We start from the raw sequence: 113,091 nt of genomic DNA, 5'->3' as shown, positions 1-113,091 counted from the left end.
CGGTCCCGCTCCCGGTCGGCGAGGTCGTTGACGACGTAGGTGGCCGAGGAGGCGAGGACGAACAGCACCAGGACGGGCAGCGCGCCGACGACCGCCGGCCACGGCGAGGTGCCGGACTCCAGCAGCGGCAGCACCAGGACGACCGCGTTCTTCGCCCACTGGTGCGGTCGGACCAGCCGGACCAGGCCGCGCACCAGCGGGCCGCGTCCGGGCTCCCGGGGCGACGGGCCGGGCCCGTCGGGCGGTTCGGGGGTCGGGGGCCCGGTGTCCCCGTCGGGCGGATGGACCGGTGGGCCGACCAGGCCCTCGCGGTACTCGCTCGCAGTACTCACTTCCGTTCCCTTCGCTGCTGTCAGAAGAGGACCTTGACCGTGCGCAGGGCACCCTCGCGCCACCGGTCGGAGTGCGTCCGGCCGGTGGTGCCGGCCACGGTGGACCGGTTCGCGCGGTACCAGGTGAAGCTGCGCTCGATGGCGGTCGCGTTGGAGTGGCGGGGGGTGAAACCGAGCACCTCGCGGGCGTCGGTGATGTCGACGCAGGAGTCCCGGGTGAGCTTCTGGACGAGCCGGCCGTAGACCGGTGACAGCCGCAGGGCGGCCAGCGTCCGCAGGGCGGCCTTCGCCGGGCCGAGCGGCAGCGGGACGACCCGCCTGCCGTGGCCGGCGAGGTCCAGGACGACCTGGCAGTCCTCGCGGAACGAGCCGTACTCGGCCGCGCCGACGTTGAACTCCCGGTTGATCCGCTCGCCCGGCATGGTGAGCATCGCGGTCACCAGGTCGCAGAGGTCCTCGACGTCCAGCATCTGGTTGACGGTGTGGCCGCCCCCGAGGACGGGGAAGCCCCGGCCGTCCAGCGCCCAGTCGAAGAGCATCGCGAACACGCCGAGGCGGCCCGGGCCGATGAAGGTCTTCGGGCGCAGGACGGGCACGCACATGCCCCGGCTCCGGTGGTCGGCGCACAGCCGCTCGGCCGCGATCTTCGCGGCGTTGTACGGGTCGACCGGGACGAGCGGGTGGGACTCCGGGGTCGGCGTGCGCTCCGGCAGGCCGTACACCGCGGTGGAGGAGATGTGCAGCACCCGGTCGGTCCCGGCCCGCCGGGCGGCGTCCAGGACGGTGCGGGTGCCGTCGACGTCCACCGAGCGGATCTCCGCCGCCGGGTGGCTCGGCAGCGCGGCGGCGCCGTGCACCACCACGTCGGCCTCTGCCGTCAGCCGGCCCAGCAGGGTGCGGTCCCGGACGTCGCCGACCACCGCCTCCACGGAGGGCAGGGCGGCGAGTGCGGGCGGCAGCGGGCGGCGGTCGAGGGCGACCACCCGGTGCCCGGGGGAGCTGCCGAGCCGGCGGACCAGGGCGCTGCCGAGGAAGCCGGCCGCGCCGGTGAGCAGGACGCGCTGGGGGCGGGCGGCGGGTCGGGGGGTCTCGGTGGTCACGGGCGGCCTGCCGACGGGGTCGGTTCGCCGGCGGCCGTGGCCAGCGGCGCACGGGCGGCTGGGCCGGCGCCCGCCGGCGGCGGCTGACGCCGGTACAGCCGCCGGAACCGCGGGCTCAGCAGCCACTGGCCGGCGCCGACCGCCGCGCCCGCGGTGACCGCGGTGCCCGCCGCGAAGTGCAGCGCGGTGTACGCGACCGTGGTCGCGACCCCGCGTTCGCGCACCAGGAAGGCGTGGAAGCCGCGGTCGGCGAGCACGGCGCCGGCCGCCAGCGCGGCGGTGGCCGGAAGCGTCCGGCGGGACACCAGGGCGAGCGGCAGCGAGGCCGTCGCGCCGGCCGCGGCGAGCGCGGCGAAGGCCCGGGAGCGGGTCTCGAACCCGCGCATGAAGCCCCGGTGGTCCACGTAGAGCGGCACCCGCAGCCGCGCCCGGCGGAACAGCTTGCGGACCAGGGCGGGCAGCCGTTCCTCGTCGTTGTGCCGCCCGACCACCGCGGAGCTGAGCTCGATCCGGTGGGTGGCCGACAGCCGTACGCCGAAGTCGATCTCCTCGGTCTGGCGCAGGGCCGGGTTCAGCCCGCCGAAGTCCAGGAACAGCGACCGGCGGATGGCCGCCAGGGCCGAGAACCAGGGGGTGACGGTGCCTTCGGAGCTGATCCGCCAGTAGTACGACTGGAGGATCCGGTAGTCCCCGACCCGGGTGGTCGGCAGCAGCGGGTGCTTGTCGGTGATGCCGCACACCGACCCGATCTCCGGGTCGGCGGCCAGCCGCTCCACGGCGGCGGCGACCGAGGTCGGGGACAGCCCGACGTCGGCGTCCAGGAAGAACACGATCTCGCCGCGGGCCTCCCGGGCACCGCGGTTGCGGGTCTCGGCGGGCCCGGAGTTGCGCTCCTGGCGGACCAGTCGGCACGGGTACCGTTCGGCGACCAGGGCGGAGTCGTCGGTGCTGGCGTCGTCGACCACGACGATCTCGACGTTGGGGTAGGTCTGGGCGGTCACCGACTCCAGGCAGGCGGGCAGCGTGCGGGCGTCGTTGTAGAGCGGGATGACCACCGACACCAGGGGAAGGGTCATGACAGTCCTGTTCAGGCCGCGGGGATCTCGGGCAGGTCCGGGTCATCGTCGGACGGGTTCACCCGTGCCTCGCTGATGATCTTCCGGTCGTCACTGGTCAGGCAGCGGCCGGTGGCCAGGTCGAACTCCCAGTCGTGCAGTCGGCAGGTGAGCACGCCGTCCCGGTGGGAGCCGAACCGGACCAGGTCCGCCTTGAGGTGGGGGCAGAGCCGCTGGACGACGTAGTCGCCGGCCCGGGCGCGCTCCTCGGTCTGGCTCAACTCCGCGTAGTAGCCCTCGACGTAGGACATCCGCTCGGTCGAGAGGGAGGCGAAGAAGGTGGTCACGAACTCGTTGAAGGGCCCCTTGCGGGCCGCCTTGAAGCGGCAGGACAGGAACAGCTCGTTCGCCCAGTCGGGGCAGCGCTCGGCGACCAGCCGTTCCACCAGCGGCCGGGGCAGCTCGAAGCGGTAGCGGCACTCCTCGCCCGCCCAGCGGGTCACCCGGCGGTCCAGGAAGTCGAACAGGATCTGCTCGGTGTCCGCGCCCGGGGCCCCGGCCGCGTCCGGGCCGTCCACCACCTCGACCAGGACCCGGCCGTTGACGCCCGCGCAGGTGTGGTCGGCGTACCGCAGCAGCGGCTCCACCCAGTCCCGGAGGCTCGTCAGCAGGTCGGTGCGGCCGGTCGGCCAGCCGGCCTTCTCCGCGCGGATCCGGTCGGCCCGGCGGGCCTGGTAGTCGCGCAGGTAGCCGGTGCGGTCGTCGCGGATCCGGGTGACCGTCCGCTCGTCGACCTGCTCCAGCCGGAAGCCGCGGTCCGGGCCCAACTCGGTGGCGGTGCCGGGCAGGAACAGGTGGGCGTTGGCCACCCCGTGCTCGCGCAGGAAGTCCAGGAACACCCACTGGTCGGGGAAGATGTTGGCGTCGTCCCCGTCCAGGTCGTTGAGGTGGAAGAGCTCCTCGTCCAGGAAGCAGGGCGGCCCGGCGAACGGGAAGACGTGCTCGGCGCCGTACTGCTCGACGTAGTTCAGCGCGCGGGCCATGCCGTTGCGGCGCTTGCGGCGGCCGACGGTCTGCTTCATCCGGGCGGGGAAGTCGTACACCATCGGGTACCAGATCGCCCCGGAGTACTGGAGGAAGTGCCCGGCGAGCGGCCCGAAGGACCTGATCCGGGGCTCGTCGACCGGGCGGGCGTCGTTCTGGTTGAGGATCCTGGTGCCGTTGTCGTCGACGAGGATCGCGGAGTCGCCGATCGGGCCGTCGGTCGGCGAGGTGAGCGCGTTGACCATCACCTGGACGCCGCCGTCCAGCGGGGTCGGTTCGAGGTCCCGGGTCTGCACGAAGTGGCGGAAGCCGAGGTCCTCCAGGGACGTCCGCAGGTCGCGGACCGGGAAGTCCGGCAGCAGCACCACGGTGTCCTTGGACATCCGGGTCCGCAGCCACTCGGCGTCGAAGTGGTCGTGGTGGAGGTGGGAGACGTACAGGTACTCCGCGGTGTGCAGTCGGGCCGTGTCCATCGCCTCGTTGTCGGGGAACGGGAACCAGGAGGCGAAGAAGGCCGGATTGAACCAGGGGTCGCACAGGATGCGCCCGGCACTGGTCTCCACGAGCAGGCCGGCGTGGCCGACGGATGTGATGCGCATGAGTCTCCAAAGGCGGTCGAGCGACTTCGGGAGGAGGCGGATCGCGGGGGCGGCGGACCGGGGGCGACGGCCGTGGGGAGCCGCCGGGCCGTCAGCGGGCGCCGTGCGGCGGGCGGGCGGGGCGGTCGAGCACGTTGAAGTCCGCGACGGCGAACCGGGCGAGCACGGTCGGCCCGGCGACGGCCCGGTGGGCGATCGCGATGGCGCGGCCGACGGCGTCGACCAGATCGCAGCCGGCCAGGTAGAAGGTCAGCCGGACGCCTCGGGGGGTGAGGTGGACGTGGACGTGCTCGACGCCGTCGCGCGCGGACGTGACGCCGTCCAGGGCCGCGAGCACGGCCCCGGCGGTCGGCCGGGCGTCCGCCGAGCCGCCCGCGGGGGCGGTCAGCAGGACGCCGACGAGGTGAACCGGAGGTCCCGGGAGGTGTGGGGAGACCGGCCGGTCAGCCCCAGGAGAAGCCGCTGCCCGGCGAGGCCTGGACGGCCTCCGGGGCCGGACGGCCGGGGAGCGGGACGGCCGGTGCCGTGCGGCGCCCGGTCGTCGCCCGGTGTGCGGGACCGCGGGAACGCGCGGAGGTGAACATGGGGAAGTCCTCCGAATCGTAGGGGGATTCGGGCCGCGTTCGTTCGTCCGCGGCCTCTGCGGTCCCAAGATTCGCACGCGTCCCGGTACGCTCACACGGGTTCCGGGGTGACACCAAACGCGTGGCAGCTTCGGGCCAGTTCCGGGACGCCGGACCGACCCCGACTGAACTGCGGAGCAGCGGTCTTGGCAGGTTTCGGTCAGGCGGAAGCTGTCAGCTCCCGGCCGCCGGGCGTCCCGCGATGTGGACACCCGGCCGTTCAGGCGCCGCCCGTACGGCGGAACGCCCCGGGCCCCTCGCGCGGAACTCCGGCGCGAGGGGCCTGGGGGCGGTGTGGAGGAGCGCTCGGGATCAGGCCGGACGGGGGAGGTAGGCCAGGCCGTGGGCGCCCGGGTCGGCGAGCTTGGGGATGGTCAGGCGGGAGACCGGGGTCAGGGTGGCCAGGTCGATGACGTCGACGGTGGAGGAGAGCACGCTGGCGACGTAGGCGAGTTCGCCGTCCGGGGAGGAGGTGATGGTGAGCGGGAAGAGGCCCACCTCGACGGAGCCGATCCGGCTGTGGTCGTCGGCCGCGAACACGGTGAGCCGGCCCGGGAGTTGACGGCCCAGGGCGTTGGCCGGGTCGGGCGCCAGCCGGACCTCGCCGGCCAGGATCCGGCCGGTCGAGGTGAGGTGCACCGGCAGGGCCGGGGAGTCCGTGGGGAGGACGGCCGTGATGGTCGCGGTCGGGACGTCGATGACCCGGATGCCGGGGGCCGCGCCGGGGGCGGTGGCGGTGGAGAGGTACGGTCCGGCGGCGTAGACCCGGTCGCCGTCGGGGGAGACGGCCAAGCCCTCGCTGCCCGGGACCTCGACCTTGGCGGTCAGGACGCCCTTCTCGAGGTCCACGACCGAGACGAAGGGCGCCTCCTTGTTGGTGGCGAAGCCGGTCCGGCCGTCCGGGGAGATGGCGAACCAGTGCGGGCCGGGAGCGTCGGTGTCGATCCGGCCGATCGGGCGGCGGGTCTCGGTGTCGATGACCACGACGCCGCCGGGGCGGTCCTCGCCGCCCTCCACGCTGACGTAGAGGCGCCGCCGGGCGGTGTCCAACGCCAGCCCGTGCGGGCCGTGTTCGGGCGCGAGGTCGACCACCTCGACGATCCGGCGGGTGTCGGCGTCGATGACGGTCAGCTCGGTGCGGCGGCCGCTGTTGGCGTGGTAGTAGCCCGAGTGGTACGCGCTGGTGCACCAGAGCAGCCGCCGGGTCGGGTCGAAGCACAGCTCGTGCGGCTCGGCGAGGACCTCGACGGTGTCGAGGAGCCGGTCGGTGGCGGCGTCGAAGAACGAGACGGTCGGGCCGCTCTGGCTGACGACGGCGAGGACGTCGCCGGCGCGGGAGGCACGGGAGGCACGGGAGGCGTGGGAGGGCTGGGACATGAGGACTCCTCGGAAGGGGTTCGCGGTCGTCTCCACCTTCGTCGGCGGCACCGGCGGGAACAATGCAAGAATCGGCATCGGATAGTTGCCCAGGATGCAAAGACCCAGCTCGGGAGCGTGCGGTCGATGGACCTCAACCTGCTGCGGGCCCTGGACGCCCTGCTCCAGGAGAACAGTGTGACCCGCGCGGCCGAGCGGCTCGGCACCTCGCCGGCGGCGGTCAGCCGGATGCTGGCCCGGCTGCGCCGCGCCGTCGAGGACCCGCTGCTGGTGCGCGCCGGGCAGGGGCTCGTCCCCACCCCGCGGGCGCTCGAACTGCGGGAGGAGGTGGCCGCGTTGCTGCGCGGCTGCGACGACGTGCTGCGGCCCGGCGCCGGGTTCGACCCCGTACACCTCGACCGCACCTTCACGGTGCAGGCCGGCGAGCTGCTGCTGGCCCGGACGGCCGGACCGCTCGCCGAGCGGGTCCGGGCCGAGGCGCCTCGGGTGGACGTGGTGTTCCTGCCGGAGAGCCTGGAGGGCGGCCCGGCGCTGCGGCAGGGCCTGGTGGACGTGGAACTGGGCGTGCTCGGACAGCTGGACCCGGAGATTCGCACCCGCGGGCTGCTGAGCGCCTCGCTGGTCGGCCTCGCCCGGGGCGGCCACCCGCTGTTCGACGGCCGCCGGATCACCGCCCGGCGCTTCGCGGCCGTCGACCACATCGGCGTCTCCCGGCGCGGCAAGCGGCTCGGCCCGATCGACACCGCGCTGGCCGGGCTCGGGCTGCGGCGCCGGGTGGCGGTCGTCGTGCCCAGCCACACCGGCGCGATGCTGCTGGCCCGGGACAGCGACCTGATCACCCTCGCCCCGGCGGACTGGCTGCCGGACACGATCGCCGCGCTGGGCCTGCGCACCTTCCCGATCCCGCTCGAACTCGCCCCGCTGGAACTGGGCATGGCCTGGCACCCGCGCAACTCGGCCGATCCGGGCCACCGTTGGTTCCGCGAGCACGTGGCGGCCGCGGTGCTGGGCGCCGGTCCCCGTGGCGCAGGGGAGAGCCCGGGAGGGTGAACGCGGCGCCCGGCGCGGCCCCCGGCGTGAGTTCGGTATACCCTGCCGGGGTACGCGGAGGCGGGTCGTCGACGGGAGGCGGAGGATGGTGCGGTCACGGCCGTTCGGCCCGCCGGTGCCGTGGGCGCCGCGCCTGCTGCTGCTCGCCGCCCTGCTGCTCGGCATCGTGACCATGCACACCCTCGGCCACCCGGGCGGCGGACACGGCGGCGCTGTCGGCGCCGGCGGGCACGAGGGGGCCGGGACGCATGCCTCCGCGACGCACGTCTCGCCGGCGCATTCCGGGGGTGCCGCACACCACGGCCGGGCCGTCGAGCCCGCAGCGGTCCCCGCCGTCGACCCCGCCGCCGTCGACCCCGCCGCCCCCGGCGGCATGGACCCGATGGCGGTCTGCCTCGCCGTCCTGTCCGGCTGGACCCTGCTGCTCCTCCTGGTCGGCCCGCTGCTGCGCCGCAGCGGTGACGCCGCCGCCGAGGTACGGGCCCGGCTGCTGCGGGCCGTCCGCGCCCTGCCCCCGCCCGGAGGCGGGCGGACACTCCTCACCCGGCTCTCGGTGCTGCGCCAGTAGTCGCGCGCCCGCCGTCCCGTGCCCGCGCCCGCCCGATGGCGCCCGCGCGCACCTCCACGCGCCCGCTCGCGCTCCGCGACGCCCGCGCACGGAACGGCCGACGCGACGTCCTGCACACCCACACACCGCACGAGGTGCACTCCGCCATGCGCACACCCACCCGTCGTACCGTCCTCGGCGCCGCGCTCGCCGCCGCCGGGACCGGCCTGCTCACCGCCTGCTCCTCCGACTCCATGAAGGGCATGGACCACGCGTCCATGAACCACGGCGCCACGAGTACCACGAGCGCCATGACCGGCCCGACCGGCCCGTCCGCCGCCCCGGCCGGCTACCTCGCCCCGAACGGCCCCGAGGTCGCCGCCGCCGAGGCCCGGCGCAACCCGGGCCCGGAGCGGAAGGTCGCGCTCACCGCCACCGAGACCACCCTCGACCTCGGCGGCCGTACCGTCCGCAGCTGGGCGTACGGCGACCGGCTGCCCGGCCAGGAGGTGCGCGCCACCCTCGGCGACACGCTCGCCGTCACCCTCGCCAACCACCTGCCGCAGTCCACCTCGCTGCACTGGCACGGCCTCGCGCTGCGCAACGACATGGACGGCGTGCCGGGCCTGACCCAGGCCTACGTCAGGCCCGGAGCCTCCTTCGAGTACCGCTTCGCGCTCGCCCACCCGGGCACGTACTGGTTCCACCCGCACTCCGGCGTCCAGCAGGACCGCGGCCTGTACGCCCCGCTGATCGTCGAGGACCCCAGGGAGCCGCTGGCCTACGACCGGGAGTGGGTCGTCGTCCTGGACGACTGGGTGGACGGCGTCGACGGCAGCACCCCGGACGCCGTCCTCGCCGAACTCGCCCAGGGCATGGGCGGGATGGACCACTCGGGCGGCTCCGGGCATGACCTGGCGGGGACGCCGGGTCACGACATGGCCGGGACGCCGGGTCACGACATGGCCGCGATGCCCGGCACGGCCCCGGCCGGCCCGCCCGCCGCCTCCGCCGGTCCGGCCCGGATGCTGATGGGCGCCCGGAGCCCGCTGCTCGGTGGGGACGCCGGTGACGTCGCGTACCCGTTCCACCTGGTCAACGGCAGGCTCGCGACCGCCCCCGAGACCTTCACCGCGAAGCCCGGCGACCGGATCCGGATCCGGCTGATCAACGCGGGCGGCGACACCGCCTACCGGGTCGCCCTCGGCGGCCACGAGCTGACCGTCACCCACACCGACGGCTTCCCGGTCGAACCGGCCACCACCCAGGCGCTGCTGCTCGGCATGGGCGAGCGCTACGACGTGCTGGTCACCGCCAAGGACGGCGCCTTCCCGCTGACCGCGCTGGCCGAGGGCAAGAACGCCACCGCCCTGGCCGTGCTGCGCACCGGCGGCGGCGCAGCGCCCGACGCCGCCGTCCGCCCGGCCGAGCTGGACGGCCGGCTGGTCACCGCCGGGCAGCTCAGGGCGGCCCCGGCCGTCCGGCTGGCCGCCGGACAGCCGGACCGCACGGTGAGGCTGGAACTCACCGGCGGGATGGCGAGGGCCGACTGGGCGTTCAACGGCCGCAGGTACGACCCGGCGCAGCGCTACCCGGTGGCGGCGGGCGAGCGGGTACGGCTGGAGTTCCGCAACAGCACCACCATGTGGCACCCCGTCCACCTGCACGGCCACAGTTTCGCGCTGCCCGGCGACGGCCCGCGCAAGGACACCGCGGTCGTGCTGCCGGGCGCGACCCTGGCCGTCGACTTCGACGCCGACAACCCGGGCCTGTGGATGGTGCACTGCCACAACGTCTACCACGCGGAGACGGGCATGATGACCGTCCTCGGCTACCGGGCCTGACCCAGGCTTCCCCCCCCGAGGAGAAATTCGCCGGGTCTCACCCCGGGAAGGACCCCGGACCGTGCCGCCGGTTCGGGGTCCTTCCGTTCCCGGCACCCGGCCCACCGCGGTGTGCCGACGGCGCCGACCCGCGCGGCCATGACGTTTTCTTAACGCGGGCCGATGGCGGATTCGCAACGCCCGTCGCATAGCGTGTCGCCCTGCCGTCGCTCGACGGCGTTTTCACGGGGTCTTTTAAACAAGAGGTGCAAGGTGGTTTCGTCGGGTTCGACGGAGACGGCGGAGACGGCGGAGTCGGACGCGTCGTCGGACGCGCCGTCGGCGCGAATACGCCTCCGCAGCTGGTTGCTGGAGGACGTGAGCGAGGCGAAGCCCGCGCAGCGGTCCACCGCCGAGGGTGCCCCGGAGGCCTCGCCCGAGGGCGCGGCGGCGGGGGACCCGGCCGCGCACGGTGCGCACCCCGGCCAGCGCTGGTGGCGGGTGATGTGCCTGACCGGCCTGGACTACTTCTCGACGCTCGGCTACCAGCCGGGCATCGCCGCCCTCGCGGCGGGCGTGCTGTCGCCGATCGCCACCATCGTGCTGGTGGTGGTCACCCTGCTGGGCGCGCTGCCGGTCTACCGGCGGGTGGCCAGGGAGAGCCCGCACGGCGAGGGCTCGATCGCGATGCTGGAGCGGCTGCTGTCGTTCTGGAAGGGCAAGCTGTTCGTCCTCGCGCTGCTGGGCTTCGCGGCCACGGACTTCCTGATCACCATCACGCTGTCGGCCGCCGACGCGAGCGCGCACCTGGTGGAGAACCCGCACCTGACCGGCGCCCTCGGCGGCAAGCAGGTGCTGATCACGCTGGTCATGGTGGCGCTGCTCGGCGCGGTCTTCCTCAAGGGCTTCAGCGAGGCGATCGGCCTGGCGGTGTTCCTGGTCGGCACGTACCTGGTGCTGAACGTGGTCGTGGTGGCCGTCGGCCTCTGGAAGATCATCGAGGCGCCGCACGTGGTCACCGACTGGACGGACGCGCTGACCGCCCAGCACGGCAATCCGATCGTCATGGTCGGCGTGGCGCTGGTGACCTTCCCGAAGCTGGCGCTCGGCCTGTCCGGCTTCGAGACCGGCGTCGCCGTGATGCCGCACATCAAGGGCGGCCCCGAGGACACCGAGGCGAACCCGGCCGGCCGGATCCGCGGCGCCCGCAAGCTGCTGACCACCTCCGCCGTGATCATGAGCTGCTTCCTGATCGCCACCAGCTTCATCACCACGCTGCTCATCCCGGCCGACCAGTTCAAGGCCGGCGGCGACGCCAACGGCCGCGCCCTGGCGTACCTGGCGCACGAGTACCTGGGCGGCGCCTTCGGCAGCGTCTACGACCTCTCCACCATCGCGATCCTCTGGTTCGCCGGCGCCTCCGCCATGGCGGGCATGCTCAACCTGCTGCCCCGCTACCTGCCGCGCTACGGCATGGCTCCGCACTGGGCCCGCGCGGTGCGGCCGATGGTGATCGTGCTGACCCTGATCGGATTCCTGGTCACCTGGATCTTCGACGCGGACGTGGACGCCCAGGGCGGCGCGTACGCGACCGGTGTGCTGGTGCTGATCAGCTCCGCCGCCATCGCGGTGACCATCGCCGCGTACCGCAAGCGCGAGCGCGGCTGGACCGTCGCCTTCGCGGTCATCTCGGCGATCTTCCTCTACACGACCGTGCTCAACGTGCTGGAGCGGCCGGACGGCCTGAAGATCGGCGCCTGCTTCATCGCCGGGATCATCCTGGTCTCGCTGCTCTCCCGGCTGCGCCGCGCGTTCGAGCTGCGCGTGACCAGCGTGGCCCTGGACGACACGGCGGAACGTTTCATCAGGGACTACGCGCACCGCCCGCTGCGGCTGATCGCCAACGAGCCGAGCCACCGCGACGTCGCCGAGTACCGCGACAAGATCCGCCAGATCCGCGCCGACAACGACATCCCCGGCGAGGACGACCTGGTCTTCGTCGAGGTGACCGTCCGCGACGCCTCCGACTTCGAGGCCGAGCTGACCGTGCGCGGCGAGGTGCTGCACGGCCGCTACCGGGTGCTGACCCTGGAGAGCTCCAGCATCCCGAACGCGCTCGCCGCGCTGGCGCTGAACGTCCGGGACCGTACCGGGCAGCAGCCGCACCTCTACTTCGAGTGGACCGAGGGCAGCCCCTTCGCCCAGTTCCTGCGGTTCTTCCTGTTCGGGCAGGGCGAGGTCGCGCCGGTCACCCGCGAGGTGCTGCGCGAGGCCGAGCCGGACCGCTCGCGCCGCCCGCGCGTCCACGTCGGCTGACCGGCCCGTACGGCCCGCCCCCGCCCGTTCAGCCCGCCCGTACGGTTCACCCGTACAGCCCAGCCCGACGGCCCGCCCGCTCCTGGTGAGCGGGCGGGCCGTCGGCGTGTTCCGGGATACCCCTCCCGGCGTGGCGCCGCCCGCGCCGGAGCGGGCGCGGGCGGCGGGTCGGGGCGGGCCGGCGGGGTCAGGACGGGAGGTCGAGGACCAGGCCGGGATGGATGAGGTCCGGATCCTCCCCGATGGCGGCACGGTTGAGCTCGTACAGCGCGGGCCAGCCGCCGGGGACCCGCAGGGCCTCGGCGAGGTCGGCGAGGGTGTCGTTCTCGCGGACGGTCCAGGTGCCGTCCTCCGACGCGGCCGGGGCCGGGGCGACCCGAGCCGGGGCGACCCGGGCCGGAGCGGCGGCGGGGGGCGCCAGGACGGTCCCGCGGCCGCCGTGGCCGCGGGCGGCACGGGCGCCGCAGACGGGCCACGGGGAGAGGCCGCGGCGGTCGGCGAGGTGCTGGGCGACGGCGATCTGCTGCTCGCGGGTGGCGAGGTCGGCGCGCGGGGCGTACGCCAGGCCGCCGTTCTCCCGCCAGGTCGGCTGGTCGAACTGGAGGCCGCCGTAGTAGCCGTTGCCGGTGTTGATGCGCCAGTTGCCGCTGCTCTCGCAGGCCGCCACGCGGTCCCAGTCGTACGAGCCGTCGCCCGCCCTCCCGGGGTCGGAACCGCCGTCGCGGCCCGGTGGCGCGGCGTGGGCCGCGGGGGCGGCGGCGAGGGCCACGGACAGGGCGCAGAGCGCGGTCGGGACGATGCGGCGCAGACGGGCGGTGGCAGGCATGGGCGGCTCTCAGGCTCGGGGACAGGACCCGCGCCGTCCGCGGACGGCGCCCTCCCACCCAGGCACGCCGGACGGGGCGTTTCGCCGCCGACACGTCCGACAGGTCACCCGCACGGCGGCCCAGGGCCACTCCGGCGGCCCGCGGCCGATCGGCCGTCACCCTCGTCACCGGGCGCCCGCACCCGTCCCGTCGCCGGGCGCCCGCACCCGTTCCGCCGTCCAGGCCGATCCGGCCGATCCGGACCGGGCCGTGCGCGGAGGGGCGCCGGTAGCCCGGCGTTCAACTTCCCTTCCTCGGAAGCGAATTCGAGGGCGTCCACCCTCTTGTCATAGGTTAGTGAAGTTTCCTAACTTGATGCAATGTCCGAGACACCGCAGCACTCCCGGCGTGAACTCCTCCGAGCCGGCGCGATCGGCGGAGCCGCCCTCACCGCCGGCGGGCTCCTGCTGCCCGGCACCGCCCTGGCCGCCCCGCGTCCCACCGGCCCGCGTCCTACCGTCCTCGACACTCCGACGGCGCCCGGCACCCCGACCGTCCCCGCGCCCCGCGGCGAACGGACCGCCGGGTCCGCGCTGCGCCCCTTCGGCCGGCACCTCGCCTACGGGGCCGACCCCTCCCAGCAGGTCGTCGTCTCCTGGCAGGTGCCGGACGCGGTGACTGCCCCCTTCGTCCGGATCGGCGTCCAGCCCGGCGAGTTCGGCGCCCCGGTCGGCGCCGAGGTCCGCACCCTGGTCAGCAAGCTCTCCTGGCAGCACCCGGTCGAGGACCAGCCCCTGATCAAGCCCACCACCGTCACCCAGTACTACCTGCACGCCCAGCTGGACCAGCTGATCCCGGACACCACCTACTACTACGTCGTGGGCCACCAGGGCTACGACCCCGCAGGCCAGCACACCCGGCTCGGCGACGTGGCGAGCTTCCGTACCGCGCCCGCCCCCGGACGCGGCGCCGGATTCACCTTCACCGCCTTCGGCGACCAGGGCATCGGCTACAACGCGGCCGCCACCGGCAACCTGGTCGCCGGCCTCGACCCCGCCTTCCACCTCCACATGGGCGACCTCTCGTACGCCAACGCCGGCGGCAGCGGCAAGACCAGCGACGCCTACGACGCCCGGCTGTGGGACTCCTTCTTCGTCCAGAACGAACCCGTCGCCGCCAGGACCCCGTGGATGCCGGCGATCGGCAACCACGAGATGGAACCGTGGTACGGCGCCGACGGCTACGGGGGCATGCGCGCCCGCTTCACGACGCCCGACAACGCCTGGAGCCGGTCCACCGGCATCTACTCCTGGCGGTACCAGAACGTCGGCCTGATCAGCCTCGACGGCAACGACGTCTGCTACAACACCCCGGCCAACCTCGACTACACCAAGGGCAAGCAGAAGAAGTGGCTGGAGAGCCGGCTCGCCGCGCTCCGCGCCGACACCGGCATCGACTTCATCGTCGTCTACCTGCACCAGTGCACCTACTCCACCTGCCACGACAACGGAGCCGAACTCGGCGCGCAGCAGGACTGGGCCCCGCTGTTCGACAAGTACCAGGTGGACCTGGTGCTCAGCGGCCACAACCACGTCTACGAGCGCACCGACCCGATCCGCGCCGGCAAGGCCACCCGCAAGGCCGCGTCCGGCGAGACCGTCGACCCGGTGAAGGACGGCACCACCTACGTCGTCGCGGGCGGCGGTGGCGGCGGGCTCTACTCCTTCCCCGTCTCCGACACCTACCTCGGACACGAGACGAAGAACGACAAGGCCGTCCCCATGGTGGTCTCCGAGCGGGACGGCCACGAGCAGACCGTCAAGGTCACCTGGTCCAGGGTCCGCTACACGGGGTACTGCCTGGTCGCCGTCGACGTCACCCCGGCCGCCGCGGGCAAGCCCGCCCGGATGGAGGTGCGCTCCCTCATGGAGGACGGGACGGCCGTGGACCGGATCACCGTGCAGCGCGGCTGACCCGGTCCGGATTGAGTACTCCTACTCAGGCGGCCGGCGGCGGCGCCCGACGAGCATGGAGGCGTCACTTCGCCGAAGCCCCACGAAGGAACCGCCATGCTCAGCCGGATCGCCGCCGCACTGGTGCCCGCCCTCGGCCGTCTGTCCGTCACGTCCGAGGTCGCGGGCCCGGTCGCCCCGGGCAGCATCGTCGCGGCCAACCACAGCTCGCTCGCCGATCCCGGCGTGGTGCTGGCCGCACTGCGCCGGCTGGGCACCGAGCCGGTGGTGATGGCGACCGCCGGGCTGTGGCGGGTCCCGCTGCTCGGCGGGGTGCTGCGGTCCGGCGGGCACATCCCCGTCCACCGCGGGACGGCCCGGGCGGCCACGGCCCTCGACTCCGCGGCGGCGGCCCTCGCGGTCGGCCGGGTCGTCCTGATCTACGGCGAGGGCGGCCTGCCCGAGCGCCGGGACCCCCACGACGCCGAGCCGCGCGCCTTCCGCACCGGCCTGGCCCGGCTCGCCGCGTCGAGCGGCGCCCCGGTGGTGCCGCTCGGCCAGTGCGGCGCCCGCCGCCTCAGCTCCGGCGGCACCGCCAAACAGCTCGCCGGCTTCGCCACCGCCCCCCTGCGCCGCCCCGCCCTGCACGTCCACCTCGGCACCCCGCTCCACCTGGCCGGCGACATCCCCGCCGCCACCGCCGCCGCCCACCACGCCGTCACCGCCGCCTGGCGCACCGCACAGCGGCGTGTCGGTGCGGGGTGAGATGCTACGGAGCCCCGGGAAGGCCACCCGGGGACTGACGTCAGGGGAGGCGTATGTGGGCGGGGAGCCGGCCATCGACTGGGAGCCGCAGTACCGGGGGGACCGCACGCGTCCCGAAGTCCTCGCGTGCTTCCGGCAATTCGTCTCCGCTCCGGACGCGGAGGGGCTGGCCGCGCTGAAGGAGTCGGCGCTGACGGCCGACCCGCTCTCGGGGGACCTGCACGCGCTGGCGTCGGCCTACCTGGTCACGGGGCAGTTCACGGAGGCGGTCCCGCTGCTGGAGTTCCTGACGGACGCCGGGCCCGCAGGACCCGGCCGCGCGGTGCGACCTCGCCACCGTCTACACCCGCATCGGCGGCGTGGACCGGGCGGCCCGGGAGTTGGAGCGCGTCCTCGCGGCCCACCCCGACTGCGTCGCCGCCGAGCGGCAACTCGCCGGAGTCCGGGCCTGGTTGTGTTGGCACGAGGCTTCGGTCGACCTCCTGCGGCAGCAGGCCGGCGTCCTCTCCGAACTGGTCGCCGACGGGCCTGGTGGCCCGAGCGAGTGGCTCGCCCTGGGGAGGGTGCTGTACGAGCTGGCGACGGTCCCGCGCAGCGGGGTGGACTGGCCGGACGTGGTGAGCGCCCTGGAGCGGGCCCACCGGCTCGACCCCGACCGCGAACAGGTGCTGGAGCTCCTCGCCGCGGCGGCGTACCAGGCGGGCGACGAGGCGCAGTGGCGGGCGGCGGTGCTGGGGCTGATGCGGGTCGCTCCCGGCTCCGACCACCTCGACCACTGGCGCACGGCCCCGCCCGCCGTCGCGCCCGACCCCGACCGGCTGCTCGCCCTCGCCGCCGACCCCGCGGAGATGCACGGCGCCGTCCGTGACCTCCGGGCGCAGTACCGGACGAACCCCAACAACCTGGACGTCCAGCGCTGCGTGGTGCAGGCGGAAGTCGGCCTCGGCAACGTGGCCGAGGCGCTGTGGCTGGCCGAAGGCCTCGCCGCCGCCCCGGGGCTCGACTTCTACGGGCACGGCGCCCTGGCGATGGTCTACGGGATGCTCGGCGACAGCCGGGCGCACCACCATGCCGCCGTGGCACTGGAGTCGGCGCCGGACGAGGACGAACGGGCCGAGTTCCGGGCCCAGTACGGCGGCCTGGGCACCGCCTGACGGCGATCGTGGAACCAGCTGCACCGCTCGTCACTTCGGCCTCGCGGTGATCACGGCACCAGACCCCGGACTACGCTGGCCGGCATGGACTGGCTCGACCGGGTGGCGCGGCTGAGGCGCTGGACGAACAACGGTGTGCGCGCGCCGCACAAGCCGCTGCTGCTGCTCTACGCCCTGGGCAGTTACCAGCAGGACTCGGACGGCGAACTGCGGTACAGCGCCGTGGAGGAGGAGCTGAAGCGGCTGCTGGCCGAGTACGGGCCGTCGCACCCGACGACCCCGGCCTACCCGTTCCACCACCTGGTCAGCGACGGGGTGTGGGAGGTCCGGACGGATCACGGGCCGGGGAGCCCCGGCAGCGGGATCGGGATCCTCCGGTCGAGCGGGGCCACCGGCCGGCTCGCGCCCGCGCTGCGGACGGCGCTCGGCGAGGAGCCGGCGCTGCTGGGGCGGATGGCCCGGGTGCTGCTGGACGCCCACTTCCCGACGTCCCTGCACGCCGACCTCTGCGAGGCGGTCGGCCTCGACCTGGAGCTGGCCGAGACCGGAGGCGTGGGCGGGGCCGCCCTTGCGGCCCGGCGCCAGCGGGACCGGCGGATGCGTGAACTGATACTCACCGCCTACGAGTTCCAGTGCGCGTTCTGCGGCTACGACGGAGCCCTCGGGGCGAGCGCGGTCGGTCTGGAGGCCGCGCACGTGCGCTGGTGGTCGCACGACGGGCCGGACGAGGTCGACAACGGCCTGTGCCTGTGTTCACTGCACCACAAGCTGTTCGACAAGGGGGTGTTGGGCCTGGGGGAGGGGCACCGCATCCTGGTCTCCGAGCGTTTCGTAGGCCGCAGCGAGGCCAGCCGTCGGCATGTCCTCGCGCTGTCCGGTCGGCCGGTGATCGGTCCGCAGCGCGGCCGCCCGCCGGTCGCGGACCGGCACCGGGAGTGGCACGTGCGGCAGGTGTTCCACGGCGAGCCGCGGCAACCGGTGGAGCAGGCACAGTTCGCGTAGGCGGGGCTCGCTCCGTGCTCGTTCCGGCGGAAGTCGAGCCCCCTGCGCGGTCGGTGCCCGCCGGGCCGCCAGCCACCCGGTGCGGAACGGGATCCGTCGCGTCGGTCTACGGCTGATCGAATGTCCAGGTGAGTACCACCTGTCCAGCTTCCGGGACGCCGCCGGCGCGGCGGTACGTCGCCAGTGCCGCCGCATTCTCCTCGTCCGTGACCGTCCACACGCCGTAGCAGCCCCGTTCACGTGACAGGTCCGCAAGCGCCGACACCAGAGCCCGGCCGACGCCACGCCCACGGAACGACTCGTCCACACCCAGCTCGTACAGGAACATCTCGGTTCCCTTGTCCGGATGGGTCATCTCGACACCGGTGACCATCCCCGCCGGGACGTCGTCCACGTAGGCGATCAGGAGGTGATGGCCCTCGTCCGTCAGGAACCGCTCAGTGGCCTCCCGCCCTGGGGCGGTGTCGAAGAGATGTCCAGCGGCGTCGACCGCCTCGACCCGAGTGACACGACGAATCTCCATCCGAGGATCCTGACACGTTCCGGAACCGGGGGACCACTTCGCCGCCGAGCGGTCGCAGCGTTCGACGGTGTTGCGGAGCCGGTGGACACGCCGGTCGAACTCTGGTGGCCCGCACGCCGTGTGAGCCGCGGGCGGGGTGGTTGTCGGCGTGGTCGACGGGTTCGGGGACGGTGTGCCGGATACCGCGTCCGCGCAGGTGGGCGCGGATCCTGCGGGAGCTGTAGCCCGGCGATGTCGTGGTCGTGGCGGGTGGCGATCTCACGCCACGCCGTCACAGATCAGGAGTCGCCCCGACCTTCAGGAGTTCCCGCGCCTGCCACGACGGAGCGTCCGCCGGGCCAGCGTCTTGCTGCCGTTGAAGAGGTCGTTGAACCGGTCCAGCCCCCAGATGGCGCGGAGGACGAACGGCTGCATCAGCAGCGACATCGACGGTGAGTACTTCGTGGCGTCCGACCAGATGCCGGCGAGGTCCTCCGGCATTTCACCGTCGACGATGTAGTCGGCGAGCTGGTGGGCCACGTACGGCACCTGGCAGAGGCCGTGGCCGTTGCAGGCCATCGAGTAGAAGACGTTGTCGCCCACCTGCCCGGCGACGGCCAGCCAATCCGGGCTGATGCCGATCCAACCGCCCCAGGCCCGCTCGATGGCCACGTCGGACAGCGACGGGAACCGGTTGGCCAGGTCCTTGCCCATGTCCTGCACGACACGGGGGTCCGGGACCCGGTCCGGGAGCGGGTAGGCCCGGTTGCGCTGCGCTTGGCGGACCCCGCAGACGATGGTGTTTCGCTCGGTGAGCCGGTAGTGGGTCATCAACTGGTGCTGGGTGATGATGCCGGACCGACTGGTCCAGCCCAGTTCGGCGAGCCGCTCCGGTGCGATGGGTTCCGACTCGATCTCGATGACGTACAGCGGCGTCGCGAGGTTCCTGGGCGTGATGTCCCACTCGCCGCCGTAGACGCTGGTTGCGAGCACCACCTTGTTGGCCCGCACGGTGCCGTGCGGTGTCGTGATCTCGACGGTGCGGCCGGTCCGCCGGACATCGCTCACCCGCGTCTGCTCGAAGACCGCGGCCGGGGAGGCGAGCAGCGCGCGACGCACACCACGAGCGAGCTTGCCCGGGTTCAGCATCCCGCCGATGGATTCCCGCATGCCGCCCACGAAGCCGGCGGGGAGACCGAGTTCTTCTCTGCCGCCGACGGTCCCGCGCCCACCGAAGGCGCGCAGGATCGCCGCCTGAGTGCGCACCCTGAGCATCATGAGGGGTGAGACCGCGCCCCACACCAGGCCGTTCGCCACGTAGTCGCAGTCGATGTCGTGCGTTTTCATGAGGTCTTCCACGTAGCGGCCCGCGTGCTCCGCCAGTTCGGTCATGACCCGCATCTTCTTGGGGGACTGGAGGGTGAGCATCCGCAGGTCGCCACCCGGCGCCCCGGCGATCTGACCTCCGTTGCGCGAGGCCGAGCCGTAGCCGCAGAACTCGGCCTCCAGCAGGACCACGTCCTGGTCGCGCTCCGCGAGGCGCAGGGAAGCAGCCATGCCACCCATGCCGCCGCCGATGACAGCGATGTCACAGGTGAGATCGCCGTCCAGCGCGGGCTGCACGTCGTCCGGCGGGTCGATCCAGCCGGTGAAGTTGCTGTATTCCGTGCCGTCGGTCCTCATGCTGTCCTGGTCTCCATTTTGGGAGGGTGTGTCTGATTTTTATGCTCCGCGTCAAGGCATGCTCGGCATAAACCCCGCCTGCGGCGGTCGCCTCGTACCTCACTGTCGCCAGCCACGGCCGCGGCGAGAACGACACTGAGCACCTGCTTTCCCTGAGGGCGGTGCACGGTGCACAGGCCGGCCGTGTCCTCGCGCTCATACGCTGCCCGAGTCGGGGTGGATGCCGTCGAGGAGTTCGAAGTGGTGATCATCGGAGCGGGAATCTCCGGGATCGGCGCGGCCGGCTGTTTCAGCCGACAGCGGCCCGATAGGCCGCTAGGTTCCGCCGTGAAATGTCAGGTCCGAATCAGGAGTGACGCGAGGGCGACGGCTGCCTCGTCGGATTCGGCGGTCTCGTCGTGGCGGGTGGCGATAGCACGCCGCTGCCCCAACCGGTTGAAGCATCGTTCCACGACGTTGCGGTGCTTGCACGTCTCGCGGTCGAAGGCCGGCGGGCGGCCCCTCGGCTGCCGCGCGGGGCCCGGTTGCGGGCCTGGTCGGCCCGCTCGGGAATCGTGTGCGGGATACCGCGTCGGCGAAGCCAGGTACGGATCGCTCTCGAGCTGTAGCCCTTGTCGTCCATGACGTGATGGGGCCGGACACGGGGCTGGCCCGGCCCGATCCGCGGCACCGAGATCCCTACCATCACGGCGGTGAACCGGGTGCAGTCCCGGCCTTCGCGCTGTGCGTCGAGGCTTCGGGACGGTCGCTGGTCCACTCCGGGGACACCGCACCGTGCGCCGGCCTGACACAGCCGGCCGACGGATGCGACGCGTTGCTGTGCGAGGCCGGGATCGCCCAGGCTCTCAGTGACGGTGACCAGGTGCACCACACGCCCGAGGAGGCCGGCGAAACCGCCCGAGCGGCTCGGGCCGGCCGGTTGATCGTCACCCACGTCGGACGGTCCCGCACGCCATGGCAGGCGGTGGCTCGCGCCTCCGCCCGCTTCGACGGGCCCGTCGACCACGCCGCGCCCGGAGCCGCCTTCCGGATCGCTCCGGCGGCGGGCGCCCCCGAGCGTTCGAGGAGCCGACCTCGTCCGACGCGTGCGCCGGCGCTGCACGAGCGGCAGCCGGGGTGGGAGCGCTGTACCGCGAACCCCGAAGGCCCCGCGCGGGGCCTTCGGGCCGACTGATCGAGCGTCAGCTGTACAGTCGGGCGTCGTTGTTCGCGGCGGTGTTGAGGGAGCCCGCGTACCCCGATCCGTAGGCCACCCAGAGGCCGTCACTGACCCTGCTGACCCACACCGTGTGGTCGGTGTTGTTCACGATCGAGGCGGCGTTGTCGTACATCGTCACCCCGTAGCCGGAGCCGTTCGCGTAGCGGGCGAACGTGTAGTTGTGCAGGTCGAGGTTCTGGTTCGGCGAGAAGTTGTCGAACGATCCCCAGCCGTTGGTCGGCGAGTTGTAGTAGAGGCAGACACTGCCGCTCGGGCACGCCTCCACCCCGCCCGGCCCCGCCGCGTAGGCGCTCCCGGTGGCCGTCGCCACCGCGCCGGCCGTCATCGTGGCCACCGCCGCGATCGCGGCCGTGCGCCGTCCGATCCTGATGCGCATTCCGTACTCCCGTCCCAGTCGACAGTGCAGGAAGGCCGGGCGGGCCGGGTCCTTTGCGGGCCGTCCCCCGAGGCCTCGAACAGGCTGGCACGGGTACCTCGTCGGCGCTACGGTTTCGCGCGGTTCCGCTTGTGGACAGATGTGGAGGGTTGCTGCGTCAGGCGGCTTCGCTGCGGTGTGTGGCGGCGGCATCCGGCCGCGCGAGCCAGACGAGCCGGGCGGTGATGCCCGGCCGCCGGGAGAAATGGCGGAGGGCCCGCCCGGGCGACGCGAGGGTCAGATGCGTCCGGCCGTCGACCCCGATCACGTGGGTCCGGCCGCCGGAGTCGGTGAGCCCCCAGGCCGCGACCCACCCGTCGGAGTCCTCGCCGCACACCTGGACGACAGCGAACAGCCGGGGCGCGGTGTCGAGCACGAGTCCGCAGAGCTCCTGCTCGAAGGTCAGATTGGCCGGGTGGGCGTTTTGCGAGGGCGCAGCAGTCATGGAAGTCTCCTACGTGAATGGGAGTTGGACGCGGCGCTGCTACCGTCACCGTCGGCGAGCAGGCTCTGACGCAGCATCAAACTATCCAGTCGGTAGTATGTAGTCCACCGCCATTGCGGAATTCATGGCACCACCACTCCAAGGGGTGAACCACGCCGGCCACGGCGAGCAAGGGAAGGGAGCAGCGGATGCCGCCCAGCAAGATCCCACCGAGCATCCGGCAACGGCGCCTCGGTGTGGAGCTGCGCCGGTTGCGTGAGCAGGCAGGACTGTCGGCAACCCGGGCTGGGGAGTTGCACGGTGCGACGCAGTCCCGCATCAGCAACATCGAATCCGGTGGGTATCCGGTGAGTGCGGATCGGGTACGGACGTTGGCGCGCCTCTATGGCTGCACGGATGACGCCCTGATCGAAGCGCTGACCCGCATGACCGGCGGCCGCACCCGCGGCTGGTGGGAGGAGTACCGCGAGATCCTGCCGGCCGGAGCCCTCGACCTGGCGGAGGTCGAGCACCATGCGCAGTCGATGCGGATCGTCTCGGTGGTTCACATCCCCGGTCTCCTCCAGACCCCTGAGCATGCTCGCGCGCTCTTTCGGGATGTCGTCCCGCCGCTGTCGCCGCCCGAAGTCGAGCACCTTGTCTCTCATCGGATCAAGCGACAGACGGTGCTCTTCGGCGAGCGACCGATACCGCTGTCGGCCATCGTCCATGAGACCGCCCTGCGCATGTGCTTCGGCGGCCCGGAGGTTGCGCGTGCTCAGCTCGAACACCTGCTGACCATGAGCGAGTACCCGCAGATCGACCTGCGTGTCATCCCGTTCGGTACCGGCAGTTATCCCAGCTCCGGCGCCGGTATCGTGTACTTCGCCGCTGAGGTCGCGCGGTTGGACACCGTTCAGGTCGATGGCGATCGATTCGAGTTCATTGACACCGAGCCGCAGCTGATCAAGTATCGAGCCGTGTTGGATCGGCTGGAGGCGAGCGCGCTCAAGCCCGACGCGTCTCGCGAGCTGATCCGCCGTACCGCCCAGAGCATGTGAGACGGGAAACAGCATGGCCGTTCAGAGCTGGCAGAAGTCATCGTTCAGTGGCGACACTGCCAACTGCATCTACGTCTCAGCAGTCGCCGACACCATCGTCAGGATTCGCGAGAGCGATGACCCCGACGTCGTCCTCACCACTTCGCCTGGTGCGCTCCATGCCTTCCTGTGCGGCGTCAAGGCAGGAGAGTTCGACCACCTGGCAGCGTGAGAAGTCGGCCCGGCCGACTTCTCACGCACGCCAACGGACCGTTCAGGCGGCCGACCGCCCCACCGCCGCCGCCCGGGCCTCGTCGTAGCGCCGCAGCACCAGGCGGGCGAGGGCCGGGTGGGCGCCCAGCGGGGCGCCGGTCCAGCGCGCCGCCGTGGTGGCGGCGCGGCGGGCGAAGAAGCCGGGGGAGAGCAGGTAGCTCGCGAGGGCGACCTCGGGGTGGCCGGCCTCTTGAAGAGCTGCGACGGCCTGGTGCGGGGTGGGCGTTGCGGCCGACAGGTGCGACGGGGTGACCGGGCGGCCGAGGCGGGCGGCCAGCAGCGCCGCCATCCGAGCGGTGTCGGCGACGGCCGTGGCGTCGGACGACCCGGCGCCGGCCAGCACCACGGGCGCGTGCGGCGGAGCGCCGGCCTCGGCCAGGCGGTCCGCGAGGGCCTCGGCGAGCAGCGGGTGCGGGCCGAGCGCGGGGGCGAGGCAGGAGGGCGAGAGGTCGAAGGTGGCCAGGGCATCCGGGAGGTCGACCCGCAGGTGGTAGCCGGTGCCGAGGAGCAGCGGTACCAGGATCGGCCGCGATCCTGCGAATCGGTCGAGCGCCTCGGCGAGCGACGGCCGGGCGAGGTCCAGGAAGCAGCAGCGGACCGGCAGTTCGGGCCGGAGCGAGCGAACCGTCCGTAGCAGGGCGCGGATCGACGTGCTCGCCGCCCGGTCCCGGCTGCCGTGGGCGACGGCGAGCAGCATCAGCCCGCCGCCAGCCGGTAGCCGCGCTTGGGGACCGTCCGGATCAGCCCCGCGTGCGACCCGAGCGCGGCCCGCAGCCGGCCGACCGCCGCCTCCACCGCGTGTTCGTCGGCGCTCGCGTCCGGCCAGGCGGCGCGCAGGAGTTCGGCCCGGCTGAGCACCCGGCCGGGCCGCTCGGCGAGGGCCCGCAGCACGGCGGCGCCGCGCGGGCTGAGCCGGTGGCTCTCGCCGTCGACCAGGACGGCGTTCCCCTGGAGGGTCAACACCCTCCCGGGCAATGGGATTTCGCGCCGGGAGCGGACCGGCAGGGTGTCCGCGAGCAGCCGGACCAGGGCGCCGAGCCGGCCGCGTTCGGGGTGGACGGCGGGCAGGCCGAGCTCGGTGAGCGGGCGGGCGCAGAGCGTGCCGACGCAGACCGGCAGGACGTCCGCGCGCAGGGCGTCGAGCAGCGCCTCGCGCAGGCCCTCCTCCTCCGCCGCGGCGAGAAGCGCGGTGATCGCGGGGGCGCTGGTGAAGGTGAGCGCGTGCACCTGGCGCCGTACGGTCTGGTCGAGCAGGCGGCGCACCGCCCCCGGGTCCTCCGGCGGTGCCCAGCGGTACACCGGGACGGAGATCACCTCGGCGCCGCGTTCGCGCAGCGCCGCCGCGAAGGCGTCCAGCCGGACCCCGTGCTCCTGGACGGCGATCCGCCGCCCGGCCAGCGGGCGAGCGAGCAGCCAGGTGAGCAGTTCGTCGGTGGCCTCGGTGGCGGGGGACCAGCCCTCGTCCAGCCCGCTGGCCCGGACCGCCCCGGTGGCCTTGGGGCCGCGGCTGAGTACCACCGCGCCGCGGCAGGCCTCGGCGAGCGCGGTGCCCCGGCCCCAGCCCTCGGCGGCGCTCATCCAGCCGCGCCAGCCGACCCCGGTGGTGGCCACCACGTAGTCGAGCGGGGCGGCCAGGCAGCGGTCGGTGGCCTCGCGCAGGGCGAGGTCGTCGGCGAGCGGCAGGATGCGCAGCACCGGGGCCTCGACCACCTGGGCGCCGCGCCGGGTGAGCAGTGCGGTCAGCTCCTCGCGGCGGCGCGCGGCGGTGACGCCGACGGTGTAGCCGGTGAGGGGCCCCGGCTGGGTGAGGGTTGCCATGCCGGTCAGCCTCCGCCGCGCGTGTTACGGGGGCATTGCCCGGCCGTCACCTGCCGGTAAGCGAAAGTGCCGCCGAGGTTACGGCAGATGTCCGGCCGTGCACCCTGCGGCCCGGACGGCGTGAGCGAGGCGTACCGCGCCCGCAACATCGGCGACCCGCTCGCGAAACAGCGGGCGGCGACCTTTCTCGGCATGACGCCGACCAGCTCCAGCGCCACGACGACCGGCCCCGGCGCCGCCGTGGCCGCCACCGACACGCACTGCCCGTACTGCTCGTTGCAGTGCGGGATGCGGCTGGCGCCCGGTGCGGATCCGCGCCAGGGCGCCGTCGTCGAGGTGCTGGAGCGCCCCGACTTCCCGGTGAACCGCGGCGCGCTGTGCGGCAAGGGCCGCTCGGCGCCCGCGCTGCTCGCCCGGGACGTCCGGCTGACCGGCCCGCTGCTGCGCGACCGCCCCGGCGGTCCGCTGCGTTCGGCCGGCTGGCCGGAGGCGCTGGACCGGGTGGCCGCCGGGCTGGCCCGGGTCCGGGCGGAGCACGGGCCGGACGCGGTCGGCGTGTTCGGCGGCGGCGGGCTGACCAACGAGAAGGCGTACCTGCTGGGCAAGTTCGCCCGGGTCGTGCTGGGCACCGCCAACATCGACTACAACGGCCGGTTCTGCATGTCCTCGGCCGCCGCCGCGCACCGCCGGGCCTTCGGCCTGGACCGCGGACTGCCCTTCCCGCTCGCCGACATCCCGCACACCGACTGCCTGATCCTGGTCGGCGGAAACCCGGCCGAGACGATGCCGCCCGCCGTCCGCTACCTCCGCGAACTGCGGGAGAACGGCGGCAGGTTGATCGTGGTCGACCCGCGCCGCACCCGCACGGCCGAACTGGCCGACCTGCACCTCCAGCCCCGCCCCGGCGGGGACCTGGCGCTCGCGCTGGGCCTGCTGCACCTGGTGATCGCCGACGGACTGGTCGACCAGGAGTTCATCGCCGAGCGGACGTCGGGCTTCGCGCGGGCCCGCGAGGCGGCGATGGCCCACTGGCCCGACCGGGTGGAGCGGATCACCGGCGTCCCCGCCCACCGACTGCGGGAGGCCGCAGATCTGTTCGGACGGGCGGCCACCGGCATGGTGCTCACCGCGCGCGGCCCGGAGCAGCAGAGCAAGGGCACCGACACCGTCGGCGCCTGGATCGACCTCTGCCTGGCCACCGGCAAGGCCGGCCGCCCGTACAGCGGCTACGGCTGCCTGACCGGCCAGGGCAACGGCCAGGGCGGGCGCGAGCACGGCCAGAAGGCCGACCAGCTGCCCGGCTACCGCTCGATCGAGGACCCGGCGGCGCGCGAGCACGTCGCCGCCGTCTGGGGCGTGCCCGCCGACAGCATCCCCGGCCCCGGGAAGTCGGCGTACGAGCTGCTGGACGGCCTCGGCCGCCCCGACGGCGTCCGGGCGCTGCTGCTGGCCGGCTCCAACCCGGCGGTGTCCGCGCCGAACGCCGGGCACGTCACCGAGCGGCTGCGTGCGCTGGACCTGCTGGTGGTCGCCGACCTGGTGCTCTCCGAGACGGCCCGGCTCGCGGACGTCGTGCTGCCGGTCACCCAGTGGGCCGAGGAGACCGGCACCACCACCAACCTGGAGGGACGGGTGATCCTGCGCCGCCGCGCCGTCGACCCGCCCGAGGGCGTGCGCAGCGAACTGTGGGTGCTGCGCGAACTGGCCGCCCGGCTCGGGGTGCCGGACGGCTTCCCGGCGGACGGCTTCCCGGTCGAGGCCGAGCGGGCCTTCGAGGAGCTGCGCCGCGCCTCGGCCGGCGGCGACGCCGACTACGCGGGCATCGACTACGCCCGGATCGCCGCCGAGGACGGGGTGTTCTGGCCCTGCCCGACGCCGGACCACCCGGGCACCCCCCGGCTGTTCCTGGACCGCTTCGCCACCCCGGACGGCCGGGCCCGCTTCGCCGCCGTCACCCACCGCCCGGCCGGCGAGGAACCGGACGAGGCGTACCCGCTGTACCTGACCACCGGCCGGGTGCTCGCCCAGTACCAGAGCGGCGCGCAGACCCGCCGGGTCGCCGAGCTGAACTCGGCCGCGCCCGGACCGTTCGTCGAACTGCACCCCAGGCTCGCCGCGCGGCTCGGGATCGCCGACGGCGAGCCGGTGGCCGTCACCAGCCGGCGCGGCCGGGCGGTCGCCCCGGCCCGGGTCACCGAGGCGATCCGGCCGGACACCGTCTTCATGCCCTTCCACTGGGCGGGCGCCGGCCGGGCCAACAGCCTCACCAACCCGGCGCTGGACCCGGTCTCCCGGATGCCGGAGTTCAAGCTCTGCGCCGTCCGCGTGGAGCCGCTCCGGGCTGCTCCGCTCCGGTCGGAGCAGCCCGGAGCGGAGCAGCCCGAAGCGGACGCAGCAGGTTCGGAGCCCGCACGACAGGAGGCCGCCCGATGAGCCCGACGACCCCGATGAGCCCGACGACCCCGAGGACCCCGAGGATCGCCGTGGTCGGCGGCGGCATGGCGGCCGCCCGCTTCGCCGAGCGGTACGGCGCCCTCGGCGGGGCCGGCGAGGTCACGCTGTACGGTGCCGAGCCGCGCGCCCCGTACAACCGGGTGCTGCTCGCCGAGGTGCTGACCGGCCGCTACGACGCCGAGTCGATCGCCCTGCCGCTCGGCCGGGCCTCCGCCCGGCCCGGTTGCGAGGTCGTCGCCCTCGATCCGGCCGCCCGCACCCTGCGGCTGGCCGACGGCACCGTGCAGCCCTGGGACGAACTGGTGCTGGCCACCGGCGCCAACCCGGTGCTGCCGCCCGTCCGCGGGCTGCGCCGCCCCGACGGGTACGGCCTGGTCGAGGGCGTGCACACGCTGCGCACCCTGGAGGACTGCGCCCGGCTGGCCGAGGAGGCCGTGGGCGCCGAGCGGGCGGTGGTGATCGGCGGCGGGGTGCTCGGGGTGAGCGCTGCCCGGGCGCTGGCCGCGCTCGGCGTGCGCACCGAGATCGTCCACCAGGCACCGTATCTGATCGAGCGTCAGCTGGACTCCGAGGCGGCCGCCGTCCTGCGCGAGCGGCTCAGGGCGCTCGGCGTCGACTGCTACACCGGCAACCGGGCCCGGGCCGTGCACGGCGGCGAGCTGGTAGCCGCCGTGGAACTGGCCAACGGCTACCGGCTGGACTGCGACCTGGTGGTCCTCGCCTGCGGCACCCGCCCGCGCACCGCGCTCGCCCACACCGCCGGGCTGCCGGTCAACACCGGCATCCTGGTGGACGACCGGCTGGCCGTCGCCCCGCACGTGTCCGCGATCGGCGACTGCGCCGAGCACCGCGGCACCGTCCACGGCCTGGCCGGCCCCGCCTGGGAACAGGCCGACGTGCTCGCCCGCCGCCTCTCCGGCGCCGATCCCGAAGCCCGCTACCCCGGCACCAGCCCGCGCGCCCGGCTCAGCACCGGCGACCTGGAGTACGCGGCCTTCGGCGCCGTGGACGAGACCCTCGACCCCGGCCTCGACGTGCTGCGGCTCACCGACGCCACCCGCGGCAGCTACAAGAAGCTCGTCCTGCGCGGCGACCGGCTGGTCGGCGCCATCCTGCTCGGCGACCTGGCCGGCGTGGACGTGCTGGCCGGCGCCTTCGCCGACGGCGGCGCGCTCGCCGGCCACCCCCTGCACCTGCTCACCCGAGGAACCGCAATGACTGGAGAAGCGCGATGACCCTTGACGACCGGACTGTCCGCGACCTCGTCCTGGTCGGCCACGGCATGGTCGGCCAGCGCTTCTTGGAGGCCTGGACCGAGCAGCCGGCCGCGCGCGGCTGGCGGGTCACCGTGCTCGCCGAGGAGCCCAGGCCCGCCTACGACCGGGTCCACCTCAGCTCGCTCTTCGACGGCAGCACCGCCGAGGACCTCGCGCTCTGCCCGCCCGGCTTCCTCGCCGAGCACGGCATCGACCTGCGCCTGGGCGACCCGGCCACCGCGATCGACCGGGCCGGGCGGACCGTCACCACCCGGTCCGGTGCCGAAGTCCGCTACGACGTCCTGGTGCTGGCCACCGGCTCGGTGCCGTTCGTACCGCCGGTGCCCGGCACGGACGCCCCCGGCTGCCACGTCTACCGCACCATCGAGGACGTCGACGCCATCCGCGCCGAGGCCGCCTCCGCCGGTATCGGCGTGGTGGTCGGCGGCGGACTGCTCGGCCTGGAGGCGGCCGGCGCCCTGCGGGCCGGGGGCCTGGCCACCCACGTGGTGGAGTTCGCGCCCCGGCTGATGGCCGTCCAGGTCGACGACGGCGGCGGCGCCGCGCTGCGCCGCAAGATCGAGGACCTGGGCGTCACCGTGCACACCGGCGCCGGCGCCGGCGGCGTGCTCACCGGCCCGGACGGCCGGGTCCGCGGCCTCGCCCTGTCCGACGGCCGGGAACTGCCCGCCGACCTGGTGGTCTTCTCCGCCGGGGTGCGCGCCCGCGACCAGCTCGCCCGGGACTGCGGACTGCCGGTCGGCCAGCGCGGCGGCGTCGTGGTGGACGAGCGGTGCCGCACCGAGGACCCGGCGATCCTCGCCATCGGCGAGTGCGCCCAGGCCGTCGACGGCCGGGTCTACGGACTGGTCGCCCCCGGCTACCAGATGGCCGAGACGGCCGCCCGCACCGTGGCCGGCCTGGACGGCGCGGCCTTCACCGGCGCCGACCTGTCCACCAAGCTCAAGCTGCTCGGCGTGGACGTCGCCAGCTTCGGCGACCCGCACGGCACCGCCGAGGGCGCCCTCGACGTGCTCTACAGCGACAGCCGCAGCGGCGTCTACCGCAAGCTCGTCATCGGCACCGACGGCGCGCTGCTGGGCGGCGTCCTGGTCGGCGACACCGAGGGCTACGGCACCCTGCGCCCGCTCGCCGTCGGCGGCAAGCCGCTCACCGTGGCCCCCGAACAGCTCGTCCTGCCCGCCGGGTTCGCCGGGGCCGCCGGGCCGGTCGCGCTGCCCGACGACGCGGTGCTCTGCTCCTGCCACAACGTCACCCAGGGCGCGGTGCGCGCCGCCGTCCGCGACCAGGGCGCCGACAGCGTCGCCGCCGTCAAGAAGTGCACCCGGGCCGGCACCGGCTGCGGCAGCTGCCTCAAGCAGCTCGGCACCGTCGTCACCGAGGAGCTGGAGGCCGCCGGCGTCTCCGCGTTCAAGGGCCTGTGCGAGCACTTCGCCCACTCCCGGGCCGAGTTGTACGAGATCGTCCGGGTGACCGGGGTGACCACCTTCACCGAACTGCGCGACCGGCACGGCAGTGGCGAGGGCTGCGAGATCTGCAAGCCGACCGTCGCCTCCATCCTGGCCAGCCTCGGCAACGGCCACATCCTGGACGGCGAACAGGGCGCGCTCCAGGACTCCAACGACCACTTCCTCGCCAACCTCCAGCGCAACGGCTCGTACTCGGTCGTCCCCCGGGTGCCCGGCGGCGAGATCACCCCCGAGGGCCTGATCACGATCGGCGAGATCGCCCGCGACCACGGCCTGTACACCAAGATCACCGGTGGCCAGCGGATCGACATGTTCGGCGCCACCGTCGACCAACTGCCCGCCATCTGGCACCGGTTGGTCGAAGCCGGGTTCGAGTCCGGGCACGCCTACGGCAAGTCGCTGCGCACCGTGAAGTCCTGCGTCGGCGAGACCTGGTGCCGTTACGGAGTCCAGGACTCCACCGCCCTGGCCATCGAACTGGAGCTGCGCTACCGGGGGTTGCGCTCCCCGCACAAGCTCAAGGCGGCCGTCTCCGGCTGCGCCCGCGAGTGCGCGGAGGCGCAGAGCAAGGACTTCGGCATCATCGCCACCTCGGCCGGCTGGAACCTCTACGTCGGCGGAAACGGCGGCATGACGCCCCGGCACGCCGACCTGCTGGCCGCGGACCTCGACCGCGAGACGCTGATCCGCACCATCGACCGCTACCTGATGTTCTACATCCGCACCGCCGACCGGCTGGAGCGCACCTCGGTCTGGCTGGAGCGGCTGGAGGGCGGCCTGGACCACCTGCGCGCCGTCGTCCTCGACGACTCGCTCGGCATCGCCGCCGAACTGGACGACCTGATGGCCCGTCACATCGGCGGCTACCAGGACGAATGGGCCGCGACCCTGGCCGACCCCGAGCGGCTGCGGCGCTTCGCCTCCTTCGTCAACGCCCCCGGCACCCCCGACCCCGCCGTGACCTTCGTCCCCGAACGCGGCCAGATCCGCCCGGCCCGCCCCGGCGAGGCCGGCCACACCCTCAACGCCCCGGTGCTGGTCGCCGGGGCCCGACTGGAGGTGCTCACCCCGTGACCGTACAGATCCACGACGGCACCAGCTGGCAGACCGTCTGCGACCTCACCGACCTCCAACCCGGCCGCGGCGTCGCCGTACTGCTCCCCGAAGCCGGACAGGTCGCGCTCTTCCGCGACGGCTCCGACGGGCTGTACGCCGTCGACAACCTCGACCCGTTCAGCGGCGCCCCCGTCCTCGCCCGAGGCCTGCTCGGCAGCCGCGGCGACCGGCCGACGCTCATCTCGCCGATGTACAAGCAGGTCTACGACCTCACCGACGGCCGCTGCCTGGACGAGGACACCGCCCCCGACGGCACGCCCGCCGTGCTGCGCCGCTGGCCGGTCCGGGCCCTCACCGGGGAGGCCGCGGCATGACGGCGGTCCTCGACACCAGATCGCCCGCCCCGCTGGCCGGTTGGGACCCGGAGGACGAGGAGTTCTGGGCCCGCGACGGCGCCCGGATCGCCCGGCGGAACCTGGTCTTCTCCGTGCTCTCCGAACACATCGGCTTCTCGGTGTGGAGCCTCTGGTCGGTCCTGGTGCTGTTCCTCGGCCCCGAGTACCACATCGACACCGCGGGCAAGTTCACCCTCACCGCCCTGCCGACCGCCCTCGGCGCGCTGCTGCGGCTGCCGTACACCTTCGCCGTCGCCCGCTTCGGCGGCCGCACCTGGACGGTGATCAGCGCACTGCTGCTGCTCGTGCCCACCGCGCTCGCCGCCCTGGTGCTGGAGCCCGGGGTCCCGTACGGGACGCTGCTGGCCGTCGCCTGCGTGGCCGGCGTCGGCGGCGGCAACTTCGCCTCCTCGATGGCCAACATCAACGCCTTCTACCCGCACCGGCTCAAGGGCTGGGCACTCGGCGTCAACGCGGGCGGCGGCAACCTGGGCGTGCCCGCCGTGCAGCTGCTCGGGCTGCTGGTGCTGGCCACCGCCGGCGCCGCCCACCCCCGGCTGCTGCCGCTGATCTACCTGCCGCTGATCCTGTTGGCGGCGGCGGGGGCGTGGTGGCGGATGGACAACCTGCCCATGTCGCAAGGTGGTTCGGGCCGTTCGAGCGGTTCGAGTGGTTCGCGCGGTTCGGGGGAGGGGCGGGCGCTGCGCGAGGTCGCCCGCGACCCGTACGGCTGGGCCGTCTCCACCCTCTACATCGGCACCTTCGGCTCCTTCATCGGCTTCGGCTTCGCCTTCGGGCAGGTGCTCCAGGTGCAGTTCCACGAGCGCTTCGACACCCCGGCCAAGGCCGCCGCGCTCACCTTCCTCGGTCCGCTGCTCGGCTCGCTGCTGCGGCCGGTCGGCGGACGCCTCGCCGACCGGTACGGCGGCGCGCGGGTGACCCTGGGCACCTTCGCCGCCATGGGCGCCGGCACGGCGGTGGTGCTCGCCGCCTCCCGGGCGGGCTCGCTGCCGCTGTTCCTCGGCGGGTTCGTCGCCCTGTTCGTGCTCAGCGGCATCGGCAACGGCTCGACGTACAAGATGATCCCGGCGCACTACCAGGCCGTGGCCCGCTCGGCGGTCGCCGCCGGGGCCGACCCGGCGGCCGCCGAGGCCGACTCCCGGCGCCGGTCCGCGGCGCTGATCGGGCTCGCGGGCGCGGTCGGGGCGTTCGGCGGGGTGCTGGTGAACCTGGCGTTCCGGCAGTCCTTCCTGGCCGGCGGCAACGGGGACGCGGCGTACACCGGGTTCCTGCTGGCGTACGCGGGCTGCTCGGCGCTGACCTGGGCGGTCTGGCTCCGGCGGCGGTGACGGCGCCGGTGGGGGCGGTGGTGGGGGCGGTGTCCGCGCCTCCGCCCTCACCACCGCCGGCGCCTTGCTGAGCCGCGATTGCCCTACGCTCGTCCCCTGCACGAGGGAAGGGCGCGGGGGATGGCCGACAAGACGACGAACACGGTGAACGGCACGGTGACCGGGCCGGTCGTGCAGGCCGGGAGCATCGGGGCCGTCTACCTGGACGGGAGCCGGCCCCCGGCGGTGCCGGAAGGGGCCGACGACTGGGTGCGGGCCGCTGCGGAGTCCCGGGTGTGGAGGCACGTCCGGGAGGACCGGGACGTCGAGCCGTACCGGGGCGTCGTGCTCACGGCCGTCGGCGAGCTGGCCGCCCTGCGGGACTCGGTCGACCTGGCGGACGATCCCTGGCAGGACCCGGGCATCGCGGAGCGCTTCGCCTCACGAGTCGACTGGCTGCTCGGCGACGACCGGCTGGACCTCTACCCGGCCGAGGCCGCGCTGCTGGCCGTGGTGCCGTTCCTCTACCGGGTCCGCTCGCTGCGGTTGGCGGCGGCGCGGGTCTCCGTCCGTCCGACCGACCTCGCACCCTCGTCCGAGCCAGACACCGAGCGTTCGTCGTACGAGCAGTTCATAGAGTCCTACGACCTACTGGTGGGCCGCACCCGGACCCGCCCGGACTCCACCGCCCCGCTCGGCTGGTGGCTCTACCACCGCTGGCTCGACCAGCACGCGGACCTCGCCGACCCCGACGGCGTGCGGGAGATCCTCGACCGGCTGCCCGCGCTGTTCGAACTCGGCGAGACCTTCACCGTCAAGCGGGTCTGCGCCCTGCTACACGGCCTGCGCCGCGGCCCCGACGTCGGGAACCGCGACTACCTGGCCAGCCTCAGCGCCGACGACCACCTGCGGGCCCCGGGCGAACAGCACGTCCGGGAACCACGGTTGGCGCTCCTGCTGGCGCTGGCGTACGGGACGGCCGTCGAGATGACCTCGCTGCCCGAGATCGTGGCCGAACACCTCGGCATCCCCGACGAGGTCGGCCTCGCCGACCTGCGCCGCACACTCGAACTCGCCGTCTGGGGCGGCTCCTATGACCTGCCGGTGCTGCGCGCCGAGTGTCATCACGAGGCAGTGGTGGAAGGCCTGCGAGAGTACACCGCCCGGGCCGACGAACTCCTCCACGCCGTCCGCCGCGTCCTCACCTTGCATCCCCTGCCAACCCGCCTCACCTCGGACGAGGCCCTCCCGGCTGCGGGCGCCTTCACCGGCTGGGCGAGCTTTCGCATGGACGAACGCCGGGTACGCAGCCTGCTGATGGGCGTCGAGCTGTACCGCGACCGAGATCTGGCGGTGCGCGAGCTCTACCAGAACGCCCTGGACGCGTGCCGGTACCGCCGCGCCCGCACGGAGTACCTGGACCGCACGAACCCGATCGCCACCTTCACCTACGAAGGCCGGATCGAGTTTCGCCAGGGCCTGGACGAGGACGGCCGCGCCTACCTGGAGTGTCAGGACAGCGGCGTCGGCATGGGCGAAGAGGAGCTGAGGGGCGTCTTCTCCAACGCCGGCGCCCGCTTCGCCGAACAACTCGACTTCAAGCTCGAACGTGCTGAGTGGCGCAAGGTCGACCCACCCGTCGAGTTGTACCCCAACAGCCGCTTCGGCATCGGTGTGTTGAGCTACTTCATGCTCTCCGACGAGATCCGGGTGACCACCTGCCGCATGCACGCCGACGGCAGCCTCGGCCCGCAGTTGGAGGTCTCCATCTACGGTCCGAGTCACCTCTTCCGGATCGCCGAACGGAATAACTGCGGCCGTCAGCCCGGTACGACCGTGCGGCTGTACCTGCGGGACGACATCGAGATGGCGGACTCGTGGTCGTGCGTGGATGTCCTCGAACGCCTCCTGGCGGTGGCGGAATTCAGCACAGTGGCGGTGCACGCCGACCGTCAGGCCAGCTGGGAGCCAGGAGCCCTGAAGACGAGGGAGGCGCCAAAGGGCGAGACTTTCGGCTTCAATGCCTGGGGCCGGACTACCAGTTGGGCGGCTGCCCCGGACAGCGCGCAGGTGACGTGGTGCGAGCACGGCGGAGCCCTACTGGTGGACGGTCTGGTGGTCGAGCCGGAGGTCGTGCGGGGCGTGGTCTCGCCGGGCGGGTTGTCCGGAGCCGTGGTGAACCTCTCCGGAAGGCTGTCGCCGACGAAGCTGTCAGTCGATCGTCGCCGCGTCATCAGCGACGTGTCGGAGGCGGTCAGGAGACTGTTGGAGGCGGCAGTGGGCGAGTTCGTGAGCCGCGACTCGGCCGTGCTGAGTATGGAGTGGATCCACCGGGTGACGGAGGGGAACTATGACCTCGCCGATCTGGTGGCCGGCGAAGCCATTCGCCAGGGCAGCCGGTTCGAATTCCTCGGCGTCACGTACGACACTCGCCGCACCGGCTTCCTCCTGGCGGATGGCGAAATCCTCAAGTGGTTCGAGAACCATGATGAATTCGTGAGCGGGAAGGTCGTCGGGAACCCGCCGGACCATATCCTGCTCTGGCGGATGCTGGCCCACGGGTTGGAACGATCGTTTCCGGAACTCGCGCTCGTCTGCCAGGAGTTGATCGACCCTGTGCAGGTGCGCCCAGCGATTCCCTCGGATATCGCAGTGCTGGCGCCGAGTGACAGGCCAGGTGCCAGGTCATGGGCCCCGGGGTACTTCTACGACCGGTGGACCTCGGACGTCGCGCGAGAACTCGGCGTCAGCTCCGAGATCGCTGTCGCCCGCGCTACCGAACTCGGTGCGGTCCCTCGTATGGATTTCACGTTCTCGCCGGTCTGTGTCGACTCACCGGTGACCGTCAATGACGTGCTGGTTCTGGCTGATCGGAATGGAATCCCGGCAGCGGCTGCGGCAGACCTCTGGGTCGAGCAGGGGCGGCCGGCCCCTCGGGAAGTCGTTGATCTCGCCATCGCTGTCGACACCGATCCGGTTTTCCTCTGGAAGCGGTCCGGGAAGGGGACTTTCTGGAGCGGAGCGCAGCCCGGAGGCGAGGTCGCTCCGGGGCTTGTGGCCAGGAGCAGTCAAGTGCTCGGAATTTCGGTCGACCAGGTCTGTGCGGCCATGACGCGGCACGGTCTCGCTGCGGATCCGACGGGCCTGCCGCCCTTCCCGTCCGATACGACTGTGGCGCTGTTGAGTTGGGGTCTCAATGGATCCGCCCCATGGTTGAGGAGGGCGGACGTGGTCCCGGCGGGGCACCTCTTGCAGGCGGCGCGGGACCTGGGGATCGCGGTCGAACGGGCCGTGGAGGTGCTCGGAGGCGCGGGATTCCGTCTGGCGCGTGTTCCAGGGGATGCCTGTGCGGAAGACCTGGAGTTGTTCTGCGAGGGTAGGCTGCGATGGCACGACGTGGCCAGGCTGACCTACCGGAGGCTCTTCGAGCTACAGGAGTTGAGGAAATCCTCGCTGCGTGAGGTGATCGAGCGGTACGGCGCCTATGGCTTCGAGATCCCGATCGTTCTGCCGGAGACGCTCACCCGGTTGGACCGTGAGCTTTTCTCGCCCGATGGCGCGATGGACTGGGACGACCTGCTGGTGGCTGACCCCGTGCCGTTCGCCCGCTTGATCATGGCGGCTCATACGCTCAAGCGGCATCCCGCAGAGCTGGCTCGACATCTGAGGACACGCGGGATCCTGCCGTCCTGTGACGATCTGCCCACCGAACTCTCAACGGACCAGGCTGTCGACCTCCTCAGCCGGGGCAGCTCTCGGTCGATCCGGCTGTTGTGGATCGGGGACCTCGACCTTGCTGACCTGCTGAAGGTGGCGCTGCGGACGGGGCATCCGATGGCGCAGATCGCCGGATGGCTCCGTGCGTGGGGCATCAAGGTCCCTGACGTGGCTCAGCTGATCCGCGACGCCCTCGCCCGGGTCCCGCTGGCCGACGCCGACCCCTCCTGACCGCCGCGGGCGCCGCGCCCGGTCCGCGGGGCTGATCACGCCCGGTCGAGGCCCGCCGAGCGGGCGGCGTCGACCAGGAGGTGGGCGGCGTCCAGGGGGATGGCCAGTCGGCGGGCGATCCAGGGGGCCGGGCGGCCGGCCCGGGCGAGCATCCAGGCGGAGTAGAGGTGGCCGAGCTGGGGTGCGTCCTCGGCGAGCAGCAGCGGGCGGACGGCCTCCATCGGGAAGCCTTCGAGGGCGCGGGCGCTGTACTCGCGGCCGTTGGGGCCGGGCGGGGGCAGCGGGAGCGGGCGGCGGAGGTCGAGCCAGCGGCTGAGCAGCACCGCGCCGACCACCAGCAGGCCGGTGCCGGAGGCGCCGATCAGGATGCCGCCGATGACGGGGCGGTCGTCCTCCTCGGCCATGCCGAGGGCGATCTCCTCCAGGACGAGCAGGCCGAGCGCGGTGAGCAGCACCGCGGCCTCGGCGGGGCGCGGGTGGGTCCGGGACGTCGTCATGCGGAACCTCTTCCTCGGCGGGGCGGCCGGGGGCTTCGGGCGGGCGCGGCGATTCACCTTCCGTACAACGGCGGTGGGCGGCCCGGGGCACGCGTCACGGCTCAGGCGGTGAAATCGCGGATCGGAATTGACGAAGCGTCAAGAAGGCGAAGGGTGTTGCCGGTTGGCCGTCCGGCCGAGGTTCGGGCCGCGCCTCCTTCCGGTCGGTCGCGCCTGGGCGGTGCGTTCGTCGACGGGGCGGGAGTCCGGTGGTGGCCGGCTTCCGGGCTTCGGGTCAGCATAGCCCGGGCAGGCCAACTTCGACAGGCTTGTCGAAGTTGCGGAACCCGGGCTAGCGGTGGCGTATGACGCGGGCCCGGGCCGAGCGGCGACGAACGCCGGGAGCCCCTGGCGGATCACCAAGGGCTCCCGGCGTTGAGCGGGTGGAGCGTGTTGAACCTGTACGAAGCCTCCTCAGCGGGCCAGCAGGGGCAGCGGCGCGCCGGTGCGGGCGGGGAGTTCGAGACGGGCGAGCAGTGCCGAGGGCGAGACCTCGACCACCCGGCAGCCGGCCCGGTGACGGCAGTGGCGGGCCACCGAGCCGTGCCGCAGGCGGTCCAGGCGGCGGCGGGTGGCGGCGCCGAGGACGAGCAGGTCCTGCGGGCCGGTGACGGCGCCGACCAGGGCGGGGCCGGGCTCGGCGTTGACCACCAGCGGGTGGATGACCAGGCCGGACGGGTAGCCGCCGTAGGCCTGCTCGAAGGCGACGTCGAGGCGTCGGCGGGCGGCGTGCTCCGGGTCGGAGGACGGGCGCAGGCCTTCCCGCTCGTTCGCGGCCCAGGCGGCGACGGGCACCAGCACCGCCAGGTGTCGGGCCGCCTCGCCGACGGCGTGGTAGAGGGCGGCCAGGCTGCTCAGTGATCCGCTCAGGCCGACGATCACTCGGGTGGTCCCGGTCATGGCCTTCCGCCTCCGTCTCTCCGGCGGAACTCCCGCAGAACTCTCCGTCGGGCTCCGCCGGTTCGGCACTCCTTGCTTCGGATGACTCCAGTGAACCCCGGAACGGAGCCCTCCGAACCGCCGCTGACACCACCATGACGCCGGTCGTACCCGTCTTGACGACCCTCTGACAGGGCCCCGCCGCGGAGCTCTCAGCCCGGCTCGGGCGTGAACCGGACCAGCAGGTCGATCGTCTTGATGCCGAGGAACGGCAGCACCAGCCCGCCCGGTCCGGAGAACTCGGCCACGTCGTCGGTGATCGAGGACGTGGTCAACGCTTCGCGGGTGATGAGGAGTTGATTGCTCACCTGGCTGGTGTCGATCAGCTCCGCCGGGTTGGAGTCGAGGTCGACATGGTGTCGGCCTCCTCGTCGGCGACAGCACGGTCAGCCAGAGCCGGAAGGAGATCACCCAGGCGAAGACGCTCGGGTGGAGCGTGCGGACGGCGGCGGGCAGCGCCTCGGCCGGCCGGCGGCGGATGCGGTGGGGCTGCGGGGACGGTGGACAGCCCACCACCGGAGGACCGGGGGACATGCCCGCCTTGACGACGCCTCGGCGGTGGAACGGCCGTCCTCGACGCCCTTCTGCCAGCGCTCCGGCCGAGGTGTCAGGGAGGCGTCAAGGACGGCCGCAGGACCGTACGCCATGCGTCAAGGACGGGTGCGATCGGTCGGCGGAGGGTCTCCACTGGAGGGGTCCGGCCGTACGGGCCGCCGCTCGAAGGGACCTGCCATGACCACTGTCACCGCCGTCACCGCCGTCGCCCTCGCCGACGTCGACGAGCCGCCGGAGCGGCCGGAACCGGCCCCGGCGGCCGACCGGGGCCGTACCCGCCCGGCGCACTGCCGGTTCGCGATGCACTACGAGGACTGACCCGGCCCACGCGGACGACCGACACCGCCAACCCCGCGCCGATCCACAGGAGCAGCCGCCATGACCAAGCTCATCGCCCCTCCCGTCCCGCCAATCCCACCCGTCCTGCCAGTCCCACCCGACCCCACCACGACCGCCGAACCGCTCGGCGGCCCCTGGCCGGCCTCGGCGCGGCCCGGCCGGGGAGCCGACCTGCTGGTCGGCGGGGTGGGGCTGGCCGAGGCCGCCGAGCGGTTCGGCACCCCGCTGTACGTGCTGGACGAGGCCGAGGTCCGCGGGCGGGCCCGGGCCTACCGGCGGGCGCTGCCGCACGCCGAGGTGCTGTACGCGGCCAAGGCCTTCCTCTGCGGCGCGATGGCCGACTGGGTGGAACAGGAGGGCCTGGGGCTGGACGTCTGCTCCGCGGGCGAGCTGTGGCTGGCGGTCTCGGCGGGCTTCCCGGCGCAGCGGATCCTGCTGCACGGCAACGCCAAGTCCCCGGAGGAACTGCGGCTGGCGCGGCGGCTGCGGGTCGGGCGGGTCGTCATCGACGGCCCGGCGGAGATCGCGCGGCTGGCCGCGCTGGTGGCAGCCGACACGCCGCAGAAGGTGCTGGTCCGGGTGGTGCCGGGGATCGCCGCCGGGCACCACGCGGCGGTGCGGACGGGCGTCGGCGGGCAGAAGTTCGGCTTCCCGATCGAGGGCGGCGACGCGGCGGACGCCATCGCCCGGGTGCTCGACCAGCCGGGGCTGGAACTCGCGGGTCTGCACTGCCACCTGGGCTCCCAGATCACCTCGGCCGAGCCCTATCTGCGCGCGCTGGACGCGCTGGTGCGGCTGCTCGCCGAGGTGCGGGAGCGGCACGGCGTGGAGCTGCCGGAGCTGGACCTCGGCGGCGGCCACGGCATCCGCTACCTGCCCGGGGACACCGAGTTGGACCTCGCCGAGTTCGCGGTACAGGTGACCGACCGGTTGGCGGTGCGCTGCGCCGAGGCCGGGCTGGTGGTGCCCCGGCTGATCGTCGAACCCGGCCGCGCGATCGCCGGGCCGGCCGCGGTGGCGGTCTACCGGGTGCTCTCCGTCAAGCACACCGCCGACGGCCGCTGCTTCGTCGCGGTGGACGGCGGCATGAGCGACAACCCGCGCCCGGCCCTGTACGGATCGCCGTACGCGGTACGGCTGGTGGGCCGCCACTCGGAGGCGGGCGAGACGCGGACGGACGTGGTCGGCCGCCACTGCGAGGCCGGCGACGTGCTGGTGCGCGACGCCGCCCTGCCCGCCGACCTGCGCCCCGGAGACCTGCTGGCGATGCCGTCGGCCGGCGCGTACCAGCTGTCGATGGCCTCCGGCTACAACCTGGTCGGCCGCCCGGCCGTGGTCGCGGTGAAGGACGGCCGCGCCCGCCTGCTGATCCGGCGGGAGACGGTGGAGGACTTCCGCCTCCGCGAGGTCGGCCGCTGAGGGAGGAGCAACGCGGCGCGAGAAGTCGACCCGGCCGACTTCTCGCGCAGGTCCTGGCAAAGAAGCAGGTGAGAGGATGCGGAACCCTCCGGTGGGATCGTGCGCCGGGCCACCTCCGGCCCGCGTGGCTCGACGCGTTCGCCGCCTGGTACCGCGCGGAGGCCGACCTGCGGGGCCGTGACGACGAGCTCGGCCGGCTGCACGTCGTGGCGCACGACGCGGACCTGCTCGGAACCGGCGGCCTGCGGCCCGACGGCGACCCCGACCCGCTGCTCGCGCTCGCCGCCGAGCGGCTGCCCGTACCCACCGACCACCTGTTCGCCGAGCGGGAGGACGACCGGCTCGCCAAGGCCGTCGCCCTCGTCATCACCTGCCCCGACCTGACGCCGGAGCGGTCCACCGCCTGGTTGTCGACCATCGGCACCGCCCTCGCCCCGTTCGCGCGCGGGCCGATGCCGGCCTGGGCGTCGAACACCGTCCGGACCCTGCGCGCCCTGTACCTGCTCGCGGACCTCGGCGTCGCCGCCGAGCGCGGCGGGCACCCCGTCCCGCTCGCCCACGGCGAGGCGGTCAAGGCGGGCCTGGCCGAGGTGCTGCGCCCGGTGTTGCCGTAGGACTGGGAGAGCAACCGGCGTGAGAAGTCGGCCCGGCCGACTTCTCACGCGGGCGTGTTCCGGGCGCCGGGGCAGGATCAGGACGCCGAGGACCCGAACCTGGTCACCACCGGATCGAGCGGGGTGTGGTAGCCGGTCGAGAAGCGAGTCGTCGACGTCGAGGTGCCGCCGCAGAGCGTCCGCGCGTCGGTGCCCCCGGCGATGATGACGCCGACCGGAGCCATGGCGTCGCCCTGCGGGTCGGCCACGGCCGGGCCGTCGCCGTCGCCCCGGGCGACGGCGACGCCTCCGCCGCGGGACCGCACCTCGGTCGTGTCGGTCCGGCCTGTGGACGAGTGGACGCCGACGCGCGTCACCTCCGGCTCGCAGCGGAACCCGGACGTGGCGCCGCTGAAGCAGGCGGACCGGCCCGGGTCCGGGCGGGCCGGGCCGTACAGCGGCCGGGAGTCTCCGCTGTTCCAGGCGCCGCTGTGGAAGCGCGGTGCGGTGTTCTGGTCGGTGGTGATGACGGCGACGTCGAGGCCGTCGTCATGGGCGGTGACCTCGCCGACGACGTGCTGCCCGTTGTTGACGTTTCCGCTGGTCCGGCAGTGGGCGGCGGTGAGCAGGACGCGCTTGTCGTTCACCCGGCCGGGGATGCCGGCGGAGCAGCGGCGGTTGCCGCCGACGGCGAGGTCGGCTCCGGCGTGCAGCATCTGCTCGTGGGTGCGGGTGCGCCAGAAGTCGGCCCGGCCGACTTCTCACGCGGGTGTGCTCCGGGTTCGGTGGTCTACGAAGGCGCGCGGCGGCCCCAGCAGGAGACCATCATCCAGGCGGTGTCGGTGAAGGCCGGGTCGTCCAGGTGGGCGACCGCCGCCGTGATCTGCTCGGCCGTCATCAGCCCGGTGGCGATGAGCCCGGGGGTGGCCTGGGCGAAGCACCGCCGCCAGAAGGCGTCCTCCCTCTCGTCCGTTCCGCACACGGCGACGCGGATGGTCATGCCGACGTCGGTGAGGCCGGCGCGGGCCATGGCGGCCGGGATGCGGCGGGCCCAGGAGTGGTCGGTCCCGTGGGCGCGGGTCAGCAACTCCTGGCAGGCCGCCAGCAGTTCGGCGAACCGCGGATACGGGGAGGCCGCGGCCGGGAGGTACGTGGGGTCCTCGACGACGATCCATCCGCCGGGCCTTAGCCAGCCGGCCATCCGGTCGAGGGCGAGTTCCGGGTCGGGGAGGTGGCCGAGCAGGGCCCGGGCGTGCACCAGGTCCTGGGAGCCCGCCGGGAAGTCGTCCCGGGTCACGTCGTGCCGCGCGATCGCCAGGTTGGGCGGTGCGGGCGACGCTTCGAGCACCGCGGTGTCGAGATCGGTGGCCGTCACCCGGCCGTCGGGGCAGCGGGCGGCGAGCCAGCGGGCGATGGATCCGTGGCCGGCCCCCGCCTCGACGCAGTGCCAGTCCGCGGCGACGCCGAGCCGTTCGAAGACGGCGACGGTGACCGGATCGTTGAGCTCCTCCAGCAGACGCAGGCGTTCGCGTTCGCCCCGTGTGCCGTGGCCGAGGACACCGTCCTGGTAGACCGGGGTGCTCATCGTTCTCCGTTCGGGTGCCGGGCCGCGACGGGGGTGGCGTGCGGCTGCTCGCCGGGGTCGGTCATCGGGCTGTTCCACTCGCGCATCAGCGCGACCAGCCGGCCGCAGTAGCTGCGCTCCGCCTTCAGGTAGCGGCTGCCACCCGCGCCGAACGACCAGGCGACGGCGTTCATCTCCTCCTCGTCGTGCGAGGGGGCGCCCCGGAAGAAGGCGGCCAGCCGCGCGTTGACGTGTGGGAACCGCCCGGCGGGCAGTCGGAGGGCGTAGACGCCGACGCGCTCGATCTCGCCGGTGGCGATGTGCAGCGTCACCGAGAAGGTGTGCCCGTCCGGGGCCGTGAAGGCGGCCATGTCCCGGAAGGTCGCCCCGTCCGGCACCCCGCCCCCGGCGAGGGAGAGCAGTCGGTCCACCCCCGTGGGACTGAGCCCTTCCCGGGTGCGGAAGTACAGGTTCGCCGTGTCGTGCTGGTAGTCCACGGCGACGTGCCGCACCGAGGTCAGGCCCAGCTCGCGGAAGCGGTCGTGGTGGCGGCGGATCGTGTCCGGGACACCGGGGGCGTCGAGGACCTCCGCCACGGGCCGCATCCCGCCCAGGTACACCCACGTCTTGACCAGGCCCCGGACCGCGTCGAAGTCGCACAGCTCCGTCGAGCCGTCGTACAGCGAACTCCACGTGGAGATCAGACCGGCGGTCCGGCGGTGGGGGCCGAGCAGTCCGGCTCGCACCGCGATGTCCACGGAGTCGATGGGGACGCGGTCGTAGAAGCGGTAGTTCAGCGCGCCGCCCGGCTTGTCGTTGGTGCGCCACAGGACGGCGCCCCGGTGGAAGCTCTCCTCGTACGCGTCCAGGACGCGGCGGGTCGTCGGTGGGGAGTGCTCGACGCCGAGCAGGTCCGCGGTGGCCTCGACGTCCCTGAGGAACCGAGACGTCGAGAAGTCGACAGCAGAGGCCATCGGAAGGGTCCCCCTTCGGTTGCGCAGGGGCTCAGCCCCAGTCCCTCAGTGATCAAACCACTGTGAAGATCGTTTCGCCAGAGGGGGAGGAGTGCTGGCACAGCTTCCGGGTGACCGGATGAGACCACTTCTGTCGATCCGTCAGTCATGACTCCTGGGGTAGTCGATGCGAACCCGTCCGTTTGTGGCGGACCGCTGTTAGGCTGCGCGACTGAATACGAACTCTCCACGATGTAAAAGGACTTGGAAGAGAGGGTGAAGGCCCGCACCTTCACCGCCGCCGCCGACCCCCGAGGAGCCACGTGAGACCCGAAGACGTCCCCCTGCTGTTCCAGGAGCTGGCCCGCGAGTACGCGGACGTGACCGACATGTCGGTGGCCGCGACCGGGTCGTTGGCCCGGGGCGACCACCGCACCGGGCCCGGCGGCGACATCGTCTCCAACCTCGACCTGATCCACGTCGTGGACGGCGGTGCCGACCTGCCGGAGGTCCGCGCCGTGGTGGGGCGGAGGATGCAGCGGATCTCGGACACCTTCCGGATCGAGACGACGTCCGTCATCGCCATGCTTCCGGCCTTCCGGATGGCCGGTCACGCCCACTACCGGATCAGCATGCGCCCCGAGTGGTTCTGCGACGGACTCGGGCTCGGGCCCGAGGCCTTCGACCACCCCGGCCGCGCCGAGGACGACCAGCGCGCCGCGTTGTCCTGGATGATGCAGCCCGTCCCCTACTACCTGGCCAAGGCGACTGTCCTCGACCCGACGACCAACCTGGCCAAGGCCCGCAGGGCCGCGACGCGGCTGGCCGACCGGTTCGACCTGGAGGAGGTGCGCGACAACCTCGACAACCTTCCGCGGGCCCTGCGCACCGTGATCTCCGAACGCGGCGTGACCCCGCTGGAATCGACCGCCCGCTACCTCGACGCCCCCACCCATCCCGACGTCGCGCGGCGCGTCCGCGACGCGGTCTTCGTCGAGAGCATGGGTCTGCCGTCCGCCGACTCGATGCTCGTCCTGCTGCCGTCCGCCCCGAACTGACCACGACCGGAGAGCACTTCATGTCCACTCGGCAGCACGTGGAGATCCTTCCCCCGCACCCGTTGCGGGCCGGCTACGACAGGTCCCTGGAGCGCGGGTCGATCGCCGACGACTTCCAACGGCGCCTGGAGCCGGCCCACTTCAACCCGGGCTACCTCGGGGCTCTGACCGAGCGGGTCGAACAGGCCCTGAGCCGGCACCCGGCGGACGAGACCATGCGGTGGCGCCTGGCGTTCCTGCTGCTCCAGAACAACGCCACCGCGGCCGCCGTCGAGCGGGCCGCGGAACTGCTCACCGGCACCACCCTGCCGCAGGGCCGGCGGCTGGCCGGGCTGGTGGCCGGGATCCGTGGCCGGGCCGGGCAGTCGCGCGCCGGCCGTCGCGTCCGGCGGGTCAACTGGTCGATCAACAACCGTTGCCCGATGTCCTGCCAGGGCTGCTACAACCCGTTCGCCGCGGAGCAGATCGACCTCGCGCAGGCGTACCGGATCACCGACAAGCTGGCCGCGCACGGGACCAGCGACCTGGTCCTGGCCGGCGGCGACCCGTTGCTGTGGCCGCCGGTCTTCGACGTGGTCGACCACGCCGTCGCCAGTGGCCTCAAGGTCGGCCTCGACACCACCGGCTACACGCTCACCGCCGAGAAGCTCGCCCGGCTGCGGGGGCTGTCCTCGCTGCGGCTGCCGCTGGACGCCGTCACCGCGGACGTGCAGCGCGCCTTCCGCCGCAGCCCGGACGGCAACCTGCTCCAGGCGCTGCTGGACTCCCTCGCCCTGTGCGACGCCGAGGGCTTCGACCGGGTGCGGGTGCACACCGTGGCGAGCGCCGAGAACCTCCACCAACTGCCGCTGCTCGCGGACGAGGTCATGTCCCATCCGTCGGTCGCCCAGTGGGTGATCTTCCAGTGGTGGGGCCGGCGGGCGTCACCGGCCACGGTCCGCAGGCTCGGGGTGGCGGTGGAGGACGTCCGCGAGGTGGTGGAGGGGATCCGGCGGGACCACCCCGGCCGGGAGATCCACCTCGCGGAGAGCAGCGAGCGGGAGCTGCTGAACTGGATGATCCAGTCGAGCGGGCAGGTCGTCACCTTCGGTTCGGGCGCCGAGGAGGAGTTCATCCTGGGCAACCTGCTGACCGACGAGGTCGAGGAGATCCTGACCCACCCGATCCTGGACTTCGAGGCCATGTCCCGGGGGATCCCGGTCACCCCGGGGACGGTGTTCGGCCCCGCGGACGCCGGACGGGGCTGACGGGGCGCCGGGCGGAGCCGCCGTCGCACCGGGCGGGGCTGACGCCCCCCCCGCGGGTCCGTTCGACTGATAACGGAACGGTTGCGGAGCCCGCCCTTCCCGTGTCCGGGGCTTGACGGCGCGGGGAGGGCGGGCGTTTGCTGTGTCCGCTCGTTGGAAGCTGTTCGGTTCTGGTTTGTTTTGTGTGTTTGAACGTTCAAACCCGGCCGATTCACCGCCCCACCCGTCTCTCCCCGCTGGCCATCCCCCTCCGCACCACAGCCTTCCGGCGCCACCCCACCGAGAGGAATGCAATGTCACACCTTTCCCGTCGCGACCTTCTCCGCGCATCCGGAGCCGGCCTGCTGGCCGTCGCCGCCGGAGGCACCCTCGCGGCCTGCGGCGGCTCCGGCTCGGCGGGCGCCTCCGGCGGGGACGCCGACACCGGCACGATCACCGTCTGGTCCTGGGCCACCGCCGCCGACGCCCTGCGCGGGATCGTCCCGGCCTTCGAGAAGGACAACCCGGGGATCAAGGTCGACGTCCAGGACATCGGCGAGCCCGCCATCTGGGACAAGATCACGGTCGGCATGGCGGCCGGCGGCCAGGGACTGGGCGACGTCCTGCACATCGGCTGCGACTACCTGCCCGGATACCTGGAGAAGTTCCCCGGCGGCCTGGCCGACCTCTCCGCGCTCGGTGCCGACGCGCACAAGGACAGGTTCGCCAAGGGCCTGTGGCCGGTCGTCTCCGGCAAGGACGGCCACGCCTACGCGCTGCCCTGGGAGGTCAACCCGCTCGGCTTCTTCTACCGCAAGGACTACTTCGACAAGGCCGGCATCGACCCCGAGACCCTCGCCACCTGGGACGACCTGCTCGCCGTCGCCGACCGCTTCAAGGCCGCCAACCCCGGCATCGCCCTGATCGGCCTCAACCGGGCCGCCAACCCCACCCCCGACCTGGACTTCCTCCAGTCCCTGATGCAGCTCCAGGGCGCCTTCTACTTCGACCTCCAGGGCAGGATCACCGTCGGCTCGGAGCCGGCCGTACGCGCCCTGACCATCGTCAAGCGGCTGGACGAGGCCGGGCTGATCGGCGACACCCCCGGCGTCCAGAGCTGGCCGCCCGTGATGAAGGCCGGCAAGCTCGCCGTCGCCGCGATGCCCGCCTGGGTCGCCCACTACCTGGAGAAGAAGTTCCCCGACCAGAGCGGCGACTGGCGCCTCACCAAGCCCCCGGCGGTCACCCCCGGCGGCCGGCGCACCGCCCTGGTCAACTCCACCCACCTGGCCGTCGCCGCCTCCAGCCCGCGCCGGCGCGCCGCCTGGAAGTTCGTCGAGTACGCCGTCACCCGTCCCGCCTCGGTGAACGCCATGTTCGAGGCGGGCGGCGTCTTCCCGGCCCTCACCGAGGCCTACACCGACCCGCTGTACGCCGCGCCGAGCGCCTACTACGGCGGCCAGCCGGTGCTGCGGACCTTCGCCGACCTCGCCACCGAGGGCGGCGACCCCACCAACTACTCCGGCGACTACGCCCGCGCCCTCAAGCTGGTCAGCGACGCCCAGGTCAAGGTCCTCCTCAGGGGCGCCGACCCGGCCGCCGTGCTCCAGGACGCCGCCAAGCAGCTCGCCCAGCAGACGGGGCGCGGTATCGCATGAGTGCCGCCAGCCCGCCCGCCACCGCCCTCGCGGGGAAGGCCGGAACGGCCCGCCGGCGTCGCGCCGCCGTGCCGTACCTGCTCCTCGCCCCCGCCCTGCTCACCTTCGGCGTGTTCAAGGCCTACCCGGTCGTCGACTCGCTGCTGCTCTCCTTCACCACCGGCTCCGGGTCCGCCACCCGCGACGCCGGCCTCGCCAACTACCGGCGGCTGCTGGACGATCCGCTGTTCTGGACGGCCCTGCGCAACACCGGCGAGATCCTCGTCGTCCAGGTCCCGCTGATGCTGGGACTGGCCCTGCTGATGGCCGTCGGCATCAACTCCGCGCTGGTGCGCTGGCGCACGGTGTGGCGGCTCGGCGTCTTCATGCCCTCGGTCACCGGCCTGGTCGCCACCGGCGTGATGTTCGCCTACCTGCTCAAGGCCGACGACGGTGCGGTCAACTGGGTGCTGAACGCCGTCGGGCTGCCCTCCGTCGACTGGCTGGGCCAGCCCGTCTGGGCCCGGATGGCCGTCGTGGTGGTGCTCACCTGGCACTACACCGGCTACAACGCCGTCATCTACCTCGCCGGACTCCAGTCCATCCCCAGGGAGTTGTACGAGGCCGCGATGGTCGACGGCGCCGGCCCGATCCGCCGGTTCACCTCGATCACCGTCCCCGCGCTGCGCCCGGTGCTGCTGTTCACCGTCGTGCTCTCGACCATCGGCACGCTCCAGCTCTTCGACGAGCCGTACGTGCTGACCGGCGGCGGGCCGGACAACGCCACCCTGACCGTCTCCATGTACCTGTACCAGAACGGCTTCCGGTACTTCGACTTCGGCTACGCCTCCGCCATCGCCTACGCGCTCACCCTGCTGGTGTCGGTGCTCGGCGCCGCCCAGATGCGCCTGATGGGGGAGAAGGACAAGTGAACCTCAAGAAACTGCGCGGTTGGCCGCTGACCTTCTTCCTCGCCGCCGTCACCGGGCTGTCCGTCGCCCCCTTCTACTGGCTGGTGGTCTCCGCCACCCGCAGGGACACCGAGGTCTTCGACTGGCCGCCCAAGCTGCTGCCCGGCGGGAGCCTCGGCGAGAACCTGAGCCACCTGGAACAGAAGATCGGCCTGCTCCGGGTGGTCGGGAACTCGCTGCTGGTGGCGGGAGTCCAGACCCTGGGCGCCCTCGTCGTGGCGCTGCTCGCGGGCTACGCCTTCGCCAAGTTCCGCTTCCGCGGCCGCACCCTGCTGTTCGCCCTGCTGCTCTCCACCCTCGTGGTGCCCGAACAGGTCACGCTGGTACCGCTGTTCACGATGATGACGGACTTCGGCCTGCTGGACACCTACCAGGCGCTGATCCTGCCCGGCCTGTGCGTGCCCTTCGCCGTCTTCCTGATGCGGCAGTCGCTGAGCAGCCTGCCGGACGAACTCCTGGACGCCGCCCGGGTCGACGGCGCGGGCGAACTCCGGGTGCTGTTCAGCGTGGTGGTGCCGGTCATGCGGCCGGTGCTGGCGGCGCTGTCGATCTTCCTCTTCCTGGGTTCCTGGAACCAGTTCGTCTGGCCGTTGATCGCCCTGCGCAGCCCCGAGATGCACACCTTGCCGGTCGCCCTGGCGACGCTGCACGGCAACAAGTCCAACACCGACTACGGCGCGATCCTCTCCGGCACCGCGCTGTCCACCCTGCCGATGATGGTCCTCTTCCTGGTCCTCCAGCGGCAGTTCATCTCCGGCCTGCTGGCCGGCGCCACGAAGGGATGACCATGACCGGGACCGACGACACCGCCACGGCCGAAGTCTGGGAGCCGCACGCCCCCACCGCCGCCGGGGGCCTGCGCCCGCTGTACGCCGACGGGCTGGACCTGCGGGTGAGCGGTACGGGCACCGCCCGGGGCATCGCCGCCGGGGTGGTGGAGGTGACCGCCGAGGGCGCGGGCGAGGTGCGGATCGAGTGGCGGGTGCCCTGCGTCGACGCCACCGCCCTCTGGACCCCCGAGCCGCGCGGCACCGGCTGGCTGCCCGCCGCCTGGAGCGCCCCGCGCCGTACCGGCCTCGCCGACGGCGCGCCGATCGCCGCGCTGGTCGGCACCGGGGACGTCGCCCTGTGCGCCTTCGCCGCCGGGCGCCCGGACGTGCTGGCCGGGGCCGGAGTGGTCGAGGAGACCGGTGAGTTCCGGTTCTGGGCCCAGGCCACCGACCGGCTCACGGTCCGGATCGACACCTCCCGCCGGCACTTCGGCCGCGCCCTAGCCGACCTCGCCGCCTGGTGGGGCGAGGGCCGTACGGCCGACATCCCGGAGGCCGCCCGCCGCCCCGCGTACTCCACCTGGTACTCGATGCACCAGGACGTCACCCCCGAGGGCGTCGAGACCCAGGCCGCGCTCGGCAAGGAGCTGGGCCTCGACGTGATCATCGTGGACGACGGCTGGATGACCGCCGACCGCACCCGCGGCTACGCCCACTGCGGCGACTGGGAGCCGGTCTCGCTGCCCGACACCGCCGGCCACGTCCGGCGGGTGCACGACCTCGGGGTGCGCTACATGCTCTGGTACGCGCTGCCGTTCATCGGCAAGGACAGCGCCGCGTACCGGGAGATCGGCCACCTGGCGCTCGCCGACATCCCCCACATGGGCGCGATCGTCGCCGACCCGCGCCACCCCGAGGTCCGGGCCTTCCTCACCGACCGGCTCGCCCGGGCCGTCGAGGAGTGGGGCATGGACGGCCTCAAGGTGGACTTCGTCGACTGGTTCGCCCGCGCCGCCGGGAGCGCCGACGCCCCGCCGGCCCGCCCCGGCGCGGACTGCGGGAGTGTGGAGGAGGGCGTGGAGCGGCTGCTCGCCGGGATCCGCCGCCGGATCACCGCCGCCGACCCGGAGGCGATGATCGAGCACCGCCAGCCGTACGTCAGCCCCGGCCTGTGGCCGTACGCCACCATGATCCGCGCCACCGACTGCCCGCTCAGCCCGCAGGAGAACCGGCAGCGGACCGTCGACGTGCGGCTGGCCGCCGGGCCCGTCCCGGTCCACGCCGACATGCTGATGTGGCACCGGAACGAGCCGCCGGAGCAGGTCGCCTGCCACCTGATCAACGTGCTGTTCTCGGTGCCGCAGGTCTCCGTCGACCTCACCGCGCAGAGCGAGGGCCAGCGCGAGGCGATGGCCTTCTGGCTCGGCGTCTTCCGCGAGCACGCCGCCACCCTCCAGCTCGGCGAACTGCTCCCGGCCCGCCCGGACCTCGGCTACCCGATGGTCACCGCGCGCGGCGACGGCACCGTGGCCGTGGCCCGCTACGCCGCGCTGCCGGTGGACGCCTCCGGCGACGACTGGCGCACCCTGCTGGTGGCCAACGCCGACGCCGACCCGGACGTCCGGCTCACCGGCGGCCGCGGGCAGGTGGCGGTGACGGTGCGGGACGCCCGGGGGCGTATCGTCCGGCAGGGCGAGGTCGAGCTGGACCGCGCGGACGCGATCCCCGTGCCGCGCGGCGGGCTGCTGACCCTGCGCCGAGCCTGACCCCGTACGAGCCCGACCCCGCGCCGAGCCCGACCCGCGTCGAGGCCGACGCCGCGCGGAGGCCGACCCGTTCGGGGCACGGGACGGGTGCCGGCGCCCGTCCCGAACCCGACCACCCCTGGAGAACCGCATGCCCGAGGGACCGCACCGGCCGCGCCGCGGCGCCACCACGATCGAGGAGGTCGCCCGGGCGGCCGGGGTCTCCCGACAGACCGTCTCCAACGCGCTGAACGCGCCGCAGCGGGTCCGCCCGGAGACGCTGGAGCGGGTGAACGCGGCGATCCGCGAACTCGGCTACCAGCCCGACCAGTCGGCCCGCTCGCTGCGCAGCGGCGCCCGGCGCACCATCGGCTACCTCGCGCCGGTGGACGACCCGCTCGACCCCAACCCGCTGATGGCCGGCTTCCTGGAGGCCCTGGTCGACGCGGCCGGGGCGGCGGGGCAGCGGGTGCTGCTGTTCCGGCCGGGGCAGGGCACGGCCGACCCGGTCGCCGCGATCGACGAGCTGGTGGCGGCCCGTCAGGTGGACGGGCTGGTGCTGGCGGACGTCCTGCGCGAGGACGTCCGGATCGCCCATGTGGCCCGGCTCGGCGTCCCGTTCGTCAGCTTCGGGCGGACCGGGCCCGGCGAGCCCCAGCACTGGGTGGACATCGGCAACGAGGCGGCGATGGCCGGGGTGGTGCGGCACCTCGCGGCGCTCGGCCACCGCCGGATCGGCTACCTCGGGGCCGCCGAGGAGCTGCCCTGGATGGCGGCGCGGCGGGCCGGGTTCCTGGCCGAGGCCCACGGGCTGGGACTGTCCGCGGTCGTGACGGACGTGGCGGCGGCGGACGTGGTGACGACGGGCGTGGCGGCTTCCGTACGGGCGCTGCTGGGCGGGCCGGACCGGCCCACCGCCTTCGCGGCCGGCAGCGACCTGCTGGCGCTGGACGCCTACGAGGCCGTCCGGGCGGAGGGGCTGGCGGTCGGGCCGGACGGGGTGGCCGTCACCGGGTTCCACGACACGCCGCTCTGCCGGCACCTCCATCCCGCGCTGACCTCGGTCCGGCTGCCGCTGCGGGCGATCGCCACGGCGCTGGTCGGCCGGCTGCTGGACCAGGTGCGCGGCGAGGCGGCGCCGGCCCGGGGGCTGGAGCTGCCCACCCAACTCGTCGTGCGGGGGAGTTCGGGGCGCTCCGGCGAGACCGGCGGGTCCGTCCCGAACGGCTAGCCAGTCCCGCCCGCCCGGTCCGTCCCGCCCGGCCGGTCGGGGTGGTCCCCCGTCGCCGCCACGACCAGCTCGCCGACCAGCCGCGCGGCGGCCGCCCGCTGCCCGGCGGGCAGGGCGTCGTCGGTGACCAGGACGTCCAGCTCGTCCAGCCCGTCCAGGTCGGCGAAGGAGGCCAGGCCGACCGCGTTCCACTTGGTGTGGTCGGCCACCACCACGACCCGGCGGGCCGACCGGAGGAAGGCGCGGCGTCCGTCCGAGGGGGAGTGGGCCGCCCTGGGCCGGGTCAACCTGATCGGCGAACACACCGACTACAACCTCGGGTTCGTCCTCCCGATCGCCCTGCCGCAGACCGTCCGCGCCCAGGGCGCCCGCCGGGACGACGGGCTGCTGCGGCTCCGGTCCGCCCAGGGCGGCGAACGCGTGGTGCCCCGGGTCGACGACCTCGCCCCCGGCGCGGTGCCCGGCTGGGCCGGCTACCCGGCCGGGGTGGTGTGGGCGCTGCGCGAGGCCGGACACCCGGTCGGCGGGGCGGACGTCCGGCTGGACAGCGACGTGCCCGGCGGCGCCGGGCTCTCCTCCTCGGCCGCGCTGGAGTGCGTCGTCGCCACCGCCTACAACGACCTGCACGGGCTGGGCCTTTCGGCCGCGGACCTGGCCGTGCCGGCCCCGCGGGCCGAGAACGCCCTCGTCGGCGTGCCCTACGGGATCATGGACCAGACGGCCTCGATGTGCTGCCGTCCCGGATCCGCGCTCTTTGTGGACACCCGCGACCTGACGGCACGCCAGGTCCCGGGTGACCTCGCGGGCGCGGGCCTCGCCCTGCTGGTCCTGGACACCCGGGTGAAGCACGACCTCGGCGACGGCGCCTACGCCGCGCTGCGGGCCGGCTGCGAACGCGCCGCCGCCCTGCTCGGGCTGCCCGCGCTGCGCGACGACTACCGGGTCTCCTACGCCGAGACCGACCTCGCCGCCGAAGCCGCCGCCGCGTTCCGCGAGGCCGGGTACGCCGAGCCGCGCACCCTCACCGCTGTCCCGGCGGAGGGGGCGCGCCGGCTCCGCCGACTCAGGCCGTGTGGGCCACCGGGCGCTCCGGGGAAGCCTCCGCGAGTGCCCGGGTCACCGCCTCGACCCCGGCGCGCAGCCCGTACACCGGGGTGGCCGGCTGCTGGCGCCAGGACTCGTCGATCCCGCCCGCGTCCACGGTGTCGAAGCCCAGCTCGTCGACCAGCGCCCGGACCACCCGCTTGGCCGCCTCGTCGTCCGACGCGACCGGCACGGCGAGCCGCTCCGGGTCCCCCGCCGGGCGCGGGCGCTCCAGCAGGTCCTGCGCGTAGGTGCCGTTGAACACCTTGACCACGGGGTGCCCGAGGTGCTGCTCCGTCCAACGGCTCTCGGTGAGCCCGCCGTCCTCGATCGCGTCGATCCGGCCGTCGCGCTCCTTCGGGTAGTAGTTGCCGGTGTCGATCACCGCGACGCCCTCGGCGGCCTCGGCGAACAGCCCGGAGGGCAGGTCCGGCACGGCCTTCAGCGGGACGGTGACGACCACGACCTGCGCCCCGCGGGCCGCCTCGGGGACCGTGACCGCCTTCGCGCCGGTCTCCTCGACCAGGTCCTTGAGCGTCTCCGGGCCGCGGGAGTTGGCCACCGAGACGTCGTGCCCGAGCGCGGTCAGCCGCCTGGTCAGGTTGCCGCCGATGTTGCCCGCGCCGATGATGCCGATCTTCATGGGAAGCCCCTCGTCCGTGAATGCCGTAGTGGACCGTCGCCTCGGCTCAACCACCCGTCGGCCGCCCCGATTCCCGGACGGAAGGGTGGTCCTCCCGGACCCACGGTCGAAGCGGGCCTGGTGCCGGCCGGGCGCGGGTCGCGAGGGTGGACGCCATGAGTCACACTTCCTCCGACACCACCGTCCTGGTCACCGGCGGCACCAGCGGCATGGGCCTCGCCACCGCCCGCCACCTGCTCGCCGCCGGCTCCCGGGTCGTGATCACCGGCCGCGACGACACCCGGCTCGCCCGCGCCGCGGCGGAGCTCGACGCCGGCGACCGGCTGCTCGCCGTCCGCGCCGACGCCTCCGTACCGGCGGACCTCGCCCGGCTCGCCGACACCGTGCAGGAGCGGTACGGCCGGCTCGACGGCGTCTTCGCCAACGCGGGCGTGGCCGGCTTCCAGCCGGTCGAGGACGTCGCGGAGGCCGAGTTCGACCGGATCGTCGCCACCAACCTCAAGGGCGTCTTCTTCACCGTCCAGCACGCCCTGCCGCTGCTGGCCGCGGCCGGCGGCGGCTCGGTCGTCCTCAACGCCTCCTGGACCCCGCACCGCGGGCTGCCCGGCGCCGCCGTCTACGCCGCCAGCAAGGCCGCCGTCCTCAGCCTCGCCCGCACCCTCGCCGGCGAACTGGCCGGGCGCGGCATCCGGGTGAACTCGGTCAGCCCCGGCTACATCGTCACCGAGATGTTCCACGCGGCCGTCCCCGACCCGGCCGACCACGAGCCGATCCGCCGCCACGTCCCGCTCGGCCGGCTGGGCACCGCCGAGGACGTCGCGGAGACGGTCGCCTTCCTGCTCTCGGAGCGTTCCTCGTACATCACCGGCCAGGACGTCGTGATCGACGGCGGCCTCGTCCCGGCCTTCCCGTCCCTGACCGGCTGACCGGCCGACCGCCCCCGCTGTGCCTGGTCCTGACAGGGCCAGGCACAGCCGCACCCGTCCGGGTGAGAATCCATGACGTGAACCCGAGCAGCGCCCTGAACGAATTCCTCCGCACCCGCCGCGCCCGCCTGCGGCCCGAGGACGTCGACCTCCCCGACTACGGCGGCCGCCGCCGCGTCGCCGGACTGCGCCGCGAGGAACTCGCCCACCTCGCCGGAGTCAGCGTCGACTACTACACCCGGCTCGAACAGGGCCGGGTCGGCAACCCCTCCGACGCCGTCCTCGACGCCGTCGCCCGCGCCCTGCGCCTGGCCCCCGACGAGTCCGGCCACCTCCACCGCCTCGCCCGCCCCGCGGCCCGCCCCCGGCGCCCCGTCACCCGCCAGCGGCCGCGCCCCTCCCTGCTGCACCTGCTGGCCCAACTCCACGACACCCCGGCCGTGGTGATGGGCCACCGGATGGACATCCTGGCCTGGAACCGCGCCGCGGTGGCGCTCTTCGGCGACTACGGCGCCCTGCCCGTCGAGGACCGCAACATCGCCCGCATCACCTTCCTCGACCCGTCCTCCCGCGAGCTCTACGCCGACTGGGCCGCCTGCGCCCGGGAGAACGTCGCCTTCCTCCACCTGGAGGCCGGCCGCCGCCCCGACGACCCGCTGCTCGCCGAGCTCGTCGGCCAACTTTGCCTGGGCAGCGGCGAGTTCCAGCAGATGTGGGCCGAACACCCGGTCGCCGACAAGACCTCGGGCCGCAAGTCCTTCCGCCACCCGCTGGCCGGCACCCTGGACCTCGCCTACGACACCCTCCGCCCCGCCGACGACCCCGGCCAGGCCCTGGTCACCTACACCGCCGACCCCGGATCGCCCTCGGACGACGGGCTGCGGCTGCTGCTGTCCTGGGCGGCGTCGGGCTGAGGTTCTCGGATCAGGTCGAGCAGGTTCGCCTTGGCCAGAACGGTGTCCGGATGGTCCGGCCCGAGGACGCGGTCGAGATCCTCCACCGTCTCGCGGACCATCTCCACCGCTCGGTCCGGGCGCCCGGCGTTCCAGGAGATGACGGCCAGGCTGTGGCGGGCGCGCAGGGTGGCGGGGTGGTCGGCGCCGAGGATGCGTCGGCGGTCGGCGAGGACCTGCTCCTGGAGGCTCAGGGCGTCGTCGACGCGTCCGATGTCCGAGTAGTTGGCGGCCAGGTTGTTGCGAGCCGTGAGGGTGTCGGGGTGGTCGGTGCCGAGGACGCGCTCGCGGTCGGCGAGGACCTGCTCCTGGAGGGTGATCGCGTCCTCGACGCGCCCGATGTCCGAGTACGTGGCGGCGAGATTGTGGCGGGCAATGAGGACGACGGGGTGGTCGGTGCCGAAGATACGCCGGCGGTCGGCGAGGACCTGCTCCTGGAGGGCGACCGCGTCGTCGGTGCGGCCGGCCTCCCAGTACGAGTGCGCGAGGTTGTTGCGGGCGGTGAGGGTGTCCGGATGGTCGTCGCCCAGAGCGAGCCCGCTCGTGGTGGAGAGACCGCTCCAGTGCTGGATGCTGGTGGTGTACAGCCCGGCCTCCACGAGGCTGAGTCCGCATCGGAACAGCAGCGGGTGGATCCCCAGGGCCGGCTGGACCAGCTCGGAGGTGCTGTGCCCGGCGAGCACGTCGGTGTTGGCCCGGAGGGTCGCGGCCAGACCCGTCGCGCTGTAGTCCGCGCTCGGCCAGAGTTCGAGGAGGCCGTCGGCGGCCACGTGGGCGGGCAGCCGTCCGTCCGGACCGGTGTCGAGGGCGGCCCTGGCGGTGAGCGCGTGGAGGGTCACCTCCCGGTTGGCGGTCCCGGTGAGGGTGACCAGGCTGTAGTTGTGCAGCACGGCCAGCGCGTCCAACGCGTCCTCCGCCGCTACCGGCGCGCCGCGAACGCCGCCGAGGTGGCCGAGCACCGCCTCCGTGCCCCACAACTTCTCCGGATGCCCGGCGGGGTCGAGCAGCGCCGCCAGCTGGAGGACCGGCCCGGCCAGCCCGACCGGCTCCTCCTGCCGCGCCGCGTCGAGGGCCAGCAGCAGCGCCGCCGTCACCGGGCCCCGGTAGCCGTCGGCGCCGGAGCGGGCCGGGAGGACGGCGTCCAGGCTGCGCGAGCGGTCGCGGAAGAGCTCCAGGTAACGGCCGCAGCTGCGCCGGGTGTTCACCATGTAGGCCGCCGCGTGCGCCAGTGCGAGCGGCAGATGGCCCAGTTCCTCCGCCAGTTCCTCCGCGCGCTCGTCCAGGAAGTGGGCGCACTTCGCCCGCGCCAGCCGCTCGGCCAGGTAGGCGGCCGACTCGGCGGGGGAGTACGTGGTGACGTCCACGAGCATCCGGTCACCGCCCGTACTGGCCGCCCCCCGGTGACGGGTGGTCGCGATGACCCGCCCCCGGCCGCCCCGGCTGGTGACGGGCCACAGCTGCTCGGGCGTGTGCTCGGTGGTGTTGTCGAGGACGATCAGCCAGCCGCGCTCGGTGGCGGCCAGCCAGTCCAGGAAGCGTTCGGCGTCCTGCTCGGCCTCGCCGTTCGCCCCCGGCGCCCGGACCGCCAGCGCGGCCCGGGCGTACAGGTCCGTCACGGCGGACGGCTCGGCGGCGTCGGCCCACAGCACCAGATCGGTGCCCGCGTCGATGGCCTCGCGCGCGTAGTGCGCCGCCAGCTGAGACTTCCCGACGCCCCCGCCGCCCGCCAGCACCTGGCTCAGCACCACCGTCCCGTACTGCCCGCGCGCCTCGTCGATCGCCCGCCGCAGCTCCTCCCGGGGCTGGAACGCGGTCGCCCTGGGCGGGATCCGCCCGATCACCATCGGCCACTGCACCCCGGCGCCGGCCGGCGCCGCGTACTGGTGCACGGTCATCTCCCCGGCCTGGTACGCACCGCCGTACACGGTGGCGTCACCGTCGATGCCGTTCCTGACCTGCCACCCCTCCTGCACGTGCTCACCCCCGACCGCCCGGCCCGCCGAATTCGGCCTCCATTATGGAAGCCGAACTGGCCCTGCCGTACCGTCCGTCCACGTGACCCTCGACCAGGCGTACGTGAACCAGATCTTCCTGCCGGACACCTACGCCCGCGGTGTTCCGTACGAACTCCTGCGGGAGCTACGGGAGTCCGCTCCCGTCTGGTGGGTCGAGGAGCCGCCCGTCGGTGACTGGCCCGGCGGGCCGGGGTACTGGGCGGTGCTGCGGCACGCGGACGTGAAGCACGTGCTGCGCAGCCCGGCGGACTTCTCCTCGCACCTGGGGGCGACCCAGATCCGGGACCCCGACACGCCGGCGGACCTGGAGTTCGCCCGGGCGATGATGCTCAACCAGGACCCGCCCGACCACTCCCGGCTGCGCCGGGCCGTCGCGGCCGCGTTCACCCCGCGGGCGCTCCGGGAGCTGGGCGAGGACGTCGAGCGGCGGGCGGCCGAACTCGTCGCCGCGGTCCGTCCGCGCGGCGGGGCCGACTTCGTGCCGCTCGCCGCCGACCTGCCCGTGTGGACACTGGCCCGGATCCTGGGCGTGCCCGAGCAGGACCGGCAGCTGCTGGTCGACTGGTCGAACCGGGTCATCGGCTACCAGGATCCCGATCACGCCCGGTCCAGCACCGCCGACCCGTCCGGGCTCACCGACCTCGGCCGGGCCGCGCTGGCCCGCCGCCCGGAGGCTCTCACCACCCCCGACGGCCGCCCGGTCAACCCGCGTTCGCGTGCGGCCCTCGCGGACATGTTCGCCTACGCGCACGCCCTCGCCGAACGGCCCCCGGCCGGAAGCATCGTGGCCCGGATGCGGGAAGCCGGGCTGGGCGTCGCCGAGTTCGAGACGATGTTCTTCCTGTTCGGAGTCGCCGGCAACGAGACCCTGCGCAACGGGCTGCCGGGTGGGCTGTACTCCCTGCTCACCCACCCCGACCAGTACCGTCTGCTCCGCCGGCGGCCGGACCTGGTCGCGTCGGCGGTGGAGGAGTTGCTTCGGTTCTGGCCGCCCGTCATGGAGTTCCGGCGCACGGCAGCGCGGGACCTCGAACTCGGTGGGCGGCCGATCCGCCGTGGTGACAAGGTGGTCGTGTACCACGCCTCCGCCAACCGCGACGGATCGGTCTTCGCCGAACCGGATCGCCTGGACATCACCCGTACGCCGAACGACCACGTCAGCTTCGGTTTCGGCCCGCACTTCTGCGTGGGCGCGCAGCTCGCCAGGATCCAGATGTCGGCCCTGCTCCGGCGGGTCGTCGCCGAGCTGCCCGACCTGGAGCTCACTCCGGGAGCGGCACCCGTACGGTTGGTCTCCAACTTCCAGAACGGTCTCAAGTCGCTGGAGATCCAGTGGAGTCGAGACGGGGCCCGCGGGTGCGTGCGGCCCGTCACTCGAAGCGGGCGGGGTCGCCGGCCCCCCGGCGGGTGATCTCCGGCGCGCCGCCGGAGAAGTCGACGACCGTGGTCGGTTCGGTACCGCAGTCGCCCGAATCCACCACCGCGTCCAGCACGTGGTCGAGGCGTTCCTTGATCTCCCAGCCCTGGGTCATCGGTTCGTCGTCGCCGGGGAGGATCAGGGTGCTGGAGAGCAGCGGCTCACCGAGTTCGGTGAGCAGCGCCCTGGTGACGGCGTGGTCGGGGATCCGGACGCCCACCGTCTTCTTCTTCGGGTGCATCAGGCGGCGCGGAACCTCCTTGGTGGCCGGGAGGATGAAGGTGTAGCTGCCCGGCGTCGCGGCCTTGACGGCGCGGAAGACGTTGTTGTCGAGCTGGACGAACTGCCCCAGCTGCGCGAAGTCCACGCACATCAGCGTGAAGTGGTGGCGCTCGTCGAGGCGCCGGATCGACCGGATCCGTTCGAGGCCGTCGCGGTTGTCCAGCCGGCAGCCCAGCGCGAAGCAGGAGTCGGTCGGGTACGCGATGAGGGCCCCGGAGCGGAGGCTGTCGGCCACGGTGCCGATGGTGCGCGGCTGGGGGGAGTCCGGGTGCACGTCGAAGTACTTCGCCATTCTGCCGACCCTACGGGATGCCGGCGGTCGAAGGGTGCAGCCGCGACGCGTTCCGGCCGGTCGAACGCGCCGCAGCGGCGGCGCCTTGACGGCGCGCGACGTCAGCCCTCGTGTCCTGCGGCGGCCTTGGCGTCGATCCCGGCGACCAGCTGCTCGACCAGGGCCTTGATGGCGTCGCGGATCGGGCGGACCGCCTCGACGCCCTGGCCGGCCGGGTCGTCCAGCTTCCAGTCGAGGTACTCCTTGCCGGGGAAGTAGGGGCAGGCGTCGCCGCAGCCCATGGTGATGACGTAGTCGGAGCTCTGGACGGCCTCGACGGTGAGGATCCTCGGCTTCTGGTCGGAGATGTCGATGCCGGCCTCGGCCATCGCGGCGACGGCCGCCGGGTTGACCTCGTGGCCGGGGGCGGAGCCGGCGGAGCGGACCTCGACGCGGTCCCCGGCGAGGTGGGTGAGGAAGCCGGCGGCCATCTGGGAGCGGCCGGCGTTGTGGACACAGACGAACAGCACGGAGGCGAGCGGCGCGGCGGCGGTCATGGTGAGCGGTCTCTCGTTCGGTGTCGGGCGTCCGGCCCGGGGCGGTGCCCTCAAGGATCACCAGGGCGGTCGGGCGGAGGAGGCGGCGGTATGAGGGGTCAGCCGTCGCTGGTGTCAGCCCCGGCTGATGTGAAAGTATCAGCCCATGGTGATGTCAGTCGACACTGAGCTGTTGCGGGTGCTGTCCGACCCGCTCAGGCTCCGGATCGTGACCCTGCTGGCCCGCGAGACCCTGTGCACCACGCACCTGGTGGAGGAGACCGGCGCCCGCCAGACCAACCTCTCCAACCACCTCAAGGTGCTGCGGGAGGCCGGGGTGGTGGACACCGAGCCCTGCGGCCGGTTCACGTACTACCGGCTCAGGCCCGAGGTGCTGGAGTCCCTGTCGGGGCAGTTCGCCGACCTCGCCTCCACCGCCCGCGCCAACGCCGACGCGAAGAGGTCCTGTTGACCGCCCGCACCGACCCCGCGCCGGCCGCGGGCCCCGCCACGGCGTCGGTCGCCGGCGGGCTGTCCTTCCTCGACCGCTACCTCGCGGTGTGGATCCTCGCCGCGATGGCCGCCGGCCTCGGGCTGGGCCGCCTGGTCCCGGGCCTGAACGACACCCTCGCCGAGGTCGAGATCGGCGGGATCTCCCTGCCGATCGCGCTCGGTCTGCTGGTCATGATGTACCCGGTCCTGGCGAAGGTCCGCTACGACCGGCTCGACGCCGTCACCGGCGACCGGAGGCTGATGGTCTCCTCGCTGGTGATCAACTGGCTGGTCGGTCCGGCGGTGATGTTCGCCCTCGCGTGGATCCTCCTGCCGGACCTGCCGGAGTACCGCACCGGCCTGATCGTCGTCGGTCTCGCCCGCTGCATCGCCATGGTGATCATCTGGAACGACCTCGCCTGCGGCGACCGCGAGGCCGCCGCCGTCCTCGTCGCCCTGAACTCCGTCTTCCAGGTCGTCATGTTCGGCGTGCTCGGCTGGTTCTACCTCGACCTGCTGCCCGGTTGGCTGGGCCTCGGCGAGGGCCGGCACCTCGACGTCTCCACGGGGAGGATCGCCCTCAACGTGGTCGTCTTCCTCGGCATCCCGCTGCTCGCCGGGTTCCTCACCCGCCGCCTCGGCGAGAAGAGGCTCGGCCGCGAGCGCTACGAGGCCGGGCTGCTGCCGAGGATCGGCCCCTGGGCGCTGTACGGGCTGCTGTTCACGATCGTGATCCTCTTCGCCCTCCAGGGCGGGACGATCACCTCCCGGCCACTGGACGTCGCCCGGATCGCGCTGCCCCTGCTGGCCTACTTCGCGATCATGTGGTTCGGCACCTTCGCCCTCGGCAAGGCCCTCGGCCTCGGCTACGACCGCACCACGACGCTCGCGTTCACCGCGGCCGGCAACAACTTCGAACTCGCCATCGCGGTCGCGATCGGCACCTTCGGCGTCACCTCCGGCCAGGCCCTGTCCGGCGTCGTCGGCCCGCTGATCGAGGTCCCGGTCCTGATCGCCCTGGTCCACGTCTCCCTGGCCTGGCGGAAGAGGTTCGCCCCCGCGAACTGACCACCCGCCGCGCGAACGCCAGGGCCGCTCGGTGACGCCCCACCCCCCCGTGGCGGGCGACGGAGGCCCCGGCGGGAGGGGTGGGGCCCGGGTCAGCGGTTCAGGTCGAGCAGAGCGGCCAGGCCGGCCACCGCGGACGGCTCGACCCGGTAGTACACCCACGTCCCGCGCCGCTCGGACGCGAGCAGGCCGGCCTCGCGCAGCTTCTTCAGGTGGTGGGAGACGGTCGGCTGCGAGACGCCGACGTCCTGGATGTCGCACACGCACGCCTCCCCGCCCTCGTGCGAGGCGACCTTGGAGAACAGCCGCAGGCGCACCGGGTCCGACAGGGCCTTGAACATCGCCGCCGTCCTCACCGCGTCGGCTTCGGACAGTTCCGCCGCGGTCAGCGGCTGGCAGCACGGCACGACCTCCGGCGCGGGAACCGGCAGCTCGATCCTCGAATTCGACATACGTCTATGTTGACATCCGTCGAATCCCGGTGGCAAGGTCGGAAGTGTCAGTGCATCGACGCTTGTCGAATCAGCCGGACGGCGGCCCGCGCCCTCCGCCCAGCGAAGCCCAGCGAAAGGGAGAAGACGCCATGACCTCCGACACCGACCTGCCCGTCCTCGTCATCGGCGCCGGCCCGATCGGCCTCGCCGCCGCCGCGAACCTCCTGGCGCGCGGCATCGAGCCGCTCGTCCTCGAAGCCGGCCCGTCCGCCGCCACCGCGGTGCGCTCCTGGTCGCACGTGCGGCTGTTCTCGCCCTGGGCGGAGGTCGTCGACCCCGCCGCCGAGAAGCTCCTGGCCCCCACCGGCTGGACCCGGCCCGACGGCGCCGCGTACCCGACCGGTGGCGACTGGGCCGAGCGGTACCTTCAGCCCCTCGCCGACGCCCTCGGCGACAGGGTCCGCTACGGCACCCGGGTGACCGGCGTCGCCCGCGCCGGGCGCGACCGCATCGTGGACGCCGGCCGCGACGAGCAGCCCTTCACCGTCCACGTCGACCGCGCCGACGGCGGCGAGGGGCGCTTCCTCGCCCGCGCGGTGGTGGACGCCTCCGGCACCTGGTCCACCCCGAACCCGCTCGGGGCGAACGGCCTGCCCGCCCTCGGCGAGCGCGCCGCCGCCGACCGCGTCTCCTACCGCATCCCCGACCTCCGGGACCCCGCCGTCCGCGCCCGGTACGCGGGCCGGCGCACCGCCGTCGTCGGCACCGGCGCCTCCGCGTTCACCGCCCTCGCCCAGCTCGCCGACCTCGCGAAGGACGAGCCCGGCACCCACGTCGTGTGGGTGCTGCGGCGCGGCCTCACCGGCTCCACCTTCGGCGGCGGCACCACCGACCAGCTCCCCGCCCGCGGCGCCCTCGGCCTCGCCGCCAAGGCCGCCGTCGAGGGCGGCCACGCCGGGGCGTTGACCGGCTTCCGCACCGCCGCCGTCGAACGGGCCGCCGACGGCAGGCTGGCCCTGGTCTCCGAGGACGGCCACCGCGCCGAGGGCCTGGACGAGATCGTCGTCCTGACCGGCCTGCGACCCGACCTGTCCTTCCTCACCGAACTGTGGCTCGCACTCGACGACCGCCTCCAGGCCCCGGTCGCGCTCGCCCCGCTGATCGACCCCAACCAGCACTCCTGCGGCACCGTCTACCCCCACGGCGCGAACGAGCTCGCCCACCCCGAGAAGGACGTCCACCTCGTCGGCATGAAGTCCTACGGCCGCGCCCCGACGTTCCTCGCGATGACCGGCTACGAGCAGGTCCGCTCGGTGGCCGCCGCCCTCGCCGGCGACCACGAGGCCGCCGCCCGCGTCGAACTCACCCTCCCCGAGACCGGTGTCTGCGGCGGCGCGGGCCTCTACGACGAACCCGCCGGAGACCAGGACGGCGGCTGCTGCGGCACCCCCGCCGCACCCGGGCTGATCACCCTCGGCGCCGCCCCCACCGGCGGGTCCTGCTCGCCCGGCGGCTGCTGACCGGCTCGCGCCGGGCCGGGCGGTCCTGCTCGGCGCGCGGGACCGCCGTGCGCGGAAACGATCAGCCCGAGCAGTCCGGGCACAGCCCCCGGTAGGTGACCTCCGCCTGGGACACGGCGAATCCGAAGCGCTGCTCGGCCGGCAGGTCGGCCAGCGGGTTGCCCTGCGGGTGGACGTCGCGGATGGCGCCGCAGCCGGTGCAGATCAGGTGCTGGTGCGGGCGGTGCGCGTTGGGGTCGTAACGCTTGGCGCGCCCGTCGGTGGACACCTCGATGATCTCACCCAGGGTGACGAGCTCACCGAGCGTGTTGTAGACCGTCGCCCGGGAGATCTCCGGCAGGCGCTCCGCCGCCCGGGCGTGCACCTCGTCGGCGGTCAGGTGCACGTGCTCGCCGTCCAGGACCTCGGCCACGACACGCCGCTGGGAGGTGAGACGCCAGCCGCGCCCGCGCAGCCGCTCCAGCAGGTCACTCATAACGGTTCACCTATTCAGGTCAAGGGGAGGACCGAAGTTTACCAATGCGGATCCGGCCCCTTCCGGAACCCGATCGGTTATGGCTTTGGTGGCTTTCTTGACTTGGATTCCGTCCATCGTAGGATCGGCTCCGGCGCTAGCCTGGGTAGCAGCAGCACGTGACTCCTGCCACTGCCGTACGCGGCGGCGAGCAGGGGCGACACGTGGCGCGCTGGGACCAGACAGCAGCAGTAGGTGCCGTAGGTAGCAGAGAAGACACCGTGATCCGCCTTGAGGGAAGGATTCCCATGTCTGACATCCACGATGCAACCGGCGTAGAGGCGAAGGCGGAGGGCTGCCCGGTGAACCACGGGCGTGCGCCGCACCCCACCCAGGGCGGCGGGAACCGCCAGTGGTGGCCGGAACGCCTCAATCTGAAGATCCTCGCGAAGAACCCGGCCGTGGCCAATCCGCTCGGTGCGGACTTCGACTACGCCGAGGCCTTCAAGACCCTCGACCTCCCGGCCGTCAAGCGGGACATCCAGGCGGTCCTGTCGACCTCGAAGGACTGGTGGCCGGCCGACTTCGGCTACTACGGCCCCTTCATCATCCGGATGGCCTGGCACAGCGCCGGCACCTACCGGATCAGCGACGGCCGCGGCGGCGCCGGCGGCGGCCAGCAGCGCTTCGCCCCGCTGAACAGCTGGCCCGACAACGCCAGCCTGGACAAGGCCCGCCGCCTGCTGTGGCCGGTGAAGAAGAAGTACGGGCGCGCCCTGTCCTGGGCCGACCTGATCGTCCTGTCCGGCAACGTGGCCCTGGAGGGCATGGGCTTCCGGACCTTCGGCTTCGGCGGCGGCCGGGTCGACGAGTGGGAGCCGGACGAGGACGTCTACTGGGGCCCCGAGACCACCTGGCTCGGCGACGAGCGCTACACCGGCGACCGCGAGCTGGAGAACCCGCTGGCCGCCGTCCAGATGGGCCTGATCTACGTCAACCCCGAGGGCCCCAACGGCAACCCGGACCCGATCGCCGCCGCCCGCGACATCCGCGAGACCTTCTACCGGATGGCGATGAACGACGAGGAGACCGTCGCGCTGATCGCCGGCGGCCACACCTTCGGCAAGACCCACGGCGCCGGCCCGGCGGACAATGTCGGCCCGGCCCCCGAGGACGCCCCGATCGAGCAGCAGGGCCTCGGCTGGAAGAGCGGCTACGGCACCGGCGTCGGCCGAGACGCCATCACCAGCGGTCTGGAGGGCACCTGGACGCCCACCCCGATCACCTGGGACAACAGCTTCTTCGAGACGCTGTTCGGCTACGAGTGGGAGCTCACCAAGAGCCCGGCCGGCGCCCACCAGTGGAAGCCCAAGGACGGCGCCGGCGAGGGCACCGTCCCGGACGCCCACGACCCGGACAAGCGGCACGTGCCGATCATGCTCACCACCGACCTGTCGCTGCGCTTCGACCCGGTCTACGGGCCGATCTCCCGGCGCTTCCTGGAGAACCCGGAGGAGTTCGCCGACGCCTTCGCCCGCGCCTGGTACAAGCTGACCCACCGCGACATGGGCCCGGTGGTCCGCTACCTCGGCCCGGAGGTCCCCAGCGAGCACCTGCTCTGGCAGGACCCGCTGCCGGAGGTCACGTACCAGCCGATCGGCGCGGCCGACGTCGCCGACCTCAAGCGGCGGATCGCCGCCACCGGCCTCCCGGTGTCCGACCTGGTCTCCACGGCCTGGGCCGCCGCCTCCTCCTTCCGCTCCAGCGACAAGCGCGGCGGCGCCAACGGCGGCCGGATCCGGCTCCAGCCGCAGATCGGCTGGGAGGTCAACGAGCCCGACAAGCTGGCCTCGGTGCTGCGCGCCCTGGAAGGCGTGCAGCAGGAGTTCAACGCGCAGGCCGGCGACAAGCAGGTCTCGATCGCCGACCTGGTGGTGCTGGCCGGCGGCGTCGGGGTCGAGCAGGCCGCCAAGGCGGCCGGCCACGCCGTCGAGGTGCCGTTCACGCCCGGCCGGGTGGACGCGCCGCAGGAGCTGACCGACACCGAGTCCTTCGCCGCCCTGGAGCCCAGGGCGGACGGCTTCCGCAACTGGGTCGGCAAGGGCAACCGGCTGCCGGCCGAGTACCTGCTGCTCGACAAGGCCAACCTGCTGGGCGTCAGCGCGCCCGAGCTGACCGTGCTGGTCGGCGGCCTGCGAGTGCTGGGGGCCAACCACGGCGGGTCCGCGCACGGCGTGTTCACCGCGACCCCCGGCGTGCTGACGAACGACTACTTCGTCAACCTGCTGGACCTGGGCACCAGTTGGACGGCCACCTCGGAGGACGCCCACACCTTCGAGGGCCGGGACGAGTCGGGCCGGGTCATCTGGACCGGCACCCGCGCCGACCTGGTGTTCGGCTCGAACGCCGAGCTGCGGGCCGTCGCCGAGGTGTACGCGAGCGACGACGCCAAGGAGAAGTTCGTCGAGGACTTCGTCGCGGCCTGGGTCAAGGTCATGAACGCGGACCGCTTCGACCTCGTCTGACCGGAGGCTGATCGGCCGTAGCAGCAGCAGCTGACGGCGGGAGCCCGGGGACGTCGACCCCGGGCTCCCGCCGTCGCTAGCCCTCACCCTTCCGGCCCTGACCCTCACCGCCGGCCGCCTGCTCGGCCGCCGTCTCCTCCTCCGCCCGCTGCTCGGCCGCCCGGATCCGCTCGGCGAAGTCGTGGGCGTCGATCCGCTCCACCGCGGCCCCGTGCCGGGCGGCCAGCTCGTCGGCCGGTCCCGGCGCCGACTCCCTGACCTCCAGGGCGAGCAGCGCGCCGCCGTCCGGCACCCGGGGCGAGAGCACGATCAGCCCGGCGCCGCCCTCGACCGCCTGGTGCTCCTCGGCCGCGTTGCCGAGCGCCGCACCCGCCGCGAAGCCCAGCAGCACGCCGACCGGCCCGCCGAGCAGCCCGATCAGGCCGCCCAGCACGCCCGAACCGACGGTGGTCATGCCGGCACCCCGGGTGAAGGTGTCCCTGACCTCCAGCAGGCCGTCGGCGCTGCGCTCCATCGCCGCCACCATCCGCAGGCCCGGCAGGTGCTGCGCCTCGTCGAAGGCCGGGCGCCAGGCACTCGTGTCGGGGAAGGTCAGCAGGACGACGTTGTGCTGGTCGCTCATGTCGCTCCGATCGGGCCGGGGCCGGCGGTGGCCGGGCTTCCATCGTGACCCTCGGTGCGGGCCGCTGCCACCCCGGAGCCCGCGGGGCGAATCGAACATCACGGACCTCCCCGGTGATCGACTGCCACCAACTCGCCGTCGCCGACACGGATTTGCCCGGATCGAGTGAGACCGACCGGGACACGCCGGTCGGCCCCGCGGGCCGCTGCCAGGATCGGGGTCCGCACCGGCGGACCGCCCCTCGCGGCGTGCCCGCCGGCACCGCTGCCGACCTACCGCGCCCGCCCGGCGCCGAGGGCTGCCCGCGTGCGGATCCACCGCGGCCCCGGCCGCCGTACCAGGGAGGAACACCGTGTCCCAGCAGGACGTGAGTCCCCACCGAGCCCCCGTCGGGACGGACGGGCCCGAGCGCGACGAGCCCGAGCACGACGAGGAGCTGCGCCTGCGCTTCCCCGGAGACCGCCGCGCCCGGGCCGGCGCCGCGATGTCGGCGAGCGCCATGCTGCGCCGCCTGCCGCACCTGGTGCGGCGGGCGCTGACGCTGGCCTGGGCGGCGGACCGGACGTCCACCGTGCTGCTGCTGGTCTGCCAGGCGCTGGCCGGCGTGTTCGGGGCGCTCGCGCTGTACGCCACCACCGGCACCCTCGGCGCGCTGCTGGTGCCCGGCCCGGTCACCGAGCACCTGCGCACCGCCGCGCCCTCGCTGCTGCTGCTCACCGTCTCCGCCGCGCTGCGCGCCGTCCTGGGCATCGCCGTGGTCGGCCTGTCCGGGCGGGTCTCGCCGCGGATCACCCGGGAGGCGGAGCTGGCGCTGATCGCGGCCGGGTGCGCCGCCGAGCTGAAGGCGTACGACGAGCCCGCGTACAACGAGCAGTGGGAGGCCGCCGACCGGGGCGCCTCCACCACGCCCGACCTGCTCTCCAACGCCCAGGACGTGATCGCCTCCACCGTCTCGCTGGCCGCCGCCGCGGGCGTCCTGGCCACCCTGCACCCCTGGCTGGTGCCGCTGCTGCTGCTCGGCTCGGTGCCCACCGGCGTCGGCGCCGTCCGCACCGCCCGGATCCACTACCTGGCGGCGGTGACCACCAACGAGGACCGCGGGGCGCTGCGCGTCTACCGCTGGTTCCTGGTCGACAAGACCCGGGCCGACCAGGTCCGTTCGGACCAGGTCACGCCGTTCCTGATGTCCAAGTACCGGCGCGCCGAGGAGAAGATCGTCGCCGCCACCGACCGGGCGACCAGGGAGGCCGCCAGGGTCTCGCTGCTGGCCGCGCTCGGCACCGGCGCGGGCAGTGCGCTGATCTGGGGCACCCTGCTCTACCTGGTCGCGAGCGGCCGGATCGACCTGGCCGCCGCCGGCACCGCCACCTTCGCGTTGCGCACCGCCGCCACCGGCCTGCACGGCCTGGTCGGCAACGGCGCCCGGCTCTACCGGATGGGCCTCTACCTGGACGACTACTTCACCTTCCTGGACGAGGCCGGCGGCCACCGCATCCGGCGCGGTGAACTGGTCCCCGCGGCACCGGCGTCGGTCGAGGTCACCGACCTGGTCCACCGCTACCCAGGCGAGCAGCAGGAGCCGGCGCTGCGCGGGATCAGCATGACCCTGCGGGCCGGCGAGGTGGTCGCCGTCATCGGGCAGAACGGCAGCGGCAAGTCGACGCTGCTGAAACTGCTCTCTGGCCTCTACCTGCCGCAGTCCGGCCGGATCACCTGGGACGGCGTCCCGGTGGAGGAGCTGGACGCGGACGCCATGTGGGCCCGGGTGGCCCGGGTGCCGCAGGAGTTCGCCCGCTGGCCGCTGGGCGCCGCCGAGAACGTCCACCTGGGGCACCTCACCGAGCGGCCGATGGCGGACGTCGAGCACGCCGCGGCCCGTACCGGCTTCGACGAGGTGGTCGCCCGGCTGCGTTCCGGCTGGCGCACCCTGCTGGCCCAAGGGTGGTGGGGCGGCGCCGAGTTGTCCGGCGGGGGTTGGCAGCGCGCGGCGGTCGCCCGGGCGCTCTACCGTACGGAGCGCAGCCCCGGCCTGCTGATCCTGGACGAGCCGACCTCCGACCTGGACCCGCGTGCCGAGCACCGCATCCTGCACGCGCTGCGCGACCTGGCCCCCGGGCGGATCATCCTGCTGGTCACCCACAACATCGCCAACGCGGCGGTCGCGGACCGGGTGCTGGTGATGGACCAGGGCCGGATCGTCCAGTCCGGGACCTGGTCCGAGCTGGCCGCCCGCCCGGACGGCCTGTTCCGCGAACTGCTGGACCTCCAGCGGGACCGTTCGATCCCCGCCCAGCGGGCCGGGGAGAACGGCTGACCGGTCCGGCCGTCAGCCCCTGGCGCGGGCCGCGCCGCGCAGCTTGCGCCAGGTCCGGCTGACGGAGGACGGCCCGGTGCGTCCGGCGGCGGGCGCACCGGGCTCCCAGGTCCGGGCCGCCTCGGCGAGGGTCTCCGTGGTGGCTCGGGGGGCCGGCGGGCGGGTCCGGGCGGCGCGTAGCAGGTCCTCCGGTCCGAGCGCGTCGAGCCGGGCGCGGGCGTGGTCGAGCAGGGCGGCGCAGGCGTCGGTGATCGCGGCCTCGCCGAGCGGGCGGGCGGGCAGGCCGAGGCCTGCGGTCAACTGCCCTTCCAGGGCGGTGCGCAGGTCCTGGAGGGAGAGGTCGCGGACGGTCAGCGACAGGTGGGCGGACAGGCCTCCGGCGCCGACCGCGCGGTGCGCGAAGCCGCGCGGGACGTAGAGCACGCCGCCGGGTTCGAGGACGCCGTGCAGGCGCAGCGGGGAGCGTTCGTCGTCCGGGAGTTCGCCGAGCCGCCAGTCCGCCGTCGTCGGTGCGTCGTGGACGTACCAGGTCTTGCGCCCGGCGGCCTGGAGGACGAACACGTCGGCGTCGTCGCGGTGCACCGCGAGGCCCTGGCCGCCGGCCGGGGTGACGAAGAAGAAGGCCTCCACCCGCCGGTCGAGTTCCTCGGACAGCCGGGCGACCAGGTCGCCGGTCGGGCGGTGCCACTGGTCGACGCAGCGCAGCAGCAGGGTGGCGCCGCCGCGCAGCAGGGCGAGCACCTTCGCGCGGTCGGCGAAGCCGTGGTGGGTGACGCCGTTGACCGTGCGCGAGGTGGTGAAGGCCTCGGGCGGGATGGTGACCTTGTCGGAGCGGACCAGCTCCAGGTAGGGGGTGCGCAGCAGCCCGCCGTCGAAGGCGGCGTCCAGTTCGTCGAGGTCGAACGGCGGGGCGGAGGCCGCGGGGTCCTCCCGGGGGAAGAGCGCGGGCTCGCGCTGCCACTGGCGGCCGGTGAAGCCGCGGACGTCGCCGACCCAGTCGGCCAGTGTGGGCGATTCCATGGTGTGTGTCCCGTGGTGTCAGGGGCGTTCCGGGCCGTCGGGGGTGCCGGGGGCGCCCGAGGGTGGCTGGGGCCCCGGGCGTCAGCTGCCGACCCGCGCCTCGAACCGTACGGAGAGCAGGGAGCGCAGCGGCACCTGGGCCTGCGGCTGCGGCGTGTGGACGACGAGGCGGTTGTCCAGGGCGACGGTCAGCAGCCGTTCGGCCAGCGGTACGACCAGGTGCTTGGCCCAGCAGCGGGCGCCGTCGAAACCGAACGGCATGAACCCGGGCGTCCTCTCCGGGTCCGCGACGCCGTCCCACCGCTCGGGGCGGAACTCCAGCGGGTCCGCCCAGTAGTCGCGGTGGCGGTGCATCAGCAGCGGGAAGAGCGCGACGTCGTCCTCCGGCCGGATCTCCGGGTGGAGTTCCGTGTACGCCGCGCCGCCGTTGCGGTACAGCATCCAGGCCGGCGGGAGCAGCCGCAGCGTCTCCCAGAGGACGGTGGTGAGCCCGGCGCGGGCCTCCGGCCGGTCCCGGTCCGGGCCCATGAGCCACAGGGCGTTGCCGGTCAGCGCGGCCACGCCGTCGCAGAGGGTGGCCGTCGCCCGCCGGTACATCGCGACGGCCTGCTTGCGCTCCAGCGGGTCGTGGGCGTCGTGGATCAGCCCGGCCAGCGCGGTGCGACCGTCCTGGCCGGCGGAGCCGGGCCAGACGGTGACGGCGCGGTCGACCAGCCGGGAGAGGGTGTCGGAGCGGGTGACGCCGCGCTTCGACAGCAGGGAGACCGGCAGCGGGTCGGCGGAGAACAGCCAGCGGCGCAGGTAGGAGGTGCCCGCGTACGGCCAGGGGCCGGCCATCCCGCGGGCCGGGGGCGGGGGCTTCCGGATTCCCGCCATGGCGTCCTGCCCCAGCGCCCGAATCGTCCGGGTCGCGCTGTCGTGGGGGATGTCGGCGCCGGCGGCGGGTTTGTAGACCGAGCGCTCGGTGGAAAGGACAGGTCGGGCCGCGACGATTTCGGCCATCAGCCGGGAGTCCGCGACGCCGACCTTGGCCGGGTCGATCCGGAACACCTTCTCGTCCCTGGCCAGCAGGTCCTGAATCCTCGGGGCGAACACGATGGAATGGCTGGGAGCGGTCGCCGTCGCCATTTCTTCCACGGGACTCCGGCCTCCATTTCGAAATGACTGGGAAATGCATTCGGGGCGGTGTCCGGAGGAATTCCGGACACGCCGCGGCGTCGGCGGGGACGCGGCCGACCCGGGCCCCCGCCGACGGCTGACCACGTCAGATGACGTGCAGCACCCACGCGTGGTTCGCGAGGTCGTCGTTCTTCTTGAACTTCTTGACGAGCGTCTTGATCATCTTCATGACTACTCTCCATTCCTGGGATCGCGGGCCCGGCGAAAATGCCGCACCCGTGCCGTCAGAGATATTCGGCATTCCGTTGCCGGGTCGCCGAACGGGTTCATCTGGTCATGGACCCTAACCGAAAGTTCGCCCTCCGGACACCCCTTCGGCAGAGAAGTATGCGATCTCTGCGCCGTGTTAGCGGCCTATTCGGTGGTTGAATCGTTATAACCGTTGGAAAAGTGCGGTGGGGGCCCGGTCCGGGAACGCGGAAGGGCCCCGCGAAGCCGCGGGGCCCTCTGCTGCGCGTACGGCGCGGTCGGTCAGTTGTAGGACGTGGTGACGGTGACGCCGCCGAAGCCCTGCTGCCCGTAGAGGCTGAAGTACACCCAGCCGGACGGCGGGTCGGTGACGGTGAGGGTCTCGCCGTTGCCGCTGTTGGTGGACTTGGCCAGGTACGAGCCGGTGGTGGCCCAGGTCCCGCCGTTGTAGTACAGGTCGGCGTTGCCGGTGCCGCCGCTGGTGGTGACGGTCAGTTGCCGCACGCCGGCCGGCAGGTACAGGAAGCTGTAGGCGTAGTTCCCGGTGGTGGCGGCCACGCTGTCCCGGCGGCAGTTCTTGTCGTACTGCCGGGCGTCGGCGGCCGTGCACAGGGGAGCCTGGTCGGCGGGCAGCGAGCCGCAGTCGTCGGCGCCGCACTTCTTGAGCCAGGCGGCGAAGTCGGCGTCGTACCGGGTGCCGATGGTGGTCTTCAGCAGGGTGCGGGCGCCGTTCCAGTCACCGGCGCGGTACTTGGCGAGCAGCGCGGTGACGTCCTGCGGGTGCGACTGGAGCATGTAACGGACGGACAGGTAGCCCCAGTTGTAGATGCGGGTGGAGTCCGCGTTGTCGTAGGTGGTGTCGAACAGGGTGCTCAGGGCGTAGGTGCCCTTGCCCGCCTGGGCGACCGCGTCGTCGTAGTGCGCGCCGCGGTAGCTGTAGGAGACGTACTCGGCGAGGCCCTCGACCCACCAGATGGTCGGGGTGGTCATGCCGGCCTCGAAGTCGCCGTACATGTCGTACCGGCCGTCGAGGTAGTGGGTGTACTCGTGGTTGAGGTTCCAGATCTGGAACGCGGGGCGCAGCCAGGAGGCCTCGTGGGCGATGAAGCGGGCCTGGTTGCCGGCCTTGGCCGGGTCGCCCTCCTCGTACATGCCGCCGTTGTCGACCGCGATCTTGTACATCTCCCAGGCGTACAGGCTGTAGTTGTAGTAGTCGTCGAAGACGACGACCTCCAGGCTGGTGTTGTTGTCGTTGGCGACGGCGCCGTTGTCCTTGACGACCTTGTGGAAGAACGCGTCCTGGTTGACCAGGCTGGTGCAGGTGTCGGTGAGCTGCTGCGCGGTCATCTCCTGGGCACGGATGCGCAGGTTGGCGTTGCAGGTGTGGTCGACGGTGAGCACCAGCGGGACGAGCTTGGCCGGCACGTCACAGGTGCCGTAGTAGGAGCAGTTGCCGCTGTCCTTGTTCTCCGTGAACCAGAGCAGGTTCATGGTGAGCGGACCGGTGTTGCCGACCAGCGGGTAGCGGTTGATCAGGTCCTTGACGATCGGCCGGCCCTGGGCGCGCAGCGCGTCGTTGGCGACCAGGTTGCCCAGCTGGATGCCGATCCTGGTGACCACGTCGCCGCCGTTGATCACACCGCTGTTGCGGGTGACGAAGGACGACACGGTGGTGGCGAAGGCGGGGTCGGCCTGGAGGGCGGAGACGAACTCCGGCAGCTCGAAGCCGCGCTCGACGACCGTCTCGGTGTTGGCGACGGCGCTGGTCATCGCGGCGGGCCAGCTGCCGGTGTAGTCGTTCAGCAGCCGCTTGACGACGCCGGTGTAGCGGGCGTTCTCCCGGGCGCTGTCGATCAGGGTGACGGCCTCGGCGAGGGTCGCGCCGTTGGCGTCGGTGACGTCCCTGCTGTGCGGGGCGGCGTAGAAGGCGTCCAGCGCGCCACGGATGGCGCTCTGGAGGCCGGCTCCGTACGGGCCCACGGCGTCCGCGTGGTTCCACTGCACGTAGTAGCCGGCCCGCAGGAAGAGCACCAGCTGCCCGGCCGAGGTGGAGTCGTCGCCGGGGTAGGTGGCGGCGGTGTCGCGCAGGGCGTTGGCGACGGTGACCATCTGGGCCTCGTTGAAGGCGCCCTTGGCGTCGTTGCCGGTGAGCGTGAACAGGGAGTTGACGCAGTCGAGCCCGGCCGCCTTGACCTGCTGGACCAGCGCGGCACCGGACTTGCCGGTGAAGGCGGAGACGTCGCAGGCGGCGGTGAGCGCCCGGGCCGCCGGGGCGGTGCCGACGGAGCTGCCCGCCGTCGGGGCGGTCGCCTTGGCCCGCGGGTCCGAGGCGAGCGGGCGGGCGTCCTTGGGGGTGTCGGGGGACTTGGGGACGGGGATCGTACGCGGCGCGGCCTTCCCGGCCGGGGCGGCGGCGGTGGCGGCGTGCGCCGCCGGTGCGAAGAGGCCGAGCGAGAGGAGGAGGGCGGTGCCGAGCGCAGGGAGTCTGCGCGCGCCGTCCTTCGCTGTCGAGGAGGGACGCATCTGTGGGGGCCTCCGGGGCCGTTGGGGTGGGGGCGGCCGTGCTGTGTGGGGCGCACGGGCCTTGCTGTGTGACATGTAAAATGGCACAGCGGAGAACACGGAGGGAAGCCCCGGGAACGGATTGCCGGGCGGCGAGACCGAAACGTTGTCAGGTCCGGGCGAGCGGCGGCGGGGTGAGGGTCCGGGGGGTGAGGGCCGCGAACTCCAGCGGCGCCGACGGATCCACCGACAGGTCCGCCGGAGCCGGCTCCGCGCCCGAGCGGACCAGCAGGTCGCCGACCGCCGCCACCATCGCGCCGTTGTCCGTGCACAGCCGCAGCGGCGGCACCCGCAGCGCGATCCCGGCCGCCGCGCACCGCTGCTCGGCCAGCGCCCGCACCCGGGAGTTGGCCGCGACCCCGCCGACCACCACCAGGGTGCCGATCCCGTGGTCGAGGCAGGCCCGCACCGCCTTGCGGGTCAGCACGTCCGCGAGCGCCTCCTGCAGCGAGGCCGCCACGTCCGGCACCCGGGGTTCGCGTCGGGCCTCGACGCAGCGGGCGGCGGCGGTCTTCAGGCCGGAGAAGGAGAAGGCGTACGGGTCGTCCCGCGGCCCGGTCAGCGGGCGGGGCAGCCGGACGGCCGTCGGGTCGCCCCCGCGCGCGGCGCGGTCGATCGCCGGGCCGCCCGGGTAGGGGAGCCCCAGGACCCGGGCGACCTTGTCGAAGCACTCGCCGGCCGCGTCGTCCAGGGTGTCGCCGAGGTGGACGATCGGGTCCCGACCCAGGTCGCGCACCAGCAGCAGCGAGGTGTGGCCGCCGGAGACGATGAGCACCACGCAGGGGTCGGGCAACGGGCCGCCGTCCAGGGTGGCGGCGGCGACATGCCCGGCGAGGTGGTGCACGCCGTACAGCGGGACGCCGAGCGAGAAGGCGTACCCCTTGGCGGCGGCCACGCCCACCTGAAGGGCCCCGGCCAGCCCCGGGCCGGTGGTCACCGCGACCGCGCCGACGTCCGCCAGGGTGAGCCCGGCCCGGTCCAGCGCCTCCCGGACCACCGGCGCCATCGCGTGGACGTGCGCCCGGGCGGCGATCTCGGGCACCACCCCGCCGTAACGGGCGTGCTCGTCCATCGACGAGGCCACCGCCTGCCCGAGCAGCACGCCGTCGCGGACCAGGCCCGCTCCGGTCTCGTCGCAGGAGGACTCGATGCCCAGCACCACCGGCGACCCTGTCACAGTCACTCACCCTTGTCGGTCATTACACGGAACGGTGACCATTGTGCCCGACGGGATGTGAGGAATAAGCAGGAGCCCATGCTTCGTTCCTGCAACTGATACGCAATAGTGTTGTCCCGGCACGATCACCACCGTTCAACCCGCCGAAAGGGGCCGTGTCCTGATGGGCACCTACACGCTTCCCGACCTGCCGTACGACTACTCCGCGCTGGAGCGGGCGATGTCGGCCGAGATCCTGGAGCTGCACCACTCCAAGCACCACGCCGCGTACGTCAAGGGCGCCAACGACACGCTGGAGCAGCTGGCCGAGGCCCGCGACAAGGAGCAGTTCGGCGGCCTGGTCGGCCTGCAGAAGACCTTCGCCTTCCACCTGTCGGGCCACGTGCTGCACTCGCTGTTCTGGCAGAACCTCTCGCCCGAGGGCGGCGACCGCCCCGAGGGCGAGCTGGCCGACGCCATCACCGAGCACTTCGGCAGCTTCGAGGCCTTCAAGAAGCAGCTCACCACCGCCACCACCGGTGTGCAGGGCTCCGGCTGGGGCATCCTGTCCTGGGAGCCGCTCGGTCAGCGCCTGATCGTCGAGCAGGTCTACGACCACCACGGCAACGTCGGCCAGAACACCACCCCGCTGCTGGCCTTCGACGCCTGGGAGCACGCGTACTACCTCCAGTACCGCAACGTCCGCCCGGACTACGTCACCCGCCTGTGGGACGTCGTCAACTGGCAGGACGTCTCGGACCGCTTCGCGGCCGTCAAGAGCGCCTGACCCGCATCAGGTGACGCAGGGCCCCGGACCGGTCGGGCGGTCCGGGGTCTTCCCCTGTCCTGCGTGGGCCTGCCGTGCGCCTCCCGCACGGGAGTTGACGCCGGACACAGCCGATGCACCCCGCCGCAGGCCGGACGCCACCCGCCGTTCGCCCGCCGGTCGCGTGCGCTCCCTACGCTCGCTCGGACCACCGCCGGTGACCGGCCGGCAACGGCCTCCCGGCCCGTCCGCTGCTGCTGCCGCCGCCGCTGAGCGAAAGGGCGCCCGATGGCCCCGCGTCTCTCCCTCGTCGTCCCGATCCACAACGTCGAGCGCTACCTCCGGGAGTGCCTGGACTCGATCGCGGCGCAGACCTTCGAGGACTTCGAGTGCGTCATGGTCGACGACGGCTCGACCGACGACGGCCCGGCCGTCGCCGAGGCCCACGCCGCCCGGGACCCGCGCTTCCGGCTGGTCCGCCAGCACAACCAGGGCCTGGGCGCCGCCCGCAACACCGGCTGGCGCCACCTCACCGCCGGCACCGAGTACCTGGCCTTCGTCGACAGCGACGACACCCTGCCGCCGCACGCCTACCAGCTGATGATCGACACCCTGGACGGGACCGGCTCCGACTTCGCCGCCGGCAACGCCCTGCGGCTGCGCACCACCGGCCTCAGCCCCTCCCACGCACACCGCCGCCCGTTCCGCGAGACCCGGCTGCGCACCCACGTCAGCGAACTGCCCGCCCTCGTCACCGACCGCACCGCCTGGAACAAGGTCTACCGGCGCACCTTCTTCGACGGCGCGGGCATCCTGTACCCCGAGGGCATCCTGTACGAGGACGCCCCGGTCAGCGTGCCCCACCACTTCCTCGCCGAACGCGTCGACGTCCTCGCCGACCCGGTCTACCACTGGCGCGTGCGCGAGGACGGCGACCTCTCCATCACCCAGAAGAAGACCGACCCGCGCGGGGTCGTCGACCGGGTCCGCTCGATGGAACTCGTCCGCGAGTGGCTCCTCGCCCGCCCCGAACCCGTCTTCGCCGACCACCTGCGCGCCTACGACCGCAACTGCCTGGTCGAGGAGATCCCGATGTTCTTCTGGACCGTCCCCGACGGCGACCGCGCCTACCGCGCCGCCTACCAGCAGCACGTCACCCGCCTGCTGCGGGCCATCGGCCCCGAGGCCCAGGCCGGCCTCAGCCCCCAGCTCCGCCTCAAGTACCGCCTCACCCAGGCCGACTCCATGACCGCCTTCGTCGCCGTCCAACGCGCCCACCGCCTCGCCCGCCGCACCCGCCAGGCCGTCGCCGCCCGCCGCTGAGCCGGGCTTCGTCGGGCCGGCCACCGACGCCGCGTTCCGCGCGTACAACCGACTCCTCGAGCTCTACAGCTCGGCCAAGTCGCTGTTGGGGACCGTTTTCTTCGACACCGTCCCCACCCTGGCGAGGCAGGCGGGCGGCTGCGTCAGCGGGATCGTGCAGGGCGATGCCATCGACCAGGTCCCGGACTGCACCAGGGATCCGAGGGGTGTACTGGCCGAACCCGCGTCCAAGCTCCTCGACGTCACCCGCCAGCTCCCCTTCGTCGGAAACAAGATCACCCCCTTCCTGGAGGACGCATTCTCCAAGGTGGGGATCTGCCTGACCCCCAACAGCTTCCCGGCCGGTACCAAGGTGCTGATGGCCGACGGCGGCAACCGGCCGATCGAGCAGGTACGCCGTGGCGACCAGGTCCTCGCCACGGATCCGGACACCGGTACCACCGCCGCCCAGCCGGTCGACGGCACCATCCAGAGCCCGGCCGACCGTGACTTCGTCGACCTCACGGTGACCGACGGGGCGGGAGGCTCCGACAGCGTCACGGCGACCGCCCGTCACCCCTTCTGGACGGAGAACCGCCAGGCATGGGTCGATGCGGCGGACGTCGTCGTCGGAGACCAGCTGCGGACCGCCGACGCGGCAACCGTGACGGTCGCGTCGGTGCGGCAGTGGACCGGCCTCCAGCCCGCCTACAACCTGACCGTCCGGGACGTCCACACGTACTACGTGCTGGCGGGCTCGATACCGGTCCTGGTCCACAACGGCGAGTGCGGCCGCATCGCCCTCGGGCTCACGGAGGCCAACGGGGACCGATACGCCCTCGAAACGTTCGCCGACCACAACGACGCCTCGTACTGGGAGCAATGGAGCGCCGAGGGCAAGGACTTCGAGAAGGTGGTCCGAGCCGCCCTGTCGCCGGATAGTACGACCGAGATCTACGTCAACCTGGACGACATCACGAACCCCAAGGAGTGGGCGAAGACGGCGGACCCGAACAACCCGTACGCATCCGACCTGACGGCATGGGAACTTGCGATGATCAGGGATGCCCCGCCGTCCGTGCAGGTCCGGGTCAAGTGGTTCAAGGACGGGATCCAGCAGGACAAGGGTCCGTTCGACTGAGAGAGGACACGAGATGACCGGCAGCCAGGCCTCCCTGCCTCTGCGCTTCGACCATTGGTTCCAACTGTGGTCGTACACCAAGTCCCACCGGACCCTGGTCCTGCGGGGCAAGCCGGGTGAGGACTACACGGGCTACGTGGATCTCGTCTTCGGCGACGTGCTGGCGATGAAGACGGTGTCCAGCTACACCTCGCTCGCCATCACGGAGGTGGAGGACACGCGGGAGATCGACGCCCTGCTCCCGATCCCGGAGCGCCACGCCGGAAGGTTCCGGAAGCTCCGGATCGTCCAGGGGGACGGCGCACACGACGGGTTCGTGGTCTGCGGGGTCCTCACCGTGCGTCGCGGCACGGGCTGGAGCGAGCCGTCCGCCACGGCTGAGCCCACTGGTCGGCCTCGCTGAGCGCGGCACCGTCCTGCGAGCCCCGGAGCGTAGGACACGGGCATTCCTTGGTCGACTGATGGCCTGATGGACACCATCGGCGACCACGACGAGCAGGCTGTCAGTTGCCGAACCGGAAGGAGGGACATGAGGGTCACCATCGACGGTTCGCGGATCCGGACCGTGGCGGACTTCCACGACGAGCTCGCAGGGCCGCTGGACTTCGGCCCGTACTACGGACGGAACCTCAACGCGTTGGGGGGCCGGCTGACCACCGACGCCGAGCGGCCGGTCGAGATCGTCTGGGAGGACTCGGCGGTCAGCCGCGAACACCTCGGTGTGGAGGTGTTCGAGCGGATCGCCAAGGTCCTTGTCGATGCGGCAGCGCGAGATGAGGGCCGCCCCGCCGAGGACCGGTTGACCGTCCGCTTCGCCTGACCCGCTCGGGCCGTCGACGTCTCGGCGACTGCCGAGACGTCGACGGGAGCCATTCGGTCGCAGTTGTACGACCTACCTGCTGGCTTGGAGAGCGCACATGATGGTCAGCCCAGTGAGCAACGCGCGGTTTCCGGTTCCATCGGGGTGGGAGGAATCGCCGGGGGCCGGTGCCGTGCCGGCGGCGCGGCGGTTGGTGGTGGCACTCGCGCACTCGTGGGGGTGGTACCCGACGGTGACGGGCAAGGTGGTGTGGTTCGAGTGCCCCGCAGCCGACGAAGCGCCGTGCCCCACGCGGGGGTGGGGCACGGCGCTCGACTTGCACGTTCCGGGTCAGCCGAAGAAGGCGTCCAGGATCTGCTGGGCGGCCAGTCCCGCCGGGAGGGTGCCGGCGCGGACCTGGGTTTCCAACTCGGGGGCCAGGTGCCGTACTTCCGGGTTCTCGTGGAGACGGGCGTAGAGCTGGTCGTGAACCATGGACCAGGTCCACTCGACCTGCTGGTCGCGGCGCTTGGCGGCCAGGGCGCCCGTCGCGTCCAGGACCTTGCGGTGCTGCTGGAGGCGCTCCCACAGCACGTCCAGCCCCGCGCCGTCGCGGCCGCTGCACGTCAGCACGGGCGGCGTCCAGGCGGCGTCCGGGGGCTGCAACAGCCGCAGCGCGCCCGCGAGTTCGCGGGCAGCCGCCTTCGCGTCCCGCTCGTGCGGGCCGTCCGCCTTGTTGACGGCGATGACGTCCGCGAGCTCCAGGACGCCCTTCTTGATGCCCTGGAGCTGGTCGCCGGTCCGCGCCAGACTGAGCAGGAGGAAGGTGTCGACCATCCCCGCCACCGCCGTCTCGGACTGCCCGACGCCCACCGTCTCGATCAGCACCACGTCGTACCCGGCCGCCTCCATCACCACCATGGACTCCCGGGTGGCCTTGGCGACCCCGCCGAGCGTCCCCGAGGTCGGGGACGGCCGGACGAAGGCGGAAGGGTCGACGGCGAGCCGCTCCATCCGGGTCTTGTCGCCCAGGATGGAGCCGCCGGTCCGGCTGGAGGTCGGGTCGACGGCCAGGACCGCGACCCGGCGGCCCTGGCCGGTCAGCATGCTGCCGAAGGAGTCGATGAAGGTCGACTTGCCGACACCGGGCACCCCGGTGATGCCCACCCGGACCGCCCCGCCCGCGTGCGGCAGCAGCCGCTGGAGCAGCTGCTGCGCGAGCGCGCGGTGGTCGGGCCGGGAGGACTCGACGAGGGTGACGGCGCGCGCGATCCAGGCGCGCGAGCCGTCCAGCACGCCCGTCACATAGCTGTCGAGGTCGATCGTCCGCGGAGGCATGCGATCGAAGGCCTACAGCTCGTGGCCGAGGTCGGCCGCCAGGGACTTCAGCAGGTCGTACGCCGCGTCCGGGATGACCGTCCCGGGCGGGAAGACCGCGGCCGCGCCCGCCTCGTACAGGGCGTCGAAGTCCTGCGGCGGAATGACCCCGCCCACCACGATGGTGATGTCCTCCCGCCCCGCCTCGGCGAGTTCGGCGCGCAGTGCGGGTACCAGCGTGAGGTGCCCGGCGGCCAGCGAGGACACGCCGACGATGTGGACGTCCGCCTCGACGGCCTGGCGGGCGACCTCGGCCGGGGTCTGGAACAGCGGGCCGACGTCCACGGTGAAGCCGAGGTCGGCGAACGCCGTGGCGATCACCTTCTGGCCGCGGTCGTGGCCGTCCTGGCCCATCTTGGCGACCAGGATGCGCGGACGGCGGCCCTCGGCCTGCTCGAACCGCTCGACCAGGTCGCGGGTGCGCTGGAGGGAGGCCGACGGGCCCGCTTCGTCTCGGTACACACCGGAGATGGTACGGATCTGGCCGGAGTGGCGGCCGTACACCTTCTCCAGGGCGTCCGAGATCTCGCCGACGGTGGCCTTGGCCCGGGCCGCGTTGACGGCCAGGTGCAGCAGGTTGCCGTCCAGCGAGCCGCCGCGCTGCGGACCGGCCTCGGCGGCCCGGGTGAGGGCGTTCAGGGAGTCCTGGACGAGAGCCTCGTCGCGCTCCGCGCGCAGCCGGCGCAGCTTCTCGATCTGGCGGGCCCGCACCGAGGAGTTGTCGACCTTGAGCACGTCGATCCGCTCGTCGCTCTCCACCCGGTACTTGTTGACGCCGATCACCGGCTGACGGCCGGAGTCGATCCGCGCCTGGGTGCGGGCGGCGGCCTCCTCGACGCGCAGCTTGGGGATGCCGGCGTCGATGGCCTTGGCCATGCCGCCGGCCGCCTCGACCTCCTGGATGTGCTCCCAGGCCCTGGCGGCGAGGTCGTGGGTCAGCTTCTCGACGTACGCGGAGCCGCCCCACGGGTCGATCACCCGGCAGGTGCCCGACTCCTGCTGGAGCAGCAGCTGGGTGTTGCGGGCGATGCGGGCGGAGAAGTCGGTGGGCAGGGCGAGCGCCTCGTCCAGGGCGTTGGTGTGCAGCGACTGGGTGTGGCCCTGGGTCGCCGCCATCGCCTCCACGCAGGTGCGGGTGACGTTGTTGAACACGTCCTGGGCGGTGAGCGACCAGCCGGAGGTCTGCGAATGGGTGCGCAGCGAAAGGGACTTGGGGTTCTTCGGATCGAACTGCCTGACCAGCTTGGCCCACAGCAGCCGGGCCGCGCGCAGCTTGGCGACCTCCATGAAGAAGTTCATGCCGATCGCCCAGAAGAACGACAGCCGCGGCGCGAAGGCGTCCACGTCCAGCCCCACGTCCAGGCCCGCGCGCAGGTACTCCACCCCGTCGGCCAGGGTGTAGGCCAGCTCCAGGTCGGCGGTCGCCCCCGCCTCCTGGATGTGGTAGCCGGAGATGGAGATCGAGTTGTACCGGGGCATCTTCTGCGAGGTGTACGCGAAGATGTCCGAGATGATCCGCATCGACGGCTGCGGCGGGTAGATGTAGGTGTTGCGGACCATGAACTCCTTGAGGATGTCGTTCTGGATGGTCCCCGCGAGCTTCTCCGGCGGTACTCCCTGCTCCTCGGCCGCGACGATGTACAGCGCGAGGACCGGCAGCACGGCGCCGTTCATGGTCATCGACACCGACATCTTGTCCAGCGGGATGCCGTCGAACAGCTGGCGCATGTCGTAGATCGAGTCGATCGCCACGCCCGCCATGCCGACGTCGCCGGTGACCCGCGGGTGGTCGCTGTCGTAGCCGCGGTGGGTCGGCAGGTCGAAGGCGACCGACAGGCCCTTCTGGCCGGCCGCGAGGTTGCGGCGGTAGAAGGCGTTGGACTCCTCGGCGGTGGAGAAGCCCGCGTACTGGCGGACGGTCCAGGGCTGGTTGACGTACATGGTCGGGTAGGGCCCGCGCAGGTACGGGGCGACGCCCGGGTAGGTCTCCAGGAAGTCCAGCCCGGCCAGGTCGGCGCCGGTGTACAGCGGCTTGACGCCGATGCCCTCGGGGGTTTCCCAGAGCAGTTCGTCGACGTCCTTGCCGGTGGACCGGCGCCAGGCGGCCCGCCACTGCTCGTCCGTGACGCCGGCGGCGCCGCCGTCCAGCCCGATTCCGGTGAAGTCGGGGATCATCGAGCGGCTCCGATCTGGTCCAGCAGGGAGGTGAGGACGGCGACCGCGTCGCCCCCCGCGAAGATGAACTCGTCCACGCCGTCGGGTACTTCGGCGAGTCGCCCGGCCAGCAGCACCTTCTCGGCGCCGGCGGCCTTCAGGGCCCCGGCGACCGAGGAGGCGTGCTCGGCGTACAGCGCGTCGCTGGAGCAGAGGCAGGCGACGGTCGCGCCGGAGGCGGTGAACGCCTCGGCGAAGGCCGCCGGGTCGACGGACTCGGCCGAGACCGTCGCGATGCCGCCGGCCTGGAACAGGTTGGCGGCGAAGGTGGTGCGCGCGGTGTGCGCGGAGGCGGTGCCGATCGAGGCGAGGAACAGCGTCGGACGGGCGCCGGTCGCGGCGAGCTGGGCGTCCGAGCGGTCCCGCAGCGCCTCGTAGGCCTCGGCGCGGCGCACCCGCGGCAGTCCGCCGCCGAGCGCGGCCGGGGCCGGCTCGCGGACCAGCGGCTGCTCGTCCAGGTGCGGGAACTCGCTGACGCCGGTGACGGGTTCGCGCCGCTTGGCGAGCCTCACCGAGCGCTCCGCCCAGGTCGCGGCGATCCGCTCCTCGACCAGCCCGGCGGAGAGGGCGGCGCGCAGGCCGCCGGCCCGCTCGATCTCCTGGAACCAGGCCCAGGCGGCCCGCGCCAGCTCCTCGCCCAGCTGCTCGACGTACCAGGAGCCGCCGGCCGGGTCGATCACCCGGGCCAGGTGGGACTCCTCCAGCAGGATCGCCTGGGTGTTGCGGGCGATCCGGCGGGCGAAGGCGTCCGGCAGGCCGAGGGCGCTGTCGAAGGGCAGCACGGTGACGGAGTCGGCGCCGCCGACGCCCGCGGCCAGGCAGGCGACCGTGGTGCGCAGCATGTTCACCCACGGGTCGCGGGCGGTCATCATCACCCGGGACGTGACGGCGTGCTGGCGCTGCGCGGAGGCGGTCGCGCCGGCCCCGGAGACCTCGGCGACCCGGGCCCAGAGGCGGCGCGCGGCACGGAACTTGGCGATGGTGAGGAACTGGTCGGCGTCCGCGGCGTAGCGGAACTCCAGCTGGCCGAGCGCCTCGTCCACGGTGAGCCCGGCGGCGGTCAGCGCGCGCAGGTAGGCGACGCCGGCGGCGAGCGAGCAGCCCAGTTCCTGGGCGGGGGAGGCACCCGCCTCGTGGTACGGCAGGGCGTCCACGGTGAGCGCCCGCAGGCCCGGGTAGCCGGCGGCGCAGCGGGCGGCCAGTGCGGTGGCCTCGGCGAGCAGCGCGTCGGTGCGGTCGCCGTCGCCGGTCCGGGCCTGGAGGCCGAGCGGGTCGGCGCCGAGGTTGCCGGCGGCGGCGCCGGGGGAGACTTCGCGCTCCTCGTACAGCCTGAACAACTGCTCGGCGGCGTCGGTGAATTCGGGTCCGGCGTCGAGGGCCACGGCGGCCAGGTCCAGGTACACGCCGGCCAGGGCCTCGGGCAGGGCGTCGACCGGGAGGCCCGCGCCGCCCAGTTCCAGCCAGAGCGAGCTCACGCCGTGCTCCAGGTCGGCCAGCACGGCCTCGTTGGCGCGCCGGCGGTCCGGGTCGGCGTGCCGCTGGCGAACGTCCCACCCGGTCACGGCGGCGCCCTGGGGCCGGCCGCCGCGCACGAACGGCGGGAAGCCCGGGAAGCCCGGGTCGGCGGCGGTGTCCTCGGCGGTGTACAGCGGGCGGGCGCTCAGCCCGTCCTGGAGCCGGGTGGTGAGCGCCTGCTCGGCGGCGGGGCCGTCCTCGGGCTGGGAACCGGACTTGCGCAGCACACCCTGGACGAGCTGCTGCCACTGCTCACGGTGCGCGGCCGGGAACTCGGAGGCGAGGGGGAGCCTTTCGGGCGGGACCTTCATGTGCGCAGGTTAGCGCCCGTTCGCAGGGCCGCAGGAGGGGGAGCCCGTGTGACGTTTCCCTCGATTTGGCTGATTTCGAGCACTCCTCGGGGCGGGGAGTGCCACGGGGTGCCGGGACGGCCGGCACCCGGGTCGGGAGGGGGTGCCGTGACGGGTGGTCGGAGGTGCGGGGCGGGTTCCTGCCGGCCGCCGTCGGCGGTGGACGGTGTCCGAGGTCAACACCGATGGCACGGAACGCGATCGATGTCCCGTCATGCTGCCGGAACGTCATGATCAGGGGGATTGCGGAACCCGGGCCCTCATCTATTAAGTTACTTCGAAGAAGGTGGGCGGGGCAGCACCCCCCCCCCGTTGCTAGTCCTGCCCGCCTTCGCCGTCCCACGGCCCCGGCCGGGCCGTTCCCCCGGCCCCGTCCGGACCGTCCCCAGATTCCCCCGAAGGAGAGCGACCGGCATGGGAAAGCGTCGCAAGCCCAGTCCCCCGAGCCGGGCCCGGATGGCGGTCCTCACCACGGCCATGGCGGCCGGCAGCGCGGTCCTCGCCTCCGGCACCGCCCACGCCGAGCCCTCCCCGAACCTCGCCTCCGTCAAGGAGCAGGTCGACCTGCTCAACCAGGAGGCCGAGCAGGCGATCGAGAAGCACAACGGCTTCCAGGCGAGGCAGCAGAAGCTCCAGGCCGAGGCCAACCAGATCCAGGAGAAGGTCGTCCGCGGCCAGGAGGCGATGAACGAGCTGCGGACCCGGCTCGGCGCGGTCGCCGCCGACCAGTACCGCACCAACGGCATCGACCCGTCGGTCCAGCTGATGCTCGACTCCGACCCGTCCGCCTACCTGGAGCGCGCCGCGGTGCAGAGCCAGGTCTCCGACTCCCAGGCGAACCTGCTCAAGCAGGCGCAGGACGAGCAGCGCAAGCTCGACCAGGACCGCGCCGAGGCCACCGCCACCCTGGCCGCGCTCGACTCGGTCGGCACCCAGCTGGCGGAGCAGAAGAAGGACATCCAGACCAAGCTGGCCCAGGCCCAGGAGATGCTGAACAAGCTCAGCGCCGAGGACCGGGCCAAGATCAACGCCCAGCAGAGCGCCGAGAAGGCCAAGGCCGAGGCCCAGCAGGCCGCCGCCGCGGCCGCCAAGGACCGCGCCTCCCGCTCCGCCGAGCGCCCGGACATGAACGCCCCGGTGCCGTCGGCCAGTGGCCGGGCCGCCAGCATCATCGCGTTCGCCCAGGCCCAGCTGGGCAAGCCGTACGGCTGGGGCAAGAACGGCCCCGCCACCTTCGACTGCTCCGGTCTCACCAGCCAGGCCTACCGTGCGGCGGGCGTCACGATCTCCCGGACGTCCGAGGAGCAGTGGAAGGACGGCCCGCACGTCGACCGCGCCAACCTCCAGCCCGGTGACCTGGTCTTCTTCTATGACGACCTGCACCACGTCGGCCTGTACATCGGCGACGGCAAGATGATCCACTCCCCGCGCACGGGGAAGAACATCGAGGTCCTGCCGATCTCCGCGATGCCCTACAGGGGCGCCGTCCGCCCGGCCTGACCGCACGCCCCCGGTGGCCCGCCCCCGCTTCGGCGGGGCGGGCCACCGTCGTTGCGGGGGGTCGGCGAGCGAGCGGTCGGGTCGTTAGCGCGGTGGTCGGGCGGGTCAGAGCGCGGCGAGCCGTCGCAGCAGGTGCGCCGGGTCGGCGAGGCCGCAGGCCCGGCGGACGGCGGCGTCGTGGGCGGCGGCGAGGGCGTCCAGGCGGGTCAGCCGGGTGCGGCCCCGGCGGGAGAGGTGGGCGCTGATCCGGCGGCGGTCCCGGTCGTCCTGGCGGCGGTAGACCCAGCCGGAGTCGGCCAGCGAGTCCACCAGCCGGCTCAGGCTCGCCTGCGGGATCAGCAGGGCCTGGGCCAGTTCGCCCATCGCGTGCCCCCGGCCGTCCGCGAGGGCGCGCAGCAGCCGCCACTGGTCGACGGTGCAGTCCTCCTCGGCCAGCGCGGCGGCGAGGCCGCCGGAGAGCCTGCGGTGGGCCAGCGTGACCAGCTCGACCAGCAGTGGTTCCGGGACGGCCGGACGGTCCGCCGGGTCGCCGGTGGGCCGGTCCGCGGCCCGGCCGACGGGATCGCCGGGGCGGGCGTCGACTCCCGGTGCGGCACCGGCTGCGGTCATCGGACGCTCCCCTCTCCGGCCTTTCCCGATATCGGTGGTACGACGATACTCGCCGTGTGAGCGTCGAGGTGAGGCTGATCGATCCGCTCGACGCGCTGCACTCGGATCGGGAGGAGGCGGCGTTCCGGGTGGGCCTCGTCGTGCCGCAGTCCGGCCCGCTCGGGCTCACCGGCCCGTCCGCGCTGGACGGCGCCCTGCTCGCCGCGCACGAGGTCAACGCGGGCGGCGGCGTGCTCGGCCGCCCGCTGGAGCTGGTGCTGGTGGACGGCGGTGGCGCGCCGGGCGCGGTCGCCGGGGAGGTGCGACTGCTGCTGGACGCCGGGGCGCTGGACGCGATCGTCGGGTGCCACACCAGCGACGTGCACCGGGCGGTGGAGGCCGTCGCCGCCGGCCGCGTCGCGTACGTCTACACCCCGCCGCACGAGGGCGGGTCCCGGCTGCCCGGCGTGCTCTGCACCGGCATCGATCCGCTCCGGCAACTCGATTTCGCGGTGCGTGGGCTGACGGTGCGTCACCGCATCGGCCGGTGGGCGCTGATCGGCAACGACTACATCTGGCCGCGCTCCGTCCACCGGGCCGCCGAGGAGCTCGCGGCACGGGCCGGCGCCCGGGTGGTGCTGGAGCGGAGGATCCCGTTCGGGGCGGTCGAGGAGGCGCTCGAACCGATGCTGGACGCGCTGCGCGCCGCCCGCGCGGACGCCCTGCTGCTCAGCCTGGTCGGGCGTGATCTGGTGCGGTTCAACCGGGCGCTGCGGCGCAGCGGGCTGGACCGCCGGATGGTGCGGCTCTCCGGCGCCCTGGAGGAGAACGGCCTGCTCGCGCTCGGCGGCGACGACACCGGGACGCTGTACGCCGCGATGCCGTCCTTCGCGACGCTGGCCGACGATCACCGGCAGGGTCTCGCCGAGCGGCACCGGGCGCTGTGCGGCCCGTGGGCGCCGGTCCTGGACGCGTACGCGGTGGGCCTGTACGAGGGCATGCGCCTGCTCGCCGAGCTGGGGGCACGGCGGGCCCTGGCCCCGGACGGTCTGCTGGCGGCCGCCGGCCGGCTGCTGCACGGCGGGGGTGCGGGCCGGGCGCCGATCCACCTCGCCCGGGCCGAGGGCCTCGGCTTCGCCGTCCTGTCGCGGTAGCCCCGGGTGCTCCGCCGGTGACCCGGGGTGTTCGTTCTCGTCAGGTGGAATGCCCTGGCGAAACCCTTCCATCTGGAAATAGTTGCCCCTACAGTCTCCCCCACACACCCGCAGGGTCGTCACGGAGAGAGAGCACCATGGCCGACACACCCGCGCCCCAGGGCATCGAGAGCTACGGCTACCAGCAGGAGCTGCGCCGCTCGCTCGGCTTCACCGACCTGCTCGTCTACGGGCTGGTGTTCATGGTGCCGATCGCACCGTTCGGCATCTTCGGCGGCGTCTTCCAGGGCTCCGGCGGCATGGTCGCCCTGGCCTACGTCCTCGGCATGGTCGCGATGATGTTCACCGCCCTGTCCTACGCCCAGATGTCCCGGGCCTTCCCGATGGCCGGCTCGGTCTACACCTACGCGGGCCGGGGCATCGCCGCCCCGGTCGGCTTCCTGTCCGGCTGGATGATCCTGCTCGACTACGTGCTGGTGCCGGGGCTGCTGTACCTGATCGCCGGCGTCGCGATGAACTCGCTGGTGCCGGCCGTCCCGGTCTGGCTCTGGCTGATCGGCTTCGTGCTGCTCAACACCGTGGTCAACTACCTCGGCATCGAGACCACCAACAAGGTCAACAGGGCGATGCTGATCGGCGAACTCGTCGTGCTGGCCGTGTTCGTGGTGATCGGCGTCATCGCCCTGGCCGAGGGCAAGGGCCGCGGCTTCGACTTCACGCCGTTGTACGACTCCCACACCTTCTCGTGGAGCCTGGCCTTCGGGGCGGTCTCGATCGCGGTGCTCAGCTTCCTGGGCTTCGACGGCATCTCCACCCTCTCGGAGGAGAACCGGGACTCCACCAAGGCCATCGGCCGGTCGATGGTCGCCGCGCTGCTGCTCGCGGGCACCCTGTTCGTCGTGCAGACCTGGGTCGCCTCGCTGCTGGTCGCCGATCCCGACGCGCTGATCCGGGACGGCGACCCGAACGGCACCGCCTTCTACGACGCGGCCCGTACCGCCGGCGGCGGCTGGCTGGCCACCCTGACCGCCGCCTCCACCGCTGTGGCCTGGGGCTTCGCCAACTCGCTGGTGGCCCAGGCGGCCACCTCCCGGCTGCTGTTCGCGATGGCCCGCGACCGCCAGCTGCCCTCCTTCCTGGCCCGGATCCACCCCACCCGCCGGGTGCCGGTCAACGCGACCCTGCTGACCGCCGGGATCTCGCTGGTGCTCGGCCTCTACACGGCCTCCCGCGACGACGGCATCACCCTGCTGAGCACCCTGGTCAACTTCGGTGCGCTGACCACCTTCCTGGTCCTGCACGTCGCCGTCGTCGTCCACTACCTGATCCGCCGGCGCAGCAAGGACTACTGGCGGCACCTGGTCGCCCCGGCGCTCGGCTTCGCGATCCTCGCGTACGTGGTGGTCAACGCCGACATCGCGGCCCAGCGGCTCGGCTTCGTCTGGCTGCTCGTCGGCGGGATCGTGCTCGCCGGGCTGATGGCGACCGGCCGCAGGCCCCGACTGGCCGTCACCGAGGCCGATTCCGCCCTGGACCCCGGCGCCGCCGCGACCGATGCCGAGGCGACGAACGCCGCCGCTGCGAACAACGCCGCCCCGAACAGCGCCACCACCACCCCTGCCGAGGAGAAGCCGTGAGCCTGCCCGAGATCGTCACGCTGTCGCCGACCCCCGAGGACTACGCCTACACCTTCGGCGGCCGCGCCCCGCTGGTCACCGTCCGGCCCGGCACCGTCGTCGAACTGACCACCGAGGACTGCTTCGGCGGCAAGGTGTGCGGCACCGGCGACCTGCCCAGCCAGGTCTGCGTCTTCCCCTACCTCAACCCGGTCACCGGCCCGATCGCGGTGGCGGGCGCCGAGCCCGGGGACGTCCTCGCGGTGCACTTCGTGGAGATCACCCCGGCCCGGGAGTACGGCATCTCCAGCACCTTCCCGCACTTCGGCGCGCTGACCGCCACCCACAGCACCGCGATGCTGCACCCGGCGCTGGAGGAGCGGGTCTGGGTCTACGACCTGGACGTCAAGGCGGGACTCTGCCGGTTCCGGGCCCGCAACAGCGGGTTCACGGTGGACCTGCCGCTCGACCCGATGCACGGCACGGTCGGCGTCGCCCCGGCGGCCGGCGAGGTGCTGGCCTCGATCACCCCGGGTGCGCACGGCGGCAACCTGGACACCCCCGAGATGCGGGCCGGCACCACCGCCTACTTCGCGGTCAACGTCGAGGGCGGCCTGGTCGCCATCGGCGACGGCCACGCCCGCCAGGGCGAGGGCGAGGTGTGCGGTACGGCGGTGGAGGCGGCGATGCGCACCACCGTGATCGTCGACCTGGTCAAGGGCGGCGGCCCGGCCTGGCCCCGGCTGGAGAACGACGACTTCCTGATCAGCACCGGCTCGGCCCGTCCGCTGGAGGACGCGTTCCGGATCAGCCAGCACGACCTGGTCGGCTGGACCGGCGAACTGCTCGGCCTGGACCAGCTCGACGCGTACCAGTTGGTCAGCCAGGCCGGGCTGGCGCCGGCGGCGAACGTCTGCGACACCAACTACACGATGGTCGCCAAGCTGCCGAAGACCTTGCTCGGCCGGGCCCGCGCCTACGACGGGCTGCACGACCGGCTGCGCGAGACCGCCGGGGCGTACCTGCGGCACCGGTAGGCAACGCCGGGTCGGGGCAGGCGGGTTCAGGTGCGAGGGTCAAGGTCCCGGCAAATCTCGCGGACTCCCGTCCCGGGCCCGTCGGCCCCGGTCACCACCGGTCGCGACCGGCCCGCCGCAGGCCCCGGGGACGCGGCGCGCGGGTCACCCCGCGGCCCGGGCCCGCACCTGCTCGAGGGCGGTGAGCAGCGCCGAGGCCTCGTCCCCGGTGATCCGGTCGACGAAGCGGAGCAGCGCGCCCGCACGGTCGGGGGTGGTCTCCAGCGCCTGGTGCATCAGCCGGGCGGTGTACTCCTCGCGGGTGCAGGTCGGCTCGTAGATCCAGGCGCGGCCGATCTTGTCGCGGCGCAGCCAGCCCTTCGTGTGGAGGATGTCCGCGACCGTGGTGACGGTGGTGTAGGCGACCGCCCGGTCCTGCTGGAGGTCGTCCACCACCTCGCGCACCGTGGCGGGCCGGCCCCAGGACCAGAACCGGTCCATGATCTCGGCCTCGAGATCGCCGAACCCCCGTAGCACCGCCCTCTTCTCCCTCGCCGAGCCGACCACGGGCGCCCTTCGCCCGGCGGAACGCGGCCCATGGTACGGCGAGCGCCGGGCGCCCGCCCCCGGGTGAAGGGGGTGGACGCCCGGCGTGTCCCGGGTGGTGCCGGGGTGGTGCCCAAGCGGTGTCGGCCGGTGATCGGCGGGTGTTCAAGCCGTGTCCGTCGCCGGCCGCGGGCATCCAGGACGGTCAGGCCTCAGGACAGCCGTCGCCCGAGCGGGACGCGGGACCGGGTGAACAGCGCCGCGAGCAGCCCCGCGAGCACCGGCAGCACCAGCACGATCAGCAGCAGCTCGCCCCAGGGCGCGGTGATCAGCGCCGGCTTGGCCCCGAACCCGCTGGCCCGGGACTTCAACAGCCCCACCGCGGGCACGAACCCGTTGACCGCGCCGAGCAGCGCGCCCAGCAGGGCGATCAGCATGCACTGGAGGCCCGCCATGGTCCGCCGGATCCTCGGCGGCGCGCCGACCGCGGCCAGGGTGGCCTGGTCCTGCCGGGAGTCGGCGGCCGCCAGGCCGGTGGCGATCCCGGCGGCGCCGAGCACGACCAGTGCGGCGAAGCCGGTGAGCGCCAGGGTGAGCGCGTCGCTCTTCGGCTGGTACCCGCGTTCCACCTGGAGCCTGGCGAAGCGGTCCAGCTGGATGGTGGCCGCCTCGGCGCGCTGCTGCGCCTTGCGGTCGGGCGGGGTGGCGGGCAGCCAGACCGAGCCGGTCGGATAGGAGGAGAGCCCGAGCCGGGGCAGGACGGAGGGCAGTAGCAGGCCCTGGGCGAACTTGGCGGCGGCCGGGTTGTCCACCAGCACCACGTCGACCGGGACCTCCTGCACGTCGGGCTTGGGCACCTCGCCCGGCCGTACCGGGGGGCCGCCGCCGCGCAGCACCATCACGGCCTTGCCGTCGGCGCCCACCACTCGCGGGTCGAAGACCAGCAGCTTGCCGGCGGCGAGCGCCTCCTCGGCGGCCGGGTCGTGGACGGCGAACAGGTTGTGCAGCACGTTCGCGTCACCGGCGGCCAGGTGCGGTGGGGCGACGAGGCCGCGCCGCACCTCAGGGGCCTTGAGCTGGACGACGCTGAGGCAGTTGTCGCAGAAGCGGTACACCACCTGGGCGAGGTCGCCGCGCGGGCCGAGCCCGGTCAGCTGCTTCTCCAGTTCGGCGCGCTCCTCGGCGAGCCGGAACCCGTCGGCGTGGCTGATCAGCTGGACGGCGCCGTACGGGGCCTCCGGCTCGTAGTCGCGCCGGTTCTCGGCGTCGGTGCTGGTGGTGTAGACGCCGATGGCGACCGCACCGGCCACCGCGGCCATCACCGCGGCCACCGCCGGAGCGGTGCGCGAGCGGTGCCGGGCGGAGTCGCGCAGCGCGAGCCGGGGCCCGAGCGGCAGCCGGCCCGCGGCCCGGCCGATCAGGGCGACCAGCATCGGGGTGCAGAGCAGCAGGCCGAGTTCGGCGACCACCGAACCGCCGAGCACGGTGAGCACCCGGCCGCCGTAGCCGCCCACGCCGGACTGTTCGCGCGGGACCGCGGTCGCGCCGTACATCGCGAGCACGGCGCCGAGGGCGACCAGCGCCACGCCGGCGACGGTGACCCAGCGGCTGGGCCCGCGGACGGTGTCCCGGCCGGTGAGCCCGGCGGTGACGCTGCGGCGGGCGGCCTGCAGCGCGGGCAGCGCGGCCGCGAGCAGCGCGGTGCACAGGCCGATCCCGGCGATCGCGAGCAGGTCCAGCGGGGGGAGCGCGAGGTGTCCGAAGCGCACGCCGCCGAACTGCTCGATCCGCGACCGCAGCACGGTGACCACCGCGGTGCCGAGCACCACGCCGACCAGCGCCCCGGTCGCGCCGAGGACCAGCCCGCCGCCGAGCACCACCGCACCGACGTGGGCGCGGCTGCCGCCGGCCGCGCCGAGCAGGGCGAGCTGACGGCGCGAGCGGTTGGCGCCGACCGCGAAGGCGGGCCCGGCGAGCAGGGCGACCTCCAGCAGCGCCAGGCCGGTCACGGTGGCGACGACGATCCTGGTGTTCCGCTCGGGCGTCGGGTCGCTGTAGCGGGACGAGTCGCGGTAGTAGGGGACGGCCTGCTCCGGCGGCGGAGCGATCGCCACCGAACGCGCGGTCAGCGTGTAGCCGTGGGCGTTGAACCGCTGGACCCCGGCCCAGTCGAGGGCGGCACCGGACGGCAGTCGGACCAGCCAGCCGGAGCGGGTGGTCGGGGGCTTCTCCGCGGCGGGCCCGCCGGCGGCCAGTGCGGTGCTCAGCGGGTCGATCAACTCGCCGGGACGGGCGACGAGTTCGACCCGGCCCAACTCGCCCGGGTGCTCCACCACACCGGTGATGGTGTACGTGGTGCCCTCCAGGCCCTGGAGGGTGGTGGTGGCGCCGGTCCTGAGCCCGGAGCGGTCCAGGAAGGCCCGGGTGGCGGCCACTTCGCGCGGGGCGGCCGGGGCGCGGCCCTCGACCAGGTCGAGCCGGCCGCGCCAGACCGGGTCGCCCAGGTCGGCCTCGGTGGTGAGGGCGCGGACCAGGCCCTCGGGCGAGGTGGCGCCCGCCTCCGGCCCGGGCCGGGCCGGGACGAGCACGCTGCCGGGCGGCAGCAGCGAACCGATCAGGGTGACCGGGTCGGTGCTCGCGCCCTTCTGCTGTTCTGCCGTCGGCTGTTCCCCCGGGCGGAGCGGGACGGAGAAGGCGCCGTCCTCGGCGATCGGGGCCTGCTCGACCAGCTGGCCCGGGTCGAGCGAGGTGACCAGGGCGTCCGCGCCGCCCACCACCCGCTCCACCCGTTCGGCCGGGGTCAACTGCCCGCTGCGGTGGACCACGTCGGCGCCGGTGACGCCGAGCACGGGCAGCGCGATCATGGCGACGATCAGCGCGCTGCGGCCCTTGGCGCGCAGCGCGTCACGGCGGGCGATCCGCAGGGCGACCCGCCAGGCTCCGAGCCTCACTGCGCCACCTCGCCGACCGCGCCGGACGGGCGCACCGCGGCGAGGCGGGCGGCGGCGCGGCGGCCGGTGGCCTCCGAGGCCACCACGCCGTCCCGCAGGTGGACCACCCGGTCCGCCCAACTGGCGTGCGCCGCCTCGTGGGTGACCATCATCGCGGCGGCACCGGCGTCGCAGCGGGCGCGCAGCACGGCGAGCACCGCCTCGCCGGTGGCCGAGTCGAGGGCGCCGGTCGGCTCGTCGGCGAGCACCAGCCGGCGCTCGCCGATCAGCGCCCGGGCGATCGCGACGCGCTGCTGCTGGCCGCCGGACATGTCGTCGGGGAAGCGGTCGGCGAGCTCGCCGATGCCCAGCTCCTCCAGCGCGGCCAGCGCCTCCCGGCGGGCCCGGCGTCCCGGCACGCCGTCCAGTTCGCGGGGCAGCGCGATGTTCTCGGCGGCGGTCAGCGCCGGGATCAGGTTGTAGTCCTGGAAGACGTATCCGATCGAACGGCGCCGCAGGTCGGCGAGCTTGCCGCGGCCGAGGCCGCCGAGCGCGACCCCCTCCACCAGCACCTCGCCGCCGCTGGGCTGGTCCAGCCCGCCGGCCAGGGTCAGCAGGGTGGACTTCCCGGAGCCGGACGGCCCCATGACGGCGACGAACTCGCCCGGGTGGACGGCCAGGTCGATGCCGCGCAGGGCGTGCACCTCGGCGGCGCCCCGCCCGTGCACCCGGGTGACGTCGGCCAGGCGCAGGACGGGCGCGGGCCGGGTCGGATCGGTGTGGGACACACTTCCCCCTCGTGAGCTGCTCAACTGCATATGTCGGTGAACTATATATGTCGGAGGACGTGACGCAAGCCCGGGTGGTTCCCGGGGGGCTCTTCGAGGGCGCGTGATCGGGCGGAGTCAAAAACTTCTACAAAGCTGTCGAGGGTGAAGCGGGAACCAGGCCGGGGTCGTTCGGGGCCGGTCTATGCTCGGGAAGGCTCACGGCGGCCCCGGGCGGCCGGCCGCCACCCGTCCGTACCCTCCTCCCGTGAAGGAGGTGCCGTCGTGCACACCCTGACCACCGCCGACTTCCTGATCCGGCTCGCCACCGGCATCGCCTGCGGCGCGCTGATCGGCGTCGAACGCCAGTGGCGGGCCCGGATGGCCGGCCTGCGCACCAACGCCCTGGTCGCCGCCGGAGCCACCCTGTTCGTGCTGTACAGCGAGGCCGTCGGCGACTCCGGCAGCCCGACCCGGGTCGCCTCGTACGTCGTCTCCGGCATCGGCTTCCTCGGCGGTGGCGTCATCCTGCGCGACGGCGCCGGCGTACGCGGCCTCAACACCGCCGCCACGCTGTGGTGTTCGGCCGCCGTCGGGGTGCTGGCCGCCTCCGGCGAGCTGGAGTTCGCCGTCCTCGGCACGCTCGCCGTGCTCGTCGTCCACCTGGTGCTGCGCCCGGCCGGCCGGCTGCTCGACCGGGCCCCGCAGTCCGGCAGCGACCCGGACTCCACCAGCCGTGCCACCGTCCACCTGGAGTGCGACCGCAAGTCCGAGACCCACATCCGGGCCCTGCTGCTCCAGGCCCTCTCCGCCTCCGGGCTCGCCCCGACCGGACTGCGCGCCCGCCGCACCGACAGCGGCGACGCCACCAGCCTGCGGGCCACCGTCGCGATCACCGGAGCGGTCGCCCCGGCGCTCGAACAGGTCGTCACCCGGCTGTCGCTGGAACCGGGCGTGCGCGACCTGCACTGGCACCTGGAGGACGAACCGGAGGACCCCGGCAACCCGGCGCTCGCCTGACGGGACCGGGGCCGGACGGAGGGCCGGCCCGCCGAATGGCGGCCCGGCCCTCCGTGCGCGCCCGTCCGAATCCCGGTCCGACCCCCGCCCGAACCGACTGGAGGCCCGATGCCGACCCCCGACCCCGAGCACGGCCCGCTGGTCCCGATGCTGCTGGTGCTGACCGTGGTCACCGGGGTGGTGGACGCGGTCAGCTACCTCGAACTCGGCCACGTCTTCGTCGCCAACATGACCGGCAACGTGGTGTTCCTGGGCTTCGCCCTGGCCGGGGCGGCCAACCTCTCCGCCACCGCCTCGCTGGCCGCGCTCGCCGCCTTCCTGCTCGGCGCCCTGGCCGGCGGCCACCTCGCCCGCCGGCTGCCCGGCCACCGCGGGCACCTGCTGACCGCCGCCGTCGCCGTCCAGTCGGCGCTGGTCGCGGCGGCCACCGTGCTGGCGGCCGGGGCCGGCCACACCTCCGACCCGGCCCGCTACACCCTGATCGGGCTGCTCGGCTTCGCGATGGGCGGCCAGAACGCGGTGGTCCGCGCCCTGAAGGTGCCCGACCTCACCACCACCGTGCTGACCATGACCATCACCGCCCTCGCCGCCGACCGCACCGGCACCCGCCGCCTCGCCTCCGCCGTCTGGATGTTCGCCGGCGCCCTCCTCGGCGCCCTCCTCGTCCTCCACGCCGGTGTCCCCGTCGCCCTCGCGCTGGCCCTCGCCCTCCTCCTCGCCGTCGCCGCCCTCACCCACCACGCCGCCCGGCCCGACCCCGCCTGGACCCGTCCCCGCTGACCGGGCCTCGCCGGGCGCGGTTCGTCGTGCGAGGGCGGTGGGTCGGATGGGTGCCGGCGCCGTGCCTGGCCGTACGCGGTGGCGGCGTCCACTCCGGGGGCGTCACCGGCGACTGACCGGCCGTCGGGGCCCGTTGGGGGCCGTCGGCGGGTCAGTCCTCGTGCCGTTGGCCCGCGCGGCCGCTCCAGAGGGGTTCGAGGCGGGCCCAGTCGGCGGTCCAGGCGGACTCGGCGCGGCGGTCGAGGGCGTGGAGGCGCAGGCGGAGGGCCAGGGCGACCAGGGCCAGGAGGGCGAGCAGGGCGCCGGCGCCCGAGCAGGCGGCGGAGACGGCCAGGGCCACCCGGTCGGCCGGGGGAGCGGAGGCGGCGCCGGACGGGTCGATCCAGACCGGGGCGCGGCCGCCGACGGCGGCGGAGCGCGGGGCCTGGACGGTGCCGTGGCGCTCGGTGCCGTCGGGGGCGGTCCAGGCGGCGTCGACGTCGATCCGGTTGCTGTAGCCACCGGCGGAGCGGCTGCCGGTGGCGGTGGTGTCGTGGCCCGGGACGGCGCGGACCACGGCGTCGACCTGGCGCAGCCGCCCGCGGTCGATGTCGGCCTGGTGCGCGGTGGAGCGGTAGAGGAGCAGGGCGCCGCCCGCGGACAGCGCGAGGGCGAGCACCGCGCCGAGCACGGCGGACAGCCAGGCGCGGGCCCGGGAGCGGTCGACGGGGCGGACGAGCGGCTCGTGCCGGGCGCCGAGGGCCCGCCGCAGCCGCCGGCCGGTGCGCCGCGGGGGCGGTCCGGTCCGGGCCGGACGGGGCGTGCTGGACACGGTGAGGGCTCCTCAGGGACGCGGGGAGACACGGCGGTTCCGCCCCAATGTCCACCCGGCGGCCCCCCGCGCACAAGAGTCGTGCGCGCCCGTAGCACCGCCGGGCCGCTCGGCAGCACCGCCGGGGCCGCTCGGCCCCGCAGCCGGGACGTTCGGCCCTCGGAATCCCCGCCCGCTCCGGGCAGGCTGGGGCAGTGGCGGCGCTCCCTGTGCCTGGGCGCGGCCGTGGTCCGGTCGACCGTGGGGGCGCCGGGCCGACGTCCGGGGCAGGGAGTGGTCGTGGGGTCACCCCCTGTCTGGGCCGGGCGTCCCGCTCCGGCCCGGTCCCGGCGGGGGACCGGCCTCCCGGACGGCGGCCGTCAGCCCCCTGCCTTCAGCCTTCAGCCCTCAGCGGGCGACGGGGTAGCCGTGCGTCCCGTCCGCCCGCACCACGTCCAGCCCCGGCAGCCAGCTGCCGAGCACCAGCGCGGACGGGTAGAACATCGGCTCCGGCAGCGCGTCCACCGGGAAGCGCTCCCAGCCCGCGCAGGCGTGCGGCTCGGTGACCACGGCCTCGGCCAGGCTGGCCGGGGCCAGCACGGCGGCGGTCAGCCGGGGCCGGCCGAGCTCGTGGTCCAGGTGGACGGCGAGCACCCGCATCCCCTCGGCGGGCAGCACGATGCCGGTCTCCTCGGCGAGTTCGCGGGCCGCGGTCTGCTCGAAGGACTCGCCCGGGTCCACCTTGCCGCCGGGCAGGCTCCAGGTGGGCGGCTCGCCGGCGGTGATCCGGCGGCCGACCAGCACCCGGCCGTCCCCGGTGGGTACGACGATCCCGGCGCCGAGCAGCGGTGCGGTCGGTGCTGTGCTCAACTCGCCATCTCCTTCGGCTGGTTACCAGTTGGCGCGCTCGTAGTCCTTGAGGAAGCAGCCGTACAGGTCCTCGCCCGCCTCGCCGCGCACGATCGGGTCGTACACCCGGGCCGCGCCGTCGACCAGGTCGAGCGGGGCGTGGAAGCCCTCGTCGGCGAGCCGCATCTTGTCCGGGTGCGGGCGCTCGTCGGTGATCCAGCCGGTGTCGACGGCGGTCATCAGAATGCCGTCGGCCTCGAACATCTCCTGCGCGCTGGTGCGGGTGAGCATGTTCAGCGCGGCCTTGGCCATGTTGGTGTGCGGGTGGCCGGCGCCCTTGTAGCCGCGCGAGAACACGCCCTCCATCGCGGACACGTTGACCACGTACTTGCGGCGGGACGGGGAGGCGGCCATCGCCGGGCGGAGCCGGCTGATCAGGATGAACGGCGCGGTGGAGTTGCAGAGCTGGACCTCCAGCAGCTCGACCGGGCCGACCTCCGAGACGGTCTGCACCCAGCTGTTGGTGTCCGCGAGGTCGGGCACCAGGCCGCCGGCGTCGATCGCGGTGCCGGCCGCGATCCGGGCGGGCGTGGCGGAGCCGGTGACCAGGGCGAGCGAGGTGACGTCCTCGGCGGCGATCCGCTGCGCGTCGCCGCCCGACTGGTGGGGGAGGGCGGGCAGCTCGACGCCGCCGCTGCCGAAGCGGCCGATCGTGGTGGACTGCGGCAGCTCGCCGGCCGGCAGCGGCGCGGACTCGGCGTTGACCAGCTCGCGGTAGGACTCCGGCGGGCGGCGCACGGTCTGCGCGGCGTTGTTGATCAGGATGTCCAGCGGGCCGTCCGCGGCGACCTCGTCGGCCAGCGCCAGCACCTGGGCCGGGTCGCGCAGGTCGATGCCGACGATCTTGAGGCGGTGGATCCACTCGGCGCTGTCCGGCATCGCCTTGAAGCGGCGGATCGCGTCGTTGGGGAAGCGGGTGGTGATGGTGGTGTGGGCGCCGTCGCGCAGCAGCATCAGCGCGATGTACATCCCGATCTTGGCGCGGCCGCCGGTGAGCAGCGCGCGCTTGCCGGTGAGGTCGGCGCGGGCGTCCCGGCGGGACCGGTTCAGGACCGCGCACTTCTGGCACAGGTTGTGGTAGAAGGCGTCGACCTCGACGTACCGCTGCTTGCAGGTGTAGCAGGAGCGCGGGCGCTCCAGGATGCCGGCGATCTCGGTGGTGGTGACGGTGGTCAGGCCGAAGGCGCCGGCCGTCTCGTCGTCGATCCGGGTGGGCGCGCCGGTGGCGGTGCGGGCCGTGACCGCGCGGTCGTTGGCGGTCTTGCGGGCCCGGGTCTCCTGGCGGCGGCGCTGCTTGAGGGTCCGGAATATGCCGCCGACGGCCTTGCGGACGGTGATCGCGTCCGGGTGGTCGACGTGCAGCTCGTCGAGCTCGGCGAGCACCTCCAGGCAGAGCCTCAGCCGCTCGGGGTCGAGGCCGGGACCGTAGTCGATCTCCTCCTCGGTGTCCTCGATCAGGTCCTGCTCGATGTCCGTCTGCCCGATGCTCACGCCTGCTGCCGCTTTCCCGTTTCGCCACGCCCACACGCGTGAAGCCATGCCCGTTACCGCCTGAATGCTACGGGAGCGGCCCGTGGCGGGGCGAAAACCGGACGTCGGAGGGGGTCTTTGGACGTTCCTCCATGTCTACGCGCGGAGCATTGATCAGGGTTTGTGCACAGCCCCAGCAATGGTCCTGGAGCTGGCTTTCGCCCCGCCCTTCCCGGAGAATCGAACGCTGGGTGCCGGGCGCCCGAGTGCGCTCCGGCGGCATCGCCGCAACAGCACCCGAGGTGTATCCCCCAGCCAGAGAGCCCTTCTTCATGCGCTTCCTGAACGACCTCACGCCCTCGTACGACTTGACGTACGACGACGTCTTCATGGTCCCCAGCCGTTCCGCCGTGGGCTCCCGGCAGGGCGTCGACCTCTCCTCGAACGACGGCACCGGCACCACCATCCCGCTGGTCGTGGCCAACATGACCGCCATCGCCGGCCGCCGGATGGCGGAGACCGTCGCCCGCCGCGGCGGCCTGGTCGCCATCCCGCAGGACATCCCCACCGAGGTCATCGCCGAGGTCGTCTCCTGGGTCAAGCAGCGCCACCTGGTCTTCGACACCCCGATCACGCTCGAGCCGGGCGCCACCGTCGCCGAGGCGCTCTCGCTGCTGCCCAAGCGCGCGCACGGCGCCCTCGTGGTGGTCGAGGACGGCCGGCCGGTCGGCGTGGTCACCGAGTCCGACTGCCAGGGCGTGGACCGCTTCACCAGCCTGGCCGACATCATGTCCCGCGAGCTGCTGGTGCTGGACGAGGGCATCGACCCGCGGGCCGCGTTCGAGAAGCTCACCGAGGCGCACCGCAAGCTCGCCCCGGTCGTGGACGGCGAGGGCCGGCTGGTCGGCATCCTCACCCGCAAGGGCGCGCTGCGCGCCACCCTGTACACCCCGGCCGTGGACGCGGCCGGCAAGCTGCGGATCGCCGCCACCGTCGGCATCAACGGCGACGTCGCGGGCAAGGCGAAGGCGCTGATCGAGGCCGGTGCCGACGTGCTGGTGGTCGACACCGCGCACGGCCACCAGGAGTCCATGATCAGCGCGCTGCGCGCGGTGCGCGGTCTGGACCCGCGGATCCCGATCGTGGCGGGCAACGTGGTCTCCGCCGCCGGTGTCCGCGACCTGGTCGAGGCGGGCGCCGACATCCTCAAGGTCGGCGTCGGCCCCGGCGCCATGTGCACCACCCGGATGATGACCGGCGTCGGCCGGCCGCAGTTCTCCGCCGTCCTGGAGTGCGCCGCCGAGGCCCGCCGGCTCGGCAAGCACGTCTGGGCCGACGGCGGCGTGCGCCACCCGCGCGACGTCGCCATGGCGCTGGCCGCCGGCGCCTCCAACGTGATGATCGGCTCCTGGTTCGCCGGGACCTACGAGTCCCCGGGCGACCTCCAGACCTCCGCCGACGGCCGCCAGTACAAGGAGAGCTTCGGCATGGCCTCGGCCCGCGCGGTGAGCAACCGCACCGCCCAGGACTCCTCGTACGACCGGGCCCGCAAGGCGCTGTTCGAGGAGGGCATCTCGCACTCCCGGATGTTCCTGGACCCGACCCGCCCGGGCGTCGAGGACCTGATCGACTCGATCATCGCGGGCGTCCGCAGCTCCTGCACCTACGCGGGCGCCAGCAGCCTGGAGGAGTTCCACGAGAAGGCGATCGTGGGCATCCAGAGCGCGGCCGGCTACGCCGAGGGCAAGCCGCTGCACTCCAGCTGGGCCTGATCGCCGCCGGCGCCCGCCGCGCCGCCCGCGTCCGTACCGCCGGCCGTCCGGTTCCTCGCCTCGGGGAGCCGGGCGGCCGCGGCCGTTGCGGGAGCGTGCCGCCCGGTGACGGGGCGGTCGTCCGGGCCGTCGTCCGGGCGGCTCTCCGGGGAAGCGGCGGGCCCGTCGTCCGGCCCGGGTGGGAGCAGCGCTCCGAGCGGGAGCAGCAGGGCGCGGCCGAGCAGCCCGACCGAGGCGTCCAGTGCGGTGGTGAACGCCCGGGCCGCGTCCGGCAGGTGGCGCAGTTCCCACAGCGCCTCGGCGGCGCTCCAGGCGCCCTCCCGGGCGGCCGCGACCGACCAGACGCCGAGCAGGTGGGTGAGCGGCTCGGCGAGCTCCAGCAGGTCGGGCCCGGGCATCAGCTGCTCCCGGACGGCCGCCTCCACCTCCGCCAGCACGCGGTTGATCCGGCGGTAGTCCTCCTCGACGACGGCCGGCTCGCAGCGCCTTCGGCGGCAGGTGTCCAGGACGGCCAGCGGCAGGTCGTGCTGGATGTGGGCGGCCATCCCGGCCAGCGCGAACTGGAGCGGGTGCACCCCCGGGTGGGCGCGCAGCGCGAACAGCGGCCGCCAGCAGGCGGGCGGCTCCCGCCCGGCCGCGTCGGCGGCCACGGCCCGGAGGTAGCGCCGGGCGAACACCGTGTCCAGTTCGGCCACGGCCGGCGGGTCGGCGAAGTACCCGTCGCCCAGCCGGTCGCGGACGGCCTCCGTCACGGTGAGGTAGATCCGGTTGAAGACCGCCACCCCGTCGGCCGGGGGCAGTGCGGCCCCGATCCGCCGCAGCCGCCGGACCACCCGCTCGATCCCGGCCCCTTTCCGGGCCGCCTGCGCGGTCACCGCCGTCGTACGATCCACCGCCGTGTCGGGCATCCGCCACCCTCCGATGTCGATCGTGCACTGATCGCATCATCGTGACAGCGTGAGCGGGCGCCAGGCGGACGCAGCACGTCTGCGTCGAGCCGGTGTCGCGCGGCCAGGCCGTCCCCACCCGTGGCATGATCCGGCCAAGGCGTTGCCGGGCCTTTTCCGATCCCCCGCCTCCTGCCATGATCCGTGACCGTGATCAACCGACGAACCCTCATCACCGCGCTCGCCGCGGCCCCGGCACTCGGTACCCTCGGCGCCGTCGCGGGAAGCACCCCCGCGAGCGCCGCCGGAGACCTGTTCCCCTCCAACACGGCCCTCTACGCCAGCTCGACCGTGGTCGAGGGCGTGGACTACGGCCGCCGCTACCGCCGGCACCTGATCGACGACCAGAGCCTGCAGAGCCGCGGGCCGATCGTCCGGACCACCGTCATCGCCCCGCACGGCGGCGGCATCGAGGTCGGCACCTCCGAACTGTGCCTGGCCGTCGCCGGCTACCACCCCGCGGACCTCACCCCGACCCCGGCCGCTGGGCCGACGCACGACTTCTGGATGTTCGAGGGCCTGCGCTCCTCCGGCAACGGCGAGCTGCACGTCACCTCGACCCACTGCGACGACGGCGTGGCCCGCGCGATGTGCGCCGGCAGCCTCAACGTGCTGTCGCTGCACGGCTGCACCGCCGCCCAGGCGGGCCTGGAAACCGGTGCCCAGGCCGTGCTGGTCGGTGGCCTGAACCCCACCTTCCGCCAGCACCTGACGGAGGAGCTCGCGGCGGCGGGCGTCCGGGCCGTGACCGCCTCCGGCGAGGAGGAGATCGCGGGAATCTCCACGGAGAACATCTGCAACCGCAGCCTGCTCGGAATGGGCGCCCAGCTGGAGATGACCACCGAGCTGCGGACCGCGATGTTCGCCCCCGGCAAGAACACCCGCGCCGATCGGGCGACCAACACCCTGCCGCTGTTCTGGAGCTTCACGACCGCCGTCCGGACCGCGATCCAGCGGCTGGAGGCGTCCCAGCCCGTCCTCTGACGGACCCGGCGCCGGCTGCGCGCGCCGCGGCCGGCGTCAGCCCAGCTCGTACTCCAGCACGTAGGTGTGGGTGCCGGGCCCGTCGACGGCCGGCTGGAACTCCCCGGTGATCCCGGCCGGCTCGCCCGTGCCGGTGCCCGGCACCACGCGTATCGTCGTGCCGGTGGTGTCCCAGGCCGCGTGCCGGAGGACGAACGAGCCCCTGCGCCCGTCCAGTTCACCCGTGAAGTGCTCCACCGCGACGTACGAGGCCGGGCCGCCGTCGGGGCCCCCGACGGAGAGCATCCGCACCTCGCTCGCCCCGCTCAGCCCGCCCGTGAAGGTCTTGGCGATCCGGACCCGCCCGAAGGCCGCGCCCTCCCGCTCCTCCGTCTCCACCGGTTCGAACGCGGTGAGCTCGAACGACCCGTCGGCCCCGCTCCCCACGGCACCGTCCCCTCGTCGACGGTCGATCGTCGACCACCCGGCGGCCGGCTCCCCGTCGACCGCGGACCGAGCCTTGCACACACCACTGACAATCGAGTCCCAGCCGGCGGCCCGCGGCCCGGTCAGGGCTCCCAGCGGATCGCCAGCACCGCCGCGTCGTCGGCCAGCCCGGCGTCCCCGACCCAGCCGCCGACGTCCGTCAGCACGTCGTCCAGCAGGTCCGCCGGGGTGCCGCCGTGCAGGCCGGGCAGCCGCTCCGCGATCGGGTAGAACCGGCCCTCGGCGTCCCGGGCCTCCGACACCCCGTCGGTGTGCAGGAGCAGCACGTCGCCCGGCTCCGGATCGAACCGCCGGTCCTGGTACGAGTCGCCGGTGAGCCCGAGCAGCCCCAGTGGCGGCGCCGGGAACGGCGGCTCCAGCTCGCTCACCCGGCCCGCCCGGCGCAGCAGCGGCGGCGGGTGGCCGCAGTTCACCAGCCGCACCGGGCCCCGGTCCGGTGCCACGTCGAGCAGCAGCGCGGTGGCGAACCGGCCCTCGTCCGACTGCCGGGCGGCGAGCGACGCGTCCAGCCGCTCGGCGAGCCGCCCGGGGTCGGGCTCGGTCCGCGCGGCCTCCCGGAACACCCCGAGGACGTCCGCCGCCGTCTCCACGGCCGGGAGGCCGTGCCCCTGGACGTCCGCGAGCAGGATCCGCAGCCCGAAGCGGGTCTCCACCACGGCGTACAGGTCGCCGCCGATCCGGGCCTCGGCGGCCGCCGCCACGTACCGCACCGCCAGGCGCAGCGGCCCGATCCGCTCCGGCGGCGGCCGCAGCAGGGCCCGCTGGGCCGCCTCGGCGACCGTCCGGACCTGGAACAGCTCCCGCTCGCGGGCCGCCACCAGGACGACGCTGGCGGCGCTGGCCAGGGTCGAGGCCAGGACGGTGACCGGCACGCTGATCCGCACCGAGAGCGGCAGCTGCGCGTTGGCCGACTCCAGCATCCCGACGGCGAGCAGCGCCGCCGCGCCGACCAGCAGCGGCACCCGGGCCTGCCGGGTGGTCGCGCCGGCCAGCACCGGGGCCACCGCCAGCAGCGGGGCCAGGGTGGTTCCGGGGCCGATGGCCAGGGCGGCCACCACGGCGGCGACCAGCAGCAGGAGCGCGCCGTAGAGCAGCAACCGGGTCCGCCTCGGCAGGTGCAGCGGCGGCACCCCGTCCGGGCCGTCGGCGGTCACGCGTCCTCCAGTGCTGCCGGTCGGTCCGGCGGGTCGATCGGTCGGCGGGTCGGCGGGTCGGCGGGTCGGCGGCTCGGCCCGTCGGGAGGCCCGGCGGACGGTCGGAGGCCCCCGGCGGAGCGAGGGCCTCCGGTCCACTCTCCCTGCCCGGCCCCGGGTCAGCACCTCGGCGGCGGGTCGTGCGCCGGCGCGCACTACGCTGGCCGGGAGATGAGACGCAAGAGCCGCCGCCCGACCTCCCCCCTCCCGCAGCGCCACGGCGTGGACCCGGTGCACCTCCGGCTGCCGCTCGAAGGCCCCTGGCCGACGGTGCGGGACCACCTGGTGGACCGGCTGCCCGCCGTCCCGGCCGAGCGGATCGACGCGGCGCTGCGGGACGGCGAGATCGTCGGCGAGCACGGCCCGGTCGCCCCGGCGGAACCGTTCCGCCCCGGCGCGCACCTGTGGTTCTACCGGGACCTGCCGGAGGAGGTGCCCGTCCCGTTCGAGCTGGTCGTGCTGCACCGCGACGAGCACCTGGTGGTGGTCGACAAGCCGCACTTCCTGGCCACCACCCCGCGCGGCCGGCACGTCACCGAGACCGCGCTGTCCCGGCTGCGGCACAGCCTCGACCTGCCCGCGCTCAGTCCCGCGCACCGCCTGGACCGGCTCACCGCCGGCCTGGCCATGTTCGTCGTCCGTCCGGAGGACCGCGGCGCCTACCAGACGCTGTTCCGGGACCGCCTGGTCCGCAAGGAGTACCAGGCGGTCGCCGGGTACGACCCGGGGCTGAGCCTGCCGCGCACCGTGCGCAGCCACATCGTCAAGGAGCGCGGGGTGATCGCCGCGCGGGAGATCGACGCGCCGCCGAACAGCGAGAGCCGGATCGACCTGCTGGAGCGCCGCGACGGCCTGGCCCGCTACCGGCTGCGGCCGCTGAGCGGGCGCACCCACCAGCTGCGGCTGCACATGAGCGGCCTCGGGCTGCCGATCCTCGGGGACCCGGTCTACCCGGTGGTGCTGCCCGAACCGGCCCCGGACGACTTCCGCCGCCCGTTGCAGCTGCTCGCCTCGACGGTCGAGTTCACCGACCCGCTGTCCGGCCACGAGCGCCGCTTCGAGACCCGCCGCACGCTGGCCGCCTGGACCGACCCGCAGGGCTGGGCGGAGGGCGTCGGGAGCAGGTCCTAGGACGGGCCGTCGAACGATCTAGGGCCAACGTCCGGCCGGTCCCCGTCCCGGCGGCCGATCCGCCGCCGGGCCCGGCGGCGGGATGGTTGCGGCATGAACGCAGACACCGAAGCAGGCGACGCCGCCGCCCAGGACACCGCCCCCGTCGCGCTCGTCACCGGAGCCTCCCGCGGCCTCGGCCTGGCCCTCGCGCACGCCCTCGCCGCCGAGGGCTGGCACCTGGTGGTCACCGCCCGGGGCGCGGCCGAACTCGCCGCCGCCGCGGCCGACCTGGCCGCCGTCACCAGGGTCGTCGCCCTGGCCGGCTCCGTCGTCGACGACGACCACCGCGCCCACCTGGCGGAGGCCGCCGAGCGCCTCGGCGGCGCGAGCCTGCTGGTCAACAACGCCGGAACGCTCAACGGCGCGCCCGGCCCCGGCGGGGAGCCGCTGCCCCGGCTGGCCGACTTCCCGCTGCCGGACCTGCTGGAGACCTTCGAGGTCAACGTGCTCGCCCCGATCGCCCTCACCCAGCTCGTCCTGCCCCAGCTGCGCGCCCACGCCGGCGCCGTCCTCAACGTCAGCTCCGACGCCGCCGTGGTGCCGTACCACGGCTGGGGCGGCTACGGCGCCAGCAAGGCCGCCCTGGACCTCGCCAGCGGCGTACTCGCCCGGGAGGAGCCGCGGTTGCGGGTCTGGGCGGTGGACCCGGGCAGCATGCGCACCCGGATGCTCCAGGAGGCCAGCCCCGGCGAGGACATCTCCGGCGAGCCGCTGCCCGAGCAGGTGGCGCCGGTCCTGCTCGGCCTGCTCCGCGACCGCCGGCCCTCCGGGCGCTACCGCGCCGAGGACATGGCCGTCCCGGCCGCCGACCGGGGCGGGCGATGACGGCATCCACCGGCCCCGGTCTCACCGGACACCGCCTCACCGAGTCCCACCTCACCGGCCTCGGCCCCGTCGACACGGCACCCCCTGACACCGCACCCCCCGACCTCGAACCCCCCGACCTCGACGTCACCGTCCCACCCGAACTCTCCGCCCGTGCACCGGCGGAGGCGCGCGGCACGGCCCGGGACGGTGTCCGGATGCTGGTCGGCCGGCGTGCCACGGGCGTGGTCGAGCACCGCCGCTTCACCGACCTGCCCGAGGTGCTGCGCCCGGGGGATCTGCTGGTGGTCAACAACTCGGCCACCGTCCCCGCCGCATTGTCCGGGCGGCTGCCGGATGGCACCCCGGTCGCGCTGCACCTCTCCTCCGCCCAGCCGGACGGATCGGGCGCCCACCTGGTCGAGTTGCGCCGGGTGGTGCCGGGGCAGGCGGCGGTCCACTACCCGCCGGAGGAGTCCCCGGCCCGCCCGGGCCTGCGCGTCTCGCTGCCCGCGGCCGGCGCGGCGGTGCTGACCCGGCCCCTGACCGCCCGCCTCTGGTACGCCGAACTCGCCCTGCCAGAACCGCTGTTGCCGTACCTGGAGCGGCACGGACGGGCGATCCGGTACGGCTACGTGGACCGGGACTGGCCGATCGAGGCCTACCGGACGGTCTTCGCGACCGTTCCCGGCAGCAGCGAAATGCCCAGCGCGGCCCGTCCGTTCAGCCCCGAGGTGGTGGCCCGGCTGGCCGGCCGGGGGGTGCTCCTCGCGCCGGTCACCCTGCACACCGGGGTGGCCTCGCCCGAGGTCCACGAGACCCCGTACGCCGAGCGCTTCCACGTCCCGGCCGCCACCGCCCGGCTGGTCGGCCACGTCCGGGCCGGGGGCGGCCGGGTGATCGCGGTCGGCACCACCGTGGTCCGCGCCCTGGAGTCCTCCGCTGCCCCCGACGGCACCGTCCGGGAGGCCGACGGCTGGACGGAGTTGGTCGTCACCCCGGGACGCGGCGTGCGGGCCGTGGACGGCCTGCTCACCGGCTGGCACGAGCCCCGGGCCTCCCACCTGCTGATGCTCGCCGCCGTCGCGGGCCGTCCGCTGCTGGCGGCCTGCTACCGGGAGGCGGTGCGGCACCGCTACCTGTGGCACGAGTTCGGCGACGTCAACCTGCTGCTGCCGGACTGACCCGGCGCGACCTCGGGCGGCGGGCGGCCGGGGCCCGGCGCGGGCGCCGCTCAGGCCAGCAGGGTCCGCGCCACGTGGTCGGTGTCCAGGTACTCGCGGACGGCGGTGATCAGGCCGTCCGTCACCGTGAACACCCCCAGGCAGTGGTTCTCGTACGCGGCGCCGTTGGCGGCCGTGCCGACGGTGGTCCACTCGGCCACCGCCTGCGGGCCGTCGGCGAGCACGCGGGTGAGGGTGATGGCCGGCAGGCCGTCCGGGGCGAAGAGGGTGCCGACCTGGCCGAGGAAGTCGCCGAAGATCTCCTGCCTGCCCCGCCAGGTGCGGGAGAGCGCGAGGCTGCCCGGGTAGCTCCAGGTGGCGTCCTCGGCGAACAGGGCGATCGCGGCCTCGCGTTCGCCCGCCGCGATGAGGGTGACGTAGTCGGTGACGACGGTGCGGGCGTCGGGGTGCTGCACGATGGGCTCCTGGGGTCCGTCCGGGCGGGGCCGTCCCGCCGTGGCACCAGACAACCGCCGCGGCGGGCCGCCGGGCCAACAACCGCGGCGACGGACCGACAACCGTCCGTTGTTCACACAGGTGGCGAGGCGCCCGGCGGCAGTTCCAGCTCGAACCAGACCACCTTGCCGTCCTGGGTGCGACGGCTGCCCCAGCGGTGCGCGAGCTCGTTGACCAGGTGGATGCCCCGGCCGCCCTCGTCCTCGCCGCGGGCGCGGCGGATCCGCGGCACCTCGGGTTCCCGGTCGGCGACCTCGACGGTGAGCACCCGGTCGCAGTACAGCCGCAGCTGGGTGGGCGAACCCGCGTGCACCAGGGCGTTGGTGATCAGCTCGCTGGTGAGCAGCTCGGTCCAGTCGGCGAGCGCGCCGAGCCCCCAGGCGGCCAGCGTCTCGCGGGTGAAGCGGCGCGAGTGGGCGACCATCGCGCGGTCGCCGGTGAGCGGCAGCGTGGCGATCCGGTCCGTGCCCTGGGGGCGGACCTGCGCCATGATGACGGCGATGTCGTCCTCGCCGGTGGTCTCGGTGAGCCGGTTCAGCACGGCGTCGCAGGTCTGCTCCAGCGAGCCGCGCCGGTCGGCGACGGTCCGGCACAGCAACTGGAGCCCCTCGTCCAGGTCCTGGCCCCGGCGCTCGACCAGCCCGTCCGTGTAGAGCGTCAGGATGCCCTCCTCGGGGAGGGTGAACTCGGCGCTCTCGAAGGCGACTCCGCCGACGCCCAGCGGGATGCCGGACGGCAGCTCGACCAGGTGCGCCCGCCCCTCGGTGTCGGCGACCACCGGCGGCAGGTGCCCGGCGCTGGCCGCGGTGCAGCGGCGGTCCACCGGGTCGTACACCACGCAGACGCAGGTGGCGAACTGGCCCTCGCCGACCGTCGCGGTCGCCTCGTCCAGCCGGTACAGCACCCGTGCCGGGTCCAGCTCCAGGGTGATCAACGTCCTTGCGACCGTACGGAGTTGCCCCATGGTCGCGGCGGCCCGGATGCCGTGGCCCATCACGTCGCCGACGATCAGTGCGACCCGTCCGGAGGACAGCGGCACCACGTCGAACCAGTCGCCGCCGACCTCGCTGACCACGCTGCTGGGCAGGTAGCGGTAGGCCAGGTCCAGGCCGAGGGCGCGGTGCACCTCCTGGGGGAGCAGGCTGCGTTGGAGGGTGAGCGCGGTGTCCCGCTCCCGCCGGTAGAGCCGGCCGTTGTCGATCGCCAGCGCGGTGCGGGCGGCCAGCTCCTCGGCCAGTGAGCGGTCCGCCGGGCCGAACGGCGCCGGGTTGCGGGTGCGGACGAACTCCGCGCCGCCCAGCACGTGCCCGCGCGCCATCAGCGGCACCATCAGGTACGAGTGCACCCCCGCGTCCAGGCTCGGCTGCACCCGGTCGGGCGAGGCGACGATCCGGCGCAGCTCCTCCTCGGTCACGTCGGCGACCAGGATCGAGCGCCGGGTGCGCAGGCTCTGCGCGTACAGCCTGGCCGACTGCGAGGTCTCGCCCACCTGGTCGGCCGCCTCGTGCATGCGGCCGTCCGGGCCGCCCTCGCCGACCGCCACCGCCCGCATCAGCACCGGGCCCTCCGGCGGCACCGCCCCGGGCTCCTCGCCGCTGAGCACCGCCTCGCGCAGGTCCACGGTGACGAAGTCGGCGAAGCGCGGGATCACCACCTCCACCAACTCCCGGGCGGTGCGGTGCAGATCGAGCGTGGTGCCGATCCGGTTGCTGGCCTCGTTCAGCAGCGACAGCCGCTGCTGGGCGGCCCAGGCCTCGTCCAGCGCCCGCTGCCGGGCGGCGGCCGCGTCGCGCTCGCGGGTGAACAGCAGCGCGTTGTCGATCGAGACGGCGGCCCGCACCGCCAACTCCCCGGCCAGCGCCACGTCGTCGTCCTCGTACGGGCGCTCGACCAGGGTGCGGTAGAAGCCCGCCACGCCGACCGGGGTGCCGCGCGCGATCAGCGGCACCACCATGAACGACAGCACGTGCTGCTCCCGTACGGCGGCCTGGCGCACCGGGTCGTCGGCGAACCAGGCCATGCCCTCCTCGTCCATCCGCGGCACCAGCACCGGCTCGCGGTGCGCCAGGCTCCACGCGTACGGCGAACCGGGCAGGAAGCGGTGCACGTTGCCGGTGCGGGCGATCGGCGCCATGGTCGAGCCGCGCACCGAGTGGAAGGCCATCCGCCGCAGCAGCGCCGAGCCGTCCACCGGCGCGGTCGCCGCGCGCTCGCCGCGGACCAGTTCCTCCAACACCTCCACCACCACCGTGTCGGCCAGCCGGGGCGTCGCCACCTCGGCCAACTCCTGGGCGGTCTGGGCGAGATCGAGCGTGGTGCCGATCCGGGTGGAGGCCGCGTTGACCAGTGCCAGGCGCTCCTGCGCGGCCTTCGCCTCGCGCAGCGCCTGTTGCCGGGCCAGCACGGTCTGGTGCTGGCGCAGGTACAGCCGGGCGTTGTCGAGCGCGACGGCCGCCCGCGAGGCCAGCTCGTCACCGAGCGTGATGTCGGCCGCCGCGAAGGACTCCCGGGCACCGCGCCGCGAGTACACCACCATGCCGAGCGTCGTGCCGCGTGCCACCAGCGGGGTGATCCGCACCGAGCGCGGCCGGTCGCCGAGGTAGGCCTGGCGGCGGCTCTCGTTGATGCCCTCGCTCAGCATCGGCAGCTCCCAGGACGGCACCACCATCGTGCGCCCGCTGGTCAGCGCCCGGGTGTACGGGGAGTCCGGCGGCAGCTCGTACACGGCGTCCACCGGCAGTGCCTCGGCCGGGTAGAGCGAGTCGGTCGTGGAGATCGCGAGGCGGCGCACCAGCAGCGGGGCGTCCGGCGCGGGCGGCTCGACGTTCCGGCCGGCCACCAGCTCCTCCAGCCCGAACACCGCGCTGATGTCGGCGACCCTGGGCACCATCGCGTCGACCAGCTCCCGGGCGGTCTGCCGCAGGTCCAGCGTGGTGCCGATCGAGGCGGTCGCGTCGACCAGCAGGGACAGCCGCTCCTGGGCGCGGGCCGCCCGGGCGTCGGCGTGGAACCGCTCGGTGATGTCGATGACCGTGGCGCACACCCCGAGCACCCGGCCGCCGCGGTCCGTCAGCCGGAAGTAGGAGGTCGACCAGGCGTGGTCGTGGTTCGGGTCGCCCGGGGTGCGGCCGTGCGCGAGGTCGTCCACCACCGGTTCGCCGCTCTCCAGCACCCGGCGCATCACCGCCTCCTCCTCGGTGCTGTTGATCCTGGGCAGCACCTCGGTGAGCCGCCGGCCCAGCGGATCCCCGACGGCCAGGCCGTTCGCGTTCGCCAGCGCCTCGTTCAGCCGGACGAAGCGCAGGTCGGTGTCGAACACCGCCATGCCGACGGGGGACTGGGTGAAGAACCCGTCGAGGAGGGCCAGGTCCGCCTGGAGCCGGTGCAGCGTGGTCACCTCGGAGGCCACCGCCAGCACCATCGGGGCGTCGCCGGGGCCGCGGACCGGATGGGTGCGGAA

The 113,091-nt window shown here is 73.7% G+C and carries 98 protein-coding genes and 2 pseudogenes (2 of these 100 only partly in view); 52 read left to right on the top strand and 48 right to left on the bottom strand.

Going from position 1 to position 113,091, the window contains the following annotated elements; genetic code table 11:
* From ACZ7RU_RS26005 to ACZ7RU_RS25975, 7 genes are all read right to left on the bottom strand, one after another.
* Positions 1-332: the 5' end (the start) of a decaprenyl-phosphate phosphoribosyltransferase gene (locus ACZ7RU_RS26005; RefSeq protein ID WP_470343373.1), read on the bottom strand. It extends 682 nt beyond the left edge of the window; the window shows 332 of its 1,014 coding nt (coding positions 1-332); it begins with the start codon at positions 330-332; its stop codon lies beyond the left edge, outside the window.
* Positions 333-352: 20 nt separating this feature from the next.
* Positions 353-1,432 (bottom strand): NAD-dependent epimerase/dehydratase family protein, encoded by a 1,080-nt coding sequence (locus tag ACZ7RU_RS26000; protein ID WP_470343372.1) that lies wholly within the window; start codon positions 1,430-1,432, stop codon positions 353-355.
* Complete coding sequence (locus tag ACZ7RU_RS25995; protein ID WP_470343371.1) at positions 1,429-2,508, bottom strand: glycosyltransferase family A protein; 1,080 nt, start codon at positions 2,506-2,508, stop codon at positions 1,429-1,431. The genes ACZ7RU_RS26000 and ACZ7RU_RS25995 overlap by 4 nt, the downstream gene beginning before the upstream one ends.
* Positions 2,509-2,519: 11 nt before the next feature.
* Positions 2,520-4,130: a Rieske 2Fe-2S domain-containing protein gene (locus ACZ7RU_RS25990; protein WP_470343370.1), complete on the bottom strand. Its 1,611-nt coding sequence runs from the start codon at positions 4,128-4,130 to the stop codon at positions 2,520-2,522.
* Positions 4,131-4,221: 91 nt separating this feature from the next.
* The gene (locus ACZ7RU_RS25985; RefSeq protein ID WP_470343369.1) at positions 4,222-4,467 is read right to left on the bottom strand and encodes a hypothetical protein; all 246 of its coding nucleotides are present in this window, start codon (positions 4,465-4,467) and stop codon (positions 4,222-4,224) included.
* Positions 4,468-4,573: 106 nt separating this feature from the next.
* Positions 4,574-4,714, bottom strand: a complete 141-nt coding sequence (locus tag ACZ7RU_RS25980; RefSeq protein WP_470343368.1) for a hypothetical protein — start codon at positions 4,712-4,714, stop codon at positions 4,574-4,576.
* A gap of 351 nt (positions 4,715-5,065) precedes the next feature.
* Positions 5,066-6,130 carry a YncE family protein gene (locus tag ACZ7RU_RS25975; RefSeq protein WP_470343367.1) on the bottom strand — a complete coding sequence of 355 codons (1,065 nt, stop codon included), beginning with the start codon at positions 6,128-6,130 and terminating at the stop codon, positions 5,066-5,068.
* Positions 6,131-6,256: 126 nt separating this feature from the next.
* Here ACZ7RU_RS25975 and ACZ7RU_RS25970 point away from each other — a divergent pair, with 126 nt between their 5' ends.
* From ACZ7RU_RS25970 to ACZ7RU_RS25955, 4 genes are all read left to right on the top strand, one after another.
* Entirely contained in the window at positions 6,257-7,180 is a 924-nt protein-coding gene (locus ACZ7RU_RS25970) for a LysR family transcriptional regulator (protein WP_470343366.1), read from the top strand.
* 85 nt (positions 7,181-7,265) lie between these two features.
* Positions 7,266-7,748 (top strand): hypothetical protein, encoded by a 483-nt coding sequence (locus ACZ7RU_RS25965; RefSeq protein ID WP_470343365.1) that lies wholly within the window; start codon positions 7,266-7,268, stop codon positions 7,746-7,748.
* A 146-nt stretch (positions 7,749-7,894) separates the two neighbouring features.
* On the top strand, positions 7,895-9,571 hold the full coding sequence (locus ACZ7RU_RS25960) for a multicopper oxidase family protein (protein WP_470343364.1): 1,677 nt from the start codon (positions 7,895-7,897) through the stop codon (positions 9,569-9,571).
* Between the two features lie 357 nt (positions 9,572-9,928).
* The gene (locus tag ACZ7RU_RS25955; RefSeq protein ID WP_470343363.1) at positions 9,929-11,866 is read left to right on the top strand and encodes an APC family permease; all 1,938 of its coding nucleotides are present in this window, start codon (positions 9,929-9,931) and stop codon (positions 11,864-11,866) included.
* 187 nt (positions 11,867-12,053) lie between these two features.
* On the opposite strand, the gene ACZ7RU_RS25950 is transcribed toward ACZ7RU_RS25955, so the two are convergent.
* The gene (locus tag ACZ7RU_RS25950; RefSeq protein ID WP_470343362.1) at positions 12,054-12,692 is read right to left on the bottom strand and encodes a transglycosylase family protein; all 639 of its coding nucleotides are present in this window, start codon (positions 12,690-12,692) and stop codon (positions 12,054-12,056) included.
* 360 nt (positions 12,693-13,052) lie between these two features.
* Between ACZ7RU_RS25950 and ACZ7RU_RS25945 the strand changes: the two genes are divergently transcribed.
* The 4 genes from ACZ7RU_RS25945 to ACZ7RU_RS25930 all read left to right on the top strand — a co-directional run bounded on the left by ACZ7RU_RS25945 (position 13,053) and on the right by ACZ7RU_RS25930 (position 17,545).
* The gene (locus ACZ7RU_RS25945; RefSeq protein ID WP_470343361.1) at positions 13,053-14,645 is read left to right on the top strand and encodes a purple acid phosphatase family protein; all 1,593 of its coding nucleotides are present in this window, start codon (positions 13,053-13,055) and stop codon (positions 14,643-14,645) included.
* A 96-nt stretch (positions 14,646-14,741) separates the two neighbouring features.
* Complete coding sequence (locus ACZ7RU_RS25940; RefSeq protein ID WP_470343360.1) at positions 14,742-15,389, top strand: lysophospholipid acyltransferase family protein; 648 nt, start codon at positions 14,742-14,744, stop codon at positions 15,387-15,389.
* A gap of 359 nt (positions 15,390-15,748) precedes the next feature.
* Entirely contained in the window at positions 15,749-16,543 is a 795-nt protein-coding gene (locus ACZ7RU_RS25935) for a tetratricopeptide repeat protein (RefSeq protein ID WP_470343359.1), read from the top strand.
* An 84-nt stretch (positions 16,544-16,627) separates the two neighbouring features.
* Positions 16,628-17,545: a phosphorothioated DNA-binding restriction endonuclease gene (locus tag ACZ7RU_RS25930; RefSeq protein WP_470343358.1), complete on the top strand. Its 918-nt coding sequence runs from the start codon at positions 16,628-16,630 to the stop codon at positions 17,543-17,545.
* A 106-nt stretch (positions 17,546-17,651) separates the two neighbouring features.
* On the opposite strand, the gene ACZ7RU_RS25925 is transcribed toward ACZ7RU_RS25930, so the two are convergent.
* The 3 genes and pseudogenes from ACZ7RU_RS25925 to ACZ7RU_RS25915 form a co-directional block, all read right to left on the bottom strand.
* Complete coding sequence (locus tag ACZ7RU_RS25925; RefSeq protein ID WP_470343357.1) at positions 17,652-18,068, bottom strand: GNAT family N-acetyltransferase; 417 nt, start codon at positions 18,066-18,068, stop codon at positions 17,652-17,654.
* A gap of 297 nt (positions 18,069-18,365) precedes the next feature.
* Positions 18,366-19,730, bottom strand: coding sequence for an NAD(P)/FAD-dependent oxidoreductase (locus ACZ7RU_RS25920; protein WP_470343356.1), 1,365 nt, complete (start codon positions 19,728-19,730; stop codon positions 18,366-18,368).
* 335 nt (positions 19,731-20,065) lie between these two features.
* A pseudogene (locus tag ACZ7RU_RS25915) lies at positions 20,066-20,439 on the bottom strand (transposase); the annotation flags it as partial.
* Between ACZ7RU_RS25915 and ACZ7RU_RS25910 the strand changes: the two are divergent.
* Positions 20,359-20,904, top strand: a complete 546-nt coding sequence (locus ACZ7RU_RS25910) for an MBL fold metallo-hydrolase (RefSeq protein ID WP_470343355.1) — start codon at positions 20,359-20,361, stop codon at positions 20,902-20,904. The pseudogene ACZ7RU_RS25915 and the gene ACZ7RU_RS25910 overlap by 81 nt on opposite strands.
* 7 nt (positions 20,905-20,911) lie before the next feature.
* Here the strand turns inward: ACZ7RU_RS25910 and ACZ7RU_RS25905 are convergent, their stop codons facing one another.
* Both ACZ7RU_RS25905 and ACZ7RU_RS25900 read right to left on the bottom strand, forming a co-directional pair.
* Positions 20,912-21,325, bottom strand: a complete 414-nt coding sequence (locus ACZ7RU_RS25905) for a peptidase inhibitor family I36 protein (RefSeq protein WP_470343354.1) — start codon at positions 21,323-21,325, stop codon at positions 20,912-20,914.
* Positions 21,326-21,482: 157 nt separating this feature from the next.
* On the bottom strand, positions 21,483-21,809 hold the full coding sequence (locus ACZ7RU_RS25900) for a hypothetical protein (protein WP_470343353.1): 327 nt from the start codon (positions 21,807-21,809) through the stop codon (positions 21,483-21,485).
* A 188-nt stretch (positions 21,810-21,997) separates the two neighbouring features.
* Here ACZ7RU_RS25900 and ACZ7RU_RS25895 point away from each other — a divergent pair, with 188 nt between their 5' ends.
* Together ACZ7RU_RS25895 and ACZ7RU_RS25890 are read left to right on the top strand one after the other, a co-directional pair.
* The gene (locus ACZ7RU_RS25895) at positions 21,998-22,849 is read left to right on the top strand and encodes a helix-turn-helix domain-containing protein (RefSeq protein ID WP_470343352.1); all 852 of its coding nucleotides are present in this window, start codon (positions 21,998-22,000) and stop codon (positions 22,847-22,849) included.
* A gap of 13 nt (positions 22,850-22,862) precedes the next feature.
* Positions 22,863-23,060: a DUF397 domain-containing protein gene (locus ACZ7RU_RS25890; protein ID WP_470343351.1), complete on the top strand. Its 198-nt coding sequence runs from the start codon at positions 22,863-22,865 to the stop codon at positions 23,058-23,060.
* A gap of 42 nt (positions 23,061-23,102) precedes the next feature.
* Here the strand turns inward: ACZ7RU_RS25890 and ACZ7RU_RS25885 are convergent, their stop codons facing one another.
* Both ACZ7RU_RS25885 and ACZ7RU_RS25880 read right to left on the bottom strand, forming a co-directional pair.
* A complete protein-coding gene (locus ACZ7RU_RS25885) occupies positions 23,103-23,798 on the bottom strand; it encodes a sirohydrochlorin chelatase (protein ID WP_470343350.1) in 696 nt (231 codons plus the stop codon).
* Positions 23,798-24,919 carry a uroporphyrinogen-III synthase gene (locus tag ACZ7RU_RS25880; RefSeq protein ID WP_470343349.1) on the bottom strand — a complete coding sequence of 374 codons (1,122 nt, stop codon included), beginning with the start codon at positions 24,917-24,919 and terminating at the stop codon, positions 23,798-23,800. Before ACZ7RU_RS25880 ends, ACZ7RU_RS25885 begins: the two co-directional genes overlap by 1 nt.
* A gap of 192 nt (positions 24,920-25,111) precedes the next feature.
* On the opposite strand from ACZ7RU_RS25880, the gene ACZ7RU_RS25875 reads away from it, so the two are divergent.
* The 6 genes from ACZ7RU_RS25875 to ACZ7RU_RS25850 all read left to right on the top strand — a co-directional run bounded on the left by ACZ7RU_RS25875 (position 25,112) and on the right by ACZ7RU_RS25850 (position 36,846).
* Positions 25,112-27,352: a molybdopterin oxidoreductase family protein gene (locus ACZ7RU_RS25875; RefSeq protein ID WP_470343422.1), complete on the top strand. Its 2,241-nt coding sequence runs from the start codon at positions 25,112-25,114 to the stop codon at positions 27,350-27,352.
* A complete protein-coding gene (locus ACZ7RU_RS25870) occupies positions 27,349-28,608 on the top strand; it encodes an NAD(P)/FAD-dependent oxidoreductase (RefSeq protein ID WP_470343348.1) in 1,260 nt (419 codons plus the stop codon). The genes ACZ7RU_RS25875 and ACZ7RU_RS25870 overlap by 4 nt, the downstream gene beginning before the upstream one ends.
* Positions 28,605-31,193: a nitrite reductase large subunit NirB gene (gene nirB, locus ACZ7RU_RS25865; RefSeq protein ID WP_470343347.1), complete on the top strand. Its 2,589-nt coding sequence runs from the start codon at positions 28,605-28,607 to the stop codon at positions 31,191-31,193. Before ACZ7RU_RS25870 ends, nirB begins: the two co-directional genes overlap by 4 nt.
* Positions 31,190-31,549 carry a nitrite reductase small subunit NirD gene (gene nirD, locus ACZ7RU_RS25860; protein ID WP_470343346.1) on the top strand — a complete coding sequence of 120 codons (360 nt, stop codon included), beginning with the start codon at positions 31,190-31,192 and terminating at the stop codon, positions 31,547-31,549. The genes nirB and nirD overlap by 4 nt, the downstream gene beginning before the upstream one ends.
* A complete protein-coding gene (locus ACZ7RU_RS25855; RefSeq protein WP_470343345.1) occupies positions 31,546-32,919 on the top strand; it encodes a nitrate/nitrite transporter in 1,374 nt (457 codons plus the stop codon). Before nirD ends, ACZ7RU_RS25855 begins: the two co-directional genes overlap by 4 nt.
* A gap of 120 nt (positions 32,920-33,039) precedes the next feature.
* Positions 33,040-36,846 (top strand): HD domain-containing protein, encoded by a 3,807-nt coding sequence (locus ACZ7RU_RS25850; RefSeq protein WP_470343344.1) that lies wholly within the window; start codon positions 33,040-33,042, stop codon positions 36,844-36,846.
* 35 nt (positions 36,847-36,881) lie between these two features.
* On the opposite strand, the gene ACZ7RU_RS25845 is transcribed toward ACZ7RU_RS25850, so the two are convergent.
* The 3 genes from ACZ7RU_RS25845 to ACZ7RU_RS25835 form a co-directional block, all read right to left on the bottom strand.
* Positions 36,882-37,343 carry a hypothetical protein gene (locus ACZ7RU_RS25845; protein ID WP_470343343.1) on the bottom strand — a complete coding sequence of 154 codons (462 nt, stop codon included), beginning with the start codon at positions 37,341-37,343 and terminating at the stop codon, positions 36,882-36,884.
* A gap of 453 nt (positions 37,344-37,796) precedes the next feature.
* On the bottom strand, positions 37,797-38,282 hold the full coding sequence (locus ACZ7RU_RS25840; protein WP_470343342.1) for a universal stress protein: 486 nt from the start codon (positions 38,280-38,282) through the stop codon (positions 37,797-37,799).
* A gap of 191 nt (positions 38,283-38,473) precedes the next feature.
* Entirely contained in the window at positions 38,474-38,629 is a 156-nt protein-coding gene (locus ACZ7RU_RS25835; RefSeq protein ID WP_470343341.1) for a hypothetical protein, read from the bottom strand.
* A 424-nt stretch (positions 38,630-39,053) separates the two neighbouring features.
* On the opposite strand from ACZ7RU_RS25835, the gene ACZ7RU_RS25830 reads away from it, so the two are divergent.
* The 3 genes from ACZ7RU_RS25830 (at position 39,054) to ACZ7RU_RS25820 (ending at position 41,248) form a co-directional block, all read left to right on the top strand.
* On the top strand, positions 39,054-39,194 hold the full coding sequence (locus ACZ7RU_RS25830; protein WP_470343340.1) for a hypothetical protein: 141 nt from the start codon (positions 39,054-39,056) through the stop codon (positions 39,192-39,194).
* A gap of 60 nt (positions 39,195-39,254) precedes the next feature.
* Complete coding sequence (gene lysA, locus ACZ7RU_RS25825) at positions 39,255-40,634, top strand: diaminopimelate decarboxylase (RefSeq protein ID WP_470343339.1); 1,380 nt, start codon at positions 39,255-39,257, stop codon at positions 40,632-40,634.
* Positions 40,635-40,702: 68 nt separating this feature from the next.
* Positions 40,703-41,248 (top strand): DUF2785 domain-containing protein, encoded by a 546-nt coding sequence (locus ACZ7RU_RS25820; RefSeq protein ID WP_470343338.1) that lies wholly within the window; start codon positions 40,703-40,705, stop codon positions 41,246-41,248.
* Between the two features lie 77 nt (positions 41,249-41,325).
* Here the strand turns inward: ACZ7RU_RS25820 and ACZ7RU_RS25815 are convergent, their stop codons facing one another.
* The 3 genes from ACZ7RU_RS25815 to ACZ7RU_RS25805 all read right to left on the bottom strand — a co-directional run bounded on the left by ACZ7RU_RS25815 (position 41,326) and on the right by ACZ7RU_RS25805 (position 43,765).
* Positions 41,326-41,943: a chymotrypsin family serine protease gene (locus tag ACZ7RU_RS25815; protein WP_470343337.1), complete on the bottom strand. Its 618-nt coding sequence runs from the start codon at positions 41,941-41,943 to the stop codon at positions 41,326-41,328.
* Between the two features lie 74 nt (positions 41,944-42,017).
* A complete protein-coding gene (locus ACZ7RU_RS25810) occupies positions 42,018-42,812 on the bottom strand; it encodes a class I SAM-dependent methyltransferase (protein ID WP_470343336.1) in 795 nt (264 codons plus the stop codon).
* Positions 42,809-43,765: an aromatic prenyltransferase gene (locus ACZ7RU_RS25805; RefSeq protein ID WP_470343335.1), complete on the bottom strand. Its 957-nt coding sequence runs from the start codon at positions 43,763-43,765 to the stop codon at positions 42,809-42,811. The genes ACZ7RU_RS25810 and ACZ7RU_RS25805 overlap by 4 nt, the downstream gene beginning before the upstream one ends.
* 302 nt (positions 43,766-44,067) lie before the next feature.
* Here ACZ7RU_RS25805 and ACZ7RU_RS25800 point away from each other — a divergent pair, with 302 nt between their 5' ends.
* From ACZ7RU_RS25800 to ACZ7RU_RS25770, 7 genes are all read left to right on the top strand, one after another.
* Entirely contained in the window at positions 44,068-44,802 is a 735-nt protein-coding gene (locus ACZ7RU_RS25800) for a hypothetical protein (protein ID WP_470343334.1), read from the top strand.
* Positions 44,803-44,822: 20 nt separating this feature from the next.
* Positions 44,823-46,049: a radical SAM protein gene (locus ACZ7RU_RS25795; protein WP_470343333.1), complete on the top strand. Its 1,227-nt coding sequence runs from the start codon at positions 44,823-44,825 to the stop codon at positions 46,047-46,049.
* A 293-nt stretch (positions 46,050-46,342) separates the two neighbouring features.
* Positions 46,343-47,686, top strand: a complete 1,344-nt coding sequence (locus tag ACZ7RU_RS25790; protein WP_470343332.1) for an ABC transporter substrate-binding protein — start codon at positions 46,343-46,345, stop codon at positions 47,684-47,686.
* The gene (locus ACZ7RU_RS25785) at positions 47,683-48,597 is read left to right on the top strand and encodes a carbohydrate ABC transporter permease (RefSeq protein ID WP_470343331.1); all 915 of its coding nucleotides are present in this window, start codon (positions 47,683-47,685) and stop codon (positions 48,595-48,597) included. Before ACZ7RU_RS25790 ends, ACZ7RU_RS25785 begins: the two co-directional genes overlap by 4 nt.
* Positions 48,594-49,421 carry a carbohydrate ABC transporter permease gene (locus ACZ7RU_RS25780; protein ID WP_470343330.1) on the top strand — a complete coding sequence of 276 codons (828 nt, stop codon included), beginning with the start codon at positions 48,594-48,596 and terminating at the stop codon, positions 49,419-49,421. The genes ACZ7RU_RS25785 and ACZ7RU_RS25780 overlap by 4 nt, the downstream gene beginning before the upstream one ends.
* A 2-nt stretch (positions 49,422-49,423) precedes the next feature.
* Positions 49,424-51,172 carry a glycoside hydrolase family 36 protein gene (locus ACZ7RU_RS25775; protein WP_470343329.1) on the top strand — a complete coding sequence of 583 codons (1,749 nt, stop codon included), beginning with the start codon at positions 49,424-49,426 and terminating at the stop codon, positions 51,170-51,172.
* A 130-nt stretch (positions 51,173-51,302) separates the two neighbouring features.
* Positions 51,303-52,382 (top strand): LacI family DNA-binding transcriptional regulator, encoded by a 1,080-nt coding sequence (locus tag ACZ7RU_RS25770; RefSeq protein WP_470343328.1) that lies wholly within the window; start codon positions 51,303-51,305, stop codon positions 52,380-52,382.
* Here the strand turns inward: ACZ7RU_RS25770 and ACZ7RU_RS25765 are convergent.
* Entirely contained in the window at positions 52,379-52,669 is a 291-nt protein-coding gene (locus ACZ7RU_RS25765) for a hypothetical protein (RefSeq protein WP_470343424.1), read from the bottom strand. The genes ACZ7RU_RS25770 and ACZ7RU_RS25765 overlap by 4 nt on opposite strands.
* On the opposite strand from ACZ7RU_RS25765, the pseudogene ACZ7RU_RS25760 reads away from it, so the two are divergent.
* Positions 52,578-53,351, top strand: a pseudogene (locus tag ACZ7RU_RS25760) (galactokinase); the annotation flags it as partial. The gene ACZ7RU_RS25765 and the pseudogene ACZ7RU_RS25760 sit on opposite strands and share 92 nt — an antisense overlap.
* Positions 53,352-53,445: 94 nt before the next feature.
* Here the strand turns inward: ACZ7RU_RS25760 and ACZ7RU_RS25755 are convergent.
* Positions 53,446-54,108, bottom strand: a complete 663-nt coding sequence (locus ACZ7RU_RS25755) for an NADPH-dependent F420 reductase (protein ID WP_470343327.1) — start codon at positions 54,106-54,108, stop codon at positions 53,446-53,448.
* Between the two features lie 155 nt (positions 54,109-54,263).
* On the opposite strand from ACZ7RU_RS25755, the gene ACZ7RU_RS25750 reads away from it, so the two are divergent.
* Both ACZ7RU_RS25750 and ACZ7RU_RS25745 read left to right on the top strand, forming a co-directional pair.
* On the top strand, positions 54,264-55,034 hold the full coding sequence (locus ACZ7RU_RS25750) for an SDR family NAD(P)-dependent oxidoreductase (protein ID WP_470343326.1): 771 nt from the start codon (positions 54,264-54,266) through the stop codon (positions 55,032-55,034).
* 77 nt (positions 55,035-55,111) lie between these two features.
* Positions 55,112-55,948: a helix-turn-helix domain-containing protein gene (locus ACZ7RU_RS25745; protein ID WP_470343325.1), complete on the top strand. Its 837-nt coding sequence runs from the start codon at positions 55,112-55,114 to the stop codon at positions 55,946-55,948.
* On the opposite strand, the gene ACZ7RU_RS25740 is transcribed toward ACZ7RU_RS25745, so the two are convergent.
* A complete protein-coding gene (locus ACZ7RU_RS25740; protein WP_470343324.1) occupies positions 55,876-57,960 on the bottom strand; it encodes a tetratricopeptide repeat protein in 2,085 nt (694 codons plus the stop codon). The two genes, ACZ7RU_RS25745 and ACZ7RU_RS25740, sit on opposite strands and share 73 nt — an antisense overlap.
* 82 nt (positions 57,961-58,042) lie before the next feature.
* Between ACZ7RU_RS25740 and ACZ7RU_RS25735 the strand changes: the two genes are divergently transcribed.
* Positions 58,043-59,413 (top strand): cytochrome P450, encoded by a 1,371-nt coding sequence (locus ACZ7RU_RS25735; protein ID WP_470343323.1) that lies wholly within the window; start codon positions 58,043-58,045, stop codon positions 59,411-59,413.
* On the opposite strand, the gene ACZ7RU_RS25730 is transcribed toward ACZ7RU_RS25735, so the two are convergent.
* On the bottom strand, positions 59,373-59,993 hold the full coding sequence (locus ACZ7RU_RS25730; protein WP_470343322.1) for an L-threonylcarbamoyladenylate synthase: 621 nt from the start codon (positions 59,991-59,993) through the stop codon (positions 59,373-59,375). The two genes, ACZ7RU_RS25735 and ACZ7RU_RS25730, sit on opposite strands and share 41 nt — an antisense overlap.
* Positions 59,994-60,094: 101 nt before the next feature.
* Positions 60,095-60,529 (bottom strand): arsenate reductase ArsC, encoded by a 435-nt coding sequence (locus tag ACZ7RU_RS25725; protein WP_470343321.1) that lies wholly within the window; start codon positions 60,527-60,529, stop codon positions 60,095-60,097.
* A 145-nt stretch (positions 60,530-60,674) separates the two neighbouring features.
* Between ACZ7RU_RS25725 and ACZ7RU_RS25720 the strand changes: the two genes are divergently transcribed.
* The gene (locus ACZ7RU_RS25720; RefSeq protein ID WP_470343320.1) at positions 60,675-60,980 is read left to right on the top strand and encodes an ArsR/SmtB family transcription factor; all 306 of its coding nucleotides are present in this window, start codon (positions 60,675-60,677) and stop codon (positions 60,978-60,980) included.
* Positions 60,974-62,068 (top strand): ACR3 family arsenite efflux transporter, encoded by a 1,095-nt coding sequence (arsB, locus tag ACZ7RU_RS25715; RefSeq protein ID WP_470343421.1) that lies wholly within the window; start codon positions 60,974-60,976, stop codon positions 62,066-62,068. Before ACZ7RU_RS25720 ends, arsB begins: the two co-directional genes overlap by 7 nt.
* A 92-nt stretch (positions 62,069-62,160) precedes the next feature.
* Here the strand turns inward: arsB and ACZ7RU_RS25710 are convergent, their stop codons facing one another.
* Positions 62,161-62,520, bottom strand: coding sequence for an ArsR/SmtB family transcription factor (locus ACZ7RU_RS25710; RefSeq protein ID WP_470343319.1), 360 nt, complete (start codon positions 62,518-62,520; stop codon positions 62,161-62,163).
* A gap of 131 nt (positions 62,521-62,651) precedes the next feature.
* On the opposite strand from ACZ7RU_RS25710, the gene ACZ7RU_RS25705 reads away from it, so the two are divergent.
* Complete coding sequence (locus tag ACZ7RU_RS25705) at positions 62,652-64,022, top strand: NAD(P)-binding domain-containing protein (RefSeq protein WP_470343318.1); 1,371 nt, start codon at positions 62,652-62,654, stop codon at positions 64,020-64,022.
* A 61-nt stretch (positions 64,023-64,083) separates the two neighbouring features.
* On the opposite strand, the gene ACZ7RU_RS25700 is transcribed toward ACZ7RU_RS25705, so the two are convergent.
* Positions 64,084-64,497, bottom strand: coding sequence for a Fur family transcriptional regulator (locus ACZ7RU_RS25700; protein ID WP_470343317.1), 414 nt, complete (start codon positions 64,495-64,497; stop codon positions 64,084-64,086).
* A gap of 287 nt (positions 64,498-64,784) precedes the next feature.
* Between ACZ7RU_RS25700 and katG the strand changes: the two genes are divergently transcribed.
* Positions 64,785-67,001: a catalase/peroxidase HPI gene (gene katG / locus ACZ7RU_RS25695; RefSeq protein ID WP_470343316.1), complete on the top strand. Its 2,217-nt coding sequence runs from the start codon at positions 64,785-64,787 to the stop codon at positions 66,999-67,001.
* Between the two features lie 76 nt (positions 67,002-67,077).
* On the opposite strand, the gene ACZ7RU_RS25690 is transcribed toward katG, so the two are convergent.
* Entirely contained in the window at positions 67,078-67,623 is a 546-nt protein-coding gene (locus tag ACZ7RU_RS25690) for a hypothetical protein (protein WP_470343315.1), read from the bottom strand.
* A 352-nt stretch (positions 67,624-67,975) separates the two neighbouring features.
* Between ACZ7RU_RS25690 and ACZ7RU_RS25685 the strand changes: the two genes are divergently transcribed.
* Positions 67,976-69,937 carry an ATP-binding cassette domain-containing protein gene (locus ACZ7RU_RS25685; protein WP_470343314.1) on the top strand — a complete coding sequence of 654 codons (1,962 nt, stop codon included), beginning with the start codon at positions 67,976-67,978 and terminating at the stop codon, positions 69,935-69,937.
* A 12-nt stretch (positions 69,938-69,949) separates the two neighbouring features.
* Here ACZ7RU_RS25685 and ACZ7RU_RS25680 read toward each other — a convergent pair whose 3' ends face one another.
* The 4 genes from ACZ7RU_RS25680 to tsaD form a co-directional block, all read right to left on the bottom strand.
* A complete protein-coding gene (locus ACZ7RU_RS25680) occupies positions 69,950-70,957 on the bottom strand; it encodes a JmjC domain-containing protein (RefSeq protein WP_470343313.1) in 1,008 nt (335 codons plus the stop codon).
* An 81-nt stretch (positions 70,958-71,038) separates the two neighbouring features.
* Complete coding sequence (locus ACZ7RU_RS25675) at positions 71,039-72,085, bottom strand: cytochrome P450 (protein ID WP_470343312.1); 1,047 nt, start codon at positions 72,083-72,085, stop codon at positions 71,039-71,041.
* A gap of 522 nt (positions 72,086-72,607) precedes the next feature.
* Entirely contained in the window at positions 72,608-74,848 is a 2,241-nt protein-coding gene (locus ACZ7RU_RS25670) for a M9 family metallopeptidase (RefSeq protein ID WP_470343311.1), read from the bottom strand.
* Positions 74,849-74,996: 148 nt separating this feature from the next.
* Positions 74,997-76,064, bottom strand: coding sequence for a tRNA (adenosine(37)-N6)-threonylcarbamoyltransferase complex transferase subunit TsaD (gene tsaD, locus ACZ7RU_RS25665; RefSeq protein ID WP_470343310.1), 1,068 nt, complete (start codon positions 76,062-76,064; stop codon positions 74,997-74,999).
* A gap of 163 nt (positions 76,065-76,227) precedes the next feature.
* Here tsaD and ACZ7RU_RS25660 point away from each other — a divergent pair, with 163 nt between their 5' ends.
* From ACZ7RU_RS25660 to ACZ7RU_RS25640, 5 genes are all read left to right on the top strand, one after another.
* Positions 76,228-76,830 (top strand): superoxide dismutase, encoded by a 603-nt coding sequence (locus ACZ7RU_RS25660; protein ID WP_470343309.1) that lies wholly within the window; start codon positions 76,228-76,230, stop codon positions 76,828-76,830.
* Positions 76,831-77,097: 267 nt separating this feature from the next.
* A complete protein-coding gene (locus ACZ7RU_RS25655) occupies positions 77,098-78,132 on the top strand; it encodes a glycosyltransferase family 2 protein (RefSeq protein WP_470343308.1) in 1,035 nt (344 codons plus the stop codon).
* 85 nt (positions 78,133-78,217) lie between these two features.
* Positions 78,218-79,252 (top strand): polymorphic toxin-type HINT domain-containing protein, encoded by a 1,035-nt coding sequence (locus ACZ7RU_RS25650; protein WP_470343307.1) that lies wholly within the window; start codon positions 78,218-78,220, stop codon positions 79,250-79,252.
* A 13-nt stretch (positions 79,253-79,265) separates the two neighbouring features.
* Positions 79,266-79,655, top strand: a complete 390-nt coding sequence (locus ACZ7RU_RS25645) for a hypothetical protein (RefSeq protein ID WP_470343306.1) — start codon at positions 79,266-79,268, stop codon at positions 79,653-79,655.
* Between the two features lie 126 nt (positions 79,656-79,781).
* A complete protein-coding gene (locus tag ACZ7RU_RS25640; RefSeq protein WP_470343305.1) occupies positions 79,782-80,072 on the top strand; it encodes a barstar family protein in 291 nt (96 codons plus the stop codon).
* A 330-nt stretch (positions 80,073-80,402) separates the two neighbouring features.
* Here ACZ7RU_RS25640 and meaB read toward each other — a convergent pair whose 3' ends face one another.
* From meaB to ACZ7RU_RS25625, 3 genes are read right to left on the bottom strand one after another with little or no spacing between them, the layout of a single operon-like run.
* A complete protein-coding gene (gene meaB, locus ACZ7RU_RS25635; RefSeq protein WP_470343304.1) occupies positions 80,403-81,389 on the bottom strand; it encodes a methylmalonyl Co-A mutase-associated GTPase MeaB in 987 nt (328 codons plus the stop codon).
* A 12-nt stretch (positions 81,390-81,401) separates the two neighbouring features.
* A complete protein-coding gene (scpA, locus tag ACZ7RU_RS25630) occupies positions 81,402-83,603 on the bottom strand; it encodes a methylmalonyl-CoA mutase (protein ID WP_470343303.1) in 2,202 nt (733 codons plus the stop codon).
* Entirely contained in the window at positions 83,600-85,468 is a 1,869-nt protein-coding gene (locus ACZ7RU_RS25625) for a methylmalonyl-CoA mutase family protein (protein WP_470343302.1), read from the bottom strand. The genes scpA and ACZ7RU_RS25625 overlap by 4 nt, the downstream gene beginning before the upstream one ends.
* 453 nt (positions 85,469-85,921) lie before the next feature.
* On the opposite strand from ACZ7RU_RS25625, the gene ACZ7RU_RS25620 reads away from it, so the two are divergent.
* Entirely contained in the window at positions 85,922-87,007 is a 1,086-nt protein-coding gene (locus ACZ7RU_RS25620) for a C40 family peptidase (protein ID WP_470343301.1), read from the top strand.
* A gap of 105 nt (positions 87,008-87,112) precedes the next feature.
* Here the strand turns inward: ACZ7RU_RS25620 and ACZ7RU_RS25615 are convergent, their stop codons facing one another.
* Positions 87,113-87,616, bottom strand: a complete 504-nt coding sequence (locus ACZ7RU_RS25615) for a MarR family winged helix-turn-helix transcriptional regulator (RefSeq protein ID WP_470343300.1) — start codon at positions 87,614-87,616, stop codon at positions 87,113-87,115.
* Between the two features lie 56 nt (positions 87,617-87,672).
* Here ACZ7RU_RS25615 and ACZ7RU_RS25610 point away from each other — a divergent pair, with 56 nt between their 5' ends.
* The 3 genes from ACZ7RU_RS25610 (at position 87,673) to ACZ7RU_RS25600 (ending at position 91,402) form a co-directional block, all read left to right on the top strand.
* Positions 87,673-88,749, top strand: a complete 1,077-nt coding sequence (locus ACZ7RU_RS25610; RefSeq protein WP_470343299.1) for an ABC transporter substrate-binding protein — start codon at positions 87,673-87,675, stop codon at positions 88,747-88,749.
* 137 nt (positions 88,750-88,886) lie between these two features.
* On the top strand, positions 88,887-90,386 hold the full coding sequence (locus tag ACZ7RU_RS25605; RefSeq protein WP_470343298.1) for an APC family permease: 1,500 nt from the start codon (positions 88,887-88,889) through the stop codon (positions 90,384-90,386).
* Positions 90,383-91,402 carry an acetamidase/formamidase family protein gene (locus ACZ7RU_RS25600; protein WP_470343297.1) on the top strand — a complete coding sequence of 340 codons (1,020 nt, stop codon included), beginning with the start codon at positions 90,383-90,385 and terminating at the stop codon, positions 91,400-91,402. The genes ACZ7RU_RS25605 and ACZ7RU_RS25600 overlap by 4 nt, the downstream gene beginning before the upstream one ends.
* A gap of 144 nt (positions 91,403-91,546) precedes the next feature.
* Here the strand turns inward: ACZ7RU_RS25600 and ACZ7RU_RS25595 are convergent, their stop codons facing one another.
* The 3 genes from ACZ7RU_RS25595 to ACZ7RU_RS25585 all read right to left on the bottom strand — a co-directional run bounded on the left by ACZ7RU_RS25595 (position 91,547) and on the right by ACZ7RU_RS25585 (position 95,675).
* Positions 91,547-91,882 carry a BlaI/MecI/CopY family transcriptional regulator gene (locus ACZ7RU_RS25595; protein ID WP_470343420.1) on the bottom strand — a complete coding sequence of 112 codons (336 nt, stop codon included), beginning with the start codon at positions 91,880-91,882 and terminating at the stop codon, positions 91,547-91,549.
* A 257-nt stretch (positions 91,883-92,139) separates the two neighbouring features.
* Complete coding sequence (locus ACZ7RU_RS25590) at positions 92,140-94,878, bottom strand: FtsX-like permease family protein (protein WP_470343296.1); 2,739 nt, start codon at positions 94,876-94,878, stop codon at positions 92,140-92,142.
* On the bottom strand, positions 94,875-95,675 hold the full coding sequence (locus ACZ7RU_RS25585; RefSeq protein ID WP_470343295.1) for an ABC transporter ATP-binding protein: 801 nt from the start codon (positions 95,673-95,675) through the stop codon (positions 94,875-94,877). Before ACZ7RU_RS25585 ends, ACZ7RU_RS25590 begins: the two co-directional genes overlap by 4 nt.
* 234 nt (positions 95,676-95,909) lie before the next feature.
* Here ACZ7RU_RS25585 and ACZ7RU_RS25580 point away from each other — a divergent pair, with 234 nt between their 5' ends.
* Entirely contained in the window at positions 95,910-96,644 is a 735-nt protein-coding gene (locus ACZ7RU_RS25580; protein ID WP_470343294.1) for an MgtC/SapB family protein, read from the top strand.
* A gap of 108 nt (positions 96,645-96,752) precedes the next feature.
* Entirely contained in the window at positions 96,753-97,424 is a 672-nt protein-coding gene (locus ACZ7RU_RS25575; protein ID WP_470343293.1) for a YoaK family protein, read from the top strand.
* A 151-nt stretch (positions 97,425-97,575) separates the two neighbouring features.
* On the opposite strand, the gene ACZ7RU_RS25570 is transcribed toward ACZ7RU_RS25575, so the two are convergent.
* The 3 genes from ACZ7RU_RS25570 to ACZ7RU_RS25560 form a co-directional block, all read right to left on the bottom strand.
* A complete protein-coding gene (locus ACZ7RU_RS25570) occupies positions 97,576-98,235 on the bottom strand; it encodes an Rv1733c family protein (RefSeq protein ID WP_470343292.1) in 660 nt (219 codons plus the stop codon).
* 387 nt (positions 98,236-98,622) lie between these two features.
* Positions 98,623-99,084: a nucleotide triphosphate diphosphatase NUDT15 gene (locus ACZ7RU_RS25565; RefSeq protein WP_470343291.1), complete on the bottom strand. Its 462-nt coding sequence runs from the start codon at positions 99,082-99,084 to the stop codon at positions 98,623-98,625.
* Between the two features lie 21 nt (positions 99,085-99,105).
* A complete protein-coding gene (locus tag ACZ7RU_RS25560) occupies positions 99,106-100,608 on the bottom strand; it encodes an SDR family NAD(P)-dependent oxidoreductase (protein WP_470343419.1) in 1,503 nt (500 codons plus the stop codon).
* A 317-nt stretch (positions 100,609-100,925) separates the two neighbouring features.
* On the opposite strand from ACZ7RU_RS25560, the gene ACZ7RU_RS25555 reads away from it, so the two are divergent.
* A complete protein-coding gene (locus ACZ7RU_RS25555; RefSeq protein ID WP_470343290.1) occupies positions 100,926-102,365 on the top strand; it encodes a GuaB1 family IMP dehydrogenase-related protein in 1,440 nt (479 codons plus the stop codon).
* On the opposite strand, the gene ACZ7RU_RS25550 is transcribed toward ACZ7RU_RS25555, so the two are convergent.
* Positions 102,326-103,273 (bottom strand): DUF5995 family protein, encoded by a 948-nt coding sequence (locus tag ACZ7RU_RS25550; protein WP_470343289.1) that lies wholly within the window; start codon positions 103,271-103,273, stop codon positions 102,326-102,328. The genes ACZ7RU_RS25555 and ACZ7RU_RS25550 overlap by 40 nt on opposite strands.
* A gap of 183 nt (positions 103,274-103,456) precedes the next feature.
* Here ACZ7RU_RS25550 and ACZ7RU_RS25545 point away from each other — a divergent pair, with 183 nt between their 5' ends.
* On the top strand, positions 103,457-104,296 hold the full coding sequence (locus tag ACZ7RU_RS25545) for a poly-gamma-glutamate hydrolase family protein (protein ID WP_470343288.1): 840 nt from the start codon (positions 103,457-103,459) through the stop codon (positions 104,294-104,296).
* 36 nt (positions 104,297-104,332) lie between these two features.
* Here the strand turns inward: ACZ7RU_RS25545 and ACZ7RU_RS25540 are convergent, their stop codons facing one another.
* Both ACZ7RU_RS25540 and ACZ7RU_RS25535 read right to left on the bottom strand, forming a co-directional pair.
* Positions 104,333-104,722, bottom strand: a complete 390-nt coding sequence (locus ACZ7RU_RS25540; RefSeq protein ID WP_470343287.1) for a DUF3224 domain-containing protein — start codon at positions 104,720-104,722, stop codon at positions 104,333-104,335.
* A gap of 122 nt (positions 104,723-104,844) precedes the next feature.
* Positions 104,845-105,936, bottom strand: a complete 1,092-nt coding sequence (locus tag ACZ7RU_RS25535; protein ID WP_470343286.1) for a PP2C family protein-serine/threonine phosphatase — start codon at positions 105,934-105,936, stop codon at positions 104,845-104,847.
* Between the two features lie 210 nt (positions 105,937-106,146).
* Here ACZ7RU_RS25535 and ACZ7RU_RS25530 point away from each other — a divergent pair, with 210 nt between their 5' ends.
* The 3 genes from ACZ7RU_RS25530 (at position 106,147) to ACZ7RU_RS25520 (ending at position 109,136) form a co-directional block, all read left to right on the top strand.
* The gene (locus tag ACZ7RU_RS25530) at positions 106,147-107,106 is read left to right on the top strand and encodes a pseudouridine synthase (protein WP_470343285.1); all 960 of its coding nucleotides are present in this window, start codon (positions 106,147-106,149) and stop codon (positions 107,104-107,106) included.
* A gap of 93 nt (positions 107,107-107,199) precedes the next feature.
* A complete protein-coding gene (locus ACZ7RU_RS25525) occupies positions 107,200-107,973 on the top strand; it encodes an SDR family oxidoreductase (RefSeq protein WP_470343284.1) in 774 nt (257 codons plus the stop codon).
* Positions 107,970-109,136 (top strand): S-adenosylmethionine:tRNA ribosyltransferase-isomerase, encoded by a 1,167-nt coding sequence (locus ACZ7RU_RS25520; RefSeq protein ID WP_470343283.1) that lies wholly within the window; start codon positions 107,970-107,972, stop codon positions 109,134-109,136. The genes ACZ7RU_RS25525 and ACZ7RU_RS25520 overlap by 4 nt, the downstream gene beginning before the upstream one ends.
* Positions 109,137-109,186: 50 nt before the next feature.
* Here the strand turns inward: ACZ7RU_RS25520 and ACZ7RU_RS25515 are convergent, their stop codons facing one another.
* Together ACZ7RU_RS25515 and ACZ7RU_RS25510 are read right to left on the bottom strand one after the other, a co-directional pair.
* Positions 109,187-109,591 (bottom strand): nuclear transport factor 2 family protein, encoded by a 405-nt coding sequence (locus ACZ7RU_RS25515; RefSeq protein WP_470343282.1) that lies wholly within the window; start codon positions 109,589-109,591, stop codon positions 109,187-109,189.
* Between the two features lie 113 nt (positions 109,592-109,704).
* Positions 109,705-113,091 carry the 3' portion of a SpoIIE family protein phosphatase gene (locus ACZ7RU_RS25510; RefSeq protein ID WP_470343281.1) on the bottom strand. The gene runs 297 nt beyond the window's last position, so only the last 3,387 of its 3,684 coding nucleotides appear in the window; the start codon falls outside the window, past its right edge; the stop codon is at positions 109,705-109,707.

The sequence above is a fragment of the Kitasatospora sp. NPDC114501 genome (genome assembly GCF_055633695.1).
The sequence above is the reverse complement of the archived record's forward strand: the minus strand, read 5'-3'. Positions and strand labels throughout refer to the sequence as shown.

Coding starts and splice junctions, on each gene's coding strand:
- ACZ7RU_RS25995 (WP_470343371.1), bottom strand. CDS start 2,508: ATGACCCTTCCCCTGGTGTCGGTGGTCATCCCGCTCTACAACGACGCC.
- ACZ7RU_RS25990 (WP_470343370.1), bottom strand. CDS start 4,130: ATGCGCATCACATCCGTCGGCCACGCCGGCCTGCTCGTGGAGACCAGT.
- ACZ7RU_RS25980 (WP_470343368.1), bottom strand. CDS start 4,714: ATGTTCACCTCCGCGCGTTCCCGCGGTCCCGCACACCGGGCGACGACC.
- ACZ7RU_RS25975 (WP_470343367.1), bottom strand. CDS start 6,130: ATGTCCCAGCCCTCCCACGCCTCCCGTGCCTCCCGTGCCTCCCGCGCC.
- ACZ7RU_RS25970 (WP_470343366.1), top strand. CDS start 6,257: ATGGACCTCAACCTGCTGCGGGCCCTGGACGCCCTGCTCCAGGAGAAC.
- ACZ7RU_RS25965 (WP_470343365.1), top strand. CDS start 7,266: ATGGTGCGGTCACGGCCGTTCGGCCCGCCGGTGCCGTGGGCGCCGCGC.
- ACZ7RU_RS25960 (WP_470343364.1), top strand. CDS start 7,895: ATGCGCACACCCACCCGTCGTACCGTCCTCGGCGCCGCGCTCGCCGCC.
- ACZ7RU_RS25950 (WP_470343362.1), bottom strand. CDS start 12,692: ATGCCTGCCACCGCCCGTCTGCGCCGCATCGTCCCGACCGCGCTCTGC.
- ACZ7RU_RS25945 (WP_470343361.1), top strand. CDS start 13,053: ATGTCCGAGACACCGCAGCACTCCCGGCGTGAACTCCTCCGAGCCGGC.
- ACZ7RU_RS25940 (WP_470343360.1), top strand. CDS start 14,742: ATGCTCAGCCGGATCGCCGCCGCACTGGTGCCCGCCCTCGGCCGTCTG.
- ACZ7RU_RS25930 (WP_470343358.1), top strand. CDS start 16,628: ATGGACTGGCTCGACCGGGTGGCGCGGCTGAGGCGCTGGACGAACAAC.
- ACZ7RU_RS25925 (WP_470343357.1), bottom strand. CDS start 18,068: ATGGAGATTCGTCGTGTCACTCGGGTCGAGGCGGTCGACGCCGCTGGA.
- ACZ7RU_RS25920 (WP_470343356.1), bottom strand. CDS start 19,730: ATGAGGACCGACGGCACGGAATACAGCAACTTCACCGGCTGGATCGAC.
- ACZ7RU_RS25910 (WP_470343355.1), top strand. CDS start 20,359: ATGGGGCCGGACACGGGGCTGGCCCGGCCCGATCCGCGGCACCGAGAT.
- ACZ7RU_RS25905 (WP_470343354.1), bottom strand. CDS start 21,325: ATGCGCATCAGGATCGGACGGCGCACGGCCGCGATCGCGGCGGTGGCC.
- ACZ7RU_RS25900 (WP_470343353.1), bottom strand. CDS start 21,809: ATGACTGCTGCGCCCTCGCAAAACGCCCACCCGGCCAATCTGACCTTC.
- ACZ7RU_RS25895 (WP_470343352.1), top strand. CDS start 21,998: ATGCCGCCCAGCAAGATCCCACCGAGCATCCGGCAACGGCGCCTCGGT.
- ACZ7RU_RS25890 (WP_470343351.1), top strand. CDS start 22,863: ATGGCCGTTCAGAGCTGGCAGAAGTCATCGTTCAGTGGCGACACTGCC.
- ACZ7RU_RS25885 (WP_470343350.1), bottom strand. CDS start 23,798: ATGCTGCTCGCCGTCGCCCACGGCAGCCGGGACCGGGCGGCGAGCACG.
- ACZ7RU_RS25880 (WP_470343349.1), bottom strand. CDS start 24,919: ATGGCAACCCTCACCCAGCCGGGGCCCCTCACCGGCTACACCGTCGGC.
- ACZ7RU_RS25875 (WP_470343422.1), top strand. CDS start 25,112: ATGACGCCGACCAGCTCCAGCGCCACGACGACCGGCCCCGGCGCCGCC.
- ACZ7RU_RS25870 (WP_470343348.1), top strand. CDS start 27,349: ATGAGCCCGACGACCCCGATGAGCCCGACGACCCCGAGGACCCCGAGG.
- nirB (WP_470343347.1), top strand. CDS start 28,605: ATGACCCTTGACGACCGGACTGTCCGCGACCTCGTCCTGGTCGGCCAC.
- ACZ7RU_RS25855 (WP_470343345.1), top strand. CDS start 31,546: ATGACGGCGGTCCTCGACACCAGATCGCCCGCCCCGCTGGCCGGTTGG.
- ACZ7RU_RS25850 (WP_470343344.1), top strand. CDS start 33,040: ATGGCCGACAAGACGACGAACACGGTGAACGGCACGGTGACCGGGCCG.
- ACZ7RU_RS25845 (WP_470343343.1), bottom strand. CDS start 37,343: ATGACGACGTCCCGGACCCACCCGCGCCCCGCCGAGGCCGCGGTGCTG.
- ACZ7RU_RS25840 (WP_470343342.1), bottom strand. CDS start 38,282: ATGACCGGGACCACCCGAGTGATCGTCGGCCTGAGCGGATCACTGAGC.
- ACZ7RU_RS25830 (WP_470343340.1), top strand. CDS start 39,054: ATGACCACTGTCACCGCCGTCACCGCCGTCGCCCTCGCCGACGTCGAC.
- lysA (WP_470343339.1), top strand. CDS start 39,255: ATGACCAAGCTCATCGCCCCTCCCGTCCCGCCAATCCCACCCGTCCTG.
- ACZ7RU_RS25815 (WP_470343337.1), bottom strand. CDS start 41,943: ATGCTGCACGCCGGAGCCGACCTCGCCGTCGGCGGCAACCGCCGCTGC.
- ACZ7RU_RS25810 (WP_470343336.1), bottom strand. CDS start 42,812: ATGAGCACCCCGGTCTACCAGGACGGTGTCCTCGGCCACGGCACACGG.
- ACZ7RU_RS25805 (WP_470343335.1), bottom strand. CDS start 43,765: ATGGCCTCTGCTGTCGACTTCTCGACGTCTCGGTTCCTCAGGGACGTC.
- ACZ7RU_RS25795 (WP_470343333.1), top strand. CDS start 44,823: ATGTCCACTCGGCAGCACGTGGAGATCCTTCCCCCGCACCCGTTGCGG.
- ACZ7RU_RS25790 (WP_470343332.1), top strand. CDS start 46,343: ATGTCACACCTTTCCCGTCGCGACCTTCTCCGCGCATCCGGAGCCGGC.
- ACZ7RU_RS25785 (WP_470343331.1), top strand. CDS start 47,683: ATGAGTGCCGCCAGCCCGCCCGCCACCGCCCTCGCGGGGAAGGCCGGA.
- ACZ7RU_RS25775 (WP_470343329.1), top strand. CDS start 49,424: ATGACCGGGACCGACGACACCGCCACGGCCGAAGTCTGGGAGCCGCAC.
- ACZ7RU_RS25770 (WP_470343328.1), top strand. CDS start 51,303: ATGCCCGAGGGACCGCACCGGCCGCGCCGCGGCGCCACCACGATCGAG.
- ACZ7RU_RS25755 (WP_470343327.1), bottom strand. CDS start 54,108: ATGAAGATCGGCATCATCGGCGCGGGCAACATCGGCGGCAACCTGACC.
- ACZ7RU_RS25750 (WP_470343326.1), top strand. CDS start 54,264: ATGAGTCACACTTCCTCCGACACCACCGTCCTGGTCACCGGCGGCACC.
- ACZ7RU_RS25730 (WP_470343322.1), bottom strand. CDS start 59,993: ATGGCGAAGTACTTCGACGTGCACCCGGACTCCCCCCAGCCGCGCACC.
- ACZ7RU_RS25725 (WP_470343321.1), bottom strand. CDS start 60,529: ATGACCGCCGCCGCGCCGCTCGCCTCCGTGCTGTTCGTCTGTGTCCAC.
- ACZ7RU_RS25720 (WP_470343320.1), top strand. CDS start 60,675: ATGGTGATGTCAGTCGACACTGAGCTGTTGCGGGTGCTGTCCGACCCG.
- ACZ7RU_RS25710 (WP_470343319.1), bottom strand. CDS start 62,520: ATGTCGAATTCGAGGATCGAGCTGCCGGTTCCCGCGCCGGAGGTCGTG.
- ACZ7RU_RS25705 (WP_470343318.1), top strand. CDS start 62,652: ATGACCTCCGACACCGACCTGCCCGTCCTCGTCATCGGCGCCGGCCCG.
- ACZ7RU_RS25700 (WP_470343317.1), bottom strand. CDS start 64,497: ATGAGTGACCTGCTGGAGCGGCTGCGCGGGCGCGGCTGGCGTCTCACC.
- katG (WP_470343316.1), top strand. CDS start 64,785: ATGTCTGACATCCACGATGCAACCGGCGTAGAGGCGAAGGCGGAGGGC.
- ACZ7RU_RS25690 (WP_470343315.1), bottom strand. CDS start 67,623: ATGAGCGACCAGCACAACGTCGTCCTGCTGACCTTCCCCGACACGAGT.
- ACZ7RU_RS25680 (WP_470343313.1), bottom strand. CDS start 70,957: ATGGAATCGCCCACACTGGCCGACTGGGTCGGCGACGTCCGCGGCTTC.
- ACZ7RU_RS25675 (WP_470343312.1), bottom strand. CDS start 72,085: ATGGCGACGGCGACCGCTCCCAGCCATTCCATCGTGTTCGCCCCGAGG.
- ACZ7RU_RS25670 (WP_470343311.1), bottom strand. CDS start 74,848: ATGCGTCCCTCCTCGACAGCGAAGGACGGCGCGCGCAGACTCCCTGCG.
- ACZ7RU_RS25660 (WP_470343309.1), top strand. CDS start 76,228: ATGGGCACCTACACGCTTCCCGACCTGCCGTACGACTACTCCGCGCTG.
- ACZ7RU_RS25655 (WP_470343308.1), top strand. CDS start 77,098: ATGGCCCCGCGTCTCTCCCTCGTCGTCCCGATCCACAACGTCGAGCGC.
- ACZ7RU_RS25645 (WP_470343306.1), top strand. CDS start 79,266: ATGACCGGCAGCCAGGCCTCCCTGCCTCTGCGCTTCGACCATTGGTTC.
- ACZ7RU_RS25640 (WP_470343305.1), top strand. CDS start 79,782: ATGAGGGTCACCATCGACGGTTCGCGGATCCGGACCGTGGCGGACTTC.
- meaB (WP_470343304.1), bottom strand. CDS start 81,389: ATGCCTCCGCGGACGATCGACCTCGACAGCTATGTGACGGGCGTGCTG.
- scpA (WP_470343303.1), bottom strand. CDS start 83,603: ATGATCCCCGACTTCACCGGAATCGGGCTGGACGGCGGCGCCGCCGGC.
- ACZ7RU_RS25625 (WP_470343302.1), bottom strand. CDS start 85,468: ATGAAGGTCCCGCCCGAAAGGCTCCCCCTCGCCTCCGAGTTCCCGGCC.
- ACZ7RU_RS25620 (WP_470343301.1), top strand. CDS start 85,922: ATGGGAAAGCGTCGCAAGCCCAGTCCCCCGAGCCGGGCCCGGATGGCG.
- ACZ7RU_RS25615 (WP_470343300.1), bottom strand. CDS start 87,616: ATGACCGCAGCCGGTGCCGCACCGGGAGTCGACGCCCGCCCCGGCGAT.
- ACZ7RU_RS25605 (WP_470343298.1), top strand. CDS start 88,887: ATGGCCGACACACCCGCGCCCCAGGGCATCGAGAGCTACGGCTACCAG.
- ACZ7RU_RS25595 (WP_470343420.1), bottom strand. CDS start 91,882: ATGGACCGGTTCTGGTCCTGGGGCCGGCCCGCCACGGTGCGCGAGGTG.
- ACZ7RU_RS25585 (WP_470343295.1), bottom strand. CDS start 95,675: ATGCAGTTGAGCAGCTCACGAGGGGGAAGTGTGTCCCACACCGATCCG.
- ACZ7RU_RS25575 (WP_470343293.1), top strand. CDS start 96,753: ATGCCGACCCCCGACCCCGAGCACGGCCCGCTGGTCCCGATGCTGCTG.
- ACZ7RU_RS25555 (WP_470343290.1), top strand. CDS start 100,926: ATGCGCTTCCTGAACGACCTCACGCCCTCGTACGACTTGACGTACGAC.
- ACZ7RU_RS25550 (WP_470343289.1), bottom strand. CDS start 103,273: ATGCCCGACACGGCGGTGGATCGTACGACGGCGGTGACCGCGCAGGCG.
- ACZ7RU_RS25530 (WP_470343285.1), top strand. CDS start 106,147: ATGAGACGCAAGAGCCGCCGCCCGACCTCCCCCCTCCCGCAGCGCCAC.
- ACZ7RU_RS25525 (WP_470343284.1), top strand. CDS start 107,200: ATGAACGCAGACACCGAAGCAGGCGACGCCGCCGCCCAGGACACCGCC.
- ACZ7RU_RS25520 (WP_470343283.1), top strand. CDS start 107,970: ATGACGGCATCCACCGGCCCCGGTCTCACCGGACACCGCCTCACCGAG.